General features: G+C 69.4%; 109 protein-coding genes and 13 pseudogenes (1 of these 122 cut by a window edge). 48 read left to right on the top strand and 74 right to left on the bottom strand.

Features of this window, described 5'->3' with window-relative positions:
- The 3 genes and pseudogenes from ACFYMM_RS25355 to ACFYMM_RS25345 form a co-directional block, all read left to right on the top strand.
- Positions 1 to 162: pseudogene (locus tag ACFYMM_RS25355) on the top strand (aquaporin) (it extends 569 nt beyond the left edge of the window).
- Between the two features lie 29 nt (positions 163 to 191).
- Positions 192 to 614 carry an arsenate reductase ArsC gene (locus ACFYMM_RS25350; protein WP_388390306.1) on the top strand — a complete coding sequence of 141 codons (423 nt, stop codon included), beginning with the start codon at positions 192 to 194 and terminating at the stop codon, positions 612 to 614.
- Positions 615 to 873: 259 nt separating this feature from the next.
- On the top strand, positions 874 to 1,194 hold the full coding sequence (locus ACFYMM_RS25345; RefSeq protein ID WP_388390304.1) for a hypothetical protein: 321 nt from the start codon (positions 874 to 876) through the stop codon (positions 1,192 to 1,194).
- Positions 1,195 to 1,465: 271 nt separating this feature from the next.
- Here the strand turns inward: ACFYMM_RS25345 and ACFYMM_RS25340 are convergent, their stop codons facing one another.
- From ACFYMM_RS25340 to ACFYMM_RS25325, 4 genes and pseudogenes are all read right to left on the bottom strand, one after another.
- Positions 1,466 to 1,606 (bottom strand): hypothetical protein, encoded by a 141-nt coding sequence (locus ACFYMM_RS25340; protein WP_388390303.1) that lies wholly within the window; start codon positions 1,604 to 1,606, stop codon positions 1,466 to 1,468.
- 308 nt (positions 1,607 to 1,914) lie between these two features.
- Positions 1,915 to 2,367 (bottom strand): annotated as a pseudogene (locus tag ACFYMM_RS25335) (ricin-type beta-trefoil lectin domain protein); the annotation flags it as partial.
- Positions 2,368 to 2,428: 61 nt separating this feature from the next.
- Entirely contained in the window at positions 2,429 to 2,767 is a 339-nt protein-coding gene (locus ACFYMM_RS25330) for a hypothetical protein (RefSeq protein WP_388390301.1), read from the bottom strand.
- A 42-nt stretch (positions 2,768 to 2,809) separates the two neighbouring features.
- Positions 2,810 to 3,460 carry an HAD family hydrolase gene (locus ACFYMM_RS25325; RefSeq protein ID WP_388390299.1) on the bottom strand — a complete coding sequence of 217 codons (651 nt, stop codon included), beginning with the start codon at positions 3,458 to 3,460 and terminating at the stop codon, positions 2,810 to 2,812.
- 190 nt (positions 3,461 to 3,650) lie between these two features.
- Here ACFYMM_RS25325 and ACFYMM_RS25320 point away from each other — a divergent pair, with 190 nt between their 5' ends.
- The 3 genes from ACFYMM_RS25320 (at position 3,651) to ACFYMM_RS25310 (ending at position 5,680) form a co-directional block, all read left to right on the top strand.
- A complete protein-coding gene (locus tag ACFYMM_RS25320; protein ID WP_388390297.1) occupies positions 3,651 to 4,433 on the top strand; it encodes a hypothetical protein in 783 nt (260 codons plus the stop codon).
- A 435-nt stretch (positions 4,434 to 4,868) separates the two neighbouring features.
- Positions 4,869 to 5,300 (top strand): hypothetical protein, encoded by a 432-nt coding sequence (locus ACFYMM_RS25315; protein ID WP_388390295.1) that lies wholly within the window; start codon positions 4,869 to 4,871, stop codon positions 5,298 to 5,300.
- A 53-nt stretch (positions 5,301 to 5,353) separates the two neighbouring features.
- Positions 5,354 to 5,680 (top strand): protein kinase, encoded by a 327-nt coding sequence (locus ACFYMM_RS25310; RefSeq protein ID WP_388390293.1) that lies wholly within the window; start codon positions 5,354 to 5,356, stop codon positions 5,678 to 5,680.
- Positions 5,681 to 5,862: 182 nt separating this feature from the next.
- On the opposite strand, the gene ACFYMM_RS25305 is transcribed toward ACFYMM_RS25310, so the two are convergent.
- Positions 5,863 to 6,147: a hypothetical protein gene (locus tag ACFYMM_RS25305; RefSeq protein ID WP_388390291.1), complete on the bottom strand. Its 285-nt coding sequence runs from the start codon at positions 6,145 to 6,147 to the stop codon at positions 5,863 to 5,865.
- A 799-nt stretch (positions 6,148 to 6,946) separates the two neighbouring features.
- On the opposite strand from ACFYMM_RS25305, the gene ACFYMM_RS25300 reads away from it, so the two are divergent.
- Together ACFYMM_RS25300 and ACFYMM_RS25295 are read left to right on the top strand one after the other, a co-directional pair.
- Positions 6,947 to 7,375 (top strand): hypothetical protein, encoded by a 429-nt coding sequence (locus ACFYMM_RS25300; RefSeq protein ID WP_388390289.1) that lies wholly within the window; start codon positions 6,947 to 6,949, stop codon positions 7,373 to 7,375.
- A 19-nt stretch (positions 7,376 to 7,394) separates the two neighbouring features.
- Positions 7,395 to 7,646, top strand: coding sequence for an SUKH-4 family immunity protein (locus ACFYMM_RS25295; RefSeq protein ID WP_388390287.1), 252 nt, complete (start codon positions 7,395 to 7,397; stop codon positions 7,644 to 7,646).
- 33 nt (positions 7,647 to 7,679) lie between these two features.
- Here the strand turns inward: ACFYMM_RS25295 and ACFYMM_RS25290 are convergent, their stop codons facing one another.
- Positions 7,680 to 8,252 carry a hypothetical protein gene (locus tag ACFYMM_RS25290; protein WP_388390285.1) on the bottom strand — a complete coding sequence of 191 codons (573 nt, stop codon included), beginning with the start codon at positions 8,250 to 8,252 and terminating at the stop codon, positions 7,680 to 7,682.
- Between the two features lie 1,874 nt (positions 8,253 to 10,126).
- Between ACFYMM_RS25290 and ACFYMM_RS25285 the strand changes: the two genes are divergently transcribed.
- Positions 10,127 to 11,089 carry an amidohydrolase family protein gene (locus tag ACFYMM_RS25285; RefSeq protein WP_388390283.1) on the top strand — a complete coding sequence of 321 codons (963 nt, stop codon included), beginning with the start codon at positions 10,127 to 10,129 and terminating at the stop codon, positions 11,087 to 11,089.
- A gap of 501 nt (positions 11,090 to 11,590) precedes the next feature.
- On the opposite strand, the gene ACFYMM_RS25280 is transcribed toward ACFYMM_RS25285, so the two are convergent.
- Positions 11,591 to 12,805, bottom strand: coding sequence for a LuxR C-terminal-related transcriptional regulator (locus tag ACFYMM_RS25280; RefSeq protein ID WP_388390281.1), 1,215 nt, complete (start codon positions 12,803 to 12,805; stop codon positions 11,591 to 11,593).
- 230 nt (positions 12,806 to 13,035) lie between these two features.
- Here ACFYMM_RS25280 and ACFYMM_RS25275 point away from each other — a divergent pair.
- Together ACFYMM_RS25275 and ACFYMM_RS25270 are read left to right on the top strand one after the other, a co-directional pair.
- Positions 13,036 to 13,137 (top strand): annotated as a pseudogene (locus ACFYMM_RS25275) (hypothetical protein); the annotation flags it as partial.
- A 64-nt stretch (positions 13,138 to 13,201) separates the two neighbouring features.
- On the top strand, positions 13,202 to 13,852 hold the full coding sequence (locus ACFYMM_RS25270; RefSeq protein WP_388390279.1) for a PPC domain-containing protein: 651 nt from the start codon (positions 13,202 to 13,204) through the stop codon (positions 13,850 to 13,852).
- 75 nt (positions 13,853 to 13,927) lie between these two features.
- Here ACFYMM_RS25270 and ACFYMM_RS25265 read toward each other — a convergent pair whose 3' ends face one another.
- The 3 genes from ACFYMM_RS25265 to ACFYMM_RS25255 form a co-directional block, all read right to left on the bottom strand.
- Positions 13,928 to 14,428 (bottom strand): signal peptide protein, encoded by a 501-nt coding sequence (locus ACFYMM_RS25265; protein ID WP_388390277.1) that lies wholly within the window; start codon positions 14,426 to 14,428, stop codon positions 13,928 to 13,930.
- Positions 14,429 to 14,473: 45 nt separating this feature from the next.
- Complete coding sequence (locus tag ACFYMM_RS25260; RefSeq protein ID WP_388390275.1) at positions 14,474 to 14,848, bottom strand: antibiotic biosynthesis monooxygenase family protein; 375 nt, start codon at positions 14,846 to 14,848, stop codon at positions 14,474 to 14,476.
- Between the two features lie 118 nt (positions 14,849 to 14,966).
- The gene (locus ACFYMM_RS25255) at positions 14,967 to 16,244 is read right to left on the bottom strand and encodes a LuxR C-terminal-related transcriptional regulator (protein ID WP_388390273.1); all 1,278 of its coding nucleotides are present in this window, start codon (positions 16,242 to 16,244) and stop codon (positions 14,967 to 14,969) included.
- A gap of 716 nt (positions 16,245 to 16,960) precedes the next feature.
- Here ACFYMM_RS25255 and ACFYMM_RS25250 point away from each other — a divergent pair.
- Complete coding sequence (locus ACFYMM_RS25250; protein ID WP_388390271.1) at positions 16,961 to 17,866, top strand: NADP-dependent oxidoreductase; 906 nt, start codon at positions 16,961 to 16,963, stop codon at positions 17,864 to 17,866.
- A 9-nt stretch (positions 17,867 to 17,875) separates the two neighbouring features.
- Here the strand turns inward: ACFYMM_RS25250 and ACFYMM_RS25245 are convergent, their stop codons facing one another.
- The 6 genes from ACFYMM_RS25245 to ACFYMM_RS25220 form a co-directional block, all read right to left on the bottom strand.
- Complete coding sequence (locus tag ACFYMM_RS25245) at positions 17,876 to 18,862, bottom strand: aldo/keto reductase (protein WP_388390269.1); 987 nt, start codon at positions 18,860 to 18,862, stop codon at positions 17,876 to 17,878.
- 20 nt (positions 18,863 to 18,882) lie between these two features.
- Positions 18,883 to 19,845, bottom strand: coding sequence for an amidohydrolase family protein (locus tag ACFYMM_RS25240; protein ID WP_388390267.1), 963 nt, complete (start codon positions 19,843 to 19,845; stop codon positions 18,883 to 18,885).
- Positions 19,846 to 19,901: 56 nt separating this feature from the next.
- A complete protein-coding gene (locus tag ACFYMM_RS25235) occupies positions 19,902 to 21,488 on the bottom strand; it encodes a Na+/H+ antiporter (RefSeq protein WP_388390265.1) in 1,587 nt (528 codons plus the stop codon).
- A gap of 67 nt (positions 21,489 to 21,555) precedes the next feature.
- On the bottom strand, positions 21,556 to 21,927 hold the full coding sequence (locus ACFYMM_RS25230; RefSeq protein WP_388390262.1) for a DUF2255 family protein: 372 nt from the start codon (positions 21,925 to 21,927) through the stop codon (positions 21,556 to 21,558).
- Positions 21,928 to 22,309: 382 nt separating this feature from the next.
- Positions 22,310 to 23,326, bottom strand: coding sequence for a zinc-dependent alcohol dehydrogenase family protein (locus ACFYMM_RS25225; RefSeq protein ID WP_388390259.1), 1,017 nt, complete (start codon positions 23,324 to 23,326; stop codon positions 22,310 to 22,312).
- 440 nt (positions 23,327 to 23,766) lie between these two features.
- Entirely contained in the window at positions 23,767 to 24,099 is a 333-nt protein-coding gene (locus ACFYMM_RS25220; RefSeq protein ID WP_388390257.1) for a carboxymuconolactone decarboxylase family protein, read from the bottom strand.
- 511 nt (positions 24,100 to 24,610) lie between these two features.
- Here ACFYMM_RS25220 and ACFYMM_RS25215 point away from each other — a divergent pair.
- From ACFYMM_RS25215 to ACFYMM_RS25205, 3 genes are all read left to right on the top strand, one after another.
- Positions 24,611 to 25,480 carry a helix-turn-helix domain-containing protein gene (locus tag ACFYMM_RS25215; protein WP_388390255.1) on the top strand — a complete coding sequence of 290 codons (870 nt, stop codon included), beginning with the start codon at positions 24,611 to 24,613 and terminating at the stop codon, positions 25,478 to 25,480.
- Between the two features lie 109 nt (positions 25,481 to 25,589).
- Positions 25,590 to 26,459 carry a helix-turn-helix domain-containing protein gene (locus ACFYMM_RS25210; RefSeq protein ID WP_388390254.1) on the top strand — a complete coding sequence of 290 codons (870 nt, stop codon included), beginning with the start codon at positions 25,590 to 25,592 and terminating at the stop codon, positions 26,457 to 26,459.
- 336 nt (positions 26,460 to 26,795) lie between these two features.
- Positions 26,796 to 27,758, top strand: a complete 963-nt coding sequence (locus ACFYMM_RS25205; RefSeq protein ID WP_388390252.1) for an SDR family NAD(P)-dependent oxidoreductase — start codon at positions 26,796 to 26,798, stop codon at positions 27,756 to 27,758.
- 90 nt (positions 27,759 to 27,848) lie between these two features.
- On the opposite strand, the gene ACFYMM_RS25200 is transcribed toward ACFYMM_RS25205, so the two are convergent.
- From ACFYMM_RS25200 to ACFYMM_RS25100, 21 genes and pseudogenes are all read right to left on the bottom strand, one after another.
- Positions 27,849 to 28,781, bottom strand: a complete 933-nt coding sequence (locus ACFYMM_RS25200) for an NADP-dependent oxidoreductase (protein ID WP_388390250.1) — start codon at positions 28,779 to 28,781, stop codon at positions 27,849 to 27,851.
- Between the two features lie 135 nt (positions 28,782 to 28,916).
- Entirely contained in the window at positions 28,917 to 29,786 is an 870-nt protein-coding gene (locus ACFYMM_RS25195) for a helix-turn-helix domain-containing protein (protein WP_388390247.1), read from the bottom strand.
- A gap of 253 nt (positions 29,787 to 30,039) precedes the next feature.
- Positions 30,040 to 30,483 carry a PPOX class F420-dependent oxidoreductase gene (locus tag ACFYMM_RS25190; RefSeq protein WP_388390244.1) on the bottom strand — a complete coding sequence of 148 codons (444 nt, stop codon included), beginning with the start codon at positions 30,481 to 30,483 and terminating at the stop codon, positions 30,040 to 30,042.
- A 209-nt stretch (positions 30,484 to 30,692) separates the two neighbouring features.
- Positions 30,693 to 31,391 (bottom strand): type 1 glutamine amidotransferase domain-containing protein, encoded by a 699-nt coding sequence (locus ACFYMM_RS25185; protein ID WP_388390241.1) that lies wholly within the window; start codon positions 31,389 to 31,391, stop codon positions 30,693 to 30,695.
- A 25-nt stretch (positions 31,392 to 31,416) separates the two neighbouring features.
- The gene (locus ACFYMM_RS25180) at positions 31,417 to 31,806 is read right to left on the bottom strand and encodes a nuclear transport factor 2 family protein (RefSeq protein ID WP_388390238.1); all 390 of its coding nucleotides are present in this window, start codon (positions 31,804 to 31,806) and stop codon (positions 31,417 to 31,419) included.
- Positions 31,807 to 31,855: 49 nt separating this feature from the next.
- Positions 31,856 to 32,455 (bottom strand): flavodoxin family protein, encoded by a 600-nt coding sequence (locus ACFYMM_RS25175; protein ID WP_388390236.1) that lies wholly within the window; start codon positions 32,453 to 32,455, stop codon positions 31,856 to 31,858.
- A gap of 36 nt (positions 32,456 to 32,491) precedes the next feature.
- Positions 32,492 to 33,403 carry an alpha/beta hydrolase gene (locus tag ACFYMM_RS25170; protein ID WP_388390234.1) on the bottom strand — a complete coding sequence of 304 codons (912 nt, stop codon included), beginning with the start codon at positions 33,401 to 33,403 and terminating at the stop codon, positions 32,492 to 32,494.
- 174 nt (positions 33,404 to 33,577) lie between these two features.
- Complete coding sequence (locus ACFYMM_RS25165; protein ID WP_388390232.1) at positions 33,578 to 34,033, bottom strand: MarR family winged helix-turn-helix transcriptional regulator; 456 nt, start codon at positions 34,031 to 34,033, stop codon at positions 33,578 to 33,580.
- Between the two features lie 258 nt (positions 34,034 to 34,291).
- The gene (locus ACFYMM_RS25160; RefSeq protein WP_388390230.1) at positions 34,292 to 34,417 is read right to left on the bottom strand and encodes a hypothetical protein; all 126 of its coding nucleotides are present in this window, start codon (positions 34,415 to 34,417) and stop codon (positions 34,292 to 34,294) included.
- A gap of 316 nt (positions 34,418 to 34,733) precedes the next feature.
- Positions 34,734 to 34,904, bottom strand: coding sequence for a hypothetical protein (locus ACFYMM_RS25155; protein ID WP_388390562.1), 171 nt, complete (start codon positions 34,902 to 34,904; stop codon positions 34,734 to 34,736).
- Positions 34,904 to 35,839: a sulfate adenylyltransferase subunit CysD gene (cysD, locus tag ACFYMM_RS25150; protein ID WP_388390544.1), complete on the bottom strand. Its 936-nt coding sequence runs from the start codon at positions 35,837 to 35,839 to the stop codon at positions 34,904 to 34,906. The genes ACFYMM_RS25155 and cysD overlap by 1 nt, the downstream gene beginning before the upstream one ends.
- Before the next feature lie 416 nt (positions 35,840 to 36,255).
- A complete protein-coding gene (locus ACFYMM_RS25145; protein WP_388390542.1) occupies positions 36,256 to 36,363 on the bottom strand; it encodes a hypothetical protein in 108 nt (35 codons plus the stop codon).
- A complete protein-coding gene (locus ACFYMM_RS25140) occupies positions 36,335 to 36,748 on the bottom strand; it encodes a hypothetical protein (protein WP_388390560.1) in 414 nt (137 codons plus the stop codon). Before ACFYMM_RS25140 ends, ACFYMM_RS25145 begins: the two co-directional genes overlap by 29 nt.
- Positions 36,749 to 37,312: 564 nt before the next feature.
- A complete protein-coding gene (locus ACFYMM_RS25135; protein WP_388390229.1) occupies positions 37,313 to 38,287 on the bottom strand; it encodes a DUF4915 domain-containing protein in 975 nt (324 codons plus the stop codon).
- Positions 38,284 to 39,120 (bottom strand): sulfotransferase family protein, encoded by an 837-nt coding sequence (locus ACFYMM_RS25130; RefSeq protein WP_388390226.1) that lies wholly within the window; start codon positions 39,118 to 39,120, stop codon positions 38,284 to 38,286. Before ACFYMM_RS25130 ends, ACFYMM_RS25135 begins: the two co-directional genes overlap by 4 nt.
- Positions 39,117 to 40,178 carry a glycosyltransferase gene (locus ACFYMM_RS25125; RefSeq protein WP_388390224.1) on the bottom strand — a complete coding sequence of 354 codons (1,062 nt, stop codon included), beginning with the start codon at positions 40,176 to 40,178 and terminating at the stop codon, positions 39,117 to 39,119. The genes ACFYMM_RS25130 and ACFYMM_RS25125 overlap by 4 nt, the downstream gene beginning before the upstream one ends.
- On the bottom strand, positions 40,175 to 42,445 hold the full coding sequence (locus ACFYMM_RS25120) for a glycosyltransferase family 4 protein (RefSeq protein ID WP_388390222.1): 2,271 nt from the start codon (positions 42,443 to 42,445) through the stop codon (positions 40,175 to 40,177). The genes ACFYMM_RS25125 and ACFYMM_RS25120 overlap by 4 nt, the downstream gene beginning before the upstream one ends.
- Positions 42,442 to 43,182 carry a hypothetical protein gene (locus ACFYMM_RS25115; protein WP_388390220.1) on the bottom strand — a complete coding sequence of 247 codons (741 nt, stop codon included), beginning with the start codon at positions 43,180 to 43,182 and terminating at the stop codon, positions 42,442 to 42,444. The genes ACFYMM_RS25120 and ACFYMM_RS25115 overlap by 4 nt, the downstream gene beginning before the upstream one ends.
- Positions 43,183 to 43,193: 11 nt before the next feature.
- On the bottom strand, positions 43,194 to 45,218 hold the full coding sequence (locus ACFYMM_RS25110; RefSeq protein ID WP_388390218.1) for a glycosyltransferase: 2,025 nt from the start codon (positions 45,216 to 45,218) through the stop codon (positions 43,194 to 43,196).
- Between the two features lie 626 nt (positions 45,219 to 45,844).
- On the bottom strand, positions 45,845 to 46,042 hold the full coding sequence (locus tag ACFYMM_RS25105) for a hypothetical protein (protein ID WP_388390216.1): 198 nt from the start codon (positions 46,040 to 46,042) through the stop codon (positions 45,845 to 45,847).
- A gap of 95 nt (positions 46,043 to 46,137) precedes the next feature.
- Positions 46,138 to 46,233, bottom strand: a pseudogene (locus tag ACFYMM_RS25100) (transposase); the annotation flags it as partial.
- Positions 46,234 to 46,281: 48 nt separating this feature from the next.
- On the opposite strand from ACFYMM_RS25100, the gene ACFYMM_RS25095 reads away from it, so the two are divergent.
- Positions 46,282 to 46,752, top strand: coding sequence for an HIT family protein (locus tag ACFYMM_RS25095; RefSeq protein ID WP_388390214.1), 471 nt, complete (start codon positions 46,282 to 46,284; stop codon positions 46,750 to 46,752).
- A 73-nt stretch (positions 46,753 to 46,825) separates the two neighbouring features.
- Here ACFYMM_RS25095 and ACFYMM_RS25090 read toward each other — a convergent pair whose 3' ends face one another.
- Both ACFYMM_RS25090 and ACFYMM_RS25085 read right to left on the bottom strand, forming a co-directional pair.
- Complete coding sequence (locus ACFYMM_RS25090) at positions 46,826 to 47,272, bottom strand: DUF6233 domain-containing protein (protein ID WP_388390212.1); 447 nt, start codon at positions 47,270 to 47,272, stop codon at positions 46,826 to 46,828.
- A 110-nt stretch (positions 47,273 to 47,382) separates the two neighbouring features.
- Positions 47,383 to 47,931 carry a hypothetical protein gene (locus ACFYMM_RS25085; RefSeq protein ID WP_388390210.1) on the bottom strand — a complete coding sequence of 183 codons (549 nt, stop codon included), beginning with the start codon at positions 47,929 to 47,931 and terminating at the stop codon, positions 47,383 to 47,385.
- Positions 47,932 to 48,173: 242 nt separating this feature from the next.
- On the opposite strand from ACFYMM_RS25085, the gene ACFYMM_RS25080 reads away from it, so the two are divergent.
- The gene (locus tag ACFYMM_RS25080) at positions 48,174 to 48,743 is read left to right on the top strand and encodes a DUF6417 family protein (RefSeq protein ID WP_388390208.1); all 570 of its coding nucleotides are present in this window, start codon (positions 48,174 to 48,176) and stop codon (positions 48,741 to 48,743) included.
- Positions 48,744 to 49,125: 382 nt separating this feature from the next.
- Positions 49,126 to 49,248, top strand: a pseudogene (locus ACFYMM_RS25075) (Ku protein); the annotation flags it as partial.
- 188 nt (positions 49,249 to 49,436) lie between these two features.
- Here the strand turns inward: ACFYMM_RS25075 and ACFYMM_RS25070 are convergent.
- Together ACFYMM_RS25070 and ACFYMM_RS25065 are read right to left on the bottom strand one after the other, a co-directional pair.
- The gene (locus tag ACFYMM_RS25070) at positions 49,437 to 49,877 is read right to left on the bottom strand and encodes an MBL fold metallo-hydrolase (RefSeq protein WP_388390206.1); all 441 of its coding nucleotides are present in this window, start codon (positions 49,875 to 49,877) and stop codon (positions 49,437 to 49,439) included.
- A gap of 27 nt (positions 49,878 to 49,904) precedes the next feature.
- Positions 49,905 to 50,528, bottom strand: a complete 624-nt coding sequence (locus tag ACFYMM_RS25065; protein ID WP_388390204.1) for a TetR/AcrR family transcriptional regulator — start codon at positions 50,526 to 50,528, stop codon at positions 49,905 to 49,907.
- A 294-nt stretch (positions 50,529 to 50,822) separates the two neighbouring features.
- Here ACFYMM_RS25065 and ACFYMM_RS25060 point away from each other — a divergent pair, with 294 nt between their 5' ends.
- A complete protein-coding gene (locus ACFYMM_RS25060) occupies positions 50,823 to 51,764 on the top strand; it encodes an alpha/beta fold hydrolase (protein ID WP_388390202.1) in 942 nt (313 codons plus the stop codon).
- Positions 51,765 to 51,808: 44 nt separating this feature from the next.
- Here ACFYMM_RS25060 and ACFYMM_RS25055 read toward each other — a convergent pair whose 3' ends face one another.
- Both ACFYMM_RS25055 and ACFYMM_RS25050 read right to left on the bottom strand, forming a co-directional pair.
- Complete coding sequence (locus ACFYMM_RS25055) at positions 51,809 to 52,147, bottom strand: hypothetical protein (RefSeq protein WP_388390200.1); 339 nt, start codon at positions 52,145 to 52,147, stop codon at positions 51,809 to 51,811.
- 121 nt (positions 52,148 to 52,268) lie between these two features.
- Positions 52,269 to 52,541 (bottom strand): annotated as a pseudogene (locus ACFYMM_RS25050) (TetR family transcriptional regulator C-terminal domain-containing protein); the annotation flags it as partial.
- Positions 52,542 to 53,133: 592 nt separating this feature from the next.
- Between ACFYMM_RS25050 and ACFYMM_RS25045 the strand changes: the two are divergent.
- The 3 genes from ACFYMM_RS25045 to ACFYMM_RS25035 all read left to right on the top strand — a co-directional run bounded on the left by ACFYMM_RS25045 (position 53,134) and on the right by ACFYMM_RS25035 (position 57,126).
- Positions 53,134 to 54,150 (top strand): NAD(P)/FAD-dependent oxidoreductase, encoded by a 1,017-nt coding sequence (locus tag ACFYMM_RS25045; RefSeq protein WP_388390198.1) that lies wholly within the window; start codon positions 53,134 to 53,136, stop codon positions 54,148 to 54,150.
- Positions 54,151 to 54,403: 253 nt separating this feature from the next.
- On the top strand, positions 54,404 to 55,411 hold the full coding sequence (locus tag ACFYMM_RS25040) for an NAD(P)H-binding protein (RefSeq protein WP_388390195.1): 1,008 nt from the start codon (positions 54,404 to 54,406) through the stop codon (positions 55,409 to 55,411).
- An 83-nt stretch (positions 55,412 to 55,494) separates the two neighbouring features.
- Positions 55,495 to 57,126 (top strand): MFS transporter, encoded by a 1,632-nt coding sequence (locus ACFYMM_RS25035; RefSeq protein ID WP_388390193.1) that lies wholly within the window; start codon positions 55,495 to 55,497, stop codon positions 57,124 to 57,126.
- Here ACFYMM_RS25035 and ACFYMM_RS25030 read toward each other — a convergent pair.
- From ACFYMM_RS25030 to ACFYMM_RS25015, 4 genes are all read right to left on the bottom strand, one after another.
- Entirely contained in the window at positions 57,123 to 57,365 is a 243-nt protein-coding gene (locus ACFYMM_RS25030) for a hypothetical protein (protein ID WP_388390191.1), read from the bottom strand. The two genes, ACFYMM_RS25035 and ACFYMM_RS25030, sit on opposite strands and share 4 nt — an antisense overlap.
- A gap of 447 nt (positions 57,366 to 57,812) precedes the next feature.
- Positions 57,813 to 58,193, bottom strand: a complete 381-nt coding sequence (locus tag ACFYMM_RS25025) for a hypothetical protein (protein WP_388390189.1) — start codon at positions 58,191 to 58,193, stop codon at positions 57,813 to 57,815.
- Between the two features lie 123 nt (positions 58,194 to 58,316).
- Positions 58,317 to 59,162 carry a hypothetical protein gene (locus ACFYMM_RS25020; protein WP_388390187.1) on the bottom strand — a complete coding sequence of 282 codons (846 nt, stop codon included), beginning with the start codon at positions 59,160 to 59,162 and terminating at the stop codon, positions 58,317 to 58,319.
- A gap of 59 nt (positions 59,163 to 59,221) precedes the next feature.
- The gene (locus ACFYMM_RS25015; RefSeq protein ID WP_388390185.1) at positions 59,222 to 59,647 is read right to left on the bottom strand and encodes a hypothetical protein; all 426 of its coding nucleotides are present in this window, start codon (positions 59,645 to 59,647) and stop codon (positions 59,222 to 59,224) included.
- Here ACFYMM_RS25015 and ACFYMM_RS25010 point away from each other — a divergent pair.
- The 3 genes and pseudogenes from ACFYMM_RS25010 to ACFYMM_RS25000 form a co-directional block, all read left to right on the top strand.
- Complete coding sequence (locus ACFYMM_RS25010; protein ID WP_388390183.1) at positions 59,622 to 60,395, top strand: hypothetical protein; 774 nt, start codon at positions 59,622 to 59,624, stop codon at positions 60,393 to 60,395. The two genes, ACFYMM_RS25015 and ACFYMM_RS25010, sit on opposite strands and share 26 nt — an antisense overlap.
- Before the next feature lie 118 nt (positions 60,396 to 60,513).
- Entirely contained in the window at positions 60,514 to 61,365 is an 852-nt protein-coding gene (locus ACFYMM_RS25005) for a Ku protein (RefSeq protein WP_388390181.1), read from the top strand.
- 32 nt (positions 61,366 to 61,397) lie between these two features.
- A pseudogene (locus ACFYMM_RS25000) lies at positions 61,398 to 61,691 on the top strand (integrase core domain-containing protein); the annotation flags it as partial.
- 125 nt (positions 61,692 to 61,816) lie between these two features.
- On the opposite strand, the gene ACFYMM_RS24995 reads toward ACFYMM_RS25000, so the two are convergent.
- Positions 61,817 to 64,201 carry a phosphoketolase gene (locus tag ACFYMM_RS24995; protein WP_388390179.1) on the bottom strand — a complete coding sequence of 795 codons (2,385 nt, stop codon included), beginning with the start codon at positions 64,199 to 64,201 and terminating at the stop codon, positions 61,817 to 61,819.
- Between the two features lie 356 nt (positions 64,202 to 64,557).
- Complete coding sequence (locus tag ACFYMM_RS24990) at positions 64,558 to 66,285, bottom strand: GAF domain-containing protein (RefSeq protein ID WP_388390177.1); 1,728 nt, start codon at positions 66,283 to 66,285, stop codon at positions 64,558 to 64,560.
- A gap of 318 nt (positions 66,286 to 66,603) precedes the next feature.
- Between ACFYMM_RS24990 and ACFYMM_RS24985 the strand changes: the two genes are divergently transcribed.
- Positions 66,604 to 67,062, top strand: coding sequence for a pyridoxamine 5'-phosphate oxidase family protein (locus ACFYMM_RS24985; protein ID WP_388390175.1), 459 nt, complete (start codon positions 66,604 to 66,606; stop codon positions 67,060 to 67,062).
- 96 nt (positions 67,063 to 67,158) lie between these two features.
- Here ACFYMM_RS24985 and ACFYMM_RS24980 read toward each other — a convergent pair whose 3' ends face one another.
- Together ACFYMM_RS24980 and ACFYMM_RS24975 are read right to left on the bottom strand one after the other, a co-directional pair.
- Entirely contained in the window at positions 67,159 to 67,833 is a 675-nt protein-coding gene (locus ACFYMM_RS24980) for a helix-turn-helix domain-containing protein (RefSeq protein ID WP_388390173.1), read from the bottom strand.
- 5 nt (positions 67,834 to 67,838) lie between these two features.
- On the bottom strand, positions 67,839 to 68,924 hold the full coding sequence (locus ACFYMM_RS24975; RefSeq protein ID WP_388390540.1) for a zinc-dependent alcohol dehydrogenase family protein: 1,086 nt from the start codon (positions 68,922 to 68,924) through the stop codon (positions 67,839 to 67,841).
- Between the two features lie 331 nt (positions 68,925 to 69,255).
- On the opposite strand from ACFYMM_RS24975, the gene ACFYMM_RS24970 reads away from it, so the two are divergent.
- The gene (locus ACFYMM_RS24970) at positions 69,256 to 69,594 is read left to right on the top strand and encodes a hypothetical protein (RefSeq protein ID WP_388390171.1); all 339 of its coding nucleotides are present in this window, start codon (positions 69,256 to 69,258) and stop codon (positions 69,592 to 69,594) included.
- Here the strand turns inward: ACFYMM_RS24970 and ACFYMM_RS24965 are convergent.
- Both ACFYMM_RS24965 and ACFYMM_RS24960 read right to left on the bottom strand, forming a co-directional pair.
- The gene (locus ACFYMM_RS24965; protein WP_388390168.1) at positions 69,552 to 70,463 is read right to left on the bottom strand and encodes a universal stress protein; all 912 of its coding nucleotides are present in this window, start codon (positions 70,461 to 70,463) and stop codon (positions 69,552 to 69,554) included. The two genes, ACFYMM_RS24970 and ACFYMM_RS24965, sit on opposite strands and share 43 nt — an antisense overlap.
- A gap of 26 nt (positions 70,464 to 70,489) precedes the next feature.
- Entirely contained in the window at positions 70,490 to 71,395 is a 906-nt protein-coding gene (locus ACFYMM_RS24960; protein ID WP_388390166.1) for a universal stress protein, read from the bottom strand.
- Between the two features lie 217 nt (positions 71,396 to 71,612).
- Between ACFYMM_RS24960 and ACFYMM_RS24955 the strand changes: the two genes are divergently transcribed.
- On the top strand, positions 71,613 to 72,269 hold the full coding sequence (locus ACFYMM_RS24955; RefSeq protein WP_388390163.1) for a CBS domain-containing protein: 657 nt from the start codon (positions 71,613 to 71,615) through the stop codon (positions 72,267 to 72,269).
- Between the two features lie 113 nt (positions 72,270 to 72,382).
- Positions 72,383 to 72,694, top strand: a pseudogene (locus ACFYMM_RS24950) (response regulator transcription factor); the annotation flags it as partial.
- A gap of 460 nt (positions 72,695 to 73,154) precedes the next feature.
- On the opposite strand, the gene ACFYMM_RS24945 reads toward ACFYMM_RS24950, so the two are convergent.
- Positions 73,155 to 73,754, bottom strand: a complete 600-nt coding sequence (locus ACFYMM_RS24945) for a TetR/AcrR family transcriptional regulator (protein WP_388390161.1) — start codon at positions 73,752 to 73,754, stop codon at positions 73,155 to 73,157.
- Between the two features lie 85 nt (positions 73,755 to 73,839).
- On the opposite strand from ACFYMM_RS24945, the gene ACFYMM_RS24940 reads away from it, so the two are divergent.
- The 4 genes and pseudogenes from ACFYMM_RS24940 to ACFYMM_RS24925 form a co-directional block, all read left to right on the top strand.
- Positions 73,840 to 74,742 (top strand): alpha/beta fold hydrolase, encoded by a 903-nt coding sequence (locus ACFYMM_RS24940; protein WP_388390159.1) that lies wholly within the window; start codon positions 73,840 to 73,842, stop codon positions 74,740 to 74,742.
- Positions 74,743 to 74,752: 10 nt separating this feature from the next.
- Positions 74,753 to 75,043 (top strand): GNAT family N-acetyltransferase, encoded by a 291-nt coding sequence (locus tag ACFYMM_RS24935; RefSeq protein ID WP_388390157.1) that lies wholly within the window; start codon positions 74,753 to 74,755, stop codon positions 75,041 to 75,043.
- A gap of 109 nt (positions 75,044 to 75,152) precedes the next feature.
- Positions 75,153 to 75,629, top strand: a pseudogene (locus ACFYMM_RS24930) (sugar nucleotide-binding protein); the annotation flags it as partial.
- Positions 75,630 to 76,015: 386 nt separating this feature from the next.
- Positions 76,016 to 76,549 (top strand): annotated as a pseudogene (locus ACFYMM_RS24925) (2-dehydropantoate 2-reductase N-terminal domain-containing protein); the annotation flags it as partial.
- Between the two features lie 143 nt (positions 76,550 to 76,692).
- On the opposite strand, the gene ACFYMM_RS24920 reads toward ACFYMM_RS24925, so the two are convergent.
- A complete protein-coding gene (locus ACFYMM_RS24920; protein WP_388390155.1) occupies positions 76,693 to 77,487 on the bottom strand; it encodes a nucleotidyltransferase domain-containing protein in 795 nt (264 codons plus the stop codon).
- Between the two features lie 323 nt (positions 77,488 to 77,810).
- On the opposite strand from ACFYMM_RS24920, the gene ACFYMM_RS24915 reads away from it, so the two are divergent.
- From ACFYMM_RS24915 to ACFYMM_RS24900, 4 genes and pseudogenes are all read left to right on the top strand, one after another.
- Positions 77,811 to 78,092, top strand: a complete 282-nt coding sequence (locus tag ACFYMM_RS24915; protein ID WP_388390153.1) for a hypothetical protein — start codon at positions 77,811 to 77,813, stop codon at positions 78,090 to 78,092.
- An 83-nt stretch (positions 78,093 to 78,175) separates the two neighbouring features.
- The gene (locus ACFYMM_RS24910; RefSeq protein ID WP_388390151.1) at positions 78,176 to 78,388 is read left to right on the top strand and encodes a hypothetical protein; all 213 of its coding nucleotides are present in this window, start codon (positions 78,176 to 78,178) and stop codon (positions 78,386 to 78,388) included.
- Between the two features lie 119 nt (positions 78,389 to 78,507).
- On the top strand, positions 78,508 to 79,080 hold the full coding sequence (locus ACFYMM_RS24905; protein ID WP_388390149.1) for a hypothetical protein: 573 nt from the start codon (positions 78,508 to 78,510) through the stop codon (positions 79,078 to 79,080).
- 546 nt (positions 79,081 to 79,626) lie between these two features.
- A pseudogene (locus ACFYMM_RS24900) lies at positions 79,627 to 79,811 on the top strand (DUF6207 family protein).
- Between the two features lie 177 nt (positions 79,812 to 79,988).
- On the opposite strand, the gene ACFYMM_RS24895 reads toward ACFYMM_RS24900, so the two are convergent.
- Positions 79,989 to 80,135 (bottom strand): hypothetical protein, encoded by a 147-nt coding sequence (locus ACFYMM_RS24895; RefSeq protein ID WP_388390147.1) that lies wholly within the window; start codon positions 80,133 to 80,135, stop codon positions 79,989 to 79,991.
- Positions 80,136 to 80,849: 714 nt separating this feature from the next.
- Complete coding sequence (locus tag ACFYMM_RS24890) at positions 80,850 to 81,194, bottom strand: hypothetical protein (protein ID WP_388390145.1); 345 nt, start codon at positions 81,192 to 81,194, stop codon at positions 80,850 to 80,852.
- 550 nt (positions 81,195 to 81,744) lie between these two features.
- Here ACFYMM_RS24890 and ACFYMM_RS24885 point away from each other — a divergent pair.
- Entirely contained in the window at positions 81,745 to 81,882 is a 138-nt protein-coding gene (locus ACFYMM_RS24885; protein WP_388390143.1) for a hypothetical protein, read from the top strand.
- Between the two features lie 137 nt (positions 81,883 to 82,019).
- On the opposite strand, the gene ACFYMM_RS24880 is transcribed toward ACFYMM_RS24885, so the two are convergent.
- The 6 genes from ACFYMM_RS24880 to ACFYMM_RS24855 all read right to left on the bottom strand — a co-directional run bounded on the left by ACFYMM_RS24880 (position 82,020) and on the right by ACFYMM_RS24855 (position 88,950).
- On the bottom strand, positions 82,020 to 82,712 hold the full coding sequence (locus tag ACFYMM_RS24880) for a hypothetical protein (RefSeq protein ID WP_388390141.1): 693 nt from the start codon (positions 82,710 to 82,712) through the stop codon (positions 82,020 to 82,022).
- Between the two features lie 138 nt (positions 82,713 to 82,850).
- Positions 82,851 to 83,204, bottom strand: coding sequence for a DoxX family protein (locus ACFYMM_RS24875; RefSeq protein WP_388390139.1), 354 nt, complete (start codon positions 83,202 to 83,204; stop codon positions 82,851 to 82,853).
- Positions 83,201 to 85,234, bottom strand: a complete 2,034-nt coding sequence (locus ACFYMM_RS24870; RefSeq protein ID WP_388390137.1) for an acetoacetate--CoA ligase — start codon at positions 85,232 to 85,234, stop codon at positions 83,201 to 83,203. Before ACFYMM_RS24870 ends, ACFYMM_RS24875 begins: the two co-directional genes overlap by 4 nt.
- 19 nt (positions 85,235 to 85,253) lie before the next feature.
- Positions 85,254 to 86,873 carry a bifunctional 3-(3-hydroxy-phenyl)propionate/3-hydroxycinnamic acid hydroxylase gene (locus ACFYMM_RS24865; protein ID WP_388390135.1) on the bottom strand — a complete coding sequence of 540 codons (1,620 nt, stop codon included), beginning with the start codon at positions 86,871 to 86,873 and terminating at the stop codon, positions 85,254 to 85,256.
- Positions 86,870 to 87,808: a fumarylacetoacetate hydrolase family protein gene (locus ACFYMM_RS24860; RefSeq protein WP_388390133.1), complete on the bottom strand. Its 939-nt coding sequence runs from the start codon at positions 87,806 to 87,808 to the stop codon at positions 86,870 to 86,872. The genes ACFYMM_RS24865 and ACFYMM_RS24860 overlap by 4 nt, the downstream gene beginning before the upstream one ends.
- Positions 87,805 to 88,950: a VOC family protein gene (locus tag ACFYMM_RS24855; protein WP_388390131.1), complete on the bottom strand. Its 1,146-nt coding sequence runs from the start codon at positions 88,948 to 88,950 to the stop codon at positions 87,805 to 87,807. The genes ACFYMM_RS24860 and ACFYMM_RS24855 overlap by 4 nt, the downstream gene beginning before the upstream one ends.
- 137 nt (positions 88,951 to 89,087) lie before the next feature.
- Between ACFYMM_RS24855 and ACFYMM_RS24850 the strand changes: the two genes are divergently transcribed.
- A complete protein-coding gene (locus ACFYMM_RS24850; protein ID WP_388390129.1) occupies positions 89,088 to 89,723 on the top strand; it encodes a TetR/AcrR family transcriptional regulator in 636 nt (211 codons plus the stop codon).
- A 391-nt stretch (positions 89,724 to 90,114) separates the two neighbouring features.
- Here ACFYMM_RS24850 and ACFYMM_RS24845 read toward each other — a convergent pair whose 3' ends face one another.
- The 4 genes from ACFYMM_RS24845 to ACFYMM_RS24830 form a co-directional block, all read right to left on the bottom strand.
- The gene (locus ACFYMM_RS24845) at positions 90,115 to 90,846 is read right to left on the bottom strand and encodes an alpha/beta fold hydrolase (protein WP_388390127.1); all 732 of its coding nucleotides are present in this window, start codon (positions 90,844 to 90,846) and stop codon (positions 90,115 to 90,117) included.
- A gap of 171 nt (positions 90,847 to 91,017) precedes the next feature.
- Positions 91,018 to 91,371 (bottom strand): TetR/AcrR family transcriptional regulator, encoded by a 354-nt coding sequence (locus ACFYMM_RS24840; protein ID WP_388390125.1) that lies wholly within the window; start codon positions 91,369 to 91,371, stop codon positions 91,018 to 91,020.
- Positions 91,372 to 91,486: 115 nt separating this feature from the next.
- The gene (locus tag ACFYMM_RS24835) at positions 91,487 to 92,533 is read right to left on the bottom strand and encodes a zinc-binding dehydrogenase (protein ID WP_388390123.1); all 1,047 of its coding nucleotides are present in this window, start codon (positions 92,531 to 92,533) and stop codon (positions 91,487 to 91,489) included.
- A gap of 138 nt (positions 92,534 to 92,671) precedes the next feature.
- The gene (locus tag ACFYMM_RS24830; RefSeq protein ID WP_388390121.1) at positions 92,672 to 95,893 is read right to left on the bottom strand and encodes a bifunctional cytochrome P450/NADPH--P450 reductase; all 3,222 of its coding nucleotides are present in this window, start codon (positions 95,891 to 95,893) and stop codon (positions 92,672 to 92,674) included.
- A 250-nt stretch (positions 95,894 to 96,143) separates the two neighbouring features.
- On the opposite strand from ACFYMM_RS24830, the gene ACFYMM_RS24825 reads away from it, so the two are divergent.
- From ACFYMM_RS24825 to ACFYMM_RS24815, 3 genes are all read left to right on the top strand, one after another.
- Positions 96,144 to 96,803 carry a TetR/AcrR family transcriptional regulator gene (locus ACFYMM_RS24825; protein ID WP_388390119.1) on the top strand — a complete coding sequence of 220 codons (660 nt, stop codon included), beginning with the start codon at positions 96,144 to 96,146 and terminating at the stop codon, positions 96,801 to 96,803.
- A 147-nt stretch (positions 96,804 to 96,950) separates the two neighbouring features.
- Positions 96,951 to 97,364 (top strand): hypothetical protein, encoded by a 414-nt coding sequence (locus ACFYMM_RS24820; RefSeq protein ID WP_388390117.1) that lies wholly within the window; start codon positions 96,951 to 96,953, stop codon positions 97,362 to 97,364.
- A gap of 177 nt (positions 97,365 to 97,541) precedes the next feature.
- Positions 97,542 to 97,772: a hypothetical protein gene (locus ACFYMM_RS24815; protein WP_388390115.1), complete on the top strand. Its 231-nt coding sequence runs from the start codon at positions 97,542 to 97,544 to the stop codon at positions 97,770 to 97,772.
- Positions 97,773 to 98,166: 394 nt separating this feature from the next.
- Here the strand turns inward: ACFYMM_RS24815 and ACFYMM_RS24810 are convergent, their stop codons facing one another.
- The 3 genes from ACFYMM_RS24810 to ACFYMM_RS24800 all read right to left on the bottom strand — a co-directional run bounded on the left by ACFYMM_RS24810 (position 98,167) and on the right by ACFYMM_RS24800 (position 99,624).
- Entirely contained in the window at positions 98,167 to 98,496 is a 330-nt protein-coding gene (locus tag ACFYMM_RS24810; protein WP_388390113.1) for an NIPSNAP family protein, read from the bottom strand.
- Between the two features lie 41 nt (positions 98,497 to 98,537).
- Positions 98,538 to 98,960: an SsgA family sporulation/cell division regulator gene (locus ACFYMM_RS24805; RefSeq protein WP_388390111.1), complete on the bottom strand. Its 423-nt coding sequence runs from the start codon at positions 98,958 to 98,960 to the stop codon at positions 98,538 to 98,540.
- Between the two features lie 274 nt (positions 98,961 to 99,234).
- Positions 99,235 to 99,624 carry a hypothetical protein gene (locus ACFYMM_RS24800; RefSeq protein WP_388390108.1) on the bottom strand — a complete coding sequence of 130 codons (390 nt, stop codon included), beginning with the start codon at positions 99,622 to 99,624 and terminating at the stop codon, positions 99,235 to 99,237.
- A 332-nt stretch (positions 99,625 to 99,956) separates the two neighbouring features.
- Here ACFYMM_RS24800 and ACFYMM_RS24795 point away from each other — a divergent pair, with 332 nt between their 5' ends.
- Genes ACFYMM_RS24795 through ACFYMM_RS24785 form a run of 3 tightly spaced genes read left to right on the top strand, consistent with a single transcriptional unit; the run spans position 99,957 to position 102,726 of the window.
- Entirely contained in the window at positions 99,957 to 100,166 is a 210-nt protein-coding gene (locus ACFYMM_RS24795) for a ferredoxin (protein ID WP_388390538.1), read from the top strand.
- On the top strand, positions 100,156 to 101,511 hold the full coding sequence (locus ACFYMM_RS24790) for an NAD(P)/FAD-dependent oxidoreductase (protein WP_388390106.1): 1,356 nt from the start codon (positions 100,156 to 100,158) through the stop codon (positions 101,509 to 101,511). Before ACFYMM_RS24795 ends, ACFYMM_RS24790 begins: the two co-directional genes overlap by 11 nt.
- Before the next feature lie 30 nt (positions 101,512 to 101,541).
- Complete coding sequence (locus ACFYMM_RS24785; RefSeq protein WP_388390103.1) at positions 101,542 to 102,726, top strand: cytochrome P450; 1,185 nt, start codon at positions 101,542 to 101,544, stop codon at positions 102,724 to 102,726.
- Between the two features lie 31 nt (positions 102,727 to 102,757).
- Here ACFYMM_RS24785 and ACFYMM_RS24780 read toward each other — a convergent pair whose 3' ends face one another.
- Positions 102,758 to 103,393 carry a TetR family transcriptional regulator gene (locus ACFYMM_RS24780; RefSeq protein ID WP_388390100.1) on the bottom strand — a complete coding sequence of 212 codons (636 nt, stop codon included), beginning with the start codon at positions 103,391 to 103,393 and terminating at the stop codon, positions 102,758 to 102,760.
- 429 nt (positions 103,394 to 103,822) lie between these two features.
- On the opposite strand from ACFYMM_RS24780, the gene ACFYMM_RS24775 reads away from it, so the two are divergent.
- The gene (locus ACFYMM_RS24775; RefSeq protein ID WP_388390098.1) at positions 103,823 to 106,327 is read left to right on the top strand and encodes a SpoIIE family protein phosphatase; all 2,505 of its coding nucleotides are present in this window, start codon (positions 103,823 to 103,825) and stop codon (positions 106,325 to 106,327) included.
- Positions 106,272 to 106,400 (top strand): annotated as a pseudogene (locus ACFYMM_RS24770) (VCBS repeat-containing protein); the annotation flags it as partial. The gene ACFYMM_RS24775 and the pseudogene ACFYMM_RS24770, both read left to right, overlap by 56 nt.
- A gap of 191 nt (positions 106,401 to 106,591) precedes the next feature.
- Here the strand turns inward: ACFYMM_RS24770 and ACFYMM_RS24765 are convergent.
- From ACFYMM_RS24765 to ACFYMM_RS24755, 3 genes are all read right to left on the bottom strand, one after another.
- Entirely contained in the window at positions 106,592 to 106,753 is a 162-nt protein-coding gene (locus ACFYMM_RS24765; protein WP_388390096.1) for a hypothetical protein, read from the bottom strand.
- Between the two features lie 331 nt (positions 106,754 to 107,084).
- A complete protein-coding gene (locus ACFYMM_RS24760; RefSeq protein WP_388390094.1) occupies positions 107,085 to 107,231 on the bottom strand; it encodes a hypothetical protein in 147 nt (48 codons plus the stop codon).
- Between the two features lie 169 nt (positions 107,232 to 107,400).
- Positions 107,401 to 108,147 (bottom strand): hypothetical protein, encoded by a 747-nt coding sequence (locus ACFYMM_RS24755; RefSeq protein WP_388390092.1) that lies wholly within the window; start codon positions 108,145 to 108,147, stop codon positions 107,401 to 107,403.
- Positions 108,148 to 108,678: 531 nt separating this feature from the next.
- Between ACFYMM_RS24755 and ACFYMM_RS24750 the strand changes: the two are divergent.
- Positions 108,679 to 109,288: pseudogene (locus ACFYMM_RS24750) on the top strand (IS3 family transposase); the annotation flags it as partial.

Genomic DNA, 109,288 nt, shown 5'->3' with positions numbered 1-109,288 from the left:
TTCGCCGGAATCGCGCCTGCGTCAGTCGCCCCCTTCATCGCGGCCCAGCTGCTTGGAGCTGCGCTCGGACTGACCGCCGTGGCAGCGGTCTGCGGCCGCCCAGCTCCTGCTGGAGACGAGGTCGTCGTCCCGCACGGCGAACCCGAACTCGCCTCCTCCTGACCCGCCCCTTTCGAGAAAGACTTCCTGCTATGAGCGCTCCCGCCCCGCGTGCGTCGGTGCTGTTCGTCTGCGTCCACAACGCCGGCCGCTCCCAGATGGGCGCCGCCTTCCTCACCCACCTCGCCGCCGATCACATTGAGGTCCGCTCGGCAGGCTCCGCGCCCGCCGACACCGTCAACCCCGCCGTGGTCGCAGCCATGAAAGAGGTCGGCATTGACATCTCCGCCCAGCAGCCGAAGATCCTCACCCCCGAAGCCGTACAGTCCTCGGACGTGGTGATCACCATGGGCTGTGGAGACACCTGTCCCGTCTTCCCCGGCAAGCGGTACCTGGACTGGCAACTGGACGACCCGGCGGGCCAGGGCGTGAATGCGGTGCGGCCCATCCGGGATCAGATCGAGCAGCGGGTGCGCGGCCTGCTCGCCGACCTTGGCGTTCCAGCAGTGGCATGACCACCACGACGGCGGAAAGGGCGCCGGAGCGAAAACCTGCTCAAGGTCGGCCTCGTCGCTCCTGGACTCGTGGTCGTGGCATTGATCTACAGCAGCGGAAGCTGCGATGACCTTCCCGAACACGCGAGACGGGATGGCTACCTGGCCCCGCTCACCGCCACGCCCACCGAATGGGTCACGGTCCTCGGAACGCCCGTCCATGACCGCTTTGACTAAGGGATAGGCAGTCACCTCATCCTCCCCGAGGCACGCTCACGCCTTGAAGGGGTACACCGGAACCCAGGCGATGCTCGGCTCCGCCTGGATCAGCACCTTCTACCCGGAGGTGCGCACGGTCTTCGACGAGGGGCTGCGGGACAAAAACGAGCGCGCGGAGTTCTTCGCACAGCGCCGAACCCGTCACGGGCTCGCTGAACCGACGCTGGATTTCACCCCCTCGTTCCTGTGGTACTTCGACGAGCACGGTTCCGTAGACACGGCCCTTGCGCTGGGCGTACTCGTCCACGCCGACCACACGGGGTGTGGTGGTGACGGGGTCCGGAGGCGAGGCGATCAGCCTCAACAGGGGTGTTCCGGCTGACCGGAACCTTGAAGGCGCCCGTCATCCGGGCACTGGCCCGGCCCGCGAGCGCCAGACCGACCGCCACCGGCGTCGACCGCAGCCGCTCGGTCCGTCGCCCGAACCTGCGGGTGGGTCCGGGTACTTGCTCGGCGGAGGTCTTGCGCGGGCAGCAGTCCTCCGCGCAGACGAACCGCCGCACACGTAACGACACCACGACGAGCTTGCCCGCTGTCGGCAGGTCATGCGGAAATCGCAGGTAAGAGCCATGTATTCGGCCCGGCCAGCACCTTTACCCCAGGCAGGCCGCCCGTCCTGCGGTCGCACGAGCCTCGATCCGGACGGCCGTCTCGGTCACCTCGACCGACTCCACCAACACGCCTTCGTCCGAGGAGAACAACAGCTCATCCAGCTGTGGCAGCACTTCGTTCACGGCGAAGGACTGTCGACCACACCACCGTCCAGCCGGGCGATTCTCGGGCGAATCGACCGGCATCACGCGAAGATCAACGGTCACCCCGAGTACGCGTCCACGAGAAGTGGACCAGAGCCAGAACTCACTGACAAAGCCAGCGGGAGAGAGCCCGGCGGCGGCGAGCACGGCAGCCCCCGCAGGACCGCCGCTGTGGAGAACGAGGCGGGCCGACGAGCGTGCGGGTGCCGTTTCGGGGCTGCCGCATGCTCGTCGGCCGTTGATGTCGCGCCTCCACGACGGGTCCTCAGGCGAAGTTCAGGCGTAGGTCAGTTGAGGGTCCACTTCTGGTTGGTCTGGCCGTTGCAGGTCCACAGGACCAGCTTGGTGCCGTTGGCCGTTGCCCCGTTCGAAGCGTCCAGGCAGAGACCGGAGAGGTTGTTGGTGATGCTGCCGTTGGAGTTGACGGTCCACTTCTGGTTGGTGCCGCCTGTGCAGTCCCGGATGATGACCTTGGTGCCGGCCGTGGTGCCGTTGTTGTCGGCGTCGAGGCACTTGTTGCCATAGACCACGAGTTCGCTGCGCGAGGTCTGTTGGAAGGTCTGGTTGCGCCCGCCGGCGCAGTCCCAGATCTCGGCCTGGGTGGCGTTGACGTTGGTGTTCTTTTCGATGTCCACGCAACGGTTGGAAGCGCCGCCGATGAGGGCTGTGCCGACGGTGCCGGGGATGCCCTGGACGAGGATGGCGTCGATGTCCGGGGCGGTGCTGCCGGAGATCGCGGCGAGGTCAGGGGGGCCGAACCCTCATCCTGGTAGGCCACCTGGCCCCGCAAGCTCTCGCCGACTACACCACCGCCCTGGCCAGCCTCCACGCCGCCGTCGACGACGGCCGCAGTACTCCCGAGAAGGTCGGCGATCCGCGCTTTCCGCTCGGGTGATGGTTTGCCTCTACGTACACCCCGCTGAAGCCGTGCCCGGCGACATCGCGGGCCAGGTCCTCTGCGGCGGCCGGCGGACAGAGACTGATGACGATGTCGCTGCGGTCCAGCAGTTCTGCCGGCGTGGCGACCCCGGTCAACCCGAAGTGCTGGGCGCGCGCGACGGTCGCCGGGCTTAGGCCGGCCTCGCACCACAGGACGGAGGCCGCGTTCGTCGCGGCGCAGGCTGCGACGAACGCGCCCATGCTTCCGGGGTGGAGGATGCCGACGCTGGGCTGGTCCCGGTGTTACCGCCTCTCGTTGAGCAGGATGGTGATGGCGTCGGTGACGTCGTCGACGGTGTGGTGCGCGGCGGGGAGGAGATGGGGCCAGGGGCGGCCGCGCAGCCAGATGGTGTGCAGGCCAGCCAGGTGGCCGCCGCCGATGTCCGCGGCCGGGTTGTCGCCGATCATCCAGCCACCGTCGGTCAGGTTCAGGCCGCAGAGCGCGGCCGCGTATGCGAAGAGCTCGCGGCCGGGTTTGCGTACGTCCAGGTCGCCGGAGACCGCGACGCCGTCGACGAGGTCAGCGATGCCGGTTGCGGCGAGTTTTGCGCGCTGGATGTCGCTCGCTCCGTTGGAGGCGATGCCGATCGTCCAGTCCGCAGCCCGGAGTTCGGCGAGGCCCTCAAGGACTTCTGGGCGGCAGGTGATGGCGGCCGCCATCCGGTCGACGTACTCGTGCCACAGCGTTTCGGGGGGCTCGCTCAGGTCGAAGGCAACGCGGAACTGGGCGAAGTCGCTGATGTTCGCCCGTTCGGCGAGCTGGCCGAGCAGCCACTGTTCGGCCGGTAGCCCGAGCCCGTGGGCACGGCAGAGCTCGGTCACGACGTTGTTGTAGGCGGCCTGGCGGTCGACCAGTGTGCCGTCCAGATCGAAGAGGGCGAGACGCTGCTGCACGTCAGCGAGCCTATCGGCGATGCTGTGCGGGGCGCTTCGGTGCCCATTCCGTGGGCGGCTGATCGCTCATGCATTCCGTACAGTGGGACGGTCCAGCAAGTCGTCGCCCGCCTGCCGGGATTCGCGGTGGCAGTCGTGCAACTCCCCTTCGCTTTCCTGGCGCTTCCCGCTCGGATCATGAGCACGTGTGGTGGAGGCCGCGCCCCACAGCGAGCTGACCCGGGCGGAGGGCTTCGCCGGCCGGACCGATGCGCCGCAGATCCTCGCCGACCGGATCGCCCGACGCCTGTCCGGCCAGATGCGGACCGGCGGGCCGATCAAGGACCCGGAGGGCTGGCTGATCGGCCGCGGGCTGCCGCAGCGCCAGAAGTGCGGCGACGCCCGGTGTGACAACCGTGTGCTTCTCGACTCCGGCCAGGACCGCCCGCGCTGCGAGGACCGGCAGGTCGACCGCCGTGCCCAGCGCCACGAGGTCGCGGCCGCCGTTGACGCCGCGATGCCCGGAGCCTCCGAGACGGAGCGCCGTGTGGCCACCGAGCGGCAGCTGCACGAGAGCGTGACGGCCAGGGCGTGGCCCAAGGCCCGTGAGTGGGAGCAGGTCCGCGCCCGGAAGGCCGCCGCAGCTCAGGCCCGTGCCGAAGCCGCGGCCGCGCAGCTGGCCACCGACGTCCCGGCCGCGCCGGTGGCCCCGGTCGTCCTGCCCGCGCTCCGTCCGGCCGCCGTTGTTCTCGCTGTGGAGCGGACTGACGTCGACGACGGTCAGGAGCTGGTCCTCGAGGACCTGACCCGTGAGCAGGTCCGCGACTGGCGAGTGCGGGCGATGAAGGACCACCAGGTGGTCTTCGACCACATCGACCAGTACGGCGAGACGTCGGCCAGGCGCCTCTTCAGCAACCAGCTGGTCGACCAGGCGCAGCGACTGTCCGGCCTCGGGCATCCGAACCTCGGATACAGCACCTGGAGGCAGGCGTGAGCGGCAGTGAGGTAACCGCAGTGCGACCCGGCCGGGTCGCACTGCGGGCCGCGATGGAGGCAGCGCGCAAGAACGGCGGCAGCCACAAGGCCAAGCCGAAGCCGCGGGTCGGCCGTACGGTGCGCCGCGACGGGCGCGAGCCGATGGGCCTTGGGGCCGCGATTGGCGCGCTGGTCACCGAACGCGTGTGGGAGCTCCCTGCGTCGGCGCGCCGCTGCGCGAGCGGTGGGCGGCCATCGCCCCTGAGCTCGCCGGGCACGTCGCCGCCGTGTCGTACGACGCCGACACCGGCCAACTCATCGTGTGCCCGGAGTCGTTCGGCCTGAGCGACAAAGGCCCGGCTGGAGCAGGCCCGCACCATCGGGGGCCGCCAACGAGTCGGCGGGCCGCACGGTCGTCCGGTCCCCGCGGATCCTGGCGCCCGGCGTGGTGCCGGTGCCCGAGCCGGCCGACGTCGGTCCGGAGCCCGCGACCGCGCCCGCTGGCCCGCCGCGCACCCGAGAGACCGCCTCGGACGGCTACCGCCGCGCGCTTGCCGTGCACCGGGAGGCGGCGCCTGAGTTGCGGGCGGACCCGCACATCGCGGAGGCGGTGGAGCGGCAGACCGCTGCGATGCGGGAGCTGTCACGCCGTGCGTTCCTCGAGCCGGACGTCGTCGCGGACGACGTGCCGGCCTCGATCGAGGCGACCCGGGCACAGCGCCGCCGCCAGGCCGCGGCCGCCGAGGCCGCCGCCCTGCGCCGGTCCCGGCATGAGCGCGCCTGGGAGTCGGGGACGCACGCCGACGTCCCTCAGTCGGCTGCACTGCGCGACACGGCCGAGCAGACCAGCACCCCCTGTACTGGTGGTTGTCACGGCGTAGCGTGACGAGTACACGCCTGGTACACCTTGCGTAGCGGTGTGCGCCGAGAGGGGGAGTCGTGCAAGCGGGTGCCATGCTGGACGGGCGCTACCGGCTGATCGAGCCCATCGGCGCGGGCGGGTTCGGCCAGGTCTGGAAGACGTACGACCCCAACGTCGACCGCCTGGTCGCGGTCAAGGTCCTCACCGGTGATGCGGGCAGCAGTCGGCAGGTGGCCCGGTTCGCCCGTGAGGCCGCAGTAGCCGGCGGCCTGGCTCACCCAAACATCGTCACCATCCACGACTTCGGCTCCGCCGCGTACAACGGGCAGACGTGCGCCTATCTGGTGATGGAGCTCCTGCCCGGCCAGCCGCTCAGCTCCGCACTGCAGGCCTGCGGTGGATAAGTTCACATGGCAGCCAGTTCGTGCCGCATGGAGTGAGGGCTGCCATAAACTCGCGGACGTAGTCCGTGGGCCGGCAGTACGAACGAGGCGCACCAAGTCCCGTGCGTGCGCAGTGCCGCCAGGAGCAAGCCACGCGCCTGCCCCGGCGTCGGACCTTCCCACCCCTGCGGTTGCCGGGGCGTTCAGCTGAGGTAGTTCACCCACCCTGGTACGGACGGGTCGTATCTGGCGATCGCCTCAAGAACCAGGGCGGTGAACGCCACCCACTCGTCCTCGGGGGCCCACGTCTCCCCATCGTTGGCCTGGGCGTAGAACGGACTGGGTGCCCAGGCCAACAGAATGCGATCCTCCGTCGCCTCATGGATCCAGCCCAGGAACTCCCTGCCGTCAACGAGGGCGAAGCCCACCTTGTCAGCGCGTTCAGAGCAGCCGGAGAAGTAGTCGTAGAGCGACTGATCTTCGAACATTTGACCAGCGTAGTGGTATTGCTCCTGGAGCCGCTGCGCACAGCAGTACCCGCGCCCGGACCCAGAACATCCCACCCTGCCTTGGTCAGCCTGCGCTGCGCCTCCGCCGCGATCGACGCTTCCGGCAGCGGTTCACCCGCCGCATCGCGTGCGCCTACGATGAGGCGCTCGCGCTCTGACGCCGGCAGGGATATTGGACCCATTCGGAGATCGAATTCCCGGCGCAACCGGGGCAGGACCGCATCCAGCGGAGCCACTCGCTCCGCCAGACCACGTAGGTCGGACGGGCTGGTGTGCACGAAAGACATCGGCTACCGGTTGCCCGTCTGGAGACGGAAGAACCAGGCAGCCAGCTCGAAACAGCGCTGCACCAGGAGCGGCGCCACCGCCTCCGCTCGGTCGGGGTCACCATCCGCGGAGCCGTGAAGATCCTCGAACGCGGCAGGGACTGTTGCAGGGTTGGGTGTCACCTGGCCTGGCTTGCTGAGAAGCGGCCTGGAAGGACGTTGCAGTGCTCAAGCCATAACCGAAGGAGTTCCGCGAGGACGTCGTGAGGGTCGCGCGAAACCGCGAGCCCGGCGTCACGCTGGAACAGATCGCCACCGACTTCGGGTCCACCCGATCACACTGTCAAAGCTGCTGCGCCGCGCCGCCACCGACGAGGGCGCCAGGCCCGCATCGCCGCCGGTGAGTCGGCCGAACTGCACGAGGCCGGCAAACGAATCCGGCTGCTGGAGCACGAGAACGAGGTACCCAGGCGGGCTGCGGCGCATCTGTCGCAGGCGAACCTCCCGGCAAAATGATGTACCCGCTCGTCCGCGAGCCGGCCGCCGCCGCTGCCCCTTACCGGGTGCCGGTGGCGGTGACGCGCCGGGTGCTCGGACTGGCCCGTCAGCCCTACTACCGGTGGCTGACCAGGCCGGTCACTGATGCTGAGATGGCCGAGGCATACCGGACCAACGCCCTGTTCGACGCGCACCGCGACGATCCCGAGTTCGGGCACCGCTTCCTGCTCGACGAGGCCCGCGCGGCCGGTGAGGTGATGGCCGAGCGGACCGCCTGGCGGATCTGCCGGGACAACGGCTGGTGGAGTGCCTTCGGCAAACGAGCAGGCCGCGGGAAGAACGCCAAAGCCGGGCCACCGGTCCACGATGACCTGGTGCGGCGCGACTTCACCATCGACGGACTGAACCGGTTGTGGCTCATGGACATCGAGGCCGTTCCATGAGGGTCTCCACAAGCCGGCGGTGTCCTTCTTCAGCTCCTCGATTGCGCAGTTCGTCGAGACGGCTTGGCGCCGGCATGCGGCCCTGGCAGTCCTAGGAGGCGTGAACGAGCCTGCCGACACGGCCTCCCAGGAGGAGCTCGACAGCCACTACGACCTGCTCTACAACTGTGTCGACCTGATCCTCGACGCGGTCCGTAGCATCGACCCAACCGTCGTCGCGGAAGAGCCACACGCAACCTGGGTCGAGCTGATCCGCGAGAACTCGCTCTGATCTCTTGCCCGCGAGCCTGTTCGAGGCCGCTGATCAGCCTCCGAGTCCAGCGCGCTCGACGACATCCGTGTCGAAGATGACGAGCACATCGTCGGTGCCCAAGTAGAACGGCCCTGGCCCGTCAGGCTCGTCAGTCGCCGAGCGGCCAGCGGCGATCCACACCTGCCCGGTGGCGGTCCGCAGGTAGATGGCTTCCGGCACCGGAGTCGGGGCGCCGCGCTCCTCGTCGTACCACTGGATGCGGCACGACTCGATCGGGGCGGAGACGACCCCGGCCCAGAGGGGGTGGTCCGCGACCGCGACGCGTGCCGACCCGCCCGGCTTGTTGACCCGGGAGAGGAAGTCGCGCATAGGCGCCGAGTAGAGCTCGACCCCGTAGTAGTCGAACGTGCTGCCCCACACAGCCGAGTAGGTGCCGCCGTCGTCCATGATCAGCTCGACGCCCATCGTAGGCTCGTGCCACGCGCCGTAGTCCCACTCGTCGGGATCGGTGCCTTCGTTTCCGACCATAAGCACGAAGTAGTCGACCGCGACGATGGTTCGTCCGCGCAAGCCGGCGACGATTCGTCCGTAGCTGTCGGAGGTCAGGGGCGGCGCGGTACTCACCGGGACATCCTGACAGTGGCACTTCGACCCGGGCGAGCCGATTTCGCGGGTCGGGGACGGGCCGGGCCGGTCGCGGGGAGTGAGCTGAGACCGGCCCGACACCCGCGAGAGCCACCTGTCGGCGAAGAGTCAGATCATGATCCTTCTCGGCGCCAAATCCTGCACCAAAACTACTACCGACGCCAATTGCATCGGATGCGAATAGGCGACACTCGCCCTGGAAGCTGGCCGGAGACTGCACGGAAGCGGTCCAAGCAGGGTTGTTGGCCTCGGAGTCACGCCGCGTGTTCGCGGCAAGGGCCGCAAGGACTGGCTGCCGGCCTTCCGGGACGCCACCTTGGTCAAGGCCGCGTACGCCTACGGCCTGCGACGCAACGAGACCCGGATGCTCGGCCTCACCGACTTCGGCCACAACCCAGAAGGCCGGGAGTTCGGTGAGTACGGCACCCTGCTGGTCCGCTACGGCAAGGCCAAGAAGGGGGCGCCGCCCAAGCGCCGCAGCGTGCTGACCGTCTGGCGCTGGACACCTGGCACGATCGAGGAATGGATCAGCGAAGTCCTGCCTGGCATGCGGCATTCGCCAAGCCGGTCCCTCTGGGCCGTCCGAGCGAGGCCCGCGAATCGGGGTCCAGCGGCTGGACTCCCGCTTCGCCGCCTACCGGGACGCCGTCGGCCTGGACCCCGCGTTGGAGTTCCACTCGCTGCGCAGGTCCTACATCACCCACCTGATCGAGGACGGCGCTGGTCAGACGCGGTGCGAAGGGTGCCGCAGCGCTTCCTGAGCGGACAACACGACGTACCAACGACTGATCAGGGACGGCGTGCGGATGTGCGTCGGCGAGGGGCCTCCGTATAGGGGTAGGGGATCGGGGCGGACAGCGGGAGCGTCTCTGACCTGCTGTTTCTCTGGCTCGTAGTGCAAGGTGGGTGGAAGCCGAGGGGCGGAGTGCGGGGGCGGTTGGACCGTTCTGCTCCCTGTGCCGGCCCTGTAGGAGCACTTGGCCATGTCCGGCTGGCGGCCGACATGGCAGGTCGCCTCGTACTCCCTGAAGGCCGGCCGGACCGTCTCCTGCTCGTCGGTAGCGGCGGCAGCCGGTTGGTACGGCGGATCGCACCGATGCTGACCCAGCGGACCACCAACGGGACCGCCACCACTGATCACCGGCCCCTGCTGAGAGATGGGGGCAGATGTGAGAGCCGTAGGTCGCTGCGGATCGGCGTCCGGGCATCCCGTCGTATTGGAGGCATCTTGAAGCGGGCCGCTGCCAGAGGGGGCGGCGGAGCCCTCAGACGGATCGCTTCCCGGCCCTCGCCAGATGCTCCGGTGGGTCACTCGCCCGTCCCGTCGCAGGGATCCCGCCCGGTCCGGGATCGGTGGCGGTCGCGGTGCATGGGATCGCCGCGGGGTGGCCTGTGGCGCCTCCACCGCCACTGATCGTCGCTGTCCAGGCCCGGGGCACGTGCGATGCGGCCGGTCCGACTGCCCTTTCGGCCAGGCGGAACCGCCGGAAAGGACAGCCGGGCGTGGAGCCGTCCCGCCCCAGAATGAATGCGTTGTCCGCACTCGCCTTCTCGGTGGTGGCGTACCAGTGTCTGACGGGAAACGACAGTTCTGCGCAGTGTCGCAACCGCGGTGATGGTCGCAGTGCTGTGCGGCTCGGCCGTCGTCTTCTCGCAGACGTCGGCCCATGCCGGCACCGTGCCCATCCCCTGTTCCGGTTACCACATCGATCCCGCGAACCCTTCCAGGTGGGTGCACGACTGAGGAATTCGTGATCGTGCCGCCGCTTGGCCGGCGTGGAGAGCGAACCACGACTGGAGCAGGGGAAACGGGAAACTAGCTCGCATCAGTGCTCGCCAAAAGGAATGAAGGCATGACGTTGGTCAAGGGGTGGGTGGATGTGCACGCGCATTTCACCCCGCCGGTTACCGAAGAGCAGCGGCTCAAGCAGTGGCAAGGCATGCGCTCGCAGCAGTTCTTGGCGCCGCAGCCGTACGACTGGAGTCCGGAGTCCGCCTTGGAGCACATGGACCGGACCGGTATCGCCATGCAACTGCTCAGCAACACCCACGCCTTCTCGCTGCCGGCGTTGCGCGATTCCAACGACTACGGAGCGAAGATCGTCGCGGGCCACCCGACACGGTTCGGGCTGTTGGCGGCGCTCCCCACCGACGACCCCGAGGCGGCACTGACCGAGATAGAACGAGCCCGATCGGATCTGCACGCCGACGGATACGCGGTGAGCGCCCGGTACAACGGGGTGTTCCTCGGCGACGAGCGGCTGGAACCCGTGTGGGCCGAGCTGAACCGCCGCCAGGCGGCCGTCTTCATCCACCCGAACACCATCGCGCCACCCCAACTCGGCCTTCCCGCCGTTTTGATGGACGTGGCGTTCGAGACCGCCCGGAGCGTCGTCGACATGCTCTACGCCGGGGTGCTCCGCCGCTACCCCGACCTGACGGTGATCCTCGCCCATGCCGGGGGAGCACTGCCCGGATTGTCCGGACGGCTGGAGCAGTTGGGAGCGGAGCCCTGGGTGCCCAACGCGCAGAACATCACCCGGGACGAGATCCGTGAGCACCTGGGCAGGCTGTACCTGGACACCGCCAACGCGGGAGACGACGCCCCTCTCGCGTCGGCTCTCGCCATGGTCCCGCGTGACCACGTGGTCTACGGCTCCGACAGCGGCGCGCCGTGCAATACGGACGAGACGTTGGCGGCCAATATCCGGGCGCTCCGTGACTCCCGCGTGCTGCTCGAAGGCGAGACGGATCAACTGGGCCATCGAGGCTGGGACCTGTTCCCGACTGCCGGCCGCCGCGCCGGCAGAAGCTGAACCGCTGGTCAGGCGGCCTGCCGCCGGAGAACTCGGAGCGGATCCGGGGCATTCGGGGAAAGGGCACATGTCCTGGTTGCCGCCACCCCCTCAATGAGGCCGACTGGCAGGTGGCCGAGGCCGCCCGCCCGGCGGCCATTCCTTCCCATGTGCTCAGCCACAACCTTCGTCACTCCTCTTGCCTTCGCCTCCGTCGGTCAGGAAAACCTGTCGGAGTCAGGTCGTCCGACCGGAATCTGACCGGCGAACAGAACGTCGTGTCCGGCCGATCGCAGCGCCCGGGCGGTCGGGATCATGGGGAAGACGTGACCGGATCTGGACGGGCCGGTGAACAGGATTCGCACGGCGTGCACTCCCTTGCTGCGGGGCACCGCGCTTCTGTCGGTGTCGCATGGGGTGAGCCCCTTTCAAAGGAAACGACGCGTTCCGGCGGGGGAGGGTTGATCCAAGGGGTAACCGTCATGGATCCGCGCGTCGGGCGGTGTCGTCACGGACGCTCTCTCACAGGCGTGCCGCGCGGCCCAGGGCCGCGGCCTCTCCCCGGGTGCGTACACCCAGTTTGGACAGGATCTGCCGGACATGGAACTTGACGGTGTGTTCGCTGACATGCAGGTGTTCGGCGATCTGCGGATTGGTCCGGCCGCGGGCGATTTCCACCATCACCTCACGCTCCCGTGGGCTGAGTTCGCGCAGCAGCTCGACATCGGTGCTGGGCGGCAGGACGAGCGGGATGCGGGCGGTGAGCGTGGTGCCCCAGCCGGGCACGGTGTCCATGCTGAAGTCGCCGCCGAGCGGCGCCAGGCGCTCACGCATCCGGTATTCGCCTTGATGCCGCGGGAACGGGGCGCAGTCGCCGTCGTCACGGACCTCCAGCACCAGCCGGTCGTCGGTCACCTGCCAGGCCACGCGGATCCGGCGGGGGCGGGTGTGCTCCAGCATCGCCAGCACGCAGCCGCGGGCCACGGCGGTCGCGGCCTCGCCCACCAGAGTCGGAAGCAGCCGGTCGGCGGCCACGGGGGGCACTGTCTCCAGGGCCACGTCGGTGTGGAGCACCAGCGGCCGCAGTTGCTCGGTGAGCAGCGTGAAGGCGCGTTCCGCGGTGCATTCCTGGGCGGCGGAGGCGGTGCGCAGAGTGGTCAGGGCGGTGGAGGCGATGTCCGCGGCCGCCTGACGTGCCTGGGCGTCGTCCAGCCGCCGGGAGCGAAGGGCGGCGAGGAGGGCCTGGAGCGTGACGGCGTGTGTGTTGCGGGCGATGAGGAGCTGCTTGGCGTGCTCCCCGGCGAAGAAGCGCTCCGCCGCCGTGGTCGATGACGGGCCGGAGCGCGACAGCAGGGCCGCCGCGAGTTCCCACCCGCACTGCACCGCCGGGTAGGCGTGCTCGGTGTCCACCGGGTCGGTGGCGTCGGCCAGGACGAGGAGGCTGCCGGGTGCCCACGGCCCCGCGGTGGCGGCCACCAGGGCCGGGCGGGTGGTGCCGCCGACGGCGACCGGCTTGTGCCAGGGGTGGCCGGGTACCGCCAGCGCGGCCAGCGCGGCCAGTTCGTCGGCACTCGGCCTGTCGCCGTCGTCGGCGGCGGGTGTCACGCTGATCTGTCCGGCGACCAGGGCGGCGGCCCAGCGGTGGGGGACCTTGTCGTGGATCGCCGCCGACAGGCTTGGCAGTATCTCGTCGGCAGCGGTTGTGGCGAGTACCAGTGCCCAGTCTTCGGTCACCATGACTTCCCTGCTCTATCAGCTAGGTACAAACTCTCCCAAAGAGCAGCCAGGCTCTCCTGGGCGCGATGTGGTCGTCATGCTGTCGCGCGTCTGCGCGTGGACATGGGCGTCAACGGTGCTGGTGCGCCGTGGCCGTGGATCACGTCGACCCTTCGCCTTCTTCCACGCTTGCCCCCGGGCCGACACTTTGCCGCGCGACTCTCACCTCCCACCAAACGGAGATGTGACCCATGTCCGAACACAAGCGCAAGATATCCCGGCGAAATGACGAGCGCGTGGCGGGCATTGTCTCCTGGGGGGAAGGGTGTGCCGAAGCGGGCAAGCCCGGGGTCTACACCAAGGTGCTGGACGGGCTGCGGAAGGACAGCAAGACCGAGGCATGGGCCTACAGCCCGTATGGCCTCCCCGACCCGCACCCGGGTCCGGCGCGGACTTCGACCGGAGACCGCGACCGTTCCGGAAGCCAAGGTCGGCACCCCGGTTTCCGCCTTCTGGACGGTGACCAACTGGATGGCGGCCGTGGACGGCACCCTCGGCGGCTTCCTCGGCTCTTCGCGCACGGCACGGTCGACCATCGCCGACGGTGAGACGCAGACCAGCACCATCGAGGTGCCCGGGGGCAGCACGTCGCTGGACATCGCCCTCGGCGGTGCCTCCGACCCATCCGCCGACCTCGACCTCGCGGTGTGCGACACCGACGACGAGGTGGTCGGGCAGTCCGGCGGTCCCACCGCCGACGAGTCGGTGTCCCTCGGCCCGGCGGCCGGTACGTACACCGTCGAGGTCATGGACTACTCGGTGCCATCGGGCTCGACCGCGTATGACTACCACGACACGGACTTCCCCAGCACGATCGCCTCGATCACGGTGGGCGGGCCGCCGTCGGTGAAGCTGACCACGGGCGGTTCGACGACGGCGTCCGCTGACGGCACCGTCGCGGCAGCTCCGCCCGAGGGCCGCGACATCTTTGCCGAGGTGCGGCTGCGAAGTGCCGGCGGGGCGACCGTGCGCGTCGGCGGCGTGAAGATCGAGAACGTCACGCCGTAGCGCCACAAAGGCAGCAGGGGCGGACGTCCGGTCATGGACGTCCGCCCCTGCTGCCTTTGTGGCATGAGTTCGAGGTCAGCCGTACAGCGCCACGCGCGGTTGCACCGTCCCCGCAGCGCCTCGAGTGATCACTGTGACCCGGTACCGCTCGGTGAGGGTCTCGCCCGGACGCAGGGTTTGTTGGGCGGCCACGAGGTCGGTGAACAGCGTTCCGGTCTGGCTGGCCACCGGCACGATCTCCCGCTGACCGGCAGCGTTCCGCCGTTCGACCAGGATGTCCGCGGGCGCCAGGTAGGGGCCGGTGTCAGGTGACTCCACGAGGATCTGCGGGGCCACGACCTGGTCGGTAGACGAGTTGTTGCGGTAGGTCACCGTGAACGTGTGCGATTGACCCGCCGCAGGAAGGGCCCTGACGGGTGCGTCCACGAAGTCGGCGGGAACCAGAGCGGGCGTCGAGGTCGAGGCGACGGTGGCCGTGCTCGCCAGGGCGGGCGCGGCCCCGGCCATGCCGACGCCGACCAGTGCGGCGGTGAGCGCCAGAGTCGCTCCCCGGAGACGGTGGTTGATCGATGACACCTGTTCAGCCCTCTTGAGGTCGATGCGTGGGATTACTGAGAGCGGTCACTGTTCGCCTTCGCAGACGCCCTCGACCGCGAACTTCTGGTACAGGTGCGGGTAGGCGACGGTACCGGCCGGATAGTGGTCGAGGTGCGAGGCGAACTCCGGCGTGTGGAACGCGGCCCGGAGGTGCTCGGTGGATTGCCAGACCGCGACGTTGGTGAAGAGCCCGCTGCCGGCGATACCGCGATACAACTGCGCCGACACAAGGCCCCCGGCCTTGGCCATGTACGCCGCGTCGTCCGTCCAGGCGGCCAGCACCTCGTCCTCCTTGCCTTCCGGGGCGACGAACGTGTTGATGATGGTGACGGGGCCGGCGTTCTCCTCCTGCTGGTCGAGGAACTGGGTGGACTCGTCGAGGCTGCCGAAGTTGAGCATGATTTCTCCATGAGGTCGGGAAGCGGGTTGGTGGAATCGAGGAAACGCGAAACCGCCGTGGACATGGATGACGGTTCGGTGAGGGGGTCGCAGTGACGGCTTCGTCCCGTACTTTTGGTTATGCGGCGCCCCATTGATGGGCGAGTGCGGCCGCCTCCCCGCGGGTGCTGACGCCGAGCTTGCCGATGATCTTGGCGACGTGGAACTTCACCGTCGACTCGCTGATGTGCAGGGCCTGGGCGATGTCCCGGTTGCGGCGGCCCCGGGCCAGTTGCCCAAGGACCTCCAGCTCCCGTGCGCCGAGCGCGGTCAGCGGGTCCTGACGGGGTGTGCTGGACGAGGCGAGAGGGATGTCGAGGTTCACCGTCGTGCCCCACCCCGGCACGGCGTCCACGTCGAGCCGCCCTCCGAGCGGTGCCAGTCGCTCGGTGACGCGACGGGCGTCGAGAGCGCCGCGGGAGAGGGTGCCGGGCCCGTTGTCCCGCACGGTGGCGCGTAGTTCGTCCGCACCGATCTTCCAGCCGATGTGGACGCGGTGTTCTCCGTCGTCGGGACCGTGTGTCTGGTCGTCCAGTAATGCGTGCACGGTGGCCCGCACCACGGCAAGTGCCGTGTGGGTGACGTCGGCGGGAAGCAGCCGGTCGGTGCCGTCCTCCGCATGGGGCGCTCCCAGTTCCAGCCCCACGCCGCGGGCGCGCAGGATCCGGCGCAGCGACACCGTCAGCCGCGCGAAGGCGTCCCCGGCCCGCTCCTCCATCAGCACGCGGTCGAGTTCGACCCGGGAGCGCAGTTCGGCGAGGGCGGAGACGGCGAGGTCGACGGCGCGCGTACGGGCGTTCGCGTCGTCCAGGGTGCGATCGCGCAGGACGCCGAGGAGCGTGGTCAACGCGGCCCCGTGTGCGTCGCGGAGTTCGGCGATGGCCACGGCACGGGCGGCTGCGGCCGCGCGCGAGGCGGCCAGCGAACCGGGCAGCGGCTCGCTGCGCAGACCCTCCCGGTACGCCGTCACGAGGTCCCACAGCGCCTGGGCGGACATCACGTGCTCGCCCGGTACCGGGGTGTCCTCGGTGCGTACGAGGACCAGCAGCGCGCCTTGCCCCGTGATGTCGCTGGCCAGAGCGAGCACGGGCACGTCGACGCCGGCCAGCCGGGCCCGCCCCTGCCAGCCGCCCTGCGCCGGCACCAGCGGCCGCAGGGCGGCCACCTCGGTGGCGGTGATGACGTCGCCGGGCCGGCCGGGGGACTCGCCGATGATCTTGAACGGTGTGTATGAGCAGTTGCCGGCCAGCTGGGCGATCTCCCGGTGCGGAATCGTCTTCGCGAGGGCGGAGGACAGTCGTGCCAGGTGCTCGGACAGCGGTGCCTGGATCAGCTCGACCGCCGACATCAGGTCCATGTCCGTCAGCGTAGGCAGCTGGACTCTTCCGCCGGATCATCCTTTCAGTCAGTTGGAACTGCCCGGAAGGACAGTGGAAGCCGAGCTTCCACAGGAGAGGCTGGAGGTACTGGAAACGGGCGTTGATTGTGTGGCCACACCAACGGCGAAGACGTCGGTCCAGTCCGCAGAGCCAACGTCGAGCACTTGAGGAGAAAATGTGAGCACCGTCTTCAGGCGGCTCCGCAAGGTCGGAGTGACAGCCCTGGTGGTGAGTTCCGCACTCGGGGCCATGTTCCTGTCACAGACACAGGCTTTCGCAGGCGGGGTCACGCCCCCGCCCTCGCCGCCCGGCTGCGGGGTCTGCTGACCGGTGTCTGTCCCGGTCCGGCAAGGGCTGCTGAGTGTCCGCCGAAGCTCTTCGTCCTGGTACTCCAGTAGTAACCCGCCGATCGCGTCCCGCGGGGGACACGGCCGAATGCGCCGACGATGTCCGCCGCGGGACATGATCAACCCGCTGTCGCAGCCGGTCAGTGCCGACTCCTTGAGTGCGGTTGACTGATGTGCCGCCGGGCGGAGCCCAGCATGCCTTTCCCGCCGGATCGTTCTTTCGGTCAGTTGGAACCGTCCCAAAGGACAGCGGTGGCCGGGCCGCCGCGCTGGAAGCTGGAGGCGTTGCCCACGACCGGCCGCTGCCACGGCGGGCCGGGCCATTCGTACGACGGGAAGTGACAGGCATGAAGGCCATCTCCTACGCGGAGTACGGCGGTCCGGAGGTTCTGCGGCCGGCGGAGGTGACGGAGCCGCACGCCCGGCCCGGGCAGGTGCGCGTGAAGATCGTGGCCGCCGCCGTCAACCCCATCGACTTCAAGATCCGCCGGGGCTGGGCCCCGCAGATGGGCCCAGCGTCCCTCCCCGCCGTCCCCGGCCTGGAAGGAGCCGGCGTCGTCGACGAGGTGGGGGCGGGCGTCGACGGTGTGTCGGTCGGGGACGAGGTCATGGTCTGGACCGACACCGGCTCCTACGCCGAGTACGCCCTGGCCTCGGACTTCGCCCTCAAACCGGCCGGCCTGGACTGGGAGACGGCCGCCGCGCTGCCGGTGGCCGTCGAGACCTCCGACCGTGTGCTGGGCGAACTCGCGGTGGGCCGGGGGGAGACCCTGCTGATCCATGGGGCCGCGGGCGTGGTCGGTTCCGTCGGCGTCCAGATCGCCGTGGCCCGCGGAGTCACCGTGATCGGTACGGCGTCCGAGGCCAACCACGACTTCCTGCGCTCACTCGGCGCGATCCCCGTGGCGTACGGTGACGGCCTCGCCGACCGGGTCCGCACTGTCGCCCCACACGGCATCGACGCCGTTTACGACGTCGCCGGCATCGACGCGCTGGACGTCTCCGTGGAACTGCGCGGCGGCACCACGGACCGCATCGTCACCACCAACGACGCACGCGCCTTCGAGCTGGGCATCACCTTCTCCATCGGCGGCCGACGGTTCGGACCGCAGCTCGCCCACTACGCCCGCCAGGCCGCCGAAGGCCGGCTGCGCGTGCGCGTCGACCGCGGCTTCCCGCTCGTCGACGCGGCCGGGGCGCACGAGCTGATCGAGTCCGGCCATGCGCGCGGCAAGGTGCTCCTACGCCCGTGAGCGGGTCTCTTACTTGTTCACCAGTGACATGTGGTGCTCGTTGTAACGGTCTCCCTTGACCCCGATCCGTCCCGCGAGTTCGTTGAGGTCCGACAGCTCGTCCGCGGAGAGCGGAACACGCGTGGCGCCGGCGTTCTCCTCGATGCGCGTGGTGCGCCGGGTGCCGGGGATCGGCACGATCGACGGCTGCTGGGCGAGCAGCCAGGCGAGGGCCACCTGCCCCGGTGTGGCTTCCTTGGCCGTCGCGAGGGCGGCGATGTGCTCGACGAGTGCCTGGTTCGCCGCCCGGTTCTCGGCCGTGAACCGCGGGATGGTGGTGCGGACGTCGTCGGCCGCGAACGGTGTCGAGGCGTCCACCGCCCCGGTGAGGAACCCCTTGCCCAGGGGGCTGAAGGGCACGAAACCGATGCCGAGTGCCGCGCACGTCGGCAGGACCTCCGGCTCGGGGTCCCGGGTCCACAACGAGTACTCGCTCTGCACCGCCGTCACGGGGTGGACGGCGTGGGCGCGTCGGATGGTCTGCGCACTGGCCTCCGAGAGCCCGAAGCAGCGGACCTTGCCCTCCTGCACCAGTTCGCCCACCGTGCCGGCGACGTCCTCGATCGGAACGTCCGGGTCGACGCGATGCTGGTAGAACAGGTCGAGCCTTTCGACCCCCAGCCGCTTGAGCGAGGCGTTCGCGACGGAACGGATCTGCTCGGGCCGGCTGTTCAGCCCGACGGACGCACCGTTCTCGATGCGGAAGCCGAACTTGGTGGCGATGACCACCTGGTCGCGGACCGGGGCCAGGGCCTCCCCGACGAGTTCCTCGTTGACGTAGGGGCCGTAGACCTCAGCGGTGTCGAAGAACGTGACCCCCAGATCCACGGCTCCGCGGAGTACGGCGATCATGTCGCTCCGGTCGCCCGGGTTGGGTCCGTAGCTCTGGGACATGCCCATGGCGCCGAGGCCGATGGCGGAGACCCGCAGGTCGCGTCCGAGCGTGCGCGTGTGCATTCTTCCTCCTTGGTGGTGTGTCACCGTGGCAAAACCTGCGGGAACAGGCGCAGGGCGTTGGCTGTGGTGAGTGAGCGCCACGTGGTGCCTTCGGCCGGTGGGGCGGCCGTGTCGATCGCCGCGATGTGGGCGTCGGCGAAGGGCGGTGGCGTCCAGCAGTAGTCGCTGCCGAAGAGCACGCGGTCGGGGTCCACCAGCTTCAGCAGTGCGGGAGCCTGGCGTGGGAAGGCCGTACCCGCGAGGTCGTAGTACAGGGCGGCCAGTTGCTGCACGGCGTCGAGCGGGGGTGCCTCCTGCGACGGCACGAAGAGCCGCATGAACTCGTTGACGCGGTCGGCCAGGACCGGGATCGCGCCACCGCAGTGCGGGACGATCACCCGCAGGTTCGGATGGCGGGTCAGGACGCCTGCCATCACCAGGTCCGTGACGGTGCGGGCCGTGTCGAAGATGTACTCGACCATCGGGCGCGGCCGGCCGAGCGCGGACTGTTCCCAGCACACGGGGGAGGTGGGGTGCAGGAAGACCACGGCTCCTCGGCGGTCCAGCTCTGCGAAGACCGGCTCGAGGCGGGCGTCGCCCAGGTAGACACCGTGGGTGTGCGTCAGCAACGCCACGCCGTCGGCGCCGAGTTGGTCGAAGGCGTAGGCGATCTCCTCCAGCGCGCCGTCCACGTCCGGCAGTGGGAGCGAGACGAAGGTGCCGAAGCGGCCGCGGTGGTCGCGGGCCAGTTCGGCGGTGTACTCGTTGACGCGGTGGGCGAGGAGGCGGGCCGCCTTGTCGTCGCCGAAGTGCACGCCGGGGGAGGACAGGGAGAGCATCGCGGTCTCGATGCCGTTGCGGTCCATCAGATCCAGATGGTCCCGCACGGACCACGACGGCCAGCCGCCCATGCCGTCGGGGTGGGCGTGGCCGGCCGCGGTCGCCTGCTCGACGTAGAAGTCGGGCAGGAAGTGGGCGTGAACGTCGATGAGACCGGAGGTCATGGCTGGGGATCCCTTCCCGTGGGGCTTGGGTTGTCGAGGTCGGCTGTGCGCTGCCGCTACTCCACCTGCTCGCCTCCGGCCAGCCGGACCTCTTCGTTGTCCAGGGCCGCCTGGAGCCGGCGGAGCACGGTGTCGTCGATCCGCGCCTCGTCCCTCAGCCGGACGACGGTCGCGCGCTTCGTGGCGATGAGAGCGAGGCGGAGGTCGGTGTAGTGGCGGTTGTGGAGCAGGGCGGGATCGTTGTCGGTGCCCGCGTCCCTTGCCCGGACGGTCGCCAGGTTGGCCTCGTACTCCTGCCGCAGCCACTCCGCGACCTTGGGGGCGGTGCCCAGTTCGGCGGCCAGCTGCGGCAGCGCCTTGATGGCCTCCTCGGTCGCCGTGGTCTCGGCGAGGATCTGCTCCTGGTCGACGGAGGTGTCGCGGGGCAGCCGGGCCCAGCGCACGACGCCCGGCAGCAGCAGTCCTTGCGCCACGAGGGTCACCACGATGACGCCGGAGGTGACGAAGACGATGAACGCGCGCCCGGGGAACGGCTCGCCCGAGTGGAGGGTCTGGGGGACCGACAGCGCCACGGCCAGTGACACCGCGCCCCTAAAGCCCGCCAGTCCGCTGACCACTCGGGCCCGGTCGCTCATTCTCCGCAGGCGCTGCTCGGGGCGCCGGTCGACCGCGCGGATCAGGTAGGCGGAGGAGAAGAGGAACGCGAACCGGACGGCGACCAGGACCACGCTGACCACCCCGATGGCGATCAGGGCGTCTCGGAGGTCGGACCGGCTCAGATGGCGCAGCGCGTACTGCAGTTCCACTCCCACCAGGACGAACAGCGCGCCGTTGATGATGAACGTGGCCAGTGGCCAGAAGGCCAGTGCCTGGCGGCGATGTTCGGCCCGGATGAGGCTGGGCGCCACCTGGGCCATGATCAGGCCGCTCACCACGACCGCGAGGACACCGGAGGCGTGGATCAGCTCGGCCAGCAGGTACGCCGTGAACGGTGCGAGGATCATGACGAGGTTGCCGAGCAGGGGGTCGTCCAGCCGGCGGCGCAGGTTCATGTTGACCCAGGCGACCGCGACGCCGACCGCGGCCCCGCCGCCGTATGCCAGCAGGAACAGCGCGCCCACATGCGGAAGGGTGAGGTGTTCCTCGCCCACGGTGATACCGACCGCCAGGCCGTAGATCACCAGCGCGGTGCCGTCGTTGACGAGGCTCTCCGCGCGCAGGACCGTGATCTGCCGGCGCGGCAGCGAACCCGCCAGGGCGCTGACGGCGGTGGCGTCGGTGGGCGCCACGGCCGCGCCCAGGGCCCAGGCCGGTCCCCACGGCAGTCCGAGCGCGTGCCCGGCGATCGCGACCGCCCCTGCGGTGAGGATCACCAGCACGGTGCTGAGCAGGACGATGCCGCGCAGGTTCGTCCGGATCTCCCGCATGGACGTGGTCAGGCTCTCCCAGTACAGCAGTACGGGAAGGAAGAGCAACAGAACGACGTCGGGCGGGAGTTGGGTCTGGCGGACGGCCGGGACGAGGCCGATCAGGGCGCCCAGGACCAGGAGCACGACGGGCGGGGCGATTCGGAAGCGCTGCCCCAGGAAGTTCCCCGCCAGCACGGCCGCGCCCAGGACGACGACGAGTTCGAGACCGAGCATGACACTTACTCCGGTGCGGGGCCGGCCGACGGTGGCGGCTCGGCGGCTTGGGTCGGGATCGTCCTGGTCATCGGGGCAGCAGCCGCAGCGTCGTGGCGCGTGCCGCCACCATGGGACCGACGTACGCGTCCCCGAAGCGGCCGTACTTGCTCCGGTACGCCGTGTCGATACGGTCGTTGGTCCCGGGGTCCGGCACCTCTTCGAAGGTGACGTCCTTGTCGACCCCGCCGGAGCGGACGTGGCCCACTTGGGTCGCGACGGCGGTGCGCCACCAGCCGCCGCGCTCACCGCGGAAGGAGCGGACGTACAGGTCGTCGCCGTCGCGGACGACCCAGATCGGCACCGGTGCGCGCAGCGTGCCGTCACGCCGGAGCGGGGCCATCTCCAGTTCGTCGGCCCCGGCGATGCGGTCGAGTTCGTCGCCTGTCCAGGTAGTCATCGGGTGTGTTCCCGTCCTCGTGATCCGGTGGTGGAGGCGCCGTCGTCAGGCGGGAGCCGCGGTGAGGGGCTCACCGAGGTGGGCCCGGGTGAAGCCGAGTGAGTCCTCGACGACGCGGTAGTCGGTGATCAGGCCGTCCGTGACGGTGAAACGCGTGATCATCTCGCTTTCGAGCACCTGCCTGGAAGGATGGAACCGGGAGGAGTACCGGCCCGGCACCAGGACTCGGGCGTCAGAGCCGGATCGCCCGGGATCGTTCAGGTCGCGTCGGCCGCGAAGTGGGAGAGGACACGTTCCATGCCGCGCGCGCCGAAGGTGTCCGAGTACGCCTCGACGGTGGTGATCGCCTGTCTGGTCATAGCTGTCGGTCCCGTACCGCCGGTCACGGACGCAGCAGCGTCTTGATGGCGCGGCGCTCGTCCATGGCCTTGTAACCCTCGGCAGCCTCGTCCAGGGGAAGGGTGAGGTCGAAGACCTTGCCCGGGTTGATACGGCCGTCGAGGACGCGCTCGATCAGGTCGGGAAGGAAGGCGCGCACCGGAGCGGGGCCACCGCGCAGGCCCACGTGGGAGAAGAAGAGTTCCTGGCCGTCGATCTGCGTGCCGTGCGGAAAGCCGACGAAGCCGACGTTGCCACCCGGACGGGCGGATTGCACGCCCTGGTGCATCGATTCCTGCGTGCCGACGCACTCGAGCACCGAGTCGGCGCCGATGCCGTTCGTCAGTTCCTTGACGCGTGCGACGCCTTCCGCACCCCGCTCGGTGACGATGTCGGTGGCGCCGAACTCCAGGGCCAGCTTCTGCCGGGACTCGTGCCGGCTCATGGCGATGATCCGCTCGGCGCCCAGCTCCTTCGCGGCGATGACCCCGGACAGGCCCACCGCGCCGTCACCGACGACCACGGCCGTCGAACCGGTCCTGACCTCGGCGGCCTTGGCGGCGTACCAGCCGGTGCCCATGACGTCGGACAGGGTCAGCAGGCTCGGGATCAGCTCCTCGTCCGGCTGCTCGGGGGTGGTGACCAGGGTGCCGTCGGCGAGGGGGACACGCAGGTACTCGGCCTGGGCGCCGTTGACCCACTGCGCGTGCTGGCAGGAGGTGTGGTAACCGGCCTGGCAGATCGGGCAGGTGTTGTCGGAGGCGACGAAGGAGCCGATGACGAACTGGCCCGGCCGGACGCCGGAGACGTCGCTGCCGACCTCCTCGACGACGCCGACGTACTCGTGACCGATCGGCTGCGGTTCGGCGACCGGCAGGACTCCCCGGTAGCTCCAGAGGTCGGAGCCGCACACACAGGCGGCGACGGTGCGGATGACCGCGTCCGTCGGCGCCGTGATCTTCGGCTCGGGGGCGTTCTCCACCCGGATGTCACCGGGCGCGTGAATGATGGTTGCTCGCATGGTGCTTCCCAGCTCTCGTCGTGTCTTCGTGGTGTCAGGGGTGGACACGGGCGGTGACGCGCGGGCCGTCGTAGACGTCGTCGGTAACGTGTTCGAGCCAGGTGGCGTCGTCTGTCCCCCAGAGGGGGAGATGGGTCATGAACCGGTCAGGCGCGGCGCCATGTCAGTGCTCTTCACCCGGGGGCGTGTGTCCGATGTCGCCGGGGCGGGCTTCGATGACGTCACCGCCGCGGGACTGAACCAGCGCGATGCCCTCGACCCGCGGTGGATCACGTCGGCGTAGGCGTTGCCGGTGAACCACTTGGCGGGAAGCTTCCTGCTGGGAGACTGCTTCAGCAATTCATGGAGTGTCGTCCCTCTGAGGTGACGCTGCCGACGGACCGTGCGGCGCAGGTGTGTCTGGGGGATCGTCAGGTGGGGTGGGTCCGGGCGAAGCGGCGTCAGCCGGACTGGTCGCGCTTCTCCACGATCTCCTTGAGCTGCGTCATCGCGGTCATGGCGTTGGGCCATCCGGTGTAGAAGGCCAGATGGGTGATGACCTCGATCAGTTCGTCCTTGGTGACACCGTTCTCCAGGGCCTTGCCGAGGTGGAAGCCGAGCTGGTCGGTCCGGTACAGGGAGGCCAGAGCGGTGACGGTGACGAGACTGCGGTCGCGCGGGGACAACCCCGGCCGCTCCCAGATGTCACCGAACAGGACGGTGTCGGTCACCTCCGCGAGCTTGGGGGCGAACTCCTGGATGGCCGGCGGCGCGAACTTCTTCCGTTCGGACATGAGGTGGTGCTCCTGGCGTGTTTTCGGGTGGGGGGACTGTGCGCTGCCCGGTCTTCGACCGGCGGCTGGGTGGGACGGCGGGACTGCTCACCGAAGAACGAGGTGAGCCCGGCGGGGGCGGAGGAGAGGTGTACGTGGCCTTCGAGGCGGCCGCCGTTCCTGCCCGCGGGCCTGATGTGCTGGCCGTGCTCGGGAGCCTGCGGGGGACCGGTGAGCGCCAGGTCGTTGCCGAAGCAGGGGACAATCGTCCGCACTGGCTCTCCTCTCCTCCTCCGCCTGCCGCAGGAAAACCGGATATCGGTGACATCCGGGAAGTTCTTCGTTCCGGAGATCGGCCTTCCCGCTCTTCCGGGTGTGCGCTCCGCAGACCGGTTCCGGTCACCGAACACAGCACCGACCATGCCACTTTCACGGGAACCCGCAAAGGGGAGAATTCCATCCGGGGATTCCCTTATCCAGGGGAGAAATCCTTACCCCCCTTCCAGTGACCGAGCGATGCCACACTGGCGTCATGGTCGGCGACGCGCATCTGCATGAGCTGGGAGAAATCCTCAAGGCGCGCAGGGCCGAGCTGAGCCCGCGCACCGTCGGTCTGCCCGACACCGGCGGCCGACGGGTGCCAGGCCTGCGCAGAGAGGAGGTCGCCCTGCTCGCTGCCATCAGCACGGACTACTACACACGGCTGGAGCAGGGCCGTATCCAGCCGTCCCGGTCGGTGTTGGCCGCTCTTGCCCACGTCCTGCGCATGTCGGAACGCCAGCGTGACCACCTGTTTGAACTGGCCGGCCGACGGCGGGCACGACAACGCCGACCAGCGGCACAGCAGGTGCACCCGCAGCTGCTCCGCCTGCTCGACGATCTCACCGTGAGCCCCGGTGTGGTGATCGGCCGCCGTATGGACATCCTGGCCTGGAATCCGTCGGCCACCGCCCTCTTCACCGACTTCGCGAAGGTGCCGGAAAGCAGGCGGAACTGCGTCCGCATCCTCTTCACCGATCCCTCCATGCGGACGCTCTACGCGGACTGGCGGGCCGTCGCCCGTGACTGCGTGTCCCATCTGCGCATGGAGGCCGCCAAACATCCCGAGGATCCGCAGCTGATCAGCTTGGTCGGGGAACTCTCCGTGGAGGACAGCGACTTCGGTCGATGGTGGGGAAGCCGTCACTCGCCGTCGCGCAGGGCGGGCGTCAAGAGGTTCCACCATCCCGTCGTGGGCGAACTCGTCCTGGACTGGGACACCCTCGTCTGCGGCGGCGACCCCGATCAGGAACTCGTCGTCTGGACGGCGGAGCCCGGCACGCCGTCGTACGACGGACTGAGGGCCCTCGCCTCGCGGGCCCCCGGTCGTCCCCGGCGGGCTCACGGCTGGTCAGGCCCGTGAGACCGGCTGATACGACGGTTTTCGTCGGCCCCCGCGATTCGCCAGGCGACAGACCGGGGACAAAACTCTCCCCCTCACAATTCGACTGGATGCTGCAACACTCGCTGCTATGTACACCGAAGCACATTTGCCTGAACTGGGAGAATTCCTCAAGGTGTGCCGGGCCCAGCTCAGCCCGCGGACCGTCGGTCTGCCCGAATCCGGGGCGCCCCGGCGAGTACCCGGGCTGCGCCGTGAGGAGGTCGCCCAACTCGTGGGCATCAGCACCCGCGCCTACGCACGGCTGGAACAGGGGCGCACCCCCGTGCCGAGGACCGTGCTCGCCACGCTCGCCCGCGTCCTGCACCTCGACGACGCCCAGCGCGACCACCTGTTCGAACTGGCGGCAAGGGCCTCGTGCGAACCGCGTCGCCGGTCGGCGCAGAAGGTCCACCCGCAGCTCGGACGCATCCTGGACGAACTGTCCACGACCCCCGCACTCGTCCTCGGCCGACAGCTGGACATCCTGGCCTGGAATCCTCTGGCAGCCGCCTTGCTCACCGACTTCGCCGGGCTCCCCGCGCACAGGCGCAACCTCGCGCGACTGATGTTCACCGACCCCGCCTTCCGCGAGCTCTGCCTCGACTGGAGGACGAACGCCCGAATCTGCGTGACCCATCTGCGCCTGGAGGCCGCCCGGTACCCCGGAGACCCGAAGCTGGCCGCACTCGTCGGCGAGTTGTCGGTCACCGACGCCGACTTCCGGCAGTGGTGGGCGGGCCGACAGATGAACGGCCTGCGGATGGGCACCAAGAGGCTGCGCCACCCGCTCGTCGGCGACCTCACCCTCGACTGGGACAGCCTGACCTGCACAGCCGACCCCACACAGAAGCTGCTCATCGCGACCGCTGATCCCGGGGCCCCGTCCCACGACGGACTTTTGTTCCTGGCGTCGTGGACGGCGGACCCGGACCGGCCCGCACAGGACGCGGCAGCCTGAGGCCCAGGTTGCGTACGACCGGACCGGGATTCGCAGCGCGGCGGCGACTGGGAGCAACTCCGTCGCCTACACCCATGTCCTGGCCGACGCGATCACCGGCGACCCGCGCCGCTTCACCACCATGGACATGGTCGACGAGCTCTGGCGCGTCGCCGGGCCCGTCCTCGATCCGTCGGCGGCTGGACGGCCGTCGCGCTGACCGGCGCCGGTTGCGCCTGCGTCGCACTCCTCGTGTGGGCCCTCGGCCGCCGCGGACCGCTCCTCTCCGCGCGAAGCGGTTGAGCACCCTCCCTCGGACGTCAGGTTTTCTTCCGCTCCAGCAAGGAGTGATGGCGCATGACCACCGCACAGCACAAGATCGGCTCCGGGTTCGACGCCAGGAGCACCGCCGACGACGTCCTCCAGGGCATCGACCTGAGCGGCAAGCTCGCGATCGTCACCGGCGGCTACTCGGGCATCGGCCTGGAGACCACCCGCGCGTTCACCCGGGCCGGCGCCCACGTCGTCGTCCCCGCGCGCCGGCCCGCGGACGCCCGGGGCGCGCTCGACGGGGTCCTCGGCGTCGAGGTGGACGAGCTGGATCTCGGCGACCTGGAGAGTGTGCGCGGATTCGCGGAGCGGTTCCTCGCCTCAAGCAGGAGTGTCGACTTCGTCATCGACAGCGCCGGGATCATGGCGTGCCCCGAAACCCGGGTCGGGCCCGGCTGGGAGGCGCAGTTCGCGATCAACCACCTCGGTCACTTCGCCCTCGTCAACCGTCTGTGGCCGGCGCTCGAACCCGGCGGTGCACGGGTCGTCTCCGTCTCCTCCGGCGGCCATCACATGTCCGGCATCCGCTGGGACGACGTCCAGTGGGAGCGGGGCTACGACAAGTGGCAGGCATACGGGCAGGCGAAGACCGCGAACGCGCTCTTCGCGGTGCACCTGGACAGGCTCGCCAAGGACTTCGGCGTCCGCTCCTTCGCCGTGCATCCCGGCGTCATCATCACACCGCTCCTGCGGCACGTGCCCGAGGCGGAGAGGGTGAAGTTCGGCTGGTTCGACGAGGACGGCAACCTGCGCGACCCGGACCTCTTCAAGACGCCTCAGCAGGGCGCGGCCACGCACGTGTGGGCCGCGAATTCCCCTCAGCTGGAGGGCCTGGGCGGTCTCTACCTCGAGGACTGTGACGTGGCCGAGCCCGCTCCCGCCGACGGCGAGATGCGCGGTGTGAAGGACTGGGCGACCGATGCCGGGCAGGCGGCGCGCCTGTGGGAGCTGTCGGCGGAGCTGACGGGTGTGAACGCGTTCGTCGCGTAACACGTGTGTGGCCGGACGTCGTACGACGTCCGGCCACACCCACGCGGTGGCGTCGAGGGCGGTCGTCTCAGCGCCCGCACCTGCCCCGCATCAGAAGGTCAGCACCAGTCGGCCGCGCACACCGCCCGCGGCGAGCAGCCGGTGCGCCTCGGCGGCCTGTTCCGCCGGAAACGTCCTGGCTACCCGGAGGGTGAGCCGGCCGTCCTCCACCTGCTGCCGCAGCCGGTCGAGCTTGGCGCGCTCCCGGGCGTAGCGGAACACGACGATCGGCTGGTAGACGATGCCTCGTTCGCCGGGACCGTCGTAGCCGAGCAGCGTGACCACCCGGCCTCCGTCACGTACCGCACGGGCGGTGAGGGCGCCGAGCGAGGCGGCGTCGAGGAGTCCGTCGACGCCTTCCGGGACCTCCGCCCGTACTCGGTCGGGGTATTCGGCGCCGCGTCGCAGGACGATGTCGGCGCCGAGTTCCTTGACCAGGGTCTCGTCCTGCTCCGATGCGTCGGCCACCACCCGCAGCCCGTCCGCCTTGGCCAGCTGGACGGCGTAGCCGCCCACCGCGCCGGCCGCTCCGGTGACGGCGACGGTCTGCCCGGCCTCCAGACCGAGCGTGTCCAGCGCCAGGCGCGCGGTCAGAGCGTTCATCGGCAGGGTCGCGGCCTGTACGTCGCTCGCACCGTGGGGTGTGCGCACCACGGACTCCGCCGGTACGACGACCTGCTCGGCGTAGGCGCCGTGCGCTCCGTCGGCCAGCACGATCGCTGTCACCTGGTCACCGACGCGCAGGTCCGTGTCCGTACCCGCGCCGATCTGGTCCACGACGCCGGCGGCCTCCATGCCCGGAACGAACGGAGGCCGGGCGTCCGGAGACCGGGCGGGCCCCCTGCGCTGGAGGGCGTCGACCGCGTTGACGGTCGCGGCGCTCACCCGGATGCGCACCTCGCCCGGACCGGCGTCCGGGACAGGCAGCTCAAGAACCTGAAGCACCTCCGGCCCACCGAATTCCGTGAAACCTACAGCCTTCATACGAAGCACCTCGTTGTCTGGCAGACGGTCGCTGAGGTGTCCGACCTTTCCGTCTCACGCAGGCCCGGAAAAGGGGAGGAATCCTGGCGGGGATACGGCCACAGGGGGACGCATCCTTCCCCCCCATAGACGTGTTCAGGTCGCCGCGTCGGAGGCTGTCGGCTTCTGGTCGGCTGCCCAGGAGGCGAGGAGGCGCAGCCCGTCGTGGGAGGCGCTGCCGGGTTCGGCGTTCCACACGATGATGTGCTGGTCGGGGTCCGTGCCGCAGGTGAGCGTGTTCCAGTCGAGGGTCAGCTCGCCCACCACCGGGTGGCGCAGCTTCTTGACGCCGTTGCCGCGCATCGCGACGTCGTGTTCGGTCCACCACTGGCGGAACTGCGGGTCACGGGCGGAAAGCTCCTCCACCAGCGCGGTCAGGGGCTGGTCGTCGGGGTAGCGCGCGCTCTCCATGCGCAGCTGGGCGATGGCCAGCCGGGTGACCTCCTCCCAGTCCACGTACAACTCGCGCATCCAGGGTTCGGTGAACAGCAACCGCACGAACACCCGCTCCTGAACTGGGTAACGGCCGAAGTCGGTCCACAGGGCGGCGGCGAGCCGGTTCCAGCCGAGGATGTCGGTGCACCGGCCGATGACGAAGGCCGGGGAGGCACCGAGATCGTCCAGCATGCGCTGCAGCTGCGGATCCACCTGCTGGCGCTCGCGGTACGCGGACGGGCGCACCCTCTCCTTCGCCGCGAGGTCGAAGAGATAGGTGCGCTGGTCGTCGTTCAGGCGCAGCGCCTGGGCGATCTCGTCGAGGAGGGGTGCCGACGCCTGGAGCCGGCCCTGCTCGATCCGGGTGTAGTACTCGGTGCTGATCGCGGCGAGGAGTGCCACTTCCTCGCGGCGCAGCCCCTTCACACGCCGACGTGGGCCGCCGCGGAGGCCGACATCGGAGGGGGTGAGCTCAGCGCGACGCGCCTTGAGGAACTCACCCAGCTCGTTCAGATGCGGGTTGCGGTTCATGACCTGCAGACTGACACAAACGCGGCATCTTGTGGGGGGTACGGATTCCTCCCCTGGCTGATCGGCCAGGGGGCGACGATCGTTCCGCTTGAGTTCGTGGTCGATCCTGCAGGCGGCCGGTGGCCCAGGGCGGGCGCGTGGCTGGCTGTTGCGCAAGCGCTGTTCGGTGGGTGGATGCCCAGATCTCCCGACACTTCACGAACCGGACTTCCCGGTCTCCATCACCATCTGAACCGCCCCTCGAGTGGGAGCCTCACGACCCCGGAACACCGATGATTTTCCGCGGCACGACGCGGATGATCACGCGGTCCTCGTCGTTCTTCGCGGCGGGCAGGTCGACGCCAAGATACTTGCGCCAGAGCTCACGCAGGAGACGCTTCCCTTCGTCCGGGACGATCTCGGCGCTTCCCCGGATCTCGACGGCGGTGTGGGGGTTGGCGAGGTCGTAGACCGAGACACTGATACGAGGGTCGCGGCGCAGGTTGCGCACCTTCTGGCGGTGGTCGAGGGAGGAGAAGAGCACGGTGTCACCCTCGCCCTTGATCCAGACCACCGAGTTCTGCGGGGATCCGTCGGGGCCGATGGTGGCGACGCTGGCGTAGTTCTTGCCGTCGAGCAGGGCACGGACCCAGTCGTCGAGGGAGGGATGGCCGTCCGCAGAGGGGGACGGAGAGGAGAGGGCGGAGGAAGTCGTCATTGGGCCCACCATGGTTGTATGCATGCGCATTTGAAATCGGGTCGCCGGCTGTACGGCGGGAGACCGCCTGATCAGCCGCTTCAGGCCGGGGCGGAGCAAGTCGGTCCGAAGCGACGTGAAAGGGCAGGCAGGCTCAACGGAACTCGGCAGCTGAGTACACACCAGTGTGTACTCAGCTGCCGGATCAGGACCGCGCTTGCGTCAGCCCGTCAGCTCAGCGCCTTGACCAGCTCCTGGGCGAGGGGGACGGCCGAGTACGGGTTCTGGCCGGTGTAGAGGGTGCGGTCGACCTGGACGTGCGGGGTGAACGGGTCGGCCTCGCGGTAATCGGCCTTGAGGTCGGCCACGAGCCGGTCCTGGAGCAGCCACTTGGCCCGGTCGGCGAGACCGTTCTGCTTCTCCTCGGCGTTGGACAGCCCGGTCAGACGGTAGCCGGAGAAGGGGGAGGAGCCGTCGGGGCCGATGGTGGCCAGCAGGGCCGCTGGGCCGTGGCAGACCAGGGAGACGGGCTTGCCGGAGGCGAGCCAGTCGGTGAGCAGCCTGCCGGAGGCGGCGTTGTCGGGCAGGTCCTCCATCGGGCCCCAGCCGCCGGGGTAGAAGACGGCCACGTAGTCGTCGATGTTCACGTCCTCGATGCGCATCGGGTGCGCCAGCTCGGTGGCCTCCCGCAGCGCGGTGCGCATGCGCTCGGCGCCTTCCTCGCCGCCGTTGAAGTCCGCGGTGAGGCTGAGGGCGTCGGCGGTCGGCGGCACACCGCCGGGCGTCGCCGCCGCGATCTCGTATCCGGCCTCCTTGAAGACCTGGTAGGGACCGATGGCCTCCTCGGCCCAGAAACCGGCCGGCTGGCGGGTTCCGTCGGCCAGCGTCCAGTGGTCGGACGCGGTGATCACGAAGAGGATCTTCGCCATGGGGTTGCTCCTGATGAGGGGAGGGTCAGCCCTTGAGGGCTTCCTGGAGGACGTGGCTGTCGGCGATCTGGCGCATCCGTACGGCCTGGCCGTCCCGGACGGTCCACAGGTGCAGGAACCGGACGTCGGCCGTGTTCCCGGTCTTCGTCTCGGCGTGGTAATGGCCGTAGACGAAGACATGGCCGGCGTCGTCCGCGAAGAACTCCTCGGGCACCGCGCCGAACGACTCGTAGCCCGTCATCCTGCCGAAGAAGTCCGTGGCCACGCTGTCCCAGCCGTGGTAGACACCGCTGTTCGGGAAGCCGGGGGTGATGTCCCAGACGAAGTCCGGCGCCATCACCTCCTTGGTGACCTCGGGTGCCATTCGGGAGTCGTAGACCCTGCGGATGAGGGCGAGGCTCGGGGAATCGGACATGGGGGTACTCCTTGCGGGGGGTGGGTGAAGCAGAAGAGGGGTCCTGTGATCAGGCAGCGAGGGCGGCCAGCCCGGCACGGAAGATCGCGGCCTGGCGCGCGACGCGCGCGCCGAGGTGCTCCGCGGTGGCGATGTCCGACTTGTGGACTGCCTCGGGGCCGGCGTCGGTGGGGCTCTGGGCGCCGACGCCCAGGAAGAAGCCCAGCCGGTTGATGTCGTCCTCGCTGCCTTTGGTGGAGTCCCAGCCCGGCAGCAGGCCCAGGCTGATCCAGTGCATGCCGTGCTGGGCGGCGAGGGTGGCGAAGTAGCCCAGGGTGGACGACTTGTCGCCGCTCTTCGCGCCGGAGTTGGTGAAGCCCGCGGCGAGCTTGTCCACCCAGGCGTGGGGGAACCAGCGCTTGCTGCTGGCCTCGGCGAAGGCGTGGAAGGCCGCGGAGGCGGTGCCCATGTAGGTCGCCGCGCCGAAGACGATCGCGTCGGCGCCGTCCAACTGTGCCCACTGCTCGTCGGTGATGGTGTCGACGGAGATCGAGACGACCTCGGCGCCGGCTTCAGCGGCACCGCGCGCCACGGCTTCGGCGATGACGGCCGTGTGGCCGTAGCCCGAATGAAAGGCGATGGCGACGGTGGGCCCGCCGGGGTGGGACATGGTGATCTTTCTCCTTGAATTATTTCTTCGGCGGGACTAAAGGACGGCGAAGAACTTCACCATCTTGGTGAGCGCCTGATCCATGTACTCGGGCACGTCGTACATGGCGATATGGGTCGCGCCGTCGACGACAAACAGTTCCTTCGGGCCGTTGGAAAGCTCGTAGGCCTGGTCGCTGAACACCTTTGTGTCCGCCTTGCTCCCGGCGATGAGAAGCAGCGGCTGGGTCAGGAGCTGAGGAATCTGGTCGAACGCCGAGAAGGCGTACATCTTGTCCATGCTGGTCAGCAGGAAACGGCCCTTGGAATTGGGATGCTGACCACGCGGAGTCCGGTAGTAGTCGTATCCCTCACGCAGGAGGTCCGGTGTGTTGTCGTCTATCTCCTCGAGCGTCTCCGGGACGAACGGGGCGTAGGCCGGTGCCGCCCCCCGCGTCTCGGCCGTGCGCTGCTGGGCGACCATTTCCAGGGTTTTGATCTGCTCGGACACCGGGGACAGGTGCCCCAGGAAGGCCCGGGAGCCTTCGCCCATCGGGGCCGCACTGACGGTGGCCACCGCCTTGAAGCGGCGTTCGGTCTGGGCAACGCTGATCGCGTAGCCGCCGCCGGCACAGATGCCGAAGACGCCCATCCGATCGGTGTCGACGTACGGGAGAGTGGTGAGGAAGTCCGCCGCACAGCGGGCGTCCTCCACCCTGGTCGTCGGATCCTCCAGAAGGCGCGGCTCGCCGCCGCTTTCACCCTGGTAAGAGGAGTCGTAGACCACGGTGACGAATCCGTGGGCGGCCAGCCGCTTCGCGTACTGACCGATGGTCTGCTCCTTCACTCCACCGGCCGGGTGAATTCCGACCAGGGCCGGGTACTTCTTTTTCTCGTCAAAGTCGTCCGGCAGATGAAGGTGTCCCGCTATTTCTACTTCTTTGTTCCTGAATGAAACTGCCTCGACCATGGCGCCTGTCCCTTTTCGCCCCTGCTCCGCCGATTGGCGGATCCGCACACCATGATTCGCCGGTGGCGAGGTGATGTCCACTCGCGATGGGGGGAAGAAACCGTCCCCTGGATATGAATTACCGGGTAGCCGGGTCCCTTCTCATTCCACGGGTGCGTTCCGCACGGCCTTGGGTCAGGAGAGACTGTCGACGGCGAGGGCGTCCGGGTTCAGCTGCTCGACCAGGCGGTGGAGCAGACGGTGGATGGTGTCCTTGTCGTCCGCGCCGAGCGGTGACGTCGTCTCCGCCTCGATGCGACCGGCGATGGACGCCGCGCGAGATGCCACCGAGTGCCCTTCGTCGGTGGCGTACAGGCGCATGCTGCGACGACTGGTCGGATGGGGCTCGCGTCGCAGCAGTCCGCGTTCGACGAGCTGCGTCACGGCGGCTCCCATGGACTGGGGAGTGAAGCCGGTCCGGCGGGCGATCTCCGCCGCGGACACCCCTGGTGTCAGGGCGGCGTGCTGCAGCGCGTTGTGCTGGGCCAGCGTGAGGTCCTCCGCACGCAGCGCCCTTTCCAGCCGACCTGCCACGATCTGCGAGAACTGCCAGGCCAGGTATCCGGTGGTGGGGAACGCGGCGTCGGTCACGTCGGCAGTTTACGAGAACGCCTTCCGGCAGCCTTCGGCAGCGCCGGCCGATGCCCTGCTCCAGCGCACGACCCGCCGGCCCGGGCGCCGGCCTAGTGGCCTTCCGCCCGCTCGCTCCCGCCCGCGACGCGCGCGGCTTGCGCGTGGCGGTACGCGACTGGGCTCGCTGGGGCGGCTCGTCGTACGGGCGGCTGTCGTGGCCGGCTGTGCCGTACCCGATGACGAGTCGGTCCACGATGCCACGCGCGGGAACCCAGTTCAGGCGACCGCCTGGGTGCGTGTCCCGCGTGCGTCGCGCCAGTACAGAGCCGCGGCGGCGATCAGGATCCAGACCACCAGGACGATTACGCCCGCGGTCAGGCCGTCGTTGCGGAAGTGGGACATGCCCTGGATGGCTCGGACGCCGACGCCCACCGGGAGGATCTCCGAGAAGGGATGGAGTCACCCCGGCAGATAGGCCGTGGGCAGGGTGCCGCCGCTGGTGCCGTTGCCGAAGGTGAACAGGACCACCGCGGCCAGCGACACTCGGCCCGCCCGAAGAGGCGCATGAACGCCATGGTCGCGCTGCCGACGGCCGCGGCCATCAGGGCGATGACTCCCGAGATGCCGAGGAAGCGTCCGGGCAGCGCCGAGAAGCCCAGGCTCCCGGCTATCACCGCGACCAGGAGCCCGGCGGCGACGCTGAAGGCGGCCAGACTGGTCAGCGGCCAGCGGTACTCCAGGCGGGGGCAGCCTCCAGCTGGCCGGCGAGGACCGACTTGGAGTCGTACAGCAGCCGCCCCACGAGCGTGGACTTGCCGTCGCCGACGGAGCCGGCCGTGGCGAAGCGCAGCAGCGAGGTCGTCGGGACGCCGATGGCGGTTCTGGTCATCAGAAGTACCCCTCACGCTTGCGGTCTTCCATCGCAGTCTCTGACAGCCGGTCGTCGGCCCGGGTGGCTCCCCGCTCGGTGCGCCGGCTGACGACGATCTCGGCGATCACCTTCACGACGGTGTCGGCATCGGAGTCGACCGCACCGGTACAGGACATGTCGCCGACGGTGCGGTAGCGCACCAGCCGCCGCTCCACCGGTTCACCGTCCTTCGGGCGGCCCCACGCACCGGCGGTCAGCCACATCCCGTCGCGGTTGAACACCTCTCGCTCATGCGCGTAGTAGATCTCAGGCAGCTCGATCCCTTCACGGGCGATGTACTGCCACACGTCCAGTTCGGTCCAGTTGGACAGCGGGAAGATCCGCACGTGTTCATCGGGTGCGTGGCGGCCGTTGTACAGCTGCCACAGTTCTGGTCGCTGGCGGCGTGGGTCCCAGGTGCCGGACTCGTCGCGCAGCGAGAAGACGCGTTCCTTGGCTCGTGCCTTTTCCTCGTCCCGCCGGCCTCCGCCAAGGACGGCGTCGTACCCGCCCTCAGCGATGGCGTCCAGGAGCGGCAGGGTCTGCAGCGGGTTGCGAGTGCCGTCCGAGCGCTCACTGAGCCGCCGGTCGTCGATGTAGTCCTGAACGTTGGTCACGTGCAGCCGAAGGCCGTGCCGGTCCACCGTGCGGTCTCGGAAGGCCAGCACCTCGGGGAAGTTGTGACCGGTGTCCACGTGCAGCAGTCCGAAGGGCAACCGCGCCGGAGCGAACGCCTTCAGCGCCAGGTGCAGCAGGACGCTGGAGTCCTTGCCGCCGGAGAAGAGGATCACTGGCCGCGCGCACTCTCCCGCCGCCTCGCGGATGATGTGCACCGCCTCGGATTCGAGCGTGTCCAGGTGCGTCAGCGCACAGGCATCGCCCAGCAACTCGGTTGCCCCGTCCACGGTCGTCACGCCATTCGTCTCTTCGTAAGCAGTGCGAACGCGCCTTGGCGAGCTCGGTGCCGATGCGACGGTTCCCGGCGAAGAAGACGGTGGCGGCGCCTTGGCCGCCCCGTCACCGCCGTCAGAACGGGCGGATCTCGCCTCGCCGCTGCGTACGACGACGGGGCGGCCGGCATAGCGCTCGGCAATCGTCTGAGCCGTGGGCCGGCCCAGGCCCAGGGTGACGACCACCACGCCACGACCGTTCTCCTCACCCACACCGACGGCGACCACCCCGCCGCGACCGAGCCACTCGCGGCTGATCTCCGTCTTGAGGGCGTCCAGATCCTCCGACACGCCATCCCTCCCACTCAGAGCAGCGGGTAGGTGCCATCGGCGTCCACGACCACGAGCGTGCCCGGTGTCCTTTCCGGTGCCGAGCGCCACTATGGCGTCGATGACTTTCTCCGTGGCCACGATTTGGGCAGTACCGCGTTGACACGGACACCAAGCGCACCCAGCTCGTCAGAAAGGTGCACGGCAAAGGTGTTCAGCGCGGCCTTGCTGGTGGCGTACGCGCTCTGTCCCTGCGCCGGGTACACGTACTGGACACGTTGACGACTCCGGGTTCAGTAACCAGGAGTCGATCAGGCGGCGCTCGTCGAGGAAAGATCCACGGTACGACGTACCTGCGGCGTTCACCAGGAGGTCGACTGTTCCCGGTCTGGCGAGCGTCACCTCAACCACGTGCTCCACCGCCTGCGCATCTACTGACCAGATGCGGTGTTCGTTGGCTGGCAGCCTGGCGCCGAGTTTCAACGAATTGGTGTAGCTCGGGTGCTGGGACGGGAAGAGCGTGGGCCGATCATGATGTACCGTCACGATCCGGTAGCGGTGCGCCAAGGCATGACAGAAGGCAAGTCCCAGCCGTCCGCTCACGCCGGGCCGCCCTCCACTGGCGGGGCGGGGTCGAGATAGATGAGCTGCGCCCGGACGTCGGCGCCGACGCCGTTCCAGATGTCCGTGACGTGGTTGTGCACTCCTTTCCGCCAACATCTGCTTCAGGGCGCCGACCGCATCCTCGACACAACCTGGCAGAGATGGCATCCCCGCGGCATTGTCTAGGGTTCGGGGGTCCCGATCATGCTGTGCTCCCGTCGGTGCGATAGTCGGTCGGGGCCAGCGGACTGGCTAGGCCGACGCCACACGCGGCTGCCGGTGCCCAGTCAAAGCGTGCACAAAACTTCGAGAGGCGGCATGCTGGCGTACACCCGAAACGATCAGTCAGCGGGCGCAGTGCGGGCCGTTTCACTCCAATCGACCAGCAGCGGTCGCCCCGACAGAGCCCCGGTGACGCCCCTGGCTTACGCATCCGCCCGAGAGCCTCGTGGTGTGCGAGCGCCTGGACGCCGCACCGCTGTTGGGGGAGGGCGTCTGGAACGGCTCGGTGGAGCGGGGCCGGACCGCAGGACGGTCTGGTGCGAGCTGCGCAAGTGAACGGGCTCACGTGGCGCGCCAGTGCCCGGGGCAGGGTGATGGCGGCGGATCCAGTATCAACAGGTCGTACACCTCGCGGGCCAGCCACGTCAGCGTCGTCTGCCAGGTCGGCTGCCAGGTCGCCGGGTCCAGGGCGACAATTGTGCACTCTCCCGACGGATCCCCCGTGTCCCGGGGATTGCCCAGCCTTCCTGGCCGGCTGCGGGAGTGGCGCCGTCCCACGCTGGTGCCCACGTAGACCGCCGAGTCGTGCCGGCACAAGCCCCGGGTGTAGCCGGGCAGCGCCGTGCACAGGGTCTCGCGCAGGGTGCGCACGGTGCGGTCGCGGGACTCGCACAGGAGAAGGTCAGGGCCGTCGACGAGCAGCGAGTGGGGGTGGACCAAGTCGCTGGCGACAACCGGCCCGGGAGCGCCGTCGAGGGCGCCGACCGTCCGGACGAAACCCCGGTGGGCGGTGCTCCAGGTACGGCCGTCCCTCCGGCCGAACCCCGAGACGAGCAGGGCGTCGCCGTGGCGGGTCAGTGCGTTGAGGTGCAGATGGTCCCCGTCGGACCCCAGCGGGTCGGCCCGCCAGTGCATGTGCTCGTCGACCACGTGACCCTCGTGGAGGGTCAGCGCGACGAGGGCGTCGGTTCCGGTGGAGACCGCGACCAGGCCGCCGTCCACCACGGCCAGGGAGTGGACGTCGAAGGCCAGCCGGAACCGGTACCGCGCGTGCGGTCGCAGTGCGGCTCTGTCGAAGATGAGCAGTTCGGAGTAGGCGGTGTTGTTCGGCGGTCTGCCGAGCCGCCCCGGCACCTGCGCCGCCGCGTACACGAAGCGCTCGTCGGCCGCGAGCCCTGTTATCCCGCCGATGCCGGGCAGGGTGCTAGCCGGTACGAGCGGGGTGCCTTCCCCCGACGCGGACAGCAGGGCCAGCGGGGGATCGTCGTCCCCGGCAAGGTTGCAGAAGCTGATCAGCAGTGTCCCCTCCGGAGTCATCGCGCGATGCCGTGGAGGGTGAGGAGCTGGGCCGCGTACTGGTCGAAGATGCGTTGCTGGGCTGCCGACCAGGTGTGCCAGCCGTTCTGGTCGGCGGCGGTCCGGCCGCGGTCACTGGCCTGGTAGCTGGAGTTGATGCGGTGGGTCGACAGCCATTGCGCGGGTCCCGGCTCGTACGGCAGGCCGAGGAAGCGCAGCAGCATCGCGAACTCGGCTTCGGGCCGCGCGGTCAGGTCTTCGCTGACCACCGTTCGCGCGCGCCCGGGGAATCGCGAGCAGAACTCGAGCCCCGCCCGCACGCTGCTTGCCCAGGTCAGGCAGGCTTCGTTGAAGTCGGTCGCCCACAGAGGGAGTTCTACGCCTTCGCCGTCATGAGCGTCGGGCCTCTTCCCGAAGTTGATCATCGAGTCGACCACGCGTCTGCCGTCCCTGATGATGTGGATGAAATGCGCGGTCGGGAACATGTCCGCCAGGATGTCGGCGATGAAGACGTAGGGCGGCGTGTGGTCGATCCACCGGCGGCCGTCGGTCCGGCTGCGGAACAGCGCGTCGATACCGGCTCCGAGGCTCCGCAGGAACTCTTCTCTGGTGACACCCTGCATCGCCAGCCAGTGCTGGCCGGGCGACCGGTAGGCCCGGTCGTATACCCAGTCGACCCTGTCGTGGCCGAACAGCTCGGCCAGGAAGCGTGATTCTCCCGAGGTCCACAGCGCCGTGTGCGTGGCGAGTGCGTAGGCCAGCGCGTTCGTGCTCGACCTGGGGCTGCCGACGATGAAGACGGGTGCCGTGGCCGTGGCCGGGTCGGGCGCGGGCCACTCGGTCGGTCCGTTCATCTGGCCGCTTCCTCGGCGCGTCGCGGCGGGGCGGCGGCCGGCCGCGGGCGGGTCGGTCCGGGCCGGCCCTGTGTGGACATGGTCTGCGGCGGGGCATAGTGGCTCGGGCGGATGTCCTCGGCGCGTGTCATGGCGGCCCGGAAACACCAGCCGTAGAGCCTGTAGAGCTCGTCCACCGCCGTCCGGGGATGGTGTGGATCGATGTGCGGGCCCAGGCGGGCCTCCAGAGCGCGTGCGGCGGCCGTCCGGTCCGCGAAGAGCCGGCTTCGGGCGGCCCGGCGGTCCGGGTCCGCGTGCACGACGCAGTAGTCCTGGATGACGGGGTCCTGTGGGTATGCGGCGGCCAGGGCACGACGAGCCCGGCCGTGGCGACTGCAGCGGTCCAGGAACCCGTCCAGCGTGACCGGTCTGGCGGTGAACTGGCGGGCGGAACTTCGGTACGCGACGCGCAGGCCGTAACGGTCCAGCCGCCACCCCAGCTCGATGTCCTCCAGGCCGACGTCGAAGGCGGAGCGGAACAAAGCCCGGCTCACCAGCAGACCGCGTTTGCAGGAGAGACGCCCGGCCCAGAAGTGGCGGAAATCGTACCGGGCCCCGTCGGTCATGTGCCCGTAGTCGTAGAGTAGACCGTCGACCTCGGTCACGTAGTGCATGAGATGGGAGACGGGCAGCTGGGGCGCCCAGCCGGTGTGGCCGAGCACGGCGACGGTCTCCTCCGGGTGCTCGCGGTGCCCGGCGAGGTGCTCGGCGAGCAGGTCCGGGGCCGCCACGTCGTCGTCGTCGAAGAAGAGCACGATGGGCGCTCGTGCCAGGAAGAGACCGAGGTTCTTGGCCGCCGATGTCCCTGCGTGTACGGTCCGGTAGTACCGCAGCGGAAATGTGTGGTCGGCTCCGGCGCACACCAGTGCCGTGTCGTCGGTCGAGCCGTCGTCCACGACGATCACCTCGTAGGCGTCGTGGCCCAGCGTCTGCCGCGCGAAGCTGTCGAGGCAGCCGCGCAGCAGCGCTGCCCTGTCGAAGGTCGGGACGACCACGCTGATCGCTGGCCCGGGGCTCATGCCTGCGGCTCCGAGGCGATCACGTCGAGGACCCTGAGACAGTCCGCCAGGGGCCGATGCGGGTGGGCGGCGAGCAGGTGCTGACGGTCCCGTTCGGCGTCCTGCCACCGATAGTGCGTGGTGGGCCTGCGCATCCCGTGCTCGACGGGGACGTCGTCAACGATCCCCAGCTTCAGCCCGGCGTCGGTCAGCCGCCGCGACCAGACCTCCTCGAGCCCCCAGCCCATGGGCGACTCCGAGGGAAGGGGCAGCAGGTGCGGGAATGCCGACCGGTCCATGCTGACCATTGGGCCCGACTCCACGAACAGTGTCTGTCTGGCCAGCACGCCGGGCTGGCGCTGCACGATCGGATGGTCGATGTAGGAGGACTCTGTCCGGGCCGGCTGGGCGAGACTGAAACCGCACCGGGACTGCAGTTCCAGGAACCTGTCGAGGAACCCGGCCGGAAGCGTCATGTCGTCGTCGCAGACCACCAGGTGGTCGTAGGCGTCGAGATCGATGTCCCGTAGCAGCCGGGCGATCAGGACACACTTGGGCACCATCTCCTCGACGGTGAGACCGATCGCCGAGTCGGGTATGCCGTCCGGGATCCGGCCTATGGCGGCCCACCGCTGCTCCACCACGTGTTCGCGGGCCACGGCCAGTTCGGCGTGCGTCGCGGCGGCGTTGTTGGGGACTTCGGCGAGTACGACTCCGACCACCAACACCCGTCTCCGAGTGTTCGTCGGGCTTGGCCGGACGGATACCGGCCCTCGTCGGCTGAGTACCGTGCGGATCGCCGTGGCGAAGGATTCGGCGGCCACGTCGAGGTCGTGTTCGCGCGTCACCGCCCGGCGGCCCGCCTCGGCCAGTCGCCGCCACAGCTCGGGCTCGCGCAGCAGCCGGGCGGTCGCGGCGGCGAAATCGTCCGGGCCGTCGGCTACGAGAAGTTCGGCAGCGTCGTGGACCGGCAGCCCCTCGATGCCGACCGTAGAAGAGACGGCGGGGGTTCCGGCCAGGAGCGCCTGGATGAGTTTGCGCTTGGTGCCCGCGCCGAAGCGCAGCGGCAGCACCGCGACCCTGGCCCGGTGCAGGTACGGTACGACCGAGGGGACCCAGCCGACCAACTCGCCGTGGGGTATGCGGGCGACCGTGGCGGCGACTCGCTCGTCCGCTCCGTTGCCCACCACCAGCAGCGGATGCTCGGCCAACAACTCGCGGTCGAGCCTGGGCACGATCTCGTCGGCCAGGTAGTCGAGACCGTCGATGTTGGGCCGGTGCCAGAAGTTGGCCAGGAAGATGATCCCGCGCCGGTCCGCGAACCGGGCAGGGCCTGGCTGGGCGGCCTCTCCGTCGGGCGCCACGAACACGTTCGACGACTGTTCCGGCAGCGACGCCCGCAGCCGTGCGGCCTCCGCCTGTGACACCGTCAGGACCGCGTCGGCGGCGGCGTAGACGGCGAGTTCGGCGGCGCGGTCGCGCCGCCGCTGGTCCGGGTCGTCCTCCTCGGGACTGAGACGGGCGCGCCTGGCCAGGCGGAGGAACTCCAGATCGACGCTGTCCACGACCACCGGCATGTCGGGCGCGTACGCACGCAGCACGGGAAGCAGACGTTCGGCCAGATGCCAGAACGCCACCACGGCCACGTCGAAGCGGCCGGAGGCGAGCATCCGCGGCCAGCCTTCCTCCGCCGTGGTGCGGAGTACGACGCCACGTCGGCGGAGCAGGTCGGCGTAGCGCTGCTGGCCTTGGGTGGAGTCGGTCAGGAAGGTCACCTGGACCCCGGTATCGGTGAACAGCCTCAGGAAGTCCTGCATCCGTCTGCTGCCGCTCTGCCGGTCGAAGTCGGGCAGCTGGGGCGCGCACAGCAGTACCCGCCGCGCCCCGGTGACTGGTGTCGGGCAGGGCCTCGGCGGTGTGCGGGGCGGTGTCGCGGACCAGACGGGAATCAGCCCGGTCGGCCCGTGGACGAGCACGAACCGTCTGGCGACTCTGCGGGCCTCCTCTAGGCGCCCCAGGTCACCCGCGGCCATGACGACCGTGTCGATCGTATGGTCTAGGTACGGCAGGTGGAGTCCGGTGCCGTGCGGGGCGAAGACGGGGTACTCGGGCAACAGGGCGGCCAGGCCGGCGCCGGTGTGCCAGTCGAGGATCGCCGGACCGTCCTCCTCAGGTGCCCCCAGCAGCCGCCGCAGCCGCGCCGCGGTGTCGTAGGGACGTACCGGCTGTACGGAGGACGACGGTGCGGCGGGGGGAGGTCGCCGGGGCGTCGGCCCAGGGGTCGTCATGAATCGCCCTGCCGTCGCCGCTCTACGGCGGCCTCGAGGGCGGCCCGCCAATCCGCGTCGGACACCTGCTCGGCGAGGAGTCTGCGCAGTTCGGGAAGGTCGTCGGGCGGCTGCGCGTATCCGGCGGCCAGATGCCGCTCGACCACGGGGCGGTAGCGCTGAGCGAGCCGCAGCAGTTCCAGTTGGCGGGCGTAGCGGGCCGAGTGCGCCTGGTTGGCCGCGACGGCGTCGAGGTAGCGTCGGCGCAGCGCGGGATCCTGGACGTGCTCCGCGGCGACGCCCGCCGGCAGTACGTCCTCGGGTACGGCCACGTTGATCGCGGGCACGTCACCGAGGTCGAAGTCCGGGTCGCGTTCCTGGTCGAGACGGGCCAGTCCGCGCAGCCAACGGGTGGCCAACTCGCGCCGGTCGTCGCGCCAGCGTGTTTGGTCGCCGGAAGGCGTGGGCGCGACCGGGACGAGGTGTTCGAGCAGCGGGAGCTCAAGTTCCACCGGCAGCTCGACGGGGCCGTGCAAGGCGAGTCCGGCGTACTTGCGGACGAGCCGGTCCTGGCGCTCCCAGTCGCCGTGCTCGTAGGAATTGAGCCGTCCGCAGAGCTCCAGGACGAACCGCGGGTGGCCCGCCGGATCGTCGGACCGCAGTGTCCGTTCGAGCGCGTCCGCGGTCCTCTCCAGCACATCCAAGTCCGGACGATGGCCCAGCGCGTCCAGGTGGTCCAGCGCGTCGTTGTGGTCCATGTCGCCCCCGATCAGAAGTTGGTGGTCGGGTCGGCGGGCACCCGGGAGAACGGCCCCGCGCCCTTCTTCTCAATGGTCGCGCGTCCCGTGGAGTCCGCGGTCATGTGGTGGTTCGCCGTGGTGAACTGCGTAGCCGGGGTCGTGCCGGTCAGCCCGAACAGCCACGGGATAGCCCAGAGGAAGTCTCCGGCGGAGAACGGCGTCCCAAGGTTCCCGGAGTTGACCGTGTCGGTGCCATTGACCTTCGACCCCTTGGCGGCGTCGCCGGTGCCGATGGTGACAATCCCGCCGAGGGGATGCACGATGCCGTTGAGACCGGCCAGATACCCGGAACCCACGCCCGCGACCGTACCCTCCCGCATCACGGCCTGTGCGAAGGACACATCGGTGGGGCGCATGAAGATCTCGCCCAGGAAACCGACCGACCAGGTACCCGTGGTGTGCTTGATGCCGGTCCCGGGTTTCTGCGCCATCAGCGCGTCACTCGGGGCGACGACGGTGATCGTCCTGGTGGCCGCGGTGGCACCGGCTGCCGGGCCGCCCACCACTTTGAGCGCCAGGGTCACCGAGCCCGGCGTACCCGCGGCGGTGAAGACGCCGATCCCGTCGTTGCCGGCGGTCCCGGTGAGCGTCCCGCCGCCGCTGGTGATGGACCAGCGCAGCCCGCCCAGCTGGGCTGCGCTGGCGCCGGGCACGGTCCGGAAGGACAGGTCGATGATCTCGCCGATACCGAAGCGGGTCGTGCTGCGGCCCGTGAAGTTGTCATGAGGGGTGAGCACGGGGGTGACGGCCACTACGGTCGCCGTGGCCGAGGCACTCGACGCGCCGCAGCTCGCCGTCACCTGCTTGGCGCCGGCTGTGGTCCACTTGGGGGCGAAGCTCGCGCCGTTCCCGGATGCCGGCGTGCCAGGAGGCGCGGTCGTCCAGCTGACGGATGCGACGCTCTGGCCCTGTGCGGTGAACCGCACGGCGGCCCCGACCGGCACGGTGACCGTGCCCGGGGTGACGCCGGAGACCGAGCACGGCGGCGGCGAGGGGCTCGGGCCGGCAGCGAGGGGGAAGGACAACGCCTCGGCGGGGGCGCCTCCCAGGCGCGGCCAGTCCAGACCGAAGCGACGCGCGTACCAGATCTCGTCCCTGACCCGCCGTGCGTGCAGGTAGCCGCGCTCCTGCTCCGCACTGGCGCGCTGCTCCCCGAAGAGCTGCCAGGACCGCGCCCACAGACCTTCCGGATGTTCCTCCAGCGACTCGTTCTCACGCAGCCGCCTGGCCTCCAGCCAGTCGCCGAAAGCGGCATGACCGTAATTCTTGAACGCTGTCCTTATCTGGTTGTGCAGCAGGTGATCCGGCTGCACGTCATAGTCGTCGAAGGCGTCCCTGAAGCGATGTCCGACGACCGCTTCCTGGTCGTGCAGGATCCGATGACCGAGTAGCCAGCACTTGATGCTCAGGTCGAGATCCTCGACGCCCCAGCTCAACATGCGAGGATCGAACCCATAGAGCCGTGCGTACAATTTCCTGTCGACCGCGAGAGCGCATCCGATCAGCGCGGGTGATTCATGGAGCCGGAGTCCCGATTCGCGTACAACGCGCAGCTCTTCGAGGCCAAGCCATCCGCAGTCAAGGGTCAACAGGTCGACGAAGTAGCCATTTCCTGAACGCGAATGGTCGAGTTCCCACCGCTCCTCGTCCAGGGCCATGATCCGGGGTGTCACCACGGCGGAGCCCGACAGCAGTTCGACCACCGAAACCAGCCGTTCGATGCTGCCCTGCAGGGGTTTCGTGTGGCCGTCGAGGAACACCAGAACGTCGCCGCGCGCCTCCCGAGCCCCCCGGTCCTTGGCCGCGGAGACCCCGACGCGATGCTCGTTGCGGACTGTACGAATCTGCGGAAAAAGCTCTTCCGCGGTGATGACACAACCGTCCGTCGACGCGTCATCCACCACCACAATCTCGTAATCGAGATCGCTGATGCTCTCGATGCAGGCCGCCAGTGAACGCGTCAACCGCTGTCCCTCGTTGTGCGCAGCGAACACGACACTTACCTGCATGTGTGACCCCTCATGGTGCGCACGTCGGTCGGTCGCAATCTGAGCCTAAGGTCAACGCCGGTGAACTGCCACCGTGGCTACTGCCGATGAGCTACGCGGGATTACAGAAATCAAAACGCCGGCTCGATGCTTAGTTTTCAGGGGGACGTCGACGGCGGAGAGGTCGGGGCGGGCACGGTGCAGGCTTGCAGGGTGGCGCCACCGGCCGGAGGGCATCGGGGGCGACGTCGACGCCGACTTCCACCACCAGCTCCGGTTCCACCAGCGTGACGTCCAGCGTCTCCCGGCCGCCCCAGCCCGCGGAGAACGACCAGCCCGTCCATGGGTGACCGTGCCGCGGCGGGGCGAGTAGCCCGACGACCCCGCTGCTTGCTGTCTGGGCGAAAGTGGTGGTGCGGCCGACGTACTGAAGGCGGCCGCAGTCAGTGGGATGAATTTGGTGAGCTTTGGGTTTGCTGATCCGGCCTTGCCTCCGCCCTCGCTGGACAACGTGCTGGACTGGTGGCCAAGGAGACCGGGGAGTGGGGTACGAGCTGGAGCAGGCCGTGAAGAAGGCGGTCCGGCGTGCCGAGGAAGATCCGGCGGAGTAACCGACCGCGCCGATCCTCCGGTCACGGTCGCTCCGGCCAGGTCAGGAGCGTCTGACCGGTCTCCATGTAGGTGAGGATGATGCGTGTGCCGGGCAGTGCGCCGCGCTCACCGATCCAGGTGGAGAACTGCCGGCACGCGGTCTTCTCACTACCCCACCATCCCTGCATCATCAACCGGCCGCCTGCGGTCGGGGTGAGGTGGTAGTGCTCGGGGTTCACAGCAGCCCTCCGGCGAACATGCGGTCGCGGCACGCGTCCTGCCGGCGCAGGAGAGGCTCCGGCGAGTCGGGACGGAGGCGGCGACGGCCGGTGAGGCAGATGATCGCAATGCGCACGTCCGCCGGGTGCAGCGAGCGCAGGTAGCGGCAGAACTCCAGGAACTTGGACCGGTTCTTGGTCTTCTTGATGTGGTCGGCGGCACTCGTTCCCTGCTGCCGCAGTGCCTTAGCCTCTGGTCCGTGGCCAGGACTTGGGCGGATTCGTGGGAAGTGGAATGGGTGGGGGAGGGGTGCGCCAAGTGTGCGCAGGGCCGCCCGGACGAGGACGAGTGGGGCGTCCGCTGGTACGCCGATTCGTTCGCCGACGCGTACCTGCTGAAGCGGCCCGCGAGCCCGGGGTACAGCGTGGTGGTGTTCCGGGGTCGGCACGTGCCCGATCCCGCGCTGTTCACCGACGCGGAGGTCACGGGCTACTGGTCCGCGGTTCGGACCGTCGGCGCCGCGATTCATCGCGTCTACGCGCCCGCGCAGATCAACTACCAGTGCATGAACAACTCCGTGGCCCACGTGCACACCCACGTCCTGCCGCGCTACCTGGACGACTCAGGACCGCGCACCATGCTCCCGGACCAGGCATTCACCGGCGCCCGGTCGCTCGCCCCGGCCGAGCTGCTGGCACAGCTGGCCCGCCTGAAGGCAGCACTGCGGTAGCGTCCCGCGAACAGGCCGTCGATGAGCCGCCTCCGCTCGCTCAGGAATGGGGCAAGGGCTCCCTGACGCGGCACTAGTCACCGGTGTCCAGCTTCTTCCCTGGCCCACAGAACTCGCAGGCCGCGAGGATGCCGAGAGGGTCACGGAGCCCGAGACGGATCTGATCCGGGGTGATCCGTGACGTCTCGCGCTGGGGCATGGTGCAGTCCGCGAGGTGGTAGAGCGCGGGCGCAGGATGCTTCGGGTGCTTCTTCGGCTCGATGACGTATCCGGTCCGCTGGGGTGCGCTGGAGGCAGACCCGTTGGCCGGAGCCGGAGCCGGAGCCGGAGCCGGAGCCGCACGCCGCGGTCGGGATGGCCGCTGCGGCGCGGCTCGTCTCTCGGCGGCAGCGAGGGCTATGCGGGCCGCGTCACGCTGGAGCAGCAGGTAGATACCGACGGTTTCGTTGCCGGCGAGCTGCTCGTCGAGATACCGCAGGATCGCGCGGAGACGCGCAAGGTCAGGCGGCAGCTCGGTCATGAGTTCGATTTTTATGTGCAGCGGCGACCGCAGCAAACCGGGGCCACTACTGTCCTCTGACAGGTGATCTTGACCGGTTGCCAAGCGAGTTTGACCGGTCGAAGAGGTTTCTAGTGGCCGGAGTCTGCTGGACGGGCCTGTGCCCACTGCTCTTCGAAGTCGCTCCGGCTGATCTCCTGACCCACCAGCGCCGGGTCGAAGAGGTCCACCACTGGCGGATTGAACGGCCAGTCGTCGGGACCACTGCGCAGAACAGCCCCGCTCTGCGGCAGTTCCACCTGGCGGATCCGACGCCCGTCGGAGCCCACCTCCATCAGGTAGTCGACCGGTTCATCGCCCTCCTCGTCCCAGCGGCGACGCAGGTACACGACGTTCCTGTCCGCGAATACACCGAAGCCCTCCCGCCCGCGCTGCGCGTCGCGCTCGGCTCGCAGCTCGTCCAGGCCCGCAGGCATCCGGAGCGCGTCGATGTCGGCTTCCTCTAGGTCCTCCGTCTCGAACCGGGCCACGGTCTCCGGGTCGGCGACCACCTCGACCCAGGCGAACGCTTCGCGCACCTCCCGCGCCGACCGCGCACGGACCCACCACCACGAGCCACCCATGCCGTAGTCGTGCAATACGAGAAAGCGGCGCTTGTGCGCGACGTCTTTGCCAGCCATGGAAGCCGAGCCTAACGAGGCGTGCAGCACGGGCCGCGGGATCGGTCAAACTCGCGTGGCAATCGGTCAAGATCACTTGGCGAAGGACAACTACGCGTTGTCCTGGCACAGCGAACCTCAGCTTGTGCCACCTGCTCGCCGGGCACGGTCCGGTGATCTTGCGGGTGTTTTCGCACGCTCACACAGGCCGGGCTTCTACCGTCGGTTCTCCGGTGTCGGCGATACATGGGCTGGGGTGGGGGATGCGGGGCAGGACTGCCTGGCTCGAGGGACTGCGGGCGCTGCGTGAGCGGGAGCGAGAAGCGCCCAGGGCTGGGTACCGCCGGGCGGTTTCCTCCCGCAGCATCAGCAGGCGGTGGAGGCGGCGGCCAGGCCCGGGCTTGCGGAACTGGCTGACCGGGAGATGCGGGCGGAGCTGTCCGCGTACGAGCAGCGGCCGATCCTGTGGGCAGCCCGCCTCACCCCTTCCGGTCACGACGTGCTCACCTACACCGACGCCAGCCCGGCCCCGCGCCGCAGCACGAGCCGGGGGAGGGCGAGAGGCCGGTCGAACTGCGCCCGGCGCAGATGGACGCGCTGCGCGTGTACGTAAGGATCGCAGCGCTGCTGCGGGTGCCGCCGGCCGAGGGCCTGGAGGGGCGGGTGCGCACCGCGTTTTCGACCGGCCCGGCAACCGCTGGTCACTGTGCCTGAACGCGGCGCAGACCGGGTCCGTGGCGTATGCCTTCTACCTGCGCTCGATGGCCGGCTCGGTGGCGGAGGTCAACCAGTTCGCGCGGGACTACGGCGTCGTCTTCCCAGTGAGTCCCTGAGGCATCGGCTGCGCACTACTGCACCGGTGCAAGCGGCGGCACGAGAGACATGGAGTGATGGACCCTAGCCGGGCGGCGCCCAATCGTCCGGCCCGGCGCCCTGCCACTCCACCCAGGCCGCCGCCCGCCAGGTCCTCGAGATCCAGGTCTTCGGAACCGGGTCCACGCAGGAATTCGGCGATGTCGAGCATCGTGTAGGCCATGCCCACGAACCGGCTGTCGACGCGGACCCGCCTGCCACCGTTCTGGGCCGGCGGTAGACGACGGTCTGTGGCGTGTCGGTCACCTGTTCAGGGTGCGGCGCGGGCCGGGAGCGAGCGGGCGGGGCGCCGGAGCCGTTCGTAGGCTGGTGGTGCTCGGGGCAAGCAGGGAGCTTTTGCTGATGCCCCGCACCGTATGGTCCGGCGCCATTTCTTTCGGACTGGTCACCGTTCCGGTCAACGTGCAGAGCGCGACCGAAGATCACAGCATCCACTTCCGTCAATATCATCTTGAGGACATGGGTTCTCTTGGGCAGCACCCGTAGCGCGAGGCAGACTCATTCGGTTTTGCGCAGTTCAGCGTCGGTTTGATGGACGCTAGCAGGTGCAACATGTGTGGTGGTATCGCCGTTTCAGGTGAAGCCCGGAGCACCGACGGCGGACGGGCATCAGCTCCTGGACGGTCTGCCCCGTCGTCGCGGCGCCTTCTCTGTCAAGTCCAGCGCGTTGAGCCAGCGTTTCGCCGTCGGCGCCTGCGCACGCTGCGCGCCCCGGACGCGCCGGAGCTGAACGAAGACGACGACGGTGTCCAGGAATGACCTTGGGCTGCTCCGGCGGAGCGGCGAACAAGATACAGATCACCGAGCGTGCAGGCCGGGCACCTCCTCCCGGCGCAGCAGCCGGGGTCGCGGCGGGTGTTCGCGTCGGCCTCAGGGGTGTCGGCGGCGATGGCGGAGCCCTGGGCATGGAGGAGGGCGTTGCCGCCGACGTGGTCGGAGTGCCAGTGGGTGTTGACGACCAGGTCGACGTTTCCGGCGTGTGTGCGGGCAGAGGCGGCGGTTTCGTCGGCGTGGCCGACGAACCGGTGTCGACCAGGGCCGGTTGCCGGCCGGGCAGCAGGAGGGTGTTGGCGCCGGGGAAGGGGCGCTGCCACCACGCAACGAGGTCGGCCGCGCCTTTGTCAGCGGTGGCGGGGGCGAGGCAGCAGGGCGAACGCGCTTTCCGCGATCGAGGTCAGGCGGTCGGGGCTGTGGCCGTACGCGCCTACGACATCGGTCCCGCGGATGATGGTCAGCAGGAGGTAGGCGAGGTCGTCGGGGTCCGCGTCGGGGTCGATGTCGCCGTTGCGCTGGGCCGCTCGCACGCACTCGGCCACCGCCGTGCGGACTACGGAGAAGCAGTCGTTGGCCAGGCGTTGCACCTCGGGGTCGGAGGCGCCGATCTCCAGGGCCATCTTGGCGGCGAAGCAGGCTGCGGCCGTCCGGTCGGGGGCGGGGGGTACGTCGGCGGCGAGTGGCACCCCGTGGACGGCGCGGAGCAGGTACGCGTGCAGTCGTTCCAGGGCGCCCTCGTCCGGTCCGGCGAGCATCTTCCGCGGACCCTGCCCCAGTCGGGCGAAGTAGCCGGCCATCGCCTGCAGCAGCACGCCGTGTTTGCCGTCGAACGCGGCGTAGAGGCTGCCGCGGCCCAGGCCGGTGGCGGCGCTGATGTCGTCGACGCTCGTGCCGTTGTAGCCCGAGGTGCGGAACTGCCGCTCGGCGGCATGCAGGACGTGGTCGGGGTCGAAGCTTCGTGGTCTGGCCATACATAGAAGGTAAAGCCGTCCTGCCCTTCTTGACAAGTCAGTACAGAACCGCCTAGGTTCCTGACTGTTCAGTACACAATGGCCCTGAGCTCGCCGGACAGCTTGGTCCGGGTTTGTAGGACCGCGACGCCGCGATGGCGGCTTGGACGTTGAACTCGTGACGTTCAGGGCGTCGCACGCAGCTCGGCGCAAGAACGAGCCAGCCGATGAAGGCTGCTTCAGAACCAAATGCTTCGGAGGACCTCATGACCGCGGTCAGTGCGTACAACACCGCACAGGAAGGCACGATGTCCCGTGATTGCTGCTGACGAGACGTTCGGCGGCACGTGGCCGTATCCCGCCCTTTTCAACGAGGCGGCCGGCTTCCGTCAGCATTATGTCGACGAGGGCCCCGAGTGGCCCGGTCAGACGATCGTCATGCTGCACGGTGAGCCCACGTGGGGCTACGAGTGGCGCCACCTGATCGGGCCGCTGTCACGTCACCATCGGGTGGTCGTTCCCGACCACATGGGCTTCGGCAAGAGCGAGACGCCCCAGGATCGCACGTACGACGCGAGCGAACACATCCTGAATCTCGAATCGTTGCTCGTCGACACGCTCGACCTCACGGACATCACCCTGGTGGTCCGTGACTGGGGCGGCCCCATCGGCGCCGGGTTCGCATTGCGTAATCCCGGCCGGATCTCCCGGATCTTCGCGGTGAACACCGTGCTGCCTCTCGCCGAGGGCATCGGCGATCTGATGATGGCCAACGGCGCCGAGAGCCGGTGGTTCCGGTGGGCCCAGTCGGCGCTCGCGGACGGTTCGTTCGAGCAGATCCTCGGACAGGCGGGTCACACCATCGCCCAGCTGATGATCGACCTGCAACATGTCGCCCGACCGGAGATCGCCACGCCGACCTGGATCCGCGCGTACTCCAGCCCCTTTTCGCCCCCGGCTGAGCGCCGCGGTGTCATCGCGTTCCCCCGGCAGGTCCTGGAGGGCCCGCAGGGCCCGCCGCCCGGCCCGCCGCCCATGGAAGCCGTCGCCGCGCTGCGCGCCGTGCCGGCAATGCTGGCGGTCGGGATGCGGGACACCGCATTGTTGCCCCAGTACGTGATCCCGTCGTTCCATCTGGCCTACCCCGACGCACCCGTGGTCGAGATCCCGGGCGCCGGCCACTTCCCGACCGAGGACGCTCCCGAGACGCTGCTGGCACTGCTGGAGCTGTTCCTGCAGACGTCCGCGCGCACCTGAAGGCCGAACGGCCAGCTCCGCGGGTGTGTGGGTGGCCGGGAGGGTCATGTACCGGAGAAATAGGCTGCTATCTGGTGCAAGTCGTCCGGGCTGATTAGGAAGTACGCGTCGGCCCGTCGCACGGTCGTGAGCAGCGCCTGGGCCAGGGCGCGGTGGGTCGGCTCGGCCAGCGCGCCGTCCTTGAAGGTGACGCCTGCCGCGGCGGTGACGGCCTGTACGGCGGCGGCCGGCCAGTCCGGGTGGATCGGGTCACCGGAGTACTGCATGAGCCGGGTCGCGCAGCGGCCGATCCCGTCGAGGATCCGGTCCCAGGCCTCGTAGTCGCGGCCACCGGTCGCGGCGTAGCGCGCATGCGGTGGAGCAACTCGACAGGATGCGGGCACAGCTTCGCCAGCCGCCCAGATGACCGTCCGGCGGCGCGTGAACCTGCGGGCCGTGCCTCGGCAGCGTAGATGTAGGTCGACCGCATCAGGTGCCTGTGCGACGAGGCCGGCTGTGTCCTTGTCAGGGGTGACGGGGGCGGGGCAGCAGGGCGAACGCGCTTTCCGCGATCGAGGTCAGGCGGTCGGGGCTGTGGCCGTACGCGCCTACGACATCGGTCCCGCGGATGATGGTCAGCAGGAGGTAGGCGAGGTCGTCGGGGTCCGCGTCGGGGTCGATGTCGCCGTTGCGCTGGGCCGCTCGCACGCACTCGGCCACCGCCGTGCGGACTACGGAGAAGCAGTCGTTGGCCAGGCGTTTCACCTCGGGGTCGGAGGTGCCGATCTCCAGGGCCGTCTTGGCGGCGAAGCCATCGAGCGGTTCGCGCTGCTGCTCGGCGGCATGCTCACCGAATGGGCGTCGTGGCGGTGGGTGATGTACGTGAACGTCGCCTTCGCGGCCCCGGCCCTGATCGGTGCCTTGCTGCTGGCCAAGCCCGTGATCACCTAGAAGCCCAAACTCAACATTCCGGGCATCGTCATGGTGGGCGAGGGCTGACCTGTCGCACTTGACAACTCGGTACAGAACCGCCTAGGTTTCTGACTGTTCAGTACACAACGTCCTGAGCTCACCGGACAGGATGTGTGTACGCCTGGCGCGATTGAGGGCAACGCATGCCTTTGAGCTCCTCCGCGCCGCCCGGCGTTGCGACGCCTTCCAGGCCGGCAAGGCACGGTCTGATCCTCGCGATCCTGACGACGGCGAGTTTTCATCGCCGTACTGGATCTGGACATCACGGACGTCCCAAGCAAATCGGGGCCGGATTCTCCACAACAGCCCAAGACGGTCGCCGACCACTTCCTGGGCCTTCTGAACAACTGACCCCCTCCGACCACCCAGAACTCGAAGGGCTGACCGAACCATGACTGACAAGGAAAGGCAGGAGGCCATGGCTGTGACGACTCCTCCGTACGCGAGCGACGCACTGGCCGAGGGGACCGTCGACGCGGTGGTGATCGGCGGGGGCGCCGCGGGGCTGAACGGCGCACTGATCCTCGCCCGCTCCCGCCGCTCGGTCGTCGTGATCGACAGCGGCTCCCCGCGCAACGCGCCCGCCGAGGCCGTGCACGGCCTCCTCGCCCTGGACGGCACCCCGCCGTCCGAGATCCTTCGACGGGGCCGGGAGCAGGTACGCCAGTACGGCGGACGCGTCGTATTCGGCAAGGTTGTCTCCGCCGAGCCCGCCGCCCCGTCGGCGGACGGGGACCTGCGGTTCACCGTCACCCTGGCCGACGGCCGCAGCATCACCGCCCGCCGCATCCTGGTGGCCACCGGCCTCACGGATGTGCTGCCACAGGTGCCCGGGCTCGCCGAGCACTGGGGGCACAGTGTGGTGCACTGCCCGTACTGCCACGGCTGGGAGGTGCGCGACGAGCCCATCGGCATCCTCGCCACCGGCCCCGCCTCCATCGGCCACGCGTATCTGTTCCGTCAGCTGACCGAGGACCTGACCTACTTCACCCACGGCACCGACCTGGACGAGGACAGCCGCGCCCGCTTCGCCGCCCGCGGCATCCGCGTCATCGACACCCCGGTCACCGAGGTCGTCAACGACGAGGACGGTGCCCTCGCCGGGGTGCGCCTGGCCGACGGCCAGGTCGTGGCCCGCCGTGTCGTTGCGGTCGCCGCGCCGATGCAGGCCCGCACCCAGGGTCTGGAAGGTCTGGGCCTGCCGGTGCAGGACCTGCCGAAGGGCCGCGGTTTCGCCTCCGGCGCGGTCGGCACCACCGAGGTGCCGGGTGTGTGGGTGGCCGGCAACGTCACCGATCTGGTCGCCCAGGTCGGGGCCTCCGCGGCGGCCGGCGCACTGGCCGGCGCCGACATCAACAGCGCGCTGGCCACCGCGGACGCCGACTCGGCCCTCCAGGGGATCGCCGAGGCAAGCCCCAAAGCGGCCACACGATGATCTCGAAGCCCTGAGATCTCAGCCCGTCACCCGCTCGCCTCATCTTCGGCGGCGAGGAAACCGACCTGTTTCCCCGTCTGGAAACTGATCAGTTTCCAGACGGTTCTCAGTCATGCCCAGCAGGCGTGCAGCAGGAGCGTCCCACCGAGGTCAACGCCCCCTTCTCGACCTCCTCGCCCGCCTCGACGACTCCACATCCTCGGCTTCCTGAACGGCCGACCGACCCGCCCCCCATCAGATGAAGGACACAACAATGACGGAACGCAACCCCATTCTGATCACCGGCGCCGGCGGTCAAGTCGGTGGCGTGAGCAGGGTGATGGTCGACATGCTGCTCGAACAGGGCCACCCGGTGCGCGCGTTCGTGCGACGGGACGACGAACGCGCGCAGTCGCTGCGCGAGGCCGGGGCCGAGGTCTTCGTCGGCGACCTGCTCAAACTCGCGGACGTGGCCGCCGCGCTGCAGGGTGTCAAGCGCATCTACTTCAGCATGAGCGCGGCGCCGTACTACGCCGATGCCCTCACCTTGATGGCCGCGGCGGCGCGAGCCCAGGGCGACATCGAGGCCTTCGTGCACCTGTCCAACTACGAGCAGTCGTACATGACGCTCGAGAAGATGACCACGCCGGATGAGGAGCGGCGTTCTTGGCTCGGCGGACTGGTCACGGACTGGTCACCGCAGCAGCGGGCGCACTGGGTCTGCGAGCGGGTGCTGGACTGGTCCGGCCTCCCGACCGTCAACGTGCGTGCGACCATGTTCGCCGAGTCCCCCCACTTGACCTGGATGCTACTGGGCTCGCTGGGCAACGGTGAACTGCGCCTGCCCTACGGCAACCAGCGGCTCGCGCCCATCGCCGTTCACGACCTGGCAGAGGCGTGCGTGAAGATACTGGTCGACCCCGCACCGCACATCTCGAAGTCCTACGCGCTCACCGGCCCGGAGCTGAAGGACATGTACGGGTTCGCTGAGGACTACGCAGCCGCGCTGGGACGCCAGGTCACCTACATCCCTGAGGAAGTGGAGGCCTGGAACGAGGCCTTCATAGACGAGACCCTCCTGCAGGAGGCCCTGGGCGATCCGGCTGCGGCCCGGCACGTGGCGGCGCACCTGAGGATCCAGGCCAGGCTGGTCGCCGGCGGACGGTACGACGTCCTCTCCGACCAACTGGAAACCCTGCTCGGGCGCCCGCCGCGGACCATGCGGTGGGCGCTGCAGAACAATACGCGCCTGCGTGAACTGGCGGGTGCTCCGAGCCACTGAGCGCTCCGGAGCAGAACATGACGCCACGAGATGGGCAATTCGGAGCTTCCGCTCGCTTGCCCCGTCCTTCTTAGGAGCTACTGATGCCCTTCCTTGCACATACCCCCGTGGAGAAGATGACCGGGCCGTACGCGCGGCGCTGGTGGGCGCTGCTCGTGCTGTGCCTGAGCCTGCTGATCACGGTGATGGCGAACACGTCGCTGATCGTCGCCGCCCCCGACATGACCACCGACCTGGGCCTGAGCAGCAGTGATCTGCAGTGGGTCGTCGACTCCTACACCGTTCCGTACGCGGCGCTGATGCTGGTGCTGGGCGCGATCGGCGACAAGTACAGCCGACGCGGCGCGCTGGTGCTGGGTCTGCTGATCTTCGCCGGCGGTTCGGTGATGGGGAGCATGGTCGACGAGACCTCGCTGGTCATCGTGGCCCGCGCGATCATGGGTGTCGGTGCCGCGGTCGTGATGCCGGCCACGCTGTCCCTGGTGGTCGCGACCTTCCCCCGGAGCGAGCGGGCCAAGGCCATCACCGCCTGGGCCGCGACCTCCGGGGTGGCGGTAGCCGTCGGCCCGCTGGTCTCCGGCTGGCTGCTTGAGGACCACGCCTGGGGCTCGACCTTCCTGATCAACGTGCCGATCGCCGTCCTCGCCGTGTTCGGCGCGCTCGCCCTGGTACCGCCGTCCAAGGCGGAGGGCATGGGCCGGATCGACTACGCCGGTGGTCTGCTGTCGATCGTCACCGTCGGCTCCCTGATCTACGCCGCCATCGAGGGCCCGCACTCCGGCTGGGGCGCCGGCCCCGTCACCGCCGCCGTGATCGCCGGTGTCGGTCTGGTCGCCTTCGTCGCCTGGGAGCTGCGGCACCCGCACCCGATGCTGGACGTCCGAAAGTTCGCGCTGCGGCCCTTCACCGGCTCGATGCTCGCGGTGATGTTCTTCTTCTTCGGCATGTTCGCCGTGATCTACTACTCGACGCAGTTCCTGCAGTTCGTCCTCGGCTACGGCGCCCTGGAAACGGGTGTACGGCTGCTGCCGCTGGGCGGTGCGGTGTTCCTCGGGTCCGCGGTGACCGGGGTGCTCGCCCCGAAGCTGGGGGTGAGGGTGATGGCCGTGACCGGCCTGGCCATCGGCACGGCGGGCATGTTCCTGCTCACCCAGATCGACAAGGGGTCGACGTACGGGGACTTCCTGGCGCCGCTGATGATGCTGGGCCTCGCGCTCGGACTGGCCATCTCCCCGGCGACCGACACGATCATGGGCTCCTTCCCCGAGTCCGAGCTGGGCGTCGGCGGCGGTGTCAACGACACCGCGCTGGAGCTGGGCGGGGCGCTGGGCATCGCGGTGCTGGGCTCGCTGCTGGGAACGGCCTACCGGGACGAGCTGACCGACCTTGTGGGCAACCGGCTCCCGGCGCAGGCGATGGAGACCGCCAAGGACTCGGTCGGCGCCGGCCTGGCCGTCGCGGAGCGGGTCGCGCAGGATCCCTCCGCCGGGCCCCAGCAGGCCCAGGCCGCCGTGGACGCCGTCCACCAGGCCTTCGCCCACGGCGTCGCCCAGACCAGCCTCATCGGCGGGATCACCATGGCCGCCGGAACACTGATCGTCCTCGCGGTCCTGCCGGGCCGGCGCTGGTTCGTGACGAAGAGCGCCGAGCCGGGGGCCGGGACGACGGCGAGCGAGGCGGCCACTGTGCGGGAGCACACCGGGTCCACCCGCTAGATCACCGGCGGAGCGTCCACTGGATCGCCGGGGACGCGTCCGCCGGAGCGACGAGCACCGCCTCCGCCGGATCGCCCGCCAGGCTTCTTGGGCCACACGGCCGCGATGCGGCGGTGGCCCGCCACCGGGACCGTGGGCAGGGCCACGGTTTCGGGCGGGACGCCGGTGAGGGCGACGGTGGGGACCGCGGCCGCGCCGAGGCCCGCCCGGATCAGGGGCAGTACGCCTACACCCAGCACCGGGCGGTCACCGACAGCGACGTCGGCCGGGAATACTGGCTGTGCACCCGCGCCGACTCGCGACCGCAGTCCGGACACGCCACCGTCAATTCGCGGGTACGAGCAGCGATGCGGACCGTGCCGCCCGCCGCCCACACCTGTTCCACCCGCGCCGTGTCCAGGTGCGGAGACACAGTTCGTACGAGGTCGTCACACTCGCTGACACTGCCGCCATCTGTGACGGAGTGTCACCGGCGCGCGCGGTGGCAATCCCGGCTTCACGAAAATCTTGCCAGGACCAGAAAACTCCGTACGCCGACACCTCGTAATGAAGAACGTCGTCCAGGACAGACCGTTGCCCGAATAGCCGCACCCCCGATCGCTTGCCGCCCTTCCTGTCGGAAAAGATGGCGGCCGCTGCGTCCGATGAACCCGGACATTTCGACTTCCTCCCGCAAGCGTTGGAGGTCACTCGCGCTGGTTTAAGGCGCGGGTCAGCTCGCGGTTGGCCGCTCGGGCAACCTCCAGTTCGTCGTCGCGTTCATCGAGCTGACCTTGGATGTCGGCCAGGTGCTGTTCCAGCATGGTGATGCGTTGCTGAAGTTGGTCGGTGTCGGCTGGCGCCCCCAAGCCCGACTCGGCCCACGCAGCCTCGCCCAGGGCCTGGGAGAGGCGCTTCTCCAACTGCCGGACCCGCGTGGCAAGGCGTTTGTTCCGCTCCAGCGCGTTGGCCAGGTCGGCCTGCGGGGAGGCCCGGCTGACGGCTGCGATCCTCCCCTCCTGGGGAGAGGCGGCCGCGTGGATCCGTTGGAGCAGGTCGCGGTGCCGGTAGAGGAAGGTGCGGTCCACCCGCGCCGTGCGGGCGAGAGCCGAAACGGTGATGTCGGTCGCTTCGCAGCATTGCGTCGAGGGCCTTGAGAACGCGCTCCCGGCGCCGGGCCGAGTCGGCCCGGCGCCCGTCGCTCATGTTGGTCATGCTGTTCTGCCAGGGTGGAACTCGGGGATGGGCGGTCCGACGCGAGGCATCCCGAGGGCGACGGCTTGCCGTCGGCTGCGGCGGAGGACGGTGGTGGCTTCCTTGATCTGCCTGTGGTCCTCGTCGGTGAGGCTGTCGAGGTCTTCTCGGACGCGCCGGACAAGGCGACGGACTCGGGTGATCTCCTCGTCGGAGGGTATGGCCTCCGCTTTTGCCCAGTTGTCGGCGGAGCTGAATGCGGCCAGGCGTTCCCGGTTTCGCAGCAGGTCGGCGAGGTATGCCTCCAGATCGGGGAGGTAGGAGGCGTCGGTGCGGAAGTGGTCGCAGCCGACGCAGCGGAATCGGACAGGGCAGGCGTGTCCGCCGGCCGCGACATTGGACGGCTCAACGCAGACGCCGAAAGGTGCCTGGACTTCGCCGACGGCGCGGCGGGCGTACTCGTCGTCCAGCAGTTCCTTGGCCTGCCGCCAGATGCGGTTGCCGTGGCGGTCAAACTGCCGTGCCGAGACGCGGTCAACGGCCGCGCGTTTGCGCTGCTCACTGACCCGGTAGTAACGCTGAGTAGTGGCCAGTTGGCGATGGTCCATCAGACTCTGGAGGACGTCGGGCTGGATGCCCTGGTCAGCGTGCCGCTGGCAGTAGGTGTGCCGGTAGGCGTAGGGGAAGATGTTGGATTTGTCGAAGGGCAGCATCTTGGTGATCTGCTGCCCGTTGATCTCGACGCGGGTGGGGACCAGGAACTCGGGCAGCGACTGGATCCATTCGCGGTGGCGGCCGGACAGCCAGCCGGCCCCGATCGGTTTGCGGCCGTGGGGGTTGCCTACCCGTGTCGGCAGGAGCATCAGCTCAGCGGTGGGAGTCCGGGGGAAGTCGGAGCGGACCAACTCCTGCTGCCTGGTGATCACTCCCGCGGTGGCCTGGGAGATCGCAGTCGCCGTCCTTTGCGGCCGGACTTGTAGTTGTCGTAGGTCAGGACGTTCGGGCCAGTGGTGTCCTGCTGAAGGCAATCCCACCGCAGTTGGCAGATCTCCGTGGGCCGCCGGCCGGTGTCGATCAGCAGCTCTGTGGCCACCAGGTTCTCGTTGCCGTTCCGCTTCGTGCCGGCGAGAGAGGGCAGGTGCTCGCAGATTTGCCGCATGACCTCGGAGGGGAGGTCTTTGCCTGCTTCGGAGTCCTCGGGGTCGTCAGGGATGTCCTCGGCCAGGAGGGCGAAGTCGTCCGGCAGGCCGTGCAGCGGCTCGCCGGGCCGGGTCAGCCCCAGAGACCGCATCCGGGCCAGATTGCTGCGTACATAGCGGCTGATGACCACTGTTCTGCGCTCCGACATGACGCACATGCCGTTCCAGCGCGTACTGGTCGAATGCCTGCACGACCAGGAAGTCCACAGGCATCACCCACGACTTCTTCGACTTCGACCATGCGTTGTTCTCGTTCTGACGCCGGACGACATGCACATGAGCGCCTTCGACGTGGCAGCCCAGCGACCGCGAGTCCGCCAGCAGGTGAGGATCACGGCGACGAAGGCCAGCGACCTGCCCAGGGCGCAGTCCGACGCGGGAAAGCAGGAGCATGATCAGCCGGTCGCGCGCCCAGCGGCACGCGAGGAACATCGCAATGACCTCTTCATCGCTGGCTCGGTCGACCTCGGTCTCGGGTTCCTGAAGCCGATGGTGGGCTCGCAGGCGGTGGCGCATCACGCTGCTCTCACCACGGGCCGCCAAGGGCAGGTCGTGGCCGTCACTCAGTTCGTAGATCTGCTCCAACACCGAGGCCGGCGCTGCCCTGTTGATGACCGTGTGGACCAGGAACATCCGCACGGCTGTGAGCACTTTGTTGATCCGCGTGTCCCCGCGGACCGGCTTGCTCCCGGGCCCGGGCACCACGACCTGACGCTGGCCGGCGTTGCCGGGCGTCCACCTCAACCAGAGGATGAACAGCCCCATCTCGCGAGCCGCCGTCCGCCAGTCCCGCTCTGTCCTCACACAGCAGCGCAAGAACAAGGCAAGACCCTCGGCGTACGCCTTCGTCGTCAGCTCCGCCCGCCCTCGAGGAAAGGCGCGCACTTGTACCCCTAGTCCACGAGTCGATCGCAACGATCCACCGCAGAGCTACACCCCCGGAGAACCTGTCCTACGACCTCAACGAGGAGGTGCCGTACGACGTCACACCACGGCCCCGGAACCCCCAGAGAACATGGGGCGGGTCCGCTACCGCACGGTGTGTGAGCTGGAGGATCGCGAGGACGACCAGTCCGAGATCGGCAAGGGCTACGAGCTGACCCGTGACCAGGTCATCCCGATCACGGACGAGGACCTGGGTAATCGTCCGTTGCCGACGGCGAAGGCGATCGAGATCGACGCCTTCGTGGCGATGGAGGACATCGACCCGATCCGCATGGGCGCCGGCTACTACCTCGCCCCCGGCCAACAGGTCGCCGCGAAGCCGTACAAGCTCCTCGTGGAAGCTCTGCGCCGCTCCAGCAGGGTGGCCATCGCGAAGTACGCGTGGAGCGGCCGCGAGAGACTGGGCATGCTCCGGATCCGCGGCGACGCCCTGCTCCTGCAGGAACTGCTGTGGCCCGACGAGATCCGCGACCCCGCCGAACTGCTCCCGTCACCGGCCGAGGTGTCCGAGAACGAGATCGAAGGCGCGCTTGCTCTCATGGACTCGATGACCGTCGACGCGCTGGAGGGCGAGGAGTTCACCGACCGGTATACCGAGGCGATCGCCGAGATCATCGAGGCCAAACGCGACCAGAAGCCGCTTCCCGAAGCGCCCGAGCCGGAGCAGCCGACCCAGGTCCTGGATCTGATGGCCGCGCTGAACGAGTCGGTGCAGAAGGACAAGGCCTCCCGCGCGGGGAGCGCGGGCCCGGCGCAGGTGCACGAGCTGCCGGAGCCGAACAAGAAGGAGGCCGCCAAGAAGACCGCGGCGAAGAAGACCGCGGCGAAGAAGACCGCGGCGAAGAAGATCGCGGCGAAGAAGACCGCGGCGAAGAAGACAGCCGCCAAGAAGACAACGGGCCACCGCCCGCGCAGCGCCTGATGAACCCGATGTTGCATCGACCGGTTGAACTCGCCCAGTTCCGCTCCCGGAAGTTCGTCCGGGCGCTCGACCGCCACCGGATGGCCGGATCGACAGGAAGGGTTGGCGCTGCCGGTGACAACGCGGCCATGGAGTCCTTCTTCAGCCCGCTGCAGAAGAACGTCCTCGCCCGCCGCGTCTGGGCCACCCGTGAAGAACTGCGGATCGCGATCGTGACGTGGATCGAGCGGGCCTACCACCGACGCCACCGACAAACGTCGCTCGGCTGGCTGGCACCCATCGAATTCGAGACCGTCATGACCACGCCGGCCCTCCAAGCCGCGTGACCGAACCTGTCATCCGAACCTGCATCAGACCCTCCCGCGCATACTGGCTTCGAACACGGCAGAATGATCGCTGTTGGCGACGCCTCCAGAGCCGACGCGGGACGGGGCTCGGTAGGCGTTGCCGCTCAGCCGTCCCAGGTCCAGTCGGCGACCTCGGGCAGGTCCATGCCGTGTTCCCTGATCCAGACGTGGTGGCGCTGCCGGGCGTCCTCCATCTGCTGGCGTACGACCGCCGCGCGGACCGCGAGGCCGGGGACACGGTCGATGACGTCCATGACGAGGCGGTAGCGGTCGAGGTCGTTGCGGACCACCATGTCGAAGGGGGTGGTCGTGGTGCCGATCTCCTTGTATCCGCGTACGTGCAGGTTCGAGTGCCCAGTGCGGCGGTAGGCCAGGCGGTGGATGAGCCACGGGTAGCCGTGGTAGGCGAAGATCACCGGCTTGTTCGTGGTGAACAGACCGTCGTACTCGAAGTCGCTCATGCCGTGCGGGTGCTCCTCGGCCGGCAGCAACCGGGCGACGTCCACGACGTTGACCACGCGCACCGCCAGCTCGGGCAGGTGACGGCGGAGCAGCTGGGCGGCGGCCAGGATCTCCTGAGTGGGTACGTCCCCCGCACAGGCGAGCACCACGTCCGGTTCACGGTTGCCGTCCTCGGTGCCGGCCCACTCCCAGATGCCGGCGCCGCGGGCGCAGTGGACCTTCGCCTCCTCCATGGACAGCCAGTCGAAGCAGGGCTGCTTGCCGGCCACGACGACGTTGACGTAGTCCCGGCTGCGCAGCACATGGTCGGCGACGGACAGGAGGGTGTTGGCGTCCGGGGGGAAGTAGACCCGCACGGCCTCGGGGCTCTTGTTGAGGATGTGGTCGACGAAGCCGGGGTCCTGGTGGGAGAACCCGTTGTGGTCCTGCCGCCACACGTGCGAGGTCAGCAGGTAGTTGAGGGAGGCGACGGGCGCGCGCCATGACAGGCGACGGGCAGTGCGCAGCCACTTGATGTGCTGGTTGACCATCGAGTCCACGATGTGCACGAACGCCTCGTAGCAGGAGAACAGGCCGTGCCGGCCGGTGAGGAGGTAGCCCTCCAGCCAGCCCTGGCAGGTGTGTTCGGAGAGGATCTCCATGACCCGGCCGTGCCGGTCGAGGTGTTCGTCCACCGGCAGGGTTTCGGCCTGCCATGCCTTGCCGCTGGCCGCGTAGACCGCCTGCAGGCGGTTGGAAGCGGTCTCGTCGGGCCCGACGAGGCGGAAGTCGCGGCGGTCGGCAGTGGCCACCATGACGTCCCTGAGCAACTCGCCCAGGACCCGGGTCGGTTCGTGCAGGGTGGTGCCGTGCTTGCCGACCTCGACGGCGTACTTCTCCAGTGGAGGCAGGGGCAGTTCACGCAGCAAGAGGCCGCCGTTGGCGTGCGGGGTGTCGCCGAGGCGGCGGGTGCTCCGCGGGATGAAAGCCAGCACCTCCGGGCGAGGGGCGCCGTACTTGTCGAACAGTTCCTCGGGCCGGTAGGAACGCAGCCACTTCTCCAGTTGCCGCAGGTGCTCGGGGTTGTCCCGGACCGCGGCCAGCGGCACCTGGTGGGCACGCCAGGTGCCCTCCACCTGCACCCCGTCGACCTCCGCGGGACCGGTCCAGCCCTTGGGTGTGCGCAGGACGATGGCTGGCCAGTGGGGGCGGTCCGAGGCTCCGTCCTCGCGGGCCGCGCGCTGGATGGCCGTGATGCGGTCCAGCGCGGTGTCCATCGCGGCGGCCATGGCGCGGTGGACGGTCATGGGGTCGTCGCCGGTGACGTGGATCGGATCATGGCCGTAGCCGCGTAGCAGCTCGTCGAGTTCTGCTTCGGGGAGTCGTGCCAGGACGGCCGGGTTGGCGATCTTGTAGCCGTTCAGGTGCAGGATCGGCAGGACGGCGCCGTCGCCGACCGGGTCGAGGAACTTGTTCGAGTGCCAGGAGGCGGCCAGCGGTCCCGTCTCCGCCTCACCGTCGCCGATCACGCAGGCGACGATCAAGCCGGGGTTGTCGAAGGCGGCGCCGTAGGCGTGGGAGAGGGAGTAGCCGAGTTCGCCGCCCTCGTGGATCGAGCCCGGCGTCTCGGGAGCGACGTGGCTGGGCACCCCACCGGGGAAGGAGAACTGCTTGAAGAGCCGGGCCATGCCGACAGCGTCCCGGCTGACGTCCGGGTACGTCTCGGTGTACGAGCCCTCCAGCCAGCAGTTGGCCAGCACCGCGGGTCCGCCGTGGCCGGGACCCCAGATGCACAAGGCGTCCAGGTCGCGGGCTTTGACGACCCGGTTGAGATGGGTGTGCACCAGGTTCAGGCCGGGTGAGGTGCCCCAGTGACCGAGCAGCCGCGGTTTGACGTGCTCGGGGCGCAGAGGGTCGGTCAGCAAGGGGTTGGCCATCAGGTAGATCTGGCCGACGGCCAGATAGTTCGCGGCGCGCCAGTGGGCGTCCAGCGACCTCAGTTCTTCCTCGTCCAACTGAGGGGGCGCCTGCTGCGTGTCGGGGGCCATCGGGATTCCTTCCCTGCCAGGGCGAGTGTTCACGGTGCCGCGCGTGCGAGCCGCTGTACGACCCACCTTCCACCGGGGCACCGGGTACCAGACAGGGCCGTTCGGGCCACCCGGCAGAGCGAGTCATCCGAACGAAGGAGCTGTCTGCTCCTGCTCAAACGCCCACGGGGCGAGGGCCTTCCGGCTGCCTTCCCGCAGGACGGTCAGCCGTCGCCGGTCGTTCACGACGCGGGGAGTGCCGCTCATGGCGTCCTCCAGGGGCGGTATGCGGTAGCGGGACACCTTCAGGCCGCGCCGGTGAGCGCTGTTCGGACAGGGGGCCGAACGGGCCCGTCCAGGGGTACCCGGCAACGCCGTTACCGCGCCTGGGAACGGGTGAGCGGCACTCGCCAGCGCAAGAGGGCACCACCCCCTTCGGGGCTGGACACCTCGAACTGCCCTCCCAGCTGTTCCGCCCGCTCCGCCACGTTGCGCAGACCGCTGCGCCGACCGTGAGGTGGGATGCCCACACCATTGTCCGAGACCGTCAGGGACAGATCGCGGCTGTCGGTCGTCAGGACGATCTGTGCCCGGTCGGCGTGGGCGTGCCGGACGATGTTGGTGAGAGCCTCGGAGAGGACGGCCACGACCTGGTCAGCTACTTCGTGCGGCACGTCTGTGTCGAGCAGGCCTTCCATACGCACACTGGGCGCGAACCCCAGCACCCGTGCCTCCTCGTCGGCAAGGCGCACGACCCGGGTTCGCAGACCGGCGTCGGCTGCGCCCGCACGCGTGCGCAGCCCGAAGATGGCGGAGCGGATGATGCGGATCGTCTCGTCCAGGTCGTCCACGGCCCGCAGCACGCGCTCGGCGGCCTGCGGGTGTTCGATGAAGCGGCCGGCGCTCTGCAGGGTCATGCCAGTGGCGAAGAGCCGCTGGATGGCCAGGTCGTGCAGGTCCCGGGCGATGCGGTCGCGGTCCTGGAGCACCGCGATTTGCTCGGCGTCCTGGCGGCGCTCGGCCAGTTCCATCGCGATGGCGGCCTGGGCGGCGAATCCACCCAGCATGCCCGCTTCGTGTCCCGTGAACACCGGCCGACCGGCTACGCGGGCCACCAGCACCGCGCCCCGTACGCCGCCTCCCGCGGTACCGATAGGGACGGCGACAGCGGGGCCGAGCCCGCGAAAGCGCGGAGGCTGCGGGGAGATCCGCTGGTCCTGGTGCACATCGTCGCTGGTGACCGGGGCGGCGGTGGAGAAGGCAAGGCCCATGAGTGTCTCCGGCAGGGCCAGCACCAGACCCTGGTGGGCCTCGGCGTCCACACCCACGGCGATCTCCACCGTGAGCGACTCCGTGTCCCGTACGGGCAGCGCCACCGCCGCCAGCGCCGATCCCATGATCTCGCGGGCCCGCTCCGCGATCAGTTTCAGGACCTCGGCCCGTTCACTGCCGGACATCAGACAGTGCGTGATCTCGGCGTTCGCCAATAGCCACCGCTCCCGCAGCCGGGCCTCCTCGTACAGGCGGGCGTTGTCGATCGCGACGCCCGCGGCCACGGCCAGCGTCGACAGCACCGACTCGTCCTCCTCGTCGAACTGCACACCGCCACGCTTCTCGGTCAGATAGAGGTTGCCGAAAACCTGGTCACGAACCCTGATCGGGACGCCGAGGAAGCTGTTCATCGGAGGGTGGTGGGCCGGGAAGCCGTACGAGGCCGGATGCTGGGATATCTTCTCCAGCCGGAGCGGCTCCGGGTGCTGGATCACCTCACCAAGGATGCCGTGCCCCTGCGGAAAGTGACCGATCTGGGCGATCTGCTCCTCTGTGACGCCGACGGTGTGGAAGGCCGACAGGGTCGTGCCGCCAGGACCGATGACCCCCAAGGCGGCGTATTTGGCGTCGACCAAGACGGCGGCGGCCTCCACAATGGAGCGCAGGGCCTGCTCGAGATCGAGTTCCCGGCCGACGGAGAGTACCGCCTCCAGAAGACTGTGCACCCGGTCCCGGGTGCCACGGGCCGCGTCGATCCGCGCCTGCAGCTCCTCCAGCAGCTCGTCCAGCTTCAGCTCCGGCAGGCGTACACGGGGCTCTTCCGGGTTCGCCACGACGCTCCTCCATGTCCCCGCGAGCCCGAGTCCCGACGGTCGCGGTCATGGCCCACGGTAGTCATCCTCCGCGGGAAAGGCAGTCCGGCCACCTTGGTGACGGTGCTTTCCGGCGGTAGGTCCGTGTACCTGGAGGCTCCCGGGGCCGGTCGGCCCACCCCTTGGGGGCCGAGTGCACCTGCCCCGGCGCGCGGCTCCATCCCAGGCTAGGAGGTACGGAGTTCGCACAGCCGAGGAGTGGCGTCATGGCCCGCTATGTGTACGGCTTGCACGACGGCGGCCGCCACGGGCCGACCGGCAGCGGAAGGCAGGCACGTCATGGCCAGCGGTGAGACGCGGGCATATCGGCGCATCGACCTCGACCAGGCCGAGGCCCTGCGGTTGCTGGGCAGCGTGTCTCTGGGAAGGATCGTCTTCACCCGGCAGGCCCTGCCCGCCGTCCGCCCGGTCAACCACGTCCTGGACAACGGGGACATCGTCATCCTCACGCACGAGGGCACCGCTCTGGCCGCGCACGCCCAGCAGTCCGACGGCACGGGTGTCGTCGTCGCATACGAGGCCGACGCCATCGATCCGGACACCCACCTCGGATGGAGTGTCGTCGTCACCGGTTACGCCCACATCGTGAGCGATCCGCTGGTACTGACGCGCGTACTGGGGCTGTTGCGGCCGTGGGCGCCGGTGGAGGGCAGGGACCAGGCTGTGCGCATCCACCCCGAGCTGGTCACCGGTGTCCTGCTCACGGAGGCGGGCGGCACGACGAGGCTCACTGACTGACGTCGAACGCGCGCGGCCCCGGTGTGCAGGTGTGGGCGCTAAGAGGAACGAGGTTCTCGTACCGCCCACACCTGCACACCGGGGCGAAAGACCGGCTCAGACAGTGATGCGGCGTCCCGTGACAATGCCGGATTCGATCCGCAGCCACAGCTCACGGTCGCCGCCCGCCCATGGCCCGCTGTGCGCCTCCTCGGCGTACCGGCGTCGCTGTTCGGGGTCCGTCACCGCCCGGGCGACACCCCGCACCAGGACGCTCCACCCCTGACTGAACGCGTCGTCGATCCGGTCGACCTCGAAGGCCACCGGGCGGCCGTCGGCCCGCGCCGGTGTGGCACCGGTCGCCGTCCGGAAGACGATCGCCTCGTCCACGACGCTGTAGTTGACCGGCACGATCACCGGCCCCGTGCTCGTGGCCACCGCCAGCCGTCCGACTCCGTGTGACCCCAACAATGCCTGGCACTCAGGGGCGGTCAACTCAGTGAAGTGGGGCTCGCGCCCGGCTCGCCCGGGCCCGGGCGGCATGTCCGCGGCGCCACCGGTCAATTCGGTGACCGTGGTCTCCAGCACTTCGGCCAGCCGGTGCAGCACGGCAGGGCGGGGTGCGGCACCGGGTTGCTCCTCCAGATACCGCAGGTAGCCGACGGCCATGCCGGCTCGGGCGGCCGCCTGCCGCCGCGTCATGCCGAGTCGGGCTCTGTGGGCCGCCAGACGCCGGCCCAGGTCACCCAGCGGCGCCTCCGCCACCGTACGCGCGCTCATCTCTTCGGTCATGGCCGTCACACTCCCTCCCGTTCAAGCGCGGGAACGGCCACTTCCGCGTGCTGCTCGCCGCCGAGCACCACCTTCAGCGCACCCGTGTCGCCGGCCTTGGCGAAGACCTCGTACGCCTCTTCCATGTGGTCCAGCGGGAAGGTGTGGGTGACCAGTTGGCCGGTGGGCAGGCGACCGGCGGCGGCCATCCGCAGCAGGATCGGCGTGGAGTAGGTGTCCACCAGGCCGGTCGTGATGGTCACGTTCTTGATCCACAGGTCTTCCAGGTGCAGCGTGGCGGGCCTGCCGTGCACGCCGACGTTGGCGACGCGGCCGCCGGGCCGGACCATGCGGGTGCACAGCTCGAAGCTCTCCGGCACTCCGACCGCTTCGATCACCACGTCGGCGCCGAGACCGTCCGTCAGGTCGGCGACCAGCTGGCCCGGATCCTCGTGGACGTCCGCGATCACGTCGGCGCCGAGCCGGTGAGCGGCCTCCAGCCTGGCCGGGGCCAGGTCCACGGCGATGATCCGCTCCGGGGAGAACATCCGGGCCGTGGCGATGGCCGCGAGTCCGATGGGACCGGCGCCGACGATTGCGACGGTGTCGCCGGGGCGTACTTGTCCGTTGAGGACGCCGACCTCGTAGGAGGTCGGGAAGATGTCCGCGAGCAGGACGGCGTCCTCGCTGCGTACGGCGGCGGGCAGCGGGTGGACGGAGAGGTCGGTGCAGGGCACGCGGACGTACTCGGCCTGGGTGCCGTCGACCAGGTGGCCGAGGATCCAGCCTCCGCCGCCCCGGCACTGGCCGTAGGAACTCTCCCGGCAGAACCGGCACCGCCCGCAGGAGGTGATGCAGGAGACCAGCACCCGGTCTCCGGGACGTACGGTGCGCACGTCGCCGCCCACCTCGACGATCTCCCCGACCGCCTCGTGCCCGAGGACCGTCCCGGGGCGGACCTCGGGCACGTCGCCTTTGAGGATGTGCAGGTCCGTTCCGCAGATCGTCACCGCGTCGACCTTGAGGATCGCGTCGGTGGGTTCCTTGATGCCAGGGTCCGCGACGTCCTGCCAGGAGGCCTGACCGGGACCGTGGAAGACGAAGCCCTTCATCGCAATGCTCACCCAGTTCCGGTCTGCTGCGGGACCGGCGGTCCGGCGCGTACGACGTGGGCACGGGCCGGGCTCCGGCACGGTGCCGGGAAACGCCCCGCACCCCCAGGCTGCGTGGTATGCGGGAAGCCACGCTTGGGCCATACGGCCCTCGTCCACGGCCGGGAGGGTCCCGGTCGACTGCCGCAAGGGGCTCCGCCGGGACCTATGGCCCTCATCAGCAGGGAAACCGGGCCAGGGCGGGTCGGCGAAGAGGTCCGCCGGCCCCTGTGGACGCAGGACGGCCAGGGCCACCGTCGTAGTAGTCACCACGACGAGGAGGTGTTCCGCTATGGGCACCACACAGCGGCTGTGGCGGTGGCGGAGCAATCCCCTGCGGCGGCAGGAGGACGTCGTCGAGGCGTGGGTCGTCCTGATCGTCTGGGCACTCGCCCTCGTCGGTGGTGTCCTCGCGGCACTGGTGCCGGCCGTCGCGGCCGAAGATCAGTACGCGGAGCAGCGTGCCCACCGGCACGCCGTTGGAGTGGTCCTCCTCGCGGATGCGCCGCACGGCGTCACGGCGGACTGGTCGACGGACACCCGCGTCCAGGGATCGGTGCGCTTGGGGCCAAGACGGCTCTGCGTGTCTCAGCCGGATTCCGGTACGACGGCCACCGGGCAGGCCGCATGATGAAGCACTGCATGGGCGACACGGCCGAGTTGGAGTCCGAAGTGGCCATGGCGGCGTCGGGCGCCGACGACGAGCAGGTCGGCTTCACGGGAGGCGGCCAGCAGGGCGTCCCGGGCGAAGCCCTCGACCGTACGGCGTTGCACCTGCAAGTCAGCTGGAACGGTCGCCAGCGCCTCGTCGACCAGTTCCGCGGCCAGCGCCTCCTCGAAGTGAGCCGGCTCTCCGGTGATCAGCGGGTGCCCTCGTGGTTCGTGCAGCGGCCGGCGCCAGGCCCGTACAGCCTCCAGCGTGGCTCCGCGCAGCAGGGTCTCCTCAACCGCGAACCGCAGGGCGGCCGAGGAGGCCGGCTGTCCCACCACACCCAGGACGATGCGACCGTGTGCCTCCGAGCGGACCCTGTTGTCATGCCTCCCGCGCAGCACGATCACCGGGCAGTGCGCATGTCCGGCCACCGTGAGGCTCACGGAGCCGAGCAGTGCCTCGGTCACGCCGCTGCGGCCACGGCAGCCGAGGACCATGGCGAGAGCACTGCGGCTCTCCCTGATGAGGCCGTACTCAGCTTCCTCGGGCAGCACGTCGGTGGTGACCTTCACACCTGGCTGCCGGTGACGGGCGCGCCATTCGGCCGTGTCTACGATGTCCTCGGTCATCACCTCCTCCGAGGGTTTGCCGAGGTCGTGGGCAAGGGACATGCCCTCGTAGCGCTCCCAGAGCGAGGCGTACACCAGCCGCAGTGATACCCCGCGCAGTGCTGCCTCGTCGGCGGCCCACTGCACAGCTCTCAGGCTCGGCTCCGAGCCGTCGACGCCGACGACGATCGGGAGATCTACGAGCTCACCGAAGGCCCGTGTGGTTGCTGATGCCTTCATGGAGTGTCTCCTCGGGGAATGCCCGCTCAGCTGTGCGCGACAACCGCTACGGGCGCAGCGACGTGATGAAGCGCCGAATGGGTGACGTGGCCGATGTGAGCTCCGAACGAGCCGGTGCGGATACGACGGCCGACGACAAGGAGGGAGGCGTCGTTGGAATCGTTGACGAGGACCGGGGCGGCGCTGCCGCATCGGCTCGCCTCGATCACCTCGACGTCCGGGAACTTCTCCCGCCAAGAACGCAGCACCTTGCCGAGGAGCGAGGCCTGCCTGCGCTCGAGAATGTCGTAGAGCTCGACATCACCGGGGAAGCGGTAGAAGGAGGTCGGCGGTTCCGGCCAGGCGTGAACAGCGCGCAGGGCGGCATGGCGGCGAGCGGCCGCGTCGAAGGCGAACTCCAGCAGCGTGTCGTCCGGCTCATCGACGTCGATGCCGAGCACGACGGGCCGGAAGGGCGCCGCGGCGGAGGGCACCCCCGTCGGGTCCATCCGGTGCTCGTCCGCGGCCTGCTCACCCGCCCGCACCAGCACCACCGGGCGCTCAGCGCGGGCCACCACGCCCAGGCTCACCGAACCGACCATGAAGCCGCCGAGCCCGCCAAGGCCCCGCGAGCCCAGCACCAGCAGCTCGGCGAAACCCGCCGCCTCGCACAGGACGTCGGCCACGGTACCCGTGAGCTGCTCGGTGGTCACCTCGATGCCAGGGTGACGAAGCCGGATACCGTCCGCGGACTCGCGCGCCAACTGCTCGGCCCACTGCCGGTATCCGTCCAGATCCAGCAGCGGGTTCTGGGCCACATACCGGGGCGTCGGCTCCAGCACGTGCACGATCTTCAGGGGCAGACCACGGAGCAGCGCTTCGCGCGCCGCCCACTCGGCTGCGGCACGGCTCTCGGGTGAGTCGTCGAGGCCAACGGTGACGGTGCGGGACATGGTCCCAACCTCCCGGTGCGGAATTCCTGACATCAGGGTGACTGCCCTGCGCCTCCGCCAGCAGGGGCCGTAGGACCCGGTCGGGGACCGACCGACCCTCTGCGAATCCGGTGCAGGAGTGCCAGTGCCGGGGCCGGACGGCCCCTGGCACGCCACCGCCCGCGCGGAACACCCTGGAAGGAGCCCGGCATCCCGGCGAGGCCCTTGTGGAGTCACCATGTACGGCACCCCGCGCACCGTCAGCGACGTCATGACCGAAACCGTGGCCGCCGTCGGCCGACGGGCTCCCTTCAAGGAGATCGTCCAGCTGATGCAGGACTGGGGGATCAGCGCCCTGCCCGTCATCGAGGGCGAGGGCCGGGTGGTCGGCGTCGTCTCCGAGGCCGATCTGCTGCCCAAGGAGGAGCTCCGGGACGACCCCGACACGGGCCACCTGCCCCTCCGCAAGCCCGTCGACGTGACGAAGGCGGGCGCTCTCACCGCGGAAGGGCTCATGACCTCCCCGGCCGTCACGGTAATGGCGAGCGCCACCCTCGCCGAAGCCGCGCGCATCATGGCGCGCCAGGGGATCAAGAGGCTGCCCGTCGTGGACGACGCCGGGCTGCTGGCGGGCATCGTCAGCCGAGCCGACCTGCTCAAGATCTTCCTGCGCGGGGACGAGGAGATCGCCGAGGAGATCCGGCGTGACATCACCTCGCACCTCTTGCCACAGCCATCGTCGGCTGTGCGGGTGGAGGTGGAGAGCGGGGTGGTGACGATCATCGGCCGGATCCGCGACACGGCACTCGTTCCAACCGTCGCGCGCCTGGTCAGAGCCGTTGAAGGAGTGGCGGACGTGCAGTTCGACCTGATGCATGGGGCAGCGCAGCGGTAGCGGTGAACCCGTCCGCCTACGGGGGCCGGTCGGCCCTAGAGTGACCGGTACGGGCGGCCGATGGTCGACTCTGGGCCGTCACGGCAGAGCGCCATCCGCGGAATGAGGTCACCATGACCGGGACACAGGTCTTCAGCGAGCAGAGCCCCATCCGTGTGTCCTGCTCGACGACCACGAGGTCGTACGACGCGGCCTGACCGACCTCCTCGACGCGGAACCGGACATCTCCGTTGTCGGCGACGCGGACACCGCCGCACACGCGCTCACCCGGGGCCCCGCCCTGCGACCGCACGTCGCCGTGCTCGATGTCCGCCTGCCCGACGGCGACGGCATCCGGGTCTGCCGTGAACTGCGCGACCGCATGCCGGACCTGGCGTGTCTCATGCCGGCCTCCTTCGACGACGAGGAGGCCCTGCTGGAGGTGCCGTTCGCTGTCAACGCGGTGTCCTTCGCCATCTCTGCGGTGTCTCTCTGCATGATGCGCGCAAGGGCGCCGCGTCAGAGCCGCTTCTGGTCCCGGACGGGCACGCTCAGGAGATCACTCGGATACGGGCGTCGCATCGGCATGTTTCCGGCGTATCGCCGCGGACCCGAGTGCAGCAACTGCCTACCGCCCTCGGCTACCAGCAGTCCGCCGGCAGCGCGGTGAGCATCTTCGGCGCCCCGCTCGCCGGTGCGCTCTACGCCGTCGGACGGGTCGGCCCGGCTCGCGTCCATCTGTGCGTACGTCTGAGTGGTGCGGTTGGCGAACGCCTGCTGAGCAGGGGCGTGCCCTCTCGACCGGTGCTGCGAACACCGGCCTACTCGATGACCGTCAGTCGGTCACTCGGAAGGTACGCCCTCCGCATGCTCCCCGAGCTCGATCCACAGGTCTTGGGCATTGCTCTATGCCAGCTGTCCGACCGGTCTCAGCGCCCGCGCGAGCGCGTCGACGGTCACACCGACGATCGCCCGGAGTTGCTCCGGGCTCGCCCCGGCCCTACCCATCACCGCGAGAGACTGGTTCACGGCCGCTACGTGTACGGCGAAGTCCTCGGCGTTCTCGTCGGACATTCCGCCGGCCTTCAGCGCGGTGCGCAGGCGCGGGCACTGTAGGCCGAACAACTTTTTGACATGCTCTGCGACGCTCGGGCTCAGCGCCGGACTCGCCATGACCGACTGGGCCATCAGGCATCCGTCGGGCACGGCGGGGTCGGCGATGCGCCCCAGGGTGACATCGAAGAACGCACGGACGGCGGCGACGGGGTCCTCGGCCGCGCACGAGAGGGCGGCGTCGAACTTGTCGCCGTAGCGCGTGGCGTAGCGATCCAGGCAGCGAAGGAAGAGCGCGTCCTTGTCGCCGAGCGAGGAGTAGATCGAGCTGCGGTTCAGGCCGGTCGCCCGGGACAGGTCGTCGAGCGAGGTGTCGGCGTAGCCGGAGCGCCAGAACTGGATCATCGCGGCGTCGAGCGCCGTGTCCATGTCGAACTGCTTCTTGCCTGCCATGCGGCCCATCCTCCCATCTTGGACTGATCAGTTCAAGACGTGCTAGCGTCGAATCACGGTTCACCCGCCTCGATGGAGGATTCCCGTGACCAACCTGGTCCCCGCCCTGCCCCTGCATGAACTGGCCGGATTCACGCACCGCTGGGTCGACGCCGACGGCGTCCGCCTGCACGCCGTCGAAGGCGGTCGGCCGGACGGACCGGCCGTCGTCCTGCTCACCGGGTTCCCGCAGACGTGGTGGGCCTGGCGAAAGGTCATGCCTGCTCTCGCCGATCGGTTCCGGGTCATAGCGATCGACCGGCCGGGCCAAGGAAATTCCGAGCATCCGGAGCTCAGCTACGACACGCACACGGTCGCCGCGCACATCCAGGCCGCCGTGAACGCTCTCGGCGTGCGGGGCTACTGGCTCGCCGGGCACGACATCGGCGCCTGGGTCGCCTTCTCGCTCGCCCTGAACTACGAGAGCCAGCTGCACGGGGTCGCGCTGCTCGACGCCGGAATTCCCGGTATCACCATGCCGGAAGCGATCCCTCTCGACCCGACTCTGGCGTTCAAGACCTGGCACTTCGCGTTCCACGCGGTGCCCGATCTTCCCGAGACGCTGATAGCCGGCCGCGAGCGGGAGTACACCAGCTGGTTCCTGAAGACCAAGTCCCTCGCGCCCGACGCGTTCGAGGAAGCAGAGCTCGACCACTACGGCGCGGCCCTCGCCGTCGATGGCGGCCTGCGCGCCGGCCTCGCCTACTACCGCGACGCCGCCGAGTCCGCGCGCAAGAACCGCGCGGCGCTCGAGCGACGGCGACTGACCGCGCCCGTCCTCGGAATCTCCAGCAGCCACGGCTCGATCCCGGATATGGCGGCCTCCATCAGGCCGTGGGCCGAGAACGTGACCGGCGTCATCGTGCCCGACGCCGGTCACTACATCCCCGAGGAGCAGCCCGAGGCCGTCGCCGCCGCCCTCACCGACTTCTTCAGCGGCCGTTACTGACAGCGAGAATGTGACTGGCGGTTCCACTGGTGAGCCTGACTCACTTACTGACAGTAACGGCGGGGAGCTGAAGCAGCTCTACCTCGACCCAGCCTGGCGCGGGCGAGGGCTGGGCCATCGGTTCATGGCTCTGGCCAGGCAGCGGCAGCCAGGCGGGCTGACGCTGTGGACGTTCCAGGTCAACCAGGCGGCGCAGCGGTTCTACGAACCGCACGGCTTCATCGAGGTCGAGCGAACGGACGGGCAACGCAACGATGAGCGACAGCCAGACATCCGCTACGTCTGGCAGCCCCAGAAGTAACGCCGGGCGAGGAGAGTGATCAGGCCTGGGGGAGGGGCCGACCACCCTGGGCCAAGCGATGCGCCCCGCCGGGGCCAAGCCGGCACACCGGCGGCGAAGGCGATCATCCGGAGCAGCCAAGGCGGCGGCGGAGACCGCAGTTCTCGCCGTGCATCCCAAAACCGTCATCGCCCGCACGTCGCTGATCGTCGGCGATGGGCGTTCCGTACATGAGCGCGCCGTGCACGAATTCGCTGCCGGCGTTCGCAGCGGCGTCCTGTTCACCGACGGCATCCGCTGCCCGGTGCACGTCGCCGACCTGGCCGCCGCCCTACTGGAGCTGGCGTCGTGCGACGCGTCCGGTATCCGCCATCTCGCAGGGTCCGACGCTGCGAGCCGTCACGAGCTCGGCATCCTCATCGCCAGGCGTGACGGTCTCGACCCATCCCAGCTACCCAAGGGCCTACGGGCTCACAGCACACTGCCTGGCGCACTCGACGTGCGCCTCGACAGCCGGGCGACCCAGCGGGAAGTGAGCACCACACTGCGCGGCGCCCGGCAGTTTTGCACTGCCACCAGCGTGACCGCCCAGCCTGTTGACCGATGAGACGGGCGTCGCCCGGCGAGGAGAGGCCTTTGATTTCCAGACGCGTGCTCGATGGTACGCCCGGGCCAGTTCGTGCTCCTCGGCGTGGGCTGCTCCGGGCCCCGCACGGCACTCTTCGAGCTGCGCTGTGAGGTCCACATTCGTCTGTGGATCCGTCCTCGCGAAGCAGCCCGGCGACACCGAGGCACAGAACATGCCGGCCAGCGCGCCCCGCAGGCTCTCCTCGCTGCCCGGGCGGCGCGCGGTCCTGCTGACGCTGCGGCGCCCCGCGGCGACCCAGGTGGCGGCCGCTGCGGCCGCCACCTGGGTCGCAGCCAGCCACCCGACGGCGGCCGTGGACCGGACGAGAGGACCGAGCAGGGAGCCGGCGTCCCGCTCGAGCGGCAGTGTGCTCCGCCGGATCCTGGGGCACCGCCGCGGCGACGATCCTCGCCGACGCCGGAACCGGCGTCGTCCTGCACGCCCGCCGCAGTGAGGTCGGCGACGCGATCAACACTGTCACCGCAACCCGGGTTACTTCCCGGACGTCGAGCTGCCCGCCTCGCTGACCGCCACCACCATCCGGCGGCGGCGCTGGACGGCGCGGACTACCTCGTGCTGTCCGTCCCCGCACAGGACCTGCGCCAGTGCCTCACGGAATGGATGCCGCACATCGCCCCCCAGACGGTGATCGTCTCGCTCATGGAGGGGGCATCGAGACACACAGCGGACGGCGAGCCAGTGAGATCATCCGTGAGGTGACCGGCGCGCCCGCCGAGCGGGTCGCGGTGCTCTCCGGGCCGAACCTCGCGGCCGAGATCATGGCGAGGCAGCCCGCGGCTGCGACCATCGCCTGCCCCGCCGAGTACACCGCCGAGCGTTTCCAAGTCGCCTGCCTCACCCCGTACTTCCGGCCCTACACCTCCACCGACGTGATCGGCTTGATCGTTGTCTGGGGTTGGAGCGGTATTGATGCAGGTGAAAGCCGTCAGGCCGCGTGAGGGACGTTAGGCACAGTTCTCTCGCGGACCATGTGGCGGAGGCTGTTGCGGGCCACCGAACGGTGCGCGCCGAGGCGGCTCGGTCAGCTCGCCTGATCGATGACGTCGTGGAGGTACTGCACGGCGAGCTTTTCGGCATGGCGGCGGTGTTCGATCGCCGCTCCTGTGTCGTCGAGCCACCGCCGGTAGAGCTTGATGCTGGCGAGGATTGCCTGACCAGCGTCGTGCCGGTCGTAACCGCACAGGGTTGCCTGAAGGTCGCGCGCCTCATCCGGCGCGATGGATTCGAGGTGTCGCACGCCGCGGGGTGTTGCACCCACCCGCCTAGCAGCCAGGGGGCCCAACACGGCCTCGCGCAGGTAGCTGAGAAAGCCGATGACCTCGAACAATTCACCGCGGCCGAGTTTCGTTGCACCGTAATGCACCCAGATCCAGAACCGGTCCTCGATCCACTGGAGGTCGGGCGACGGGGTTGTCGGCGGATGCTCCGCGAGCGAGTCGGCCAGGCCGCCCTCTCGGTCCCACAGGATGTCCGGGTCCTCAACTCGCTCGGCGAAGTCGGAGGCCCGCACGAACTTGAAGTCGACATGGAGGAGGGGCGGCCCCACAAGTGTGATGATCAGGCGTGGTTCACCGACGTGTTCCCCGCTGAATCCGGCCACAAGCTCGGCCCATGAGCCGATCAGCATGAGACGCTCCTTCATGACCGAGTCGAACGCCTCGTCGTCGATGACCACGATCAGGTCGACATCGGAGTAGATGTCGGAGTGTCCACCCGCGATTGAACCTGCGATGGCAACACCGGTCACTCGCGCATCCTGCTGGATCTGTGGAAGCACGTCGCTGAGGAACCGGCTGTGGAGGGTCGGGGCGTCCATGGCATTCCTTCCGATCGGCACAAAGTTTTGTAACGTACCACGCAGCCAAGCCGGATTCACAAGGAATAACGGCACGAGAGGCTGCGGCGAAGCTCGCTCAGATCGCCAGGGAGGCCCGCGTCTCCACCGGCACCCTCTTCAAGCGGTACCCCACTGGGCGCTGGTCGGCCGACGGTATCTGGGACCCCCAATCCTGCAAGCCGTCCAGGCCGACGCCGCCGGGCGGATCAACTGGAGCAGGGGGGTGCCGACTCGACACTCGTCCCGTGGACGAATACTGCAGGTCTCGAATACCGTTACTCCACCAGTGGCATGTCGACACGGTGGACACGGAGATCGCGGGCTCCCCGTCCCGCGCCGCCTACCTCGTCGTCCGGCTCCCGGACGACACCCTCGCCCAGACCGCGCAGCTGGACAGCAGGCAGCGCGCCGCCGTCGGCCGGGCACTCGCCGCCAGCGTCCGGGAGGCGCTGCCCGGCGGGGGCCGCCGTGTGGTCACGCCGCTGCTCGCTGAGATCGATGTGGGCACCACCTGGCACCGCACCGTGCGGTTCGTTCGACTCCGCGAAGACCTGGGTCCGGCCGAGCCGGGGCCGTCCGGGTGAACAGGGCGGTGTCCCAAGCACCCTGACCGGGGCCTGGACGTACAAGGGAGGGAATCGGCGCAGGAACAACGTGCGGACGACCGATGACGACATGGCAGGACGAGCCGGACGCCCGGGAATGGCGCCAGGCCGTGGACACGGCCGACCGTGCCCGCGGCCCCAGCGTCCCGCCGGGCTACCACCGGGTCTGTGCTGCGATCGACGAGGCGGTGGGACTGCTGGCCGACTCCACCATGCCCGGCGCGCTGACCGCGACCCTCCGTGGCGCGAGCCACCGCCGTGCCGCGTCGCGCTGACGTACGGCTCGGGCAGCAGGACCCGAGCGTTGTGCGCGCACGCGCCAGCCACGACGGGAGGCACAGCAACAACATCAAGAACCGCGTCGGGAATGCTCACGTCTCCGTTGGTGAATGTCATGTCCCAGCAGCCGATGGGGAATCAGCGACCATGTGCGAAACGACGATGTGCTTTTCAGGAACTGGGTGAGGCGCCGGTGACGACGAGCGGTGGGCTTCGACCGGGCCAGTCGATGATGTGGATGGTCAGTTCGTTCTTCCAACTGGACGGCGAACCCGTCGGAGCGTTCGCGTCACAGGCCGGCCCTGGTCGTCAGCATGTGTTGGGCAGCACGGACCGAGTCGGCGACGACCCGCGTCTGCTCGTCGATTTCAATGAGGGGCAGCCCCTGCTGTCGGCAGATGGACAGCCGGTGGGAGAGCGTCATGGGAACACCGTGCTGCTGTGGGAAGCGGAGTACCGTATCCGCCGCGCTCGATTCCGCAGGAAGCTGCACTTCTCCGTAACATCCGAAGAACGAACCGTCCTTGATGTCAGGGAGACGTCCCGGCCCGACCGCACTGTCCACACATACGTCACCCGCAGCGATCCCGCGCTCGACCCGGTTGCCGTGCTCGGCCTCATCCTGTTGGAGGCACGGCCCGACGAGATGCCGGTCCTCAACGAGCTGTTCGAGAGGCGACAGACGTAACGGCTTGTGCGGAGTCGGCCTCCAGGCCGGGGAAACCGGCGCGAGCCTGCGCGGCGCAGGGTGGCGGGTCGTCGCGCAGCGCAGCCTCGACGCGATTGGAACTGCGCCCCCCTTGGGAGTCGCACCGCAAGCACCGGGTCGTACGAGGGCTGAGGGACGCCCCACAGCCTCCGGCGTCTGAACCCTCCCGTCGACCGCGGGGATTGGCTACCGTTCTGGCGTGACGCGGACCCGCTTCCTGCCGGAGATCCTGTACGGACGGTGGCGCCACGTAGCCCGGCTGTGCTCCTGCGAGGGGGTGCTGGAGACGCGGGGGGCTGCGCCACCGGCTACCCCTGTCCGCTGACGGACACTGATGCTGCCCGGGGGAATTTCCCGCCGGGCTTTCTCAAGCAACACTCAGGTCTGACTTGCCTCGATGTGTGAGATCTCGAAAGTCACGCTCCGGCACCGGGGCCACGGGCATCGACGTGCTGGTCCGCGGCACCGGTACAGGTCAGTCACAGGCGGGCTTGTAACGACGCCTACCCGTGGCTACCGGTACACGTGTCGGAGCCGGGCCTGCTGGTGGTGGACATCGCGGCCGCCGATGACCAGACCGCGTTCACCTTTCACGCCGCGCTTGCCGCGATGTGGGTCATTACCACCGTCGAGCACACGAACCGGGGCCCGGGCAGCTTGGTGTCCGGCTCCGTTGCTATCTCGACATGCGTCAGTTCCTCACATCCTGAGCCATTGGCTGGACAGACCCCCTGGAACTGCAGGCCTGGGCCAAAATCGCAGATCCTCACCGTCGAGGGGGCAGGGCGAATTGGTTACGTCGGCGGCGCGCCAGTCGTTAGCCTGATCAACTGCTGTCTGAAGGCGCTGTGGCGATCCTCGTGCCGCCAGCCAGTTGTGCTGCGAGTTCAGTTGCAGATGCCGGAGACGGCGGACTGGGCGCCGGCGTCGTAGACGGTGGCGCAGATGTAGTGACCTGGGCCGTCGTACCACCAACCGGAGCCGCCGCCCTGGGTGTCGGAGATCGTCCTGCCGTTGTCTGTCAGGACAAACATGCAACCCGGAGGAGCAACGGTCGGGTTGAGCTCCTGCTCGTCATGCCAGGCGCCGTTGACAAACTTCTGTTGAATCTCCTGATCGGCGGTGCAGTTCGCCGTTCGGATCCAATGGTCGCCCTCGTTCGCAGCGAAAGCGGGCGTGGACGTGGACAGAGCGATCACGGCACCGGCGCCAAGAACGGCCATAGCGGATCGCAGGGACGTACGGTGAGACAGCATGAAGCGGATCCCTTCACAAATCGATGAGGCCAGGCGGCCAGCAGACTGTGCCGCAGGGCCACCGGACCGGGCCCGTGGCCGGTGGAGCGGAGAGACATTCTCAGCCTCCAGGGCCGAACTGCCAACGGATTTTCAGACAATTCCAGGCCGCGGTAGAGGCCGCAGGTGAACTGCGGGCCTATGTGCATGGCCTGCTCGGACCGGTGGGCCGGAAGAACAGCCGGCAGTTGGCCGAGAACGGATGTGTCCCATGGCTCCTATGCCAATCAGGCAGCCTGCGTGAGGTCAGCTTGCTCGGTGTCGGTGTGGGTGTGGGTGTGGATGCTGCGGAGGAGAGCTCGGTAGACCACGTCCGACAGACGGCGCCGGAGGGCGCGTACGGCTTCGGTGTTGGTGTCCCGGCCTCTCGTCGGCGCTGTAGGTAGGTGCGGGAGTCTGGGTGATAGTGCGCCTGCGTGACGGCGATCCGGTGCAGGGCTGCGTTGGGCACTGTCACGTTGGCTGACCGGTGGGATCTCCGGGTCGATCAGGCTGGGAGGGGGCGTCCGGGGGGAGTGCGTCGCTGTCGTACAAGGGGCACTGTTGCGGGCGACCAGTTCCGCGGTGAACGTGGCGGCGGAGGCGGTGGGGGCCTGCGCGCAGTTCGATCAGTTCCGCGATGCCCGGCAGCAGCCCCGGCAGCTGCTCCACCTCGGGCGCGAGCCGCGCGGCCTGGACGTCGTCTCCGCTCTCTACCGCCAGGATGTAGTCGAAGCCCAGCTGGACCAGGTGCGGGGGCAGCGGGGGAACGTTGGGGGATATGGGCAGCTCCTGACGTACGGTCGCCGTGCCGATCACGACGACGTCTCCAGCAGGGTCCGCCCGTCAGCCTGTGGACAGAGGCCGGAGATCTCTCCCCCTTGTCAAACCAGGATGGACTAGGACTGTATGGGTTGAACCGGGCCCCCTTGTCGAGTCTGGTCGGCCCGACCATGAGCCGACCAGGGCACCCGCTCCCTGCACGTCACCTGCGGACTGCAGACCCACACGGCGACCGATCTGATGGCGTGGGTGTCGGAGCGGCTGCTCAGGCACGAGGACTGGAGGCGCGACCTGCCGCTGCTCGCCGCGCCGGACATCCAGGCCGACGCCGTGGACGGGATGCGCAAGCGGCTCGCCGAACTGCTGGACGATCCCGGGCTGCTCGCCCGCTACCGGGCGGCGATGGACGGGCAGGCCGTGGGCCGGATGGTGCCGAGCCTGCCCTACATCGACACCGTCCCGGCCGACGGCAGCCTGCGGGTGAGGCTGACGACGGCCCGCGCGGTGCTGGAGACCGGCGAGAACGCGGTGACGCTGTCCGCTGCCGGCACCGTGTACGAGTTCGCGCCCGAGGGCGGAAGCGGTCTTGCGCCGGTTGGCCGACGGCCGGACCATGGACCTGGCCACGCTCGCCGACACGGCCGGCCTCGCACTGGAGGACCTCGCCGCCTTGGTCCAGGAGCTCGTTGCCGGGCAGGCCGCGACAGTGGGGAGCCTGCTGTGACAGCGGAGCTCGCCCTGGGCACCTACCGGTGCCGGGAGCCTGAGCCCCGGTGCTCCAGCACTACGACCCCGTCGAACTGGCACTACCGACCGGTCGCTGCCACCGTACGCCCAAGCTGCCCGATCGCAGGTGCTGCGTCAGCGGCTCGTGTCGGCGTCGCCGTCGTCGTTCGAAGAATTCCGGTTCCTCCCGCTGCCGGGAGAGGAGTCGTCCCCTTGCTCTCCCAGCAGTTCAAGGAGTGCGGCATCCGCCCTTTTTTGATCTTCCTTGGTCAGCTCGACCGGCGCGTTGTTGTAGACGGTGTAGCTGTCCGGATCGATGATGTTGGCGGCCCGCAGGGTGAACGTCAGCAGGCGGCGCCACCCCTTGCGGTGACCGACCCGCGCTTGCAGCTGGACCGTGTAGTCACGGGCTTCTGGCATGAACCCGGAAAATGGTGCCTCGAACTCGATGAAGAGCTGTTGCGCTTCTCTGCCGGGTATAACGAATCCGGCCGGTAGTTTCGCGTCCTCGTCCGGCCCCGGCTTGAGGCGAGACGGTGTAGACACCCACAGCAGCGGCAGGTGAGATGCGGGTTCGTCGGGGAACGTCAGGACGAGGTCCTGCACGACGATCGGCTTGGGGCCGGTGTTGTGAAGGACGAGCGGGAGCCGCAGACGGGCCCTGGATGAGTGAATGATCGTTGCGAAGGCGTGCGGTTCCCATGTCTTCAGCCGCCCTTGTCTGGCGTTGAGCCACCAGAACGACGCCACGGTGAAGAGCAATGCGCAGACCGACACCACGCCGGCGCCTGTGAGCGATGAGGACGCGGCCTGATCGGTCGCGGTCATCAGGGGAACCACAGAATCAGTGTGCCAGCCCCGGCGCGGGCTCGCTCATAGGACTCAGGGGCTCCGCCGCCGGCGCCCAGTGCCGACAAGCAGGACGGTCTGCGTATCACCGGTGACCGCTGCAGTCCTCGGCCAACGTCACGAGCCGCCACCGGCAAGGAGCGAGAGATACCAGGTGACCAGTGCGGCGCACACCACCGCGGGGACGAGTCTCGGCAAGTTGTCTCCCTTGCGCACGTGCGTGGTCACGGCACCGGCGAGGAGTACCAGAAGCCCGATGTCGGCCGGCCCTCCGAGCAGTGGCAGGACCGGCCCGAGGGCCACGCCGACGGCGCCTGCCAGCTCCAGCGCACCGATCACCCGGTAGGCCGTGATGGAGAAACCGGCGTGGGCAGCCAGCCCGGGCGTCGGGCCGAGCGCCATGATCTTGGCAACGCCCAGCAGGGCGAAGATCAGCACGATGAGACAGGCCAGGGCGGCGAGAAGGCTCATGAAGCGTCCTGCACGGTGTGCGGGTGAAGGGCCTGGCGGCGTTCGGCTCCCAGGCCGGCGAAGTAGGCGACGAGGTCCGGGTTGTCGACCGCCGAGGGATTGAGGACCTGCTCGACGGGAGCGCCCTGGAGGAGGTGCTTGACCGGGACTTCGAGTTTCTTGCCGGTCTTGGTGTGCGGGACGGCCGGCACCGCGATGATCTCGTCGGGGACGTGGCGGGGCGAGGCGCCGGTGCGGATGGCTGCGCGGATCTTCTCGCGCAGGACGTCGTCCAGGGCGACGCCGGGCGCGGGGACCACGAACAGGGGCATCCAGTAGCCGCCGTCGGGTTCCTCCGCACCGATGACGAGGGCCTCGGTGATCTCGGGGAGGCGTTCGACGAGGTCGTGGATGTCAGCGCTGCCCAGGCGTACGCCGTTGCGGTTGAGGGTGGCGTCGGAGCGGCCGTGCACGATCACCGAGCCGTGACCTGTCACCGTGATCCAGTCGCCGTGCCGCCACACGCCCGGGTAGGCACCGAAGTAGGCGTCGCGGTAGCGGCTGCCGTCGGGGTCGTTCCAGAAGTACAGCGGCATCGACGGCATGGGCCGGGTGACGACCAGTTCGCCGACCTGGTCGACGACCGGCCGTCCCGTGTCGTCGTAGGCCGCGAGTGCGACGCCGAGGTTGGGGGCTGACAGCTCGCCGGCCCAGACAGGGGTCGTCGGGGCGCTGCCGGCGAAGGCGGAGACGACGTCGGTGCCGCCGCTGGTGGAGGCCAGCTGGATGCCGGCGCCCACGTGGTCGCGGACCCAGGTGTAGGCGGAGGCGGGCAGGGCGGAGCCGGTGCTGCCGACGGCGCGGATGGCAGAGAGGCCGTGTGCGGAGGGTTCGACGCCCAGTTTGGCCATGGCCAGCAGGTACTGGGGGCTGGTGCCGAAGACGGTGACCTTGTGGCGGGCCGCCAGCTCCCACAGGACGTCGGGGCGTGCCACCGGGGCGGGGCTGCCGTCGTAGGTGCAGGTGGTGGCGCCGGTCAGCAGGGTGGAGACGACCAGGTTCCACATCATCCAGTGGGTGGTGGTGTACCACAGCAGGCGGTCCCCGACGCCCAGGTCGCAGTGCAGGCCGAGGATCTTGAGGTGTTCGAGCAGGACGCCGCCGTGCCCGTGGACGATGCCCTTCGGCAAGCCGGTGGTGCCGGAGGAGAAGACGATCCACAGGGGGTGGTCGAACGGCACCGGGGTGACGGTGAGGTACTCGGTGCGGGTGGCGGCATCGTCCCAGGGGACGGTAAGGCCCGGGTGCCGGGTCTCGGGCCAGCCGATACCCAGGTGGTCCACGAGCACCGTGGCCTTCAGTGTGGGAAGAGCTGCGGCGAGGTCGAGTGAGGCGGCGCGGCGGTCGTGTCGGGTTCCGTTGAAGAGGTAGCCGTCCGCCGTGATGAGCACCGTGGGTTCGAGCTGGGCGAAGCGGTCGGCGGCGGCCCTGGGTGCGTAGTCCTGGCCGCATACCGACCACACGGCGCCCAGGCTGGCGGTGGCGAGGAAGACGATGACGGCGTGGGGGGTGTTGGGCAGGTAGCCGACCACCCGGTCGCCCTGTCCGACGCCCAGGTCGCGCAGGGTGGCGGCGACCGAGGCGACCCCGGCGCGCAGCTGCCGGCCCGTGATCTCGTAGCCGGCTCCGGTCTCGTCCAGCGCGGTGATCGCGGGAGCGTCGGGGTGCAGGTTGCGCAGCGCGTGGTGGGCGTAGTTGAGGTTGGCGCCGGGGAACCAGCGCGCACCGGGCATGGTCTCCTCGGCCAGCACCCGCTCGTACGGGGTGGTTGCGTCGACGTCGAAGTACTCCCACACCGCGGCCCAGAAGCCCTCCAGGTCGGTGACGGACCAATGGTGCAGAGCCTCGTAGTCGGTAGGGTCCTGGATCCCCTCGGCGCCCCGGTGCGAGGCGGCCCAGCGGGCGAAGTCCGCGATGCGGCAGCCGGCGGCCGTCTTCGGGTCGGGCGACTGGAACGGTTCCGGATACGGCGTGGGGTGCGGGGTGGTCATGGCTGCGTGGTGCTCCTGGTCAGGTGACGGGCTGGGTGTCGGCGGTACGGCGGGCCGTGTGCAGCAGGGGGGCCCAGGCGGCTGCGTCCGTGAAGGCGCCGGTGCCGACAGGGACGGTGTCCGTCACCACGCGGTCGGGGCGCAGCAGGACGGCGTCGGCACGGCCGCGTGCCAGCCAGGCGGCCAGTGTGCCGTCGTCGTCCAGGTCGTCGACGTGGATCGTCCGGGCGTCCAGTGCCGTGGCCACGGCGGTCATCTGTGCCGTGGGCGGCACGGTGGTCAGGACTGCGAAGGAGTCCCCGAGGACGTCGTCGAGGCGCACTCGCCTGACGTCATGCCGTACCCAGGGCTGCGGGCAGAAGGTGCCGGGCAGTACGCGGCCGGTCAGCCTGGGGCGGCGCCGTACGAGTGGGCCGGCGGTCAGGGCGGGGCTGAGGTCACGGCTCACCGCCTCGGTCACGCCGGGGATGCGGCAGACCGCGCCGACCACGGCCCGGCGGAGCGCCGCGGCGCGGTCCTGCCCGCCGGTCATGGCCCAGCCGACGGCGACCGCCACGCGGATCACATGGCGGGCGTGCGGCTTGCGCTCCCGTTCGTAGGTGTCCAGCAGCCCCTCGGGTGCGCCCTGTTGGAGGACGCGGGCGAGTTTCCAGGTGAGGTTGTTGGCGTCGCGCAGGCCGGAACACAGACCCTGCCCGACGAAGGGCGGAGTGAGGTGGGCGGCGTCGCCCAGCAGGAAGACACGCCCCCTGCGCCACCGGTCGGCGAGACGGGCCTGGAAGGTGTACTGCGCCTGCCGTATCACCTCGAAGTCGTCGCCCTTCGAGGCCGGCAGGTCCACCCAGGGGGCGACCAGTTCGCGCAGGCTCTCCCATCCGTCCGGGCCGTCCAGGTTCTGGTCGTCGGCCAGCCGGAACTCCCAGCGATAGCGGTCCTCGCCGATGCGCATGAACGTGGCCGGCCGGGTGGGGCAGCAGATCTGCTCAGCGCCTTCCCAGGTGCGCACCGGGCGGCTGGTGCGCACGTCGATGACCCGCCAGCTCTCCTGGAAGTGCAGGTCCTCCCAGGCGGCGCCGATGGCGTCACGGGTGAGACTGCCCGCACCGTCGCAGCCGAGGACGGCGTCGGCCCACAGGTGTTTCTCCTCGTCGCTGTCGGCGCGCCGGAAGGCGACCCGGACCGGACCCGACGGATCGTCGGGTGCGTCGGTGTTCCGCGTGTCGGACTGGGTGACGGACACGACCTCCACCCCGCTCCACAGCTCGCACTCCGGGCGGCGCGCCAAGGCGTCACGCAGCAGGCGTTCCAGCTCGGGCTGGTTGAACATGCTCAGCTGCGGGAAGCCGTGGAGTCCGTGCGGGGACCGCGGGAATTCGGTGATCACGCGGCGCCGGGCGTCCAGCAGCCGCAGCCCGGGCGCCGGGCGGGCGATGGCGGCGAACTCCTCGTGGATGCCGACGCTCTGCAGGATCCGGCGGATCTCGTCGTCCACGACGACGGCGCGCGGCAGGGGGTAGACGTCGGCGTGGCGTTCGAGGAGCAGGCTGCGCACTCCGTAACGGGCCAGCAGGAGCGCGGCCGTGACTCCCACGGGCCCCGCCCCGATGATCACCACCGGTCTGCGGGCTGTGGCGCTCACGTCGCGGCCCCCACAGCGGTCCGCTGCTCGCCCAGGTCGATCTGCCCGTCGGGGGTGGCGATCGTGGCAGTGACGAGGTCACCGTCGCGCAGGTAGAGGGGGTTCTTGGCCTGGCCGTTGAAGAACGCCTTCCACTTCAGCGCGGGCGGCAGCAGCGCGGCGATCTTCTCGACCGGCTTGGGCGGGGCCTTGAGGGCGGTGCCGCCGGGCGTGCCGGTCAGCAGGAGGTCGCCCGGGTCGAGGGTCTGGAAGCGGGCGAGCAAGGTGAGCGCCTGCGCGGGCCGCACGATCATGTCGGCGAGGGTGCGGTCCTGGCGCGGTACGCCGTTGACGGACAGCCGCAGCCGCAGGTTCAGCAGATGGGCGAAGTCCTCGGGCTCCAGCAGGGCCAGGTACGGACCCGTCGGTGTAAAGGTCGGGTAGGACTTGCTCTCGTAGAACTGGGTCTTGGTCAGCTGCACGTCGCGGGCGCTGACGTCGTTGGTCAGGACGAGCCCGGCGACATACGAAGGCAGGTCCCGCTCTTCCACGACGGTGCCCACCGGCAGCGGCGCGCCCATGACGAGGCCGAGTTCCACCTCGTAGTCCAGGAACTTCACGTGCGCGGGGCGGACGATGGCGCCGTGCGGACCGCTGAGCGAGCCGGACGCCTTGCGGAAGAAGGCGGGCGGGATGTCACCGGAGAAGCCGGAATCCTTGGCGTGGCTGCGGTAGTTGACCATCTGGGCGACCACCCGGCACGGGGTGGTGACCGGGGGCAGCGCCACCAGGTCGGCGACGGGCGTACCGCTGTCGCCGGATGAGGCGGCCTCGCGGACCGCGTCCCGGTCGGCGAGCAGCTCGGCGGTGGTGACGGCCTTGGTCTCGATGCGGACGGCGCGCTCGTCGCGGACGACCCACCAGCCATCGGGGGTGCGCAGAACGTTGGTGCTCATGAGCTCATCGCTTTCATCAGGCCCAGCAGGCGTGCGGGGTCGAGTTCGTTGTCGCCGCGCAGGGCCGTCATGACCTCGCGGAGCTTGGCGGGGGAGGGGTTGGCGCCCAGGAAGTCCCGGGTGACGGGCGGGCCCCACTGCGCGAGGCCGCTCGCCGACATCGGCGCCCATCCGGGTTCGAGGTCGCGGGAGAACAGGTCGCCGTCGGCGAAGTGCTCCAGCATGAAGCGGTCGGGGTCGCGCCAGTAGTCGAAGAGCTGGCTGCCCTGGATGTGCCGGCCGATGCCCCAGCTGCGCCGGTAGCCGCGCTCGGCCAGGTACTCCCCGCCGGCGGCGATCGCGTCGAGGTCGGTGACCTGGTAGGCGGAGTGGACGTACCCGGTGCCGGGCCCCAGGTGCAGGGCGAGGGTGTGGTGGTCCACGGGCGCGCTGCCCTGGTCGCAGCGGATGAACGCCATGGTCGGCCCGCGCTGGCGCTGCCCGTCCAGGAACAGGAAGTCGGACACGATCATCCCGAGGGTGTCCAGGTACCAGTCCAGGGCCCGCATGAACACCCGCGTCTCCAGCACCACGTGACCGAGCCGCTGGATGCGCGACGGCTCGCGGGGCGGCCGCTGGGTGGCGTTCGTACGACGGCGCTCGGTGCCGGTGTTGAGGACCAGCGGCTGCTGCTCAGGCAGAGCGGGCAGCTGCTCGGCGCAGTGCACGACCCGGACCGGGAAGCCGGAGGGATCGAGTAGGGTGACCGACTGTCCACCGCCGGGTACGTCGACGTCCCGGACGTCGGTGCCGGTCGCGCGGGCCAGCCGGTCGAGATCGGCGCGCTCCGTCACGCGGAACGCCGGCCCGATGAAGCGGGACGCCTGCCCATGGCGGATGACCATGCAGGGTGAGCCCGCGAAGGTGCCGCGCAGCCACAGTTCCCGCTCGGTGCGGGCGGCGATGGCGAAGCCGAAGTCACGGGCGAACACCTCGGCTCGGTCCAGGTCCGGCTTCTCGAACTCCAGCCAGGCCAGGTCGGCCACCTTGATGACCGGGTTACGCGCGCGTCCGGGGTGCTCGCCTCGCAGGGCGCCCAGCTCGCTGTGGAGATCTTGGTGGGGCGTCTGGAGATCGGCCCTGTTAACGGGGGTGTGGGACATGGTGTCCTCCAAGCAACACTGCCGTAATGAGGAAATCATCAACTTTGCTGATCCTCGACGTCAATAGAGAAGTCCCAAAGAGTTGATGGAATCATCAGTCATGCAGTGTTCATCGGGACCGTTGTTACACTCGTCGTATGCCGACGTCAGCCCCGCCCAAGAACCGCTTCGAGCGGCGCCGCGCCGAGACCCGTCAGGCACTGATCCGTGCGGCCAGGCAGATCCTCGCGGAGACCGGGGACACCAGCGCCAGCATCCAGGCCATCGCCGAGCGCGCGGACGTCGGCTTCGGCTCGTTCTACAACCACTTCGAGTCCAAGACGGAGCTGTTCGACGCCGCGGTGACGGATGCGCTGGAGGAGTTCGGGCAGGTCATCGACGAGCGTGTGGAAGGCATCGACGACCCCGCCGAGCTGGTCGCCGCCGGTTTCCGGCTCGCTGCACGGATGGCGGACTCCCACCCCGAGCTCATGCGGATCCTGCGCGATCGCGGCCTGGCCCACATCCACTCCGAGCGTGGCCTGTCCCCACGAGCGCTGCGTGATCTGGAACGCGGCATCGCCTCGGGCCGCTTCACCGGCACCGACCCGACCACGGCCCTGTCCGCTCTGGGCGGGACCCTGCTGTCCCTCGTGGCTCTCCGGCTGGCCCGCCCCGACCTCGACGGCGACGAGGCCGCCTCCGACCTGGCCGCGATGGTCCTGCGCATGCTGGGCCTCCCCCCGGACGATGCGCACGAGGTCACCCGGCGCCCGCTGCCCGACCTCGTCTGAGGGTCCGGTGCGATTGCGGCGCCGCCGGCCAAGGCGCGGTGGACCCCGTACGACGGCAACCGTCGCCCTGCATGCCGGGCCGCCAGCGATCAATCATGTCGTGGAGACCAGTTGCGCGTGGCGGCCCGTGCCTGCGGACCGCTGGGGCGCCCCCGGCGTCATCGGCCCAGGTCCACGGCCCTGTCGCTGGTCGGATCCGCCGCGAGATCGGCCAAGGGCCCGTGGTGGCCGCCACGATCCTCGAGCTCTCAGTCGGTGAGCCTCTTCGTAGGTGCCGGTGAGCCGGACGGCAGCGCCGCCCACAACGAAGCCCATGTCGGCGCGCTTCGGGCGGCACGGCGCCGGCGCCGCCCGAAGCGCACCCACGGGCGCTCTCGGCGGGGCGGGCCAGTCACCCCCGGGAGCTGCTCCAGTGTTCGTCGAGGGCGGCGGCGACCTCAACCGGCTTCTGGATGGGCGTCCAGTGGCTGCTGTCCAGCCTCAGAAAACGGGTGGCGTGCACGGACGCGGCCAGCTTCTCGCCGAACTCGACGGGGCAGACTGGATCGGACGCCCCCCAGAACACCAGGGACGGTCCGGACAGATCCGCGAGATCCGGTTCCCACTCCGTACCGACCGTCAATGCGGAACGGTACAGCTTGAGAATGCTGTCGCGCATGGCCTCGTCCACGCGACCGGCCGTCTGTTCGGCCAGCTCAGCCGGGATCTGGAGGTTGTCGGTCAGGTCCCTGGCGAACGCGGCGGCGTCGTACTCCTTGGCCCAGCGGTCGCCCGCGACCGGGTCCTGCCACAGCTTGGCCAGCGGATGCCAGACGTACTCGGCGCTGACCGGACCGTTGCTGCCGGCCCACGTGCGGATCAGATCCGGCCGCACCGAAGCCACGCGCGCGGTGAAGAGGCAGCCCCAGTCATGGCCGACCAGGTCGACCGGCTCGCCGATTGCCTCCAACCGCTCGATGAGCCAGGAGACGTACTCCTCCTTGGTGCACCGGAAGCCCTCGGGCCGCGGCGAACCGAAACCGGGCAGGTCCCAAGCCTCCACGTCGCTGCGGGTCAGGTGCTCGCGCACGCCGTCCCACACATGGTGGGTGTCGGGTACGCCGTGGATGAGAATGGCAGGCATGGATGAACTCCTACGAGGTTGAAGCTTATAGACAGAAGCGGGCTGTCGTCCGGATCGCCGGGCCTGCTCGCCACGGCAGCCAGGCAGCGCTCCGGTCATGTCATAGCCGCATCACAGCAACCACGAGCTCGTGCAACACGGCTCGAACCCGGCGCGACGCGATCTGTGGTGCTACGCCGGCGGCGACGAGGGGATGAGCATGCGGTACTGGTCGCCGACCGACCATGTCGCCAGGGCCGTCCGCGCCATCGCCTCCAGCGGATCAGTACCTGGGACACGGGTTGCGGCGAACGCCTGTTGAAGCGCCTGGGCTGCTTCCTGCGCCAACTCGGCGATCAGTGCTCGCCGGTTGGAGAAGTGTCCGTACAGGGTGCGTCGAGCGAGGCCGGCCGCCAGAGCGATGCTGTCGAGACTTGCGTCGGGGTCGTCCCGCAGTTTCTGCCGAGCGGCCGCGAGAATGCGTTGACGGTCCGAGCGAGCGTCGCTGCGCTGCGGAGCGCGGCCCGGGGAATCGGTCGTCTGCATGGTTCCGTCTCCACGAGTTCTGGCTTGCGGGAAACCGTGGGCGCCGGCGCTCCCTCACGCACCGGCGCCCACTCACCCCTGCCCAGGGTGGCTTATGGTGTCCTGTTGACGGGCGTCAGGGGACGAGGATGAGACGGATCGGGTCGCCGATCTTGTTCTCGAGGCGGCTGACCGCGTCGGCCGCGTCGACGAGCGGGATGTGGTCCGTGATGGAGGGGGCCAGGTCGAGGCGGCCTGCCGCGCTCAGCCGCACCAGCTCCGAGACGGACTCGGGGAAGCCGCCGTAGTGGCCGCGGACCTGCTTCTGCAGGTAGTTGAAGGTCAGGCCCTCGGTGATGGTGAGCGGCCTGGGCGTGATGCCGACCAGGATCAGGGAGCCGCCCAGGCCGAGCACGGAGGCGGCCTGCTCGCGGACGGCGGGAACGCCGGCGCAGTCGAAGGCGAAGTCCAGGCCCCGTCCGTCGGTGGCCGCGCGGACCTGGTCGGCGAAGTCGGGGGCGGCCGGGTCCAGGGCGTGGTCCGCGCCGAAGGCGAGGGCGCGCTCGCGGGCGCTGGGCAGCGGGTCGACGGCGATGATCGGGGCGGCGCCGACCAGGCGGGCGAGGCGTACGTTGTGTGCGCCGACTCCGCCCACGCCCCAGACGCCGACGGACTGGGCGGGACGAACACCGGCGGTGGCGACGACGGCGGCGTAGGGGGTGGAGACCGCGTCGGGGATGATCGCGGCCTGGTCGAAGGGGAGGCTGTCCGGGATGGGGATGAGGGTGTCCTCGCGGACGATGACGTACTCGGCCCAACCGCCGTCGTAGTCGATGCCGGCGGTGAGCATCTGGGTGCAGGGGCGGCGGCGCACGCATCCGGCGCACCGGCCGCAGGTCTTGCCGGCCTCCAGGGTGACGCGGGTGCCGACGGGCAGGCCGCGCTTGAGGTCGGGGCCGAGGGTGTGGATGACGCCGGAGACCTCGTGGCCGACGGTGACCGTGTCGGAGGTGGCGAACAGCGGGACGAGGGAGCCGTCGAGGAGGTGGACGTCCGAGAGGCAGACGCCCGCAGCCTTCACCTCGACCAGGACCTCGCCCGGACCCGGCACGGGGATGGGGACCTCCTCCACGGCGAACTTCTTGCTGTCCAGGTGGAAGCGTCCGGCGAGCATGGTGTCCATGAGGATCTGCTTTCTGTGACCGGCACCGCCCGGCGGTTCGGGCCGGTGGGATGCCATGGCGTGTCTGGTGGGCTTGTGGTGGCCGGGAAGCGTGCGGGGTGGCAGGACGGGGCCGCACGCCTCCCGGCGTCTGGGGGATCAGGCGAAGACGTCCTGCTGGTAGCGCTCGTCCGCCTCCAGCTGGGCGAGCCACTGCTGGGCCGCTTCGTCGTCGCTGCCGGTCTTCTGGCGGTGGATGGCGGCGAGGGCCTCGCGGACGGCGGGTGCCATGCGGCGGCCGTCACCGCAGACGTAGATGTACGCGCCGTTCTCGATGGCCTGCCACACCGTGTCGGCGGCATGGGTGATGGCGTTCTGCACGAACCGGGCCGGGTGGTCGGTCACCGCGGAGAAGGCGGTGTGGATCTGCGCGATCCCGGCCGCTTCCCAGTCCTGCATCTCCTGCTTGTAGAAGTAGTCGTGCTCCGGGTGGCGGCAGCCGACGAAGACCTGCGACAGGCCGACCTGGGTGCCGCCCGCGTGCTGCCAGGCCCGCTCCTCCAGGAAGCCGCGCAGCGGCGCGATGCCGGTGCCGGGGCCGATCAGGATCAGCGGAGTGGCGGGGGCGGCGGGCGGGGCGAAGGTCGGGGAGGGCACGCGGACGTAGCCGTAGACGACGTCACCGGGCTCGAGGGCGGCGATGTAGGAGGAGCAGGTGCCGCGGTACTGGCCGTCGCCGGACAGGGCCGGGCCCTCCAGCAGGCCGACGGTCAGGCGTACGTGGCGCGGGTTGGCCGACGGTGCGGAGGAGATGGAGTAGAAGCGCGGCCGGATCGGCCCCATCATCTCCAGGAACACCGCCAGCGGCAGCTCGACCGCCTCGAAGCGCTCCAACAGGCCGAGCACCGAGACCCGCTTGCCGAGGATCTCCTTCTGGTAGTGCTCCTCGGCCTCCGCCGTGTCGGCCGTGTACGCCTGGAGCTGCGGCCGCGTCCACGGGCACTGGGTGTACTCGGCGAGCGTCTGGATCTGGGAGCGGGTGGCCACGTCCTGCAGTTCCAGGAACTCGGTGAGCAGGATGCCGGCGGTGACGGGCACCCCGACCGGCAGGTGGGTGCGGCCGCCGCCGGGCTGGTCGAGCCGGAGCACCTGGTCGTAGTCGACGCCGAGTCGCCTCAGCGCGCGCTCCACCAGGGCGAGTTCGTTCTTGGCGAAGACGGCCAGGTGGTTGCCGGTGTCGTAGGTGACGCCGTCGGGCAGCTCGACGGTGATGGACTTCGCGGACGGGCGCGGCGGCTCGATCTGGAAGTCCCACAGGCCGGTCGCGTCGGCCACGAGCTCCTCGTTGGCCACCACGGTGAGCGGGTATGCCTGCTCGGAGACGATGGCGGGACGCACGTCCGCCTCGCTGAGGAGTTGGACCTGGAAGCGCGGGCCGCTCGCAGAAGAGGTGTCGGCGGCGTACTCCTCGGCCAGGGTGGCCCACAGGCCGTCCATCCAGCGACTGGCCATGCCGTCGAAGTCACCGGCGGCGTCCGCGATGCCGCGCTCGACGATGGGGGTGGCGCCGGCGGCCAGCAGACCTTCCTCGATCCGCTTGGGGAATGCCTGGTAGGTGGCCACCCACTGCGTGTTGCCGGCGCCCAGCAGCGCGAACCGCATGTTCGACAGTGAGCCTTCGGGCAGTCCGGTGGCGAGCAGGTCGTCGAAGCGCTGGGCGTTGTCGGGAGCCTTGCCGTTGTAGCTGGCGGCGACGACGACGAGCAGGCCCTCGGTGGGCAGGTTGTCGCCGAGGTCGTCCAGGCTCGTCAGCGTGGTGCCGAAGCCGGAGCGCTCGCCGCGGTCGGCGATGGTGCGCGCCAGGTCCTCGCAGGAGCCGAGGCTGGAGCCGTAGGCGACGGTCAGGTTCACCCCGACGCCGCTGACCGCGGCCTGCGCCTGCGTGTCGGCGGTCTGCACGTCCGCGGCGCCGAAGACGGTCCGCTCGTGTTCCTGACGGCGACGGACGATCAGCTCGAAGTTGCCGGGCTTGCGCGTCAGCGCCTCCCGTACGTCCATCTTGTAGTCGGTGGTGTCGGAGAGCTTGAACTTCTGCAGCACCAGCGCCAGGGCCAGGCGGGCCTCGGTGAGCGCGAACTGCCGGCCGATGCAGGCGCGTACACCGTTGCCGAACGGCTTGTAGGCGTGCGGGTGCTGCTGGGCCCGGTTCTCCGGCAGCCACCGGTCGATGTCGAACTCGTCGGGCCGCTCCCACGCCTTGGGGTGGGTGTGCAGCGGGCCCTCGAGGATGTTGACCCGCGTGCCCTTCTTCAGCTGGTAGCGGCCGCCGATGACGGTGTCCTCCAGCGGGGCCTTGCCGAACGCCGGGATGGGAGCCCACAGGCGCAGGGTCTCGTCCAGGATCCGCGGGATGACGTCCAGCTGCATGATCGTGTCGTAGTCCGGGACGGTGTCACCGGGCATCAGGCGGTCCACCTCGGCGTACGCCTGAGCCAGGACGTGCGGGTTGCGCATCAGTGAGTACGTGGCGAACGACAGCAGACCGCTGGTGGTCTCGTGACCGGCGATCAGGAACGTCAGCACCTGGTCTCGGACGTTGTCGTCGGCCAGCAGCATGCCGGTGTCCGGGTCGGTGGCCTCCAGCATCAGGCCCAGCAGGTCCTCCTCACCGGTGCCCTTGCCCTCGCGGCGCTCCTTGATCACGCTCTCGACCAGATCCTGCATCAGCCGGATGTTCTCGCGGTACTTCCGGTCGTCCGCCTTGCGGAGCCTGGTCATCATCGGCAGCTCCTGCGAGCGCCGAAGCGACTCCACCAGCGCGCCCAGCAGCGCGTTGAGGAAGGGATGCAGTTCCTCCTTGTCGAAGGACTTGAACCGGTAGCCGAACCCCGACAGGGCGATGGTGTCCAGTGTCAGGCGGGTGTAGTCGTCGGTGATGTTGACCGGCTGGCCCTCCCGGCGCTCCCACTTGCCCGCCAGATTCTGGGCGATCTCCAGCATCTGACCGTAGTACGCCTTCATGGCCCGCTGGCTGAACGCCGGGAGCAGGACGCGGTGGGCCATGCCCCATTCCTCTTCGTGCTGGTGGGCGGTGAAGAGGCCCGCGCCCGCGAAGTCCCGGACGTGCTGCAGCGGCGTTTTGTCGATCTGCTTGAAGAACCGGGTCTCGTCGCAGACCTCGGCCACCAGGTCCGGGTCGTAGACGAAGACCTGCTCGATACCGGCGATGTCCATGCCGTAGATGCCCTCGGGGAACTGCTTGGACAGCTCACCGAAGTACGCAACCGGGTTGGTGTCGGGGATCTGCGGCGTGTGGCCGAGCAGGGGGATCCCGCGCGGGGACCGGATGGGGCGAAGGTCGTTCGCGGAGTGCGTGGTCATGTCTTGCTCCTCTGCGCGGAGGGGGTGGAGGGGATGGGCAAGGGCGCTGCGTAGGTCGATGCCGTGGCGCCACACAGAAACATACGCCGTATGGAATTAGTACCGTACGAGGTATGGAAACCAGGCGCAACCCCGCCATGTGGGCCGGCGCTGTGATTCAGGTCATTTCCATACGGCGTAAGAAACTGATATCGTACGCGGTATGGAAAAGAAGGTGAGGCGTCCCCCGCGGGGAACGAGGAAGAGGGACGTGCCTCTGACCGAGGCCGGAATCTATGCCGCCGCCCTGCGTCTCATCGACGCGGACGGGGTCGAGGCGCTCACCATGCGCAAACTCGCCACCGAGCTCGACGCGAACCCGATGTCGCTGTACCACCACGTGCCGAACAAGGAAGCCGTGCTGCGCGGCGTGACGAGAATGGTCGGCGCCCAGTTCCGCACCGTGACACTTCAGGACGCCCCCTGGCAGGAGCGCGTCCGCCTGCTCGCCACGGACTTCCGTACGCTGGCGCACCGTCACCCCGAGCTGATGGCCTACTCGTTCAGCCACCAGCCGGACTTCATCCAGTCCGACGACCCGTTCTGGACCGCGCTCACCGCGATCGTGGAGGCTGCCGGGGTTCCGCAGTCAGAGGTCTCGGAGATCGCGGCACTGATGGTCGCCGTCGTCATCGGTGTCCTCGCCGCCGAACTCAACGGCTCGCTGCACCAGTGGTCGACCCTCAGGCCCCCCGGCTTTGACGATGGCGAAGACGGTGATGGGGGCGCAGACCCGGACTCTGCGGACATAGCCCTTGAAGGCCCTGACCAGGACCACATGTTCCGCCTCGTGATGGACACGCTGATCACGGGTCTGGAAAGCCGGCTCACCGGCGACCGGCTCACCAGCGGCCGGGACTCCGGCCTTTGAGCCACACCTTCTGAGGCACTGCGCCCCAGGCACTGGCCCCTGAGCCGCGCCCGCAGTCGGGCGACCTCAGGCTGCGACATGCGGGAGCCACCCCCGTCACATCGGGGAAGGCATGTGGGTGCGCGAGGTGTATCGGGAGACCACCTCTTGGAGCAGCGGGCGGGGCGCGGGCTGCTGGTGATCGCGCTCGCACGGATCGTGGTCATCACCTTGACGGACATCGGCAGAGGCACCAGTGTTCATCTGGGCCCGTTGCTGGTCATCGCGCCGACTCTGACCGCCTCCTTCGCCGGTCCGCGGCTGACCGCTCTGGTCGGGGCTCTGGCACAGGCGGCCCTGGAGATCATCTCGGTCTTCCACGGCGGGCTGACCACCACCAACCACGTGGCGCAGCTCATCGCCCTGGCCGTGCTGTCGGCTCTGGTGGTCTTCATTGCCTACGTGCGGAAGCGGCGTGCCCGGGAGCTGAGGCGGGTGCGGTCGGTGGCCGAGACGGCACAGCGGATGCTGCTGCGCCCTCCATCCCGACGGATCGGACCCTTGAGGGTGGCCTGGCTGTAGCTGCCGAGGACGAGGCCCAGATCGGGGGCGACCTGTTGGCGGTCGCCCGCGCCGATCACCCCTGCACCCGGGTGCTCACCGGCGACGTACGAGGCCATGGGCTGGCCTCCATCGGCGAGGCGTCGGTGCTGATGGGCGCGCTCCGCGAGGGCGCTCACCGGTACGCCTCCTTACGGCGTGCTCGAAGCCCGCTCACTGACCGGAGCCTTCTACCCGCTCGCCGAACGGGTCGCCTCAATCCCCGGCGCTCTGCTGCGCCGCCTTCACCGCGACCTGCTCGAACACACCGGTGAGCAGCTCACCGATGCAGCCGCATTCCTGATCATCGAACGCACCCCCTCGCGCCATCTGCACCGGCAGCACCTCATGTCCCATGCCGACGGATCTCTCCCGCCCACGACCGGCTGACCGTCCCCGCCGTCCCCGCCGGGTGGCGCAGTCACGGCGAGCGCGAGCGTGGGTGAACCCGTAGTTCGGTCCCCTGAGCACGCTCTGCGGATTCAGGGGACCCTGCGAGCCGCATTTCGCCGGTTGTCGATGGGTGAACCGCCGTTGCGTGATGCGCTGCGGCTGGGTGGGCGCTGGATCTCATCGCCATCGTGATCGCCGTCCGTCGAGTCGTTCACCGTGCCCGGGAGTAGTGACCACATCCCGCGTGGCCACCGCTCAGCTGACGGACCGACCGGCACCGCCGGCCTCACCGACTGCGTCCAGGCACCCTGCCGACTGGCGCGCGCCTTGGCCGAGTGACGCACGCCGGATGCCGGCGCTTCCGGCCGCGTCACTCGTCACAGGACGGCCGTCAGCGCAAGGGCGAGTCCACGGTGGGCGTCAGCAGGATCTCGTCGAGGCCGACGATCTGGCCGAGGTCGAAGCCCTCCATGTCCGCGCGGAACTCAGGACTCGACAGGTACGCCTCCAGCCGCTCCCGCGCGTCGTCGGCATCCCGGTAGGAAACGAGGGCGTAGAGCCGGGGAGTCTCGCTTCCGGGCGTCGCGGGCACCGTCCAGACGCCGTGCGTGGTGATCCGGTGCTTGGCCATACCGGGAATGTGCCAGGCCCAGATCTTCTCGTAGGCGGAGAGCGCGTCGGGACTGCGCAGGGTGTATACGCGAAGCTGGTACTGGGACATGGACACTCGTTCCTCTTCTTCAGGATGTGGATGGTCGGCGGTCAGCCTTGCGAGCGCAGGTGCGCCAGTTCGGCGTCCCAGTCGATGTGTCCGGACTCCGTGCCGCGAGGCACCTGAGTCTCGGTTTGCTCCAGGAAGGACCTGATGTCCCGCGCGGAAACCTCGAGCAGGGCGGTGTCCGCGGACGATCCGAGGACGATGTAGATCGACTGGTCACCCCGCCCCGCGGCCGACCAGATCCGGACGTCCGCGTAGCCTGCAGAACCCTCCAGACCATCAGCGAGAAGATCCCGCCCCAGGACCCATTCGGCCGGATCGTCGCAGTCGGCGAAGAAGATGGCGCGGACGACATAGGGATCAGTGGGCTCGTATCGAAGACGCAGGCACAGGGGCATTGAGTAGTCCCGCGAGACGACCAGTCGCACGGCCACCCGCCGCTCCACAGACTTCAAGGAATTCTTCATCGGCTTCCGCTCCTGGACGTGCCTCGGCGGCGCCTCGCGTCCGGCCGGCGGCACAGTGGCGGCGCGGGCTGAGGCGGTACGGCGGGGCGCGGGCGCCGGACGGCACCAGCGCATCGCTCGATCAGTGGGGCGGTCCCGCTCAGCCGGCGGCCGGAGGCATCGATCCCCGACAGTCGGCCTGATCCCTGCCGCCGGCAGGGATCAGGCCAGCCGAGGCCCGGGGCCTCGAGCGGTACCCGTCTCACCGGTCGCCGTGGACCGTGCCGTGGTGCTTTCAGCCCCGGCCGTCGTGCTCGAAGCGGTGTTCGTCGTGCCGGTACGACCTGTCAGACGTCCAGCCGTGCCGCTCGTCCACCCAGCGGCAGGAGTGACCGTCACGGTAGAAGTGACCCTCGCGATAGAAGCGGCCGTCGCAGTCGTGCCGGGTCGCGTCGGTGACGCGGTGCCAGCCATGGACCTCGTCGCAGGAGTAGCCCCGTTCGAGCAGGTACCCGACTCCGTTGTCCCAGCTGTAGTCGGCGGTCTCGACCTGGACGGCCGGCCGCTGGACGTGCGCGGACTCGAGGGTCGCGGCCGAAGCGGTGCCCCCGGCACCGAGGACGGCGACACCCGCCACCGCCACGGAGGAAACGGTGAGGGCGATGCGCTTCGTGAGCTTCTTCATGATCTTTCCTTCCCGGTCGGCGCGGTCGGCGCCGACGGCTTTTCTGTCAGGCGGTGTGGGGCGCCTGGCGCGGTCGGGCGAGCTTTTCCATACGCTGTATGAAATTACCCTCCGAATATAACCATACGGCGTACGGAAATGTCGATATGGCGCAGGCCACAATCGCGGACGGCTCCGCTGGCGCGTTCAACTGCCGTTCGATGCAGGCAAGTTGCCTGCTGTCGTGCCCTCGGTACGTCGGTGGTTCAGCCCCGTCGCCGCGACATGCGGGCCCGGGATTCGCGCCCCATGCTGGAGCTGAGGGGGATGTGGCAACGGAGGGAGTGGTGACGATGCGGACCGTGGTCGACCTCACGCGCTGTCAGGGCTATGCGCAGTGCGTGTTCCTCGCCCCGCAGATGTTCGAGTTGCACGGCGAGGAGGGACTGCTCTATGCCACGGCCGTCCCTGACAACCAGGCCGAACGCGTACGCCAGGCCGCGGCGGCCTGCCCGGTCCAGGCCATCCTCCTCGGGGAAGAGGTGAGCAGTGGTGCCCGGTGACCTGAAGGAGGGCCGGATCGTCATCGTCGGCGCGTCGCTGGCCGGGCTCAGGGCCGCCGAGGCACTGCGCGAGGAGGGATTCACCGGCCCACTGACCGTGGTCGGCGACGAGCCCCACGCGCCCTACGACCGGCCGCCGCTGTCCAAGCAGGTGCTGCTCGGCCAGGCGACGGCGGACACCACCGAGCTGCCGATGCGCCGGGATCCGCACGCCGAGTGGCGCCTCGGCGTGCGCGCCACGGGTGTGGATCTGCTGGCGAAACGAGTGTTGCTGGAAGACGGGGAGTCGCTGCCGTACGACCGGCTGCTGATCGCCACCGGCACCCGGGCGCGTCCCTGGCCGAACCCGGAGGAAGGCGCCCTGGACGGCGTGTTCACCCTGCGTACCCGGGAGGACGCCGCAGGGCTGGCCGAACGTTTGGACGCGCGGCCGGAGCGGGTGCTGGTGATCGGCGGCGGATTCACCGGCTCGGAGATCGCCTCGGCCTGCCGGGAACTGGGGCTCGAGGTCACGGTCGCCGAACGCGGCTCCGCACCGCTGGTCGGCGCTCTCGGCGGCACCCTGTCAAAGCTCGCGGCGGTCATGCAGCGCAACCACGGCGTGGACCTGCGCACCGGGGTCACGGTCACCGCCCTCAACGGCAACGGCGCCTTCACCGGCGCGGAGCTGTCCGACGGCAGCCGCGTGGACGCGGACGTGTGCGTCGTCGCGCTGGGTGCGATCCGCAACGTGGAGTGGCTGGCGGAGTCCGGGCTGGCGGCGGGCCCGCGCGGGATCGCCTGCGACGCCGGATGCCGCGCCTTCAACATGTACGGGATCGTCACCGACGACGTCTTCGTGGCCGGCGACGTCTCCCGCTTCCCCCACCCGCTGTTCGGCTACCAGATGCTGTCACTGGAGCACTGGGGCAACGCGGTCGAGCAGGCCGAGGTGGCGGCCCACAACATGGTCAACCCGGGGCCGCTGCAGCGCCCGCACCTGTCCATCCCGGTGTTCTGGTCGACCCAGTTCGGCCTCAACATCAAGTCCGTGGGCGTCCCCACCTACTCCGACCACGTGGTCATCGCCCAGGGCTCCCTGGAGGCACGTCGTCTGGCCATGGTCTACGGCTACCAGGGCCGGGTCACCGCCGCGGTCACCGTCGACATGGCCAAGTCACTCGACTACTACAAGCACCTGATCGAGACGGCCGCTCCCTTCCCGCCGCCGCCCGGAGCACAGGACCGGGCGATCGCGGCCGACATCCCGATCCCCTCTCTCGTGCCGGATCCGTCGGGGCTCTCCCACGGCCCGACCGTCGCCCTCACCGGCCATCTTCCCGACCGCCGGCTGACGGTGGTGTAGTCCACGTCCCGCCGACCACGAGGATCCGCCATGGAATCCGAGACCTTGCTGGCACGGATCACCGATTACGCCAGCCGCCCCAACCCCTACCCCTTGTACGCGGAACTCCGCGAGGCAGGTCCCGTGGTGCAGCAGGCAGACGGCAGCTACCTGATCGGCACCTACCACGAGATCGCCGCTCTGCTCCACGACCCGCGGATGAGCGCCGACCCCCGCACCCGGGGAGAAGTGGCCCACAAGCCACCCTTCCTCCGGCTCGACGACCCCGAACACCACAGACTGCGCACCCTGGCCATGCGGCCCTTCGGGCCCCCGCACAGCCCCGACCGGGTCGACTCCATGCGCGGCGAGATCGACCGGATCACCAAGGAACTGCTGGAGCCTTTCGAGGCGGGCCGGCAGATCGACATCGTCGACGACTTCGCCTACCCCCTGCCCGTCACCGTGATCTGCCGGCTGCTCGGCGTACCGCGCGAGGACGAACCGCTGTTCCGGGCCTGGTCCGACGCGCTGGTCACGGCAGCCGACGTCAGGCCCGGAGACGACTCCACCGAGACGGACAAAGCCGGCGAGCAGGCGCGGATGGAGATGGGCGGGTACCTGGTGAACCTCGCCGAGCAACGTCGCGGCAATCCGGGCGACGACATGCTCTCCGCCTTCGTCAACGAACCGGATCCGGCCCTGCGGCTCACCCAGGAGGAACTCGCGGAAACCGCCGTGCTGTTGCTCATCGCCGGGCACGAGACGACGGTCAACCTGATCACCAACGGCTCGCTCACACTGTTGCGTCACCCCGAACAGCTGGACCGGCTCCGCCGCGAACCCGAACTGCTGCCGCGCGCAGTGGAGGAACTGCTGCGCTACGAACCACCGGTCCACATGCGCGAGCGCATCCCGCACGCCGACATCGACGTCGCCGGCACCAGGATCCCGCGACACGCGTCGGTCATCCTGGCGCTGGCCTCGGGCAACCGCGATCCCCGGCGGTTCCACGAGCCCGACCGGTTCGACCCCGCCCGCCCGGACGTCGAGCATCTCGGCTTCGGCAGCGGAATCCACCTCTGCTACGGCGGCCCCCTGGCCCGGATCGAGGCATACGTCGCGCTCAGCGCGCTGCTTCCCCATCTCGGCAGCGCCCGCCTGGTCGAGGACCCGCCGCCGTACCGGCAGAACGCCATGCTCCGCGGACCCCGCAACCTGCCCGTACAACTATGAAGCCGCGTCGTCGGCAGACGGCACCTCGTCGTCACGCCGCAGCGGGAAGGGGCCGCCGGGCGAGGTCACGGGCCTCGTCCATGGAGAGGCCGAGCATGTGCAGGAGCATCTCGGCCAACATTCCGGCTGCATGGTCCCTGTCGGCCTCGGGCTGACAGAACCACAGCTGCAGGAGTGCCGGCAGGCTGCCGTTCAGCGCGGTCAGGGCGATCATCGGGTCGACCACGGCGAAGCGACCGGAAGCCATGCCCTGCTCCACGTCGCGCCTCGCGCGCGGAGCCAGTCCGCGGCCGGCGCATATGCGGCCGAGTTCGCTGTGGCAGAGAATCCGCATGATTTCCGGGTGTGAGTCGGCCATGCGTGCGCTGAGTCGCATGCCGTCGGCGAGGCGCTCGGCGGGGTCGTCGACGCCGCACAGATGTCGGTCGACGGTTCGGGCGAACTCCTCCAGGGCATCGGCCACGGCCGCGTCGAACAGGTCCGGCTTGCATGTGAAGTGGTTGTAGAACGAGCCGAAGCCCACGTCGGCGAGCTCCGCGATGGTCCGGATGCTGGCGCTCGTATCGCCCGAATCGGCCAAGAGCTTCCGCGCGGCGCGGAGAAGTGCCTGCCGGGTTTCGGCCCGACGGCGTTCGAATCGATTCCTGGGTGAGGCTGACATCGGCATACATCGCACTCAAGTTCGCCAGTTCTGATGATTTATTCATCACGCTGGTCGTGCGAATTGTCCAGCCGCAACGCCATCGGACCCCGACGTCGCGACCAACGGTCAGTTGATTCCGGCGGCGATAGGGGCCCACCTCGCCCCTTTGTCGCACCGTACGACCACATGTGATTGAACGATCAGTTTCGGGGGTCTTGACGATGAAGTGGTCGTATCTGACCATTTCATCAGAAGTGGGGAAAACGGGGCAAGGCTGGCGGATGGCGGGTCGCGGCGCAGCGGCGAGGTCGCGCACTGCACCGCAAACTCCGGCTCCCGGTACCCCCGGGGTCTCCGTCTCCTGCCCATCACCGTCCACCACGGCCACAGCCGGGCGGACCGTGCCCACATGCCGGCACCTCGTCACCTCCGTACTGAAAGGGATCAACCACGATGACGAATACCGACCACACGCCACTCGCCAAGCCGGTGAGCCCCAGCGAGATACCGGACGCGGCGATAGCGATGATCGATGCGGACGGGACGGTGGCGGCGTGGACGCAGGCCGCTGAGCAACTTGTCGGGTACTCGGCCGCGGAGGTGGTGGGCCGATCCGCCGCGCACGTGCTGCCGCCCTCCGAGGAGGCCCGAACGGCTTCGCTGTTCGCCGAGCAGTGCCGTGCCCAAAGTGGCTGGTCCGGCACCGCCGCGGTCCGCCACCGTGACGGCCACACGCTCAAAATGTCGCTGCGGGTCTCGCTGTTGTGGGGACAGAACGCCGGCATCCGGTGGCTGGTGTCCGTGACCGACATAGGCGCCCTGTCCTCGGGGCCTGCCAACGGACCGGTGCGGGAGTCGCTCCTTGCCCATGCACCGATCGGCATCGTCGTGTACGACCCGCAGCTGCGCTGCACCTGGGTGAACGACGCCATGCAGCGCCACGACGGGATTCCCCGTGACCGGCGGTTCGGACGCCGTCTGAAGGACTCGCTGCCCGCCGTGGAGGCAGAAGCGCTCGAGGTGGTGATGCGGCAGGTGCTGCAGAGCGGTACCACCATGGTCCACGAGTACCGGGCGTGGCCGCCGTCGGACGGGCGCCGTGAGCATGCGTTCTCGGCCTCGTTCTTCTGCCTCCAGGACGCGGACGGCGCGGCGATGGGAGCGTGCTCCATGACCGTCGACGCCACCGGGAACCGGCGGGCGCGCGAGCGCCTGGCCATCCTCAGCGAGGCGAGTACGCGCATCGGCAGCACCCTCGACGTCATGCAGACAGGGCAGGAACTGGCCGAGCTCGCCGTGCCCCTGCTGGCCGACCACGTCGTCGTCGACCTGGTGGAGTCGGTTCCGTTCGGACTCGAGCCCGCCGCACGGATCGGCACGACGAGCGGCCGCCGCCCTGTGTTGCGCCGTGCCGGGGTGGCCTCCATCGACCAAGGTGTCCTGGAATTGCCGGCGGTGCGCGAAGAGGTGATCCACGTCCCTGCGACCTCGTCATTCGCCGCCGTCCTGCGCACGGGCAGGTCTCACCTGGAACCGGTGCTGGACACCCATACCGGCCCATGGGTCGACCACGATCCGGCGCGTGCGCAGAAGGTCCGTGACAGCGGGATCCACTCGTTGATGGTCGTACCCATCCGGGCGCGGCGCTGCATGCTGGGACTCGCGGTGTTCGGTCGCTCCAAGGAGCCGGCGCCGTTCCAGGAGGACGACCTGCTCCTCGCCGAGGAACTCGTCACCCGGGCCGCGCTCTGCCTGGACAATGCCCTCCAGTACGCGCGCGAGCGCACCGCCGCCCTCGCGCTGCAACGCGACCTGCTTCCCCACCATGTGCAGGGCGGCGCCGCCGTTGAGGTCGCCTCGCGCTACGTGCCGGCCGACATGGACCACGGCGTGGGAGGTGACTGGTTCGATGTGATCGAGCTGTCCGGCGCCCGGGTGGCCCTCGTCGTCGGCGATGTGGTCGGACACGGCATCAACGCCGCGGCGACCATGGGCAGACTCCGCACGGCCGTACGCACGCTCGCGGACCTCGACCTGCCGCCGGACGAACTGCTGGCACACCTCGACGACACGGTCCGGCGGCTGAACGACGAAGACGGCGACGTCTCCAATCACGTGCCCGCGATGGTGGGTGCCACCTGTCTGTACGCGATCTACGACCCGGTCACCCGACGGTGCACGCTGGCGCGGGCCGGGCATCCACCGCCCCTGATCGTCGACGCGCAGGGCAGGGTCAGCGTCCCCGACCTGCCCGCCGGGGCCCCGTTGGGCCTGGGTCTCGGCCTGGTGCCTTTCGAGTCCGTGGAACTGGACCTGCCCGAAGGAAGTGTCCTCGCCTTCTACTCCGACGGCCTGATCGAGGCCCGCGGCGAGGACATCGACATCGGCCTGCAGCGCCTGGGCGCCGCCCTGGCACAGCCGGATGCCTCCCTGGAGGACCTGTGCTCGCGGGCGATGAAAACCTTGTCGGCTCGGGCATCAGCCGACGACGTCACCTTGCTCCTTGCGCGGACCCGCGCACTGAAACCCGCCCAGATCGCCTCGTGGGACCTGCCGAACGAACTCGTCACCGTCCCGACAGCCCGGCACCTGGCCGTCCGCCAGCTCAGACAATGGGGTCTGGAGCCGCTGGTGACATCCGTGGAGTCGATCGTCAGTGAACTGGTCACCAATGCGATCCGCCACGGTGGCGGCCCGAGCCGCCTGCGGCTCATCCGGCACCGGGTGCTGACGTGTGAGGTCTTTGACACCAACACCGGCCAACCGCGCCCTCGTCATCCCCGCACTCTCGACGAGCACGGCCGCGGCCTGTACCTGATCGCGCGACTGTCGCGCAGGTGGGGTTCTCGCTCAGCAGCAGACGGCAAGGTCGTCTGGGCCGAACAAGACCTGCCCCCCTGCAGCCGGCGCCTGGCGGGTCAGCCACCACTCCCGCCTCGTCGCCGACATCACCGGTGACGGACGCGTCGACATCGTCGGCTTCGGCGGGCCGGGCGTGTACGTGGCCCGCAACCTCATCCGCCGCTTCTGAACCCGCTAATCCTGCGAGGGCCTCCGCCGCTGCAGCACGGCGACCGGCCGTTGGGCGGCGAGGACGGTTACCAGGTCTTCCGGTCAGGAGCGGGATACGCGATGCCCATCTGACACCCGTTGAGTCGCCGCGCGAGGGCGCGCGCCGCCCGCACTGGCAGTGCACCAGTGCGGGCGGCATCGCGCTCGGTCTCAGCGGGCGAGGGTGACGGTGACGGGCTGGTCGGGGCATTCGGCGAGGTGCTGGGTGAGGGCGGTGTGTTCGGCGGGGTCGATGGTGAGGCGGTAGCGGGTCTTGTCGGCGACCCAGTCGGTGACGTACTGGCACCAGTAGCCGGCGTACGGGGCAGCCACGTGGAGGGGTCCTGGTCGGACTTGGCCCGGTTCGAGGCCGCGGACACCGCGATGAAGGCGCCGGGGCTGCAGGCGTTGCCGCCGTTTCCGGGCCGGCTGACGCCGCTTGTTCGTTGTGGGAACCGTCGGGCCCGTTGCTGCCGGGCAGCCCCGCACCGCCGGGTGGCCCGGGCTGCCCCTCGACCGCGGTGATCTTCTTCCCGTGCCTGCCGCAGGGCTCTGCCTAGGGCGAGTTGCCCCGACACCGTACCGGGCCACCAATGACCCAGCACTTCCCTGAAAGGGCAGGGGGGCAGGATCGGCGAGGCCGCTCCTGCCCCCTGCTCGTGCGTTACACCGGCAGCAACTGCCACTGCCTGCCCCGGTGGTCGCCCTCCGCCCGGCGCTGCGTGATCACCACACGCGCGTTGGTCTCGACGCCCAGAAGCAGACCGCTGCTCCGGTTCGCAATCTCGTAGACCTGGGGATCGTCGGCCACGGTGCCCACCGGGATCAGCCGCCAGTGCTGATGGTGTGCCTCGTCGCCTTCGTAGGCGCGCTGCGCGACCGCCGCCCCGGGCGCCCCGGGGCTTCGTCGACCTCCAGAACCTTCCCGCTGCGCACGTTCTCCATCATGTACACCACGTCGCCGCTGTCGCTCTTCCCGGTTACGACCAGCCGCCACCGCTGCGACTGGCGGGGAGCGGCGAGCGACTGCTGGATCTTGGCCCGTCCTTGAGCGACTCGCGCGTGACGCCGATCCGCAGCCGGCTGCGGACGCTCGCCCAGGAAACCACCGTGCCTGATTCGGGCAGTCCTGCCATTGCGGCCACCACGGCCTTCCGGACGCGGTTGTTGACGTAGTCGGCGATGTAGAGGGCGCCGACGCAGTCGACCGTGAGCCCGAATGGGTAGCTCAGCTGGGCGGAGGTGGCGGGGCCGCCGTCACCGCTGAAGCCGTCGGTGCCCGTGCCCGTGCCCGCGACCGTGCTGATCGTGCCGTCACCGGCGGCCCTGTGGACCCTGTGGTTCTCGGTATCGGTGATGTAGAGGTCGCCCGCGCCGTCCACCGCAACGCCGTACGGGCTGTTCAGCTGGGCTGTGGCGGCAGGCCCGCCGTCGCCGGAGAATCCCGGGGTTCCGGTCCCGGCGATTGTGCGGATCTGCCCGTCTGGTGTGACCTGCCTGGCCCGGTGGTTGTCGGTATCGGCGATGTAGAGGTTGCCGGTGCTGTCCACTGCGACCCCGTACGGACAGTTCAACTCGGCGGCAGCGGCGAGGCCGTTGTCACCGCTGAACCCGGCAGTGCCTGTGCCGGCGGCGGTGCCGATCTGTCCGTCGGCCGTGACCTTGCGGATCCGGTGGTTGTCGGAATCGGCGATGTACAGGTTCCCGGCACGGTACCGCCGCCTCACGCGGGCTGTCCAACTGGGCCGAGGTTGCAGGGCCCTGATCGCCCCTCGATCCAGGAGTGCCGGTCCCTGCCACCGTGCGGGCCCTGCCGTCCGTGGTGACTTTCCGGACTTGCTGATTGTTGTAGTCGGACAAAGCAGAGGGTGCCCGTGCTGTCCAGCGCGAGGCCGTAGGGACGGTCAAGCCGGGCCGCGGCAGCGGGCCCGTCGCCTCCGGGCACACACCCTTCACGCGATGCCGACACCGCGGGCGCACCAGGACTTCCCCAGCCCGCGCAACCTGCCGAGTAGCCGCATCGCCGCAGATCAGACGACTCCGTCGTTTTTGCGGCCGATGATCCGGCTGCCTTTACGGGCTGTCCGATGAGTCACACGCGACCCACCGGACAGGGCCTATCACCTACCGACAGGTTCTTAGTGGGCTCCGTTAGGCTGCTCTGGCTCTTGGATTTGGGCTGGTGGCGGGTGTTCTGGGCAGGGGGGTTGAATCGCCCCGGTTCGAATGGAGACTCGATTTCATGAAAGGATCGAGTCATGGCACGACCTTCCCGTTACCCGCTTGAGCTCCGCCGCCGTGCGGTGCGCATGGTCGCCGAGGTGCGCGACGACTACCCGAACGAGACGGCCGCCTTGCAAGCGGTGACGGAGAAGCTCGGCATCGGCTCCCGCGAGACGCTGAGGAACTGGGTGAAGCAGCACGAGATCGACGCGGGCCAGCGCCCAGGGACGACGACGGAGGAGTCTGCCCAGCTCAAGGCGCTGAAGAAGGAGAACGCCGAACTCAAGCGGGCCAATGAGATCCTCAAGGCCGCGGCAAGTTTCTTCGCGGCCGAGCTCGACCGGCCACACACACGCTCGTAGCGTTCATCGACGAGCACCGGGACCGCTTCGGCGGGGTCGAGCCGATCTGCAGGACGCTCACCGAGCACGACTGCAAGATCGCCCCTTCCACCTACTACGCCCACAAGAAACGACTGGCCGCCCCGTCCGCACGATCAGTGCGGGACGCTCAGCTCAAGGAGCTGATCAGCCAGGTCCACACCGCCAACTACCGTGTCTACGGGGCGAGAAAGGTCTGGCGTGAGCTGAACCGGCAGGGACGCGTCGTGGCCCGGTGCACCGTCGAACGCCTGATGCGCGAGAT

The organism is Streptomyces sp. NPDC006739 (assembly GCF_042869815.1).
In the GTDB taxonomy this organism is placed as follows: Bacteria; Actinomycetota; Actinomycetes; order Streptomycetales; family Streptomycetaceae; genus Streptomyces.
Note: the sequence above shows the minus strand (reverse complement) of the source record. Positions and strands in the feature narration are given on the sequence as shown.

Bases quoted from the DNA above. Each gene is read 5' to 3' on its own strand.
- ACFYMM_RS24895 (WP_388390147.1), bottom strand. From the start codon at position 80,135: ATGTTTGTCCTGACAGACAACGGCAGGACGATCTCCGACACCCAGGGC.
- ACFYMM_RS25285 (WP_388390283.1), top strand. From the start codon at position 10,127: ATGACGTTGGTCAAGGGGTGGGTGGATGTGCACGCGCATTTCACCCCG.
- ACFYMM_RS25080 (WP_388390208.1), top strand. From the start codon at position 48,174: ATGCGGGGCAGGACTGCCTGGCTCGAGGGACTGCGGGCGCTGCGTGAG.
- ACFYMM_RS25015 (WP_388390185.1), bottom strand. From the start codon at position 59,647: ATGTCGGAGCGCAGAACAGTGGTCATCAGCCGCTATGTACGCAGCAAT.
- ACFYMM_RS24905 (WP_388390149.1), top strand. From the start codon at position 78,508: ATGTCCCAGCAGCCGATGGGGAATCAGCGACCATGTGCGAAACGACGA.
- ACFYMM_RS25090 (WP_388390212.1), bottom strand. From the start codon at position 47,272: ATGACCGAGCTGCCGCCTGACCTTGCGCGTCTCCGCGCGATCCTGCGG.
- ACFYMM_RS25035 (WP_388390193.1), top strand. From the start codon at position 55,495: ATGCCCTTCCTTGCACATACCCCCGTGGAGAAGATGACCGGGCCGTAC.
- ACFYMM_RS25330 (WP_388390301.1), bottom strand. From the start codon at position 2,767: ATGGGCGCGTTCGTCGCAGCCTGCGCCGCGACGAACGCGGCCTCCGTC.
- ACFYMM_RS24780 (WP_388390100.1), bottom strand. From the start codon at position 103,393: ATGCCGATGTCAGCCTCACCCAGGAATCGATTCGAACGCCGTCGGGCC.
- ACFYMM_RS25215 (WP_388390255.1), top strand. From the start codon at position 24,611: ATGGTCGGCGACGCGCATCTGCATGAGCTGGGAGAAATCCTCAAGGCG.
- ACFYMM_RS25255 (WP_388390273.1), bottom strand. From the start codon at position 16,244: ATGGACCTGATGTCGGCGGTCGAGCTGATCCAGGCACCGCTGTCCGAG.
- ACFYMM_RS24910 (WP_388390151.1), top strand. From the start codon at position 78,176: ATGACGACATGGCAGGACGAGCCGGACGCCCGGGAATGGCGCCAGGCC.
- ACFYMM_RS25245 (WP_388390269.1), bottom strand. From the start codon at position 18,862: ATGCACACGCGCACGCTCGGACGCGACCTGCGGGTCTCCGCCATCGGC.
- ACFYMM_RS24795 (WP_388390538.1), top strand. From the start codon at position 99,957: ATGCGGACCGTGGTCGACCTCACGCGCTGTCAGGGCTATGCGCAGTGC.
- ACFYMM_RS25300 (WP_388390289.1), top strand. From the start codon at position 6,947: ATGATGTACCCGCTCGTCCGCGAGCCGGCCGCCGCCGCTGCCCCTTAC.
- ACFYMM_RS25045 (WP_388390198.1), top strand. From the start codon at position 53,134: ATGGCTGTGACGACTCCTCCGTACGCGAGCGACGCACTGGCCGAGGGG.
- ACFYMM_RS24830 (WP_388390121.1), bottom strand. From the start codon at position 95,893: ATGACCACGCACTCCGCGAACGACCTTCGCCCCATCCGGTCCCCGCGC.
- ACFYMM_RS25170 (WP_388390234.1), bottom strand. From the start codon at position 33,403: ATGGTCGAGGCAGTTTCATTCAGGAACAAAGAAGTAGAAATAGCGGGA.
- ACFYMM_RS25115 (WP_388390220.1), bottom strand. From the start codon at position 43,182: ATGGACCACAACGACGCGCTGGACCACCTGGACGCGCTGGGCCATCGT.
- ACFYMM_RS24850 (WP_388390129.1), top strand. From the start codon at position 89,088: ATGCCGACGTCAGCCCCGCCCAAGAACCGCTTCGAGCGGCGCCGCGCC.
- ACFYMM_RS24960 (WP_388390166.1), bottom strand. From the start codon at position 71,395: ATGTCCCGCACCGTCACCGTTGGCCTCGACGACTCACCCGAGAGCCGT.
- ACFYMM_RS24985 (WP_388390175.1), top strand. From the start codon at position 66,604: ATGGCCAGCGGTGAGACGCGGGCATATCGGCGCATCGACCTCGACCAG.
- ACFYMM_RS24920 (WP_388390155.1), bottom strand. From the start codon at position 77,487: ATGGACGCCCCGACCCTCCACAGCCGGTTCCTCAGCGACGTGCTTCCA.
- ACFYMM_RS25230 (WP_388390262.1), bottom strand. From the start codon at position 21,927: ATGACTACCTGGACAGGCGACGAACTCGACCGCATCGCCGGGGCCGAC.
- ACFYMM_RS25135 (WP_388390229.1), bottom strand. From the start codon at position 38,287: ATGACTCCGGAGGGGACACTGCTGATCAGCTTCTGCAACCTTGCCGGG.
- ACFYMM_RS25195 (WP_388390247.1), bottom strand. From the start codon at position 29,786: ATGAACCGCAACCCGCATCTGAACGAGCTGGGTGAGTTCCTCAAGGCG.
- ACFYMM_RS25235 (WP_388390265.1), bottom strand. From the start codon at position 21,488: ATGCTCGGTCTCGAACTCGTCGTCGTCCTGGGCGCGGCCGTGCTGGCG.
- ACFYMM_RS25200 (WP_388390250.1), bottom strand. From the start codon at position 28,781: ATGAAGGCTGTAGGTTTCACGGAATTCGGTGGGCCGGAGGTGCTTCAG.
- ACFYMM_RS25005 (WP_388390181.1), top strand. From the start codon at position 60,514: ATGGGGCGGGTCCGCTACCGCACGGTGTGTGAGCTGGAGGATCGCGAG.
- ACFYMM_RS25220 (WP_388390257.1), bottom strand. From the start codon at position 24,099: ATGTCCGAACGGAAGAAGTTCGCGCCGCCGGCCATCCAGGAGTTCGCC.
- ACFYMM_RS25190 (WP_388390244.1), bottom strand. From the start codon at position 30,483: ATGACGACTTCCTCCGCCCTCTCCTCTCCGTCCCCCTCTGCGGACGGC.
- ACFYMM_RS25250 (WP_388390271.1), top strand. From the start codon at position 16,961: ATGAAGGCCATCTCCTACGCGGAGTACGGCGGTCCGGAGGTTCTGCGG.
- ACFYMM_RS25010 (WP_388390183.1), top strand. From the start codon at position 59,622: ATGACCACTGTTCTGCGCTCCGACATGACGCACATGCCGTTCCAGCGC.
- ACFYMM_RS24840 (WP_388390125.1), bottom strand. From the start codon at position 91,371: ATGCAGACGACCGATTCCCCGGGCCGCGCTCCGCAGCGCAGCGACGCT.
- ACFYMM_RS25155 (WP_388390562.1), bottom strand. From the start codon at position 34,904: ATGACCAGAACCGCCATCGGCGTCCCGACGACCTCGCTGCTGCGCTTC.
- ACFYMM_RS25240 (WP_388390267.1), bottom strand. From the start codon at position 19,845: ATGACCTCCGGTCTCATCGACGTTCACGCCCACTTCCTGCCCGACTTC.
- ACFYMM_RS24975 (WP_388390540.1), bottom strand. From the start codon at position 68,924: ATGAAGGGCTTCGTCTTCCACGGTCCCGGTCAGGCCTCCTGGCAGGAC.
- ACFYMM_RS24955 (WP_388390163.1), top strand. From the start codon at position 71,613: ATGTACGGCACCCCGCGCACCGTCAGCGACGTCATGACCGAAACCGTG.
- ACFYMM_RS25185 (WP_388390241.1), bottom strand. From the start codon at position 31,391: ATGGCGAAGATCCTCTTCGTGATCACCGCGTCCGACCACTGGACGCTG.
- ACFYMM_RS25210 (WP_388390254.1), top strand. From the start codon at position 25,590: ATGTACACCGAAGCACATTTGCCTGAACTGGGAGAATTCCTCAAGGTG.
- ACFYMM_RS24785 (WP_388390103.1), top strand. From the start codon at position 101,542: ATGGAATCCGAGACCTTGCTGGCACGGATCACCGATTACGCCAGCCGC.
- ACFYMM_RS25120 (WP_388390222.1), bottom strand. From the start codon at position 42,445: ATGACGACCCCTGGGCCGACGCCCCGGCGACCTCCCCCCGCCGCACCG.
- ACFYMM_RS25205 (WP_388390252.1), top strand. From the start codon at position 26,796: ATGACCACCGCACAGCACAAGATCGGCTCCGGGTTCGACGCCAGGAGC.
- ACFYMM_RS25065 (WP_388390204.1), bottom strand. From the start codon at position 50,528: ATGGCCAGACCACGAAGCTTCGACCCCGACCACGTCCTGCATGCCGCC.
- ACFYMM_RS25350 (WP_388390306.1), top strand. From the start codon at position 192: ATGAGCGCTCCCGCCCCGCGTGCGTCGGTGCTGTTCGTCTGCGTCCAC.
- ACFYMM_RS25175 (WP_388390236.1), bottom strand. From the start codon at position 32,455: ATGTCCCACCCCGGCGGGCCCACCGTCGCCATCGCCTTTCATTCGGGC.
- ACFYMM_RS25040 (WP_388390195.1), top strand. From the start codon at position 54,404: ATGACGGAACGCAACCCCATTCTGATCACCGGCGCCGGCGGTCAAGTC.
- ACFYMM_RS24945 (WP_388390161.1), bottom strand. From the start codon at position 73,754: ATGGCAGGCAAGAAGCAGTTCGACATGGACACGGCGCTCGACGCCGCG.
- ACFYMM_RS25280 (WP_388390281.1), bottom strand. From the start codon at position 12,805: ATGGTGACCGAAGACTGGGCACTGGTACTCGCCACAACCGCTGCCGAC.
- ACFYMM_RS25260 (WP_388390275.1), bottom strand. From the start codon at position 14,848: ATGCTCAACTTCGGCAGCCTCGACGAGTCCACCCAGTTCCTCGACCAG.
- ACFYMM_RS25130 (WP_388390226.1), bottom strand. From the start codon at position 39,120: ATGAACGGACCGACCGAGTGGCCCGCGCCCGACCCGGCCACGGCCACG.
- ACFYMM_RS24965 (WP_388390168.1), bottom strand. From the start codon at position 70,463: ATGAAGGCATCAGCAACCACACGGGCCTTCGGTGAGCTCGTAGATCTC.
- ACFYMM_RS24775 (WP_388390098.1), top strand. From the start codon at position 103,823: ATGACGAATACCGACCACACGCCACTCGCCAAGCCGGTGAGCCCCAGC.
- ACFYMM_RS24880 (WP_388390141.1), bottom strand. From the start codon at position 82,712: ATGACCGCGACCGATCAGGCCGCGTCCTCATCGCTCACAGGCGCCGGC.
- ACFYMM_RS25305 (WP_388390291.1), bottom strand. From the start codon at position 6,147: ATGTTCGAAGATCAGTCGCTCTACGACTACTTCTCCGGCTGCTCTGAA.
- ACFYMM_RS24800 (WP_388390108.1), bottom strand. From the start codon at position 99,624: ATGAAGAAGCTCACGAAGCGCATCGCCCTCACCGTTTCCTCCGTGGCG.
- ACFYMM_RS24875 (WP_388390139.1), bottom strand. From the start codon at position 83,204: ATGAGCCTTCTCGCCGCCCTGGCCTGTCTCATCGTGCTGATCTTCGCC.
- ACFYMM_RS24805 (WP_388390111.1), bottom strand. From the start codon at position 98,960: ATGAAGAATTCCTTGAAGTCTGTGGAGCGGCGGGTGGCCGTGCGACTG.
- ACFYMM_RS24810 (WP_388390113.1), bottom strand. From the start codon at position 98,496: ATGTCCCAGTACCAGCTTCGCGTATACACCCTGCGCAGTCCCGACGCG.
- ACFYMM_RS25085 (WP_388390210.1), bottom strand. From the start codon at position 47,931: ATGGCTGGCAAAGACGTCGCGCACAAGCGCCGCTTTCTCGTATTGCAC.
- ACFYMM_RS24855 (WP_388390131.1), bottom strand. From the start codon at position 88,950: ATGTCCCACACCCCCGTTAACAGGGCCGATCTCCAGACGCCCCACCAA.
- ACFYMM_RS24835 (WP_388390123.1), bottom strand. From the start codon at position 92,533: ATGGACACCATGCTCGCCGGACGCTTCCACCTGGACAGCAAGAAGTTC.
- ACFYMM_RS25020 (WP_388390187.1), bottom strand. From the start codon at position 59,162: ATGCTCCTGCCGACACGGGTAGGCAACCCCCACGGCCGCAAACCGATC.
- ACFYMM_RS24860 (WP_388390133.1), bottom strand. From the start codon at position 87,808: ATGAGCACCAACGTTCTGCGCACCCCCGATGGCTGGTGGGTCGTCCGC.
- ACFYMM_RS25225 (WP_388390259.1), bottom strand. From the start codon at position 23,326: ATGCGAGCAACCATCATTCACGCGCCCGGTGACATCCGGGTGGAGAAC.
- ACFYMM_RS24980 (WP_388390173.1), bottom strand. From the start codon at position 67,833: ATGACCGAAGAGATGAGCGCGCGTACGGTGGCGGAGGCGCCGCTGGGT.
- ACFYMM_RS25160 (WP_388390230.1), bottom strand. From the start codon at position 34,417: ATGTCCCACTTCCGCAACGACGGCCTGACCGCGGGCGTAATCGTCCTG.
- ACFYMM_RS25125 (WP_388390224.1), bottom strand. From the start codon at position 40,178: ATGAGCCCCGGGCCAGCGATCAGCGTGGTCGTCCCGACCTTCGACAGG.
- ACFYMM_RS24995 (WP_388390179.1), bottom strand. From the start codon at position 64,201: ATGGCCCCCGACACGCAGCAGGCGCCCCCTCAGTTGGACGAGGAAGAA.
- ACFYMM_RS24970 (WP_388390171.1), top strand. From the start codon at position 69,256: ATGGGCACCACACAGCGGCTGTGGCGGTGGCGGAGCAATCCCCTGCGG.
- ACFYMM_RS25180 (WP_388390238.1), bottom strand. From the start codon at position 31,806: ATGTCCGATTCCCCGAGCCTCGCCCTCATCCGCAGGGTCTACGACTCC.
- ACFYMM_RS25270 (WP_388390279.1), top strand. From the start codon at position 13,202: ATGGCCTCCCCGACCCGCACCCGGGTCCGGCGCGGACTTCGACCGGAG.
- ACFYMM_RS24870 (WP_388390137.1), bottom strand. From the start codon at position 85,234: ATGACCACCCCGCACCCCACGCCGTATCCGGAACCGTTCCAGTCGCCC.
- ACFYMM_RS24845 (WP_388390127.1), bottom strand. From the start codon at position 90,846: ATGCCTGCCATTCTCATCCACGGCGTACCCGACACCCACCATGTGTGG.